80 protein-coding genes and 2 pseudogenes are annotated in these 85,416 nt (G+C 64.1%); 45 read left to right on the plus strand and 37 right to left on the minus strand.

The genetic code is table 11. From position 1 onward, the window contains the following. The 4 genes from FJ418_RS26615 to FJ418_RS26630 form a co-directional block, all read left to right on the plus strand. The coding region (locus FJ418_RS26615) for a YadA-like family protein (protein ID WP_181167098.1) at positions 1-1,491 on the plus strand (1,491 nt) is incomplete at its 5' end. An 8-nt stretch (positions 1,492-1,499) separates the two neighbouring features. After that, positions 1,500-2,069 (plus strand): invasion associated locus B family protein, encoded by a 570-nt coding sequence (locus tag FJ418_RS26620; RefSeq protein ID WP_140870756.1) that lies wholly within the window; start codon positions 1,500-1,502, stop codon positions 2,067-2,069. Positions 2,070-2,081: 12 nt separating this feature from the next. Then, positions 2,082-2,807 (plus strand): hypothetical protein, encoded by a 726-nt coding sequence (locus FJ418_RS26625; RefSeq protein WP_140870759.1) that lies wholly within the window; start codon positions 2,082-2,084, stop codon positions 2,805-2,807. A 109-nt stretch (positions 2,808-2,916) separates the two neighbouring features. Further along, positions 2,917-3,333, plus strand: a complete 417-nt coding sequence (locus FJ418_RS26630; RefSeq protein WP_246672346.1) for a DUF4189 domain-containing protein — start codon at positions 2,917-2,919, stop codon at positions 3,331-3,333. Positions 3,334-3,401: 68 nt separating this feature from the next. On the opposite strand, the gene FJ418_RS26635 is transcribed toward FJ418_RS26630, so the two are convergent. Next, positions 3,402-4,436 carry a LacI family DNA-binding transcriptional regulator gene (locus FJ418_RS26635; protein WP_140870763.1) on the minus strand — a complete coding sequence of 345 codons (1,035 nt, stop codon included), beginning with the start codon at positions 4,434-4,436 and terminating at the stop codon, positions 3,402-3,404. Positions 4,437-4,617: 181 nt separating this feature from the next. Between FJ418_RS26635 and FJ418_RS26640 the strand changes: the two genes are divergently transcribed. The 10 genes and pseudogenes from FJ418_RS26640 to FJ418_RS26685 all read left to right on the plus strand — a co-directional run bounded on the left by FJ418_RS26640 (position 4,618) and on the right by FJ418_RS26685 (position 13,781). Further along, complete coding sequence (locus FJ418_RS26640; protein WP_140870767.1) at positions 4,618-5,664, plus strand: sterol desaturase family protein; 1,047 nt, start codon at positions 4,618-4,620, stop codon at positions 5,662-5,664. Positions 5,665-5,759: 95 nt separating this feature from the next. Beyond that, positions 5,760-6,725, plus strand: a complete 966-nt coding sequence (locus tag FJ418_RS26645; RefSeq protein ID WP_140870770.1) for a sugar ABC transporter substrate-binding protein — start codon at positions 5,760-5,762, stop codon at positions 6,723-6,725. A 208-nt stretch (positions 6,726-6,933) separates the two neighbouring features. Next, entirely contained in the window at positions 6,934-7,878 is a 945-nt protein-coding gene (locus FJ418_RS26650; RefSeq protein ID WP_246683221.1) for an ABC transporter permease, read from the plus strand. Further along, the gene (locus FJ418_RS26655; protein WP_140643667.1) at positions 7,878-8,897 is read left to right on the plus strand and encodes an ABC transporter permease; all 1,020 of its coding nucleotides are present in this window, start codon (positions 7,878-7,880) and stop codon (positions 8,895-8,897) included. The genes FJ418_RS26650 and FJ418_RS26655 overlap by 1 nt, the downstream gene beginning before the upstream one ends. A 78-nt stretch (positions 8,898-8,975) precedes the next feature. Beyond that, the gene (locus FJ418_RS26660) at positions 8,976-9,809 is read left to right on the plus strand and encodes an ATP-binding cassette domain-containing protein (RefSeq protein ID WP_140643490.1); all 834 of its coding nucleotides are present in this window, start codon (positions 8,976-8,978) and stop codon (positions 9,807-9,809) included. An 89-nt stretch (positions 9,810-9,898) separates the two neighbouring features. Next, a complete protein-coding gene (locus FJ418_RS26665) occupies positions 9,899-10,903 on the plus strand; it encodes a Gfo/Idh/MocA family oxidoreductase (protein WP_140870776.1) in 1,005 nt (334 codons plus the stop codon). Beyond that, a pseudogene (locus FJ418_RS26670) lies at positions 10,900-11,858 on the plus strand (sugar phosphate isomerase/epimerase). The gene FJ418_RS26665 and the pseudogene FJ418_RS26670 overlap by 4 nt, the downstream one beginning before the upstream one ends. Positions 11,859-11,868: 10 nt before the next feature. Then, entirely contained in the window at positions 11,869-12,177 is a 309-nt protein-coding gene (locus FJ418_RS26675; RefSeq protein ID WP_140785275.1) for a MocE family 2Fe-2S type ferredoxin, read from the plus strand. Position 12,178: 1 nt separating this feature from the next. Beyond that, entirely contained in the window at positions 12,179-12,961 is a 783-nt protein-coding gene (locus FJ418_RS26680; protein ID WP_140870779.1) for a hydroxypyruvate isomerase family protein, read from the plus strand. Positions 12,962-12,968: 7 nt separating this feature from the next. Beyond that, positions 12,969-13,781, plus strand: coding sequence for a 3-methyl-2-oxobutanoate hydroxymethyltransferase (locus FJ418_RS26685; protein ID WP_140870782.1), 813 nt, complete (start codon positions 12,969-12,971; stop codon positions 13,779-13,781). A gap of 61 nt (positions 13,782-13,842) precedes the next feature. Here FJ418_RS26685 and FJ418_RS26690 read toward each other — a convergent pair whose 3' ends face one another. From FJ418_RS26690 to FJ418_RS26700, 3 genes are all read right to left on the minus strand, one after another. Continuing rightward, positions 13,843-14,682 carry a 3-keto-5-aminohexanoate cleavage protein gene (locus FJ418_RS26690; RefSeq protein ID WP_140870786.1) on the minus strand — a complete coding sequence of 280 codons (840 nt, stop codon included), beginning with the start codon at positions 14,680-14,682 and terminating at the stop codon, positions 13,843-13,845. Positions 14,683-14,813: 131 nt separating this feature from the next. Next, positions 14,814-15,482 (minus strand): LysE family translocator, encoded by a 669-nt coding sequence (locus FJ418_RS26695; protein ID WP_140870789.1) that lies wholly within the window; start codon positions 15,480-15,482, stop codon positions 14,814-14,816. A 144-nt stretch (positions 15,483-15,626) separates the two neighbouring features. After that, positions 15,627-16,250: an FMN-binding negative transcriptional regulator gene (locus FJ418_RS26700; RefSeq protein WP_140870792.1), complete on the minus strand. Its 624-nt coding sequence runs from the start codon at positions 16,248-16,250 to the stop codon at positions 15,627-15,629. A gap of 76 nt (positions 16,251-16,326) precedes the next feature. On the opposite strand from FJ418_RS26700, the gene FJ418_RS26705 reads away from it, so the two are divergent. Then, a complete protein-coding gene (locus FJ418_RS26705) occupies positions 16,327-17,754 on the plus strand; it encodes a PLP-dependent aminotransferase family protein (protein WP_140870795.1) in 1,428 nt (475 codons plus the stop codon). 12 nt (positions 17,755-17,766) lie between these two features. Here FJ418_RS26705 and FJ418_RS26710 read toward each other — a convergent pair whose 3' ends face one another. After that, complete coding sequence (locus FJ418_RS26710; RefSeq protein ID WP_140870798.1) at positions 17,767-18,588, minus strand: L,D-transpeptidase; 822 nt, start codon at positions 18,586-18,588, stop codon at positions 17,767-17,769. A 172-nt stretch (positions 18,589-18,760) separates the two neighbouring features. Continuing rightward, positions 18,761-19,426: a haloacid dehalogenase type II gene (locus tag FJ418_RS26715; RefSeq protein ID WP_140658820.1), complete on the minus strand. Its 666-nt coding sequence runs from the start codon at positions 19,424-19,426 to the stop codon at positions 18,761-18,763. 369 nt (positions 19,427-19,795) lie between these two features. Between FJ418_RS26715 and FJ418_RS26720 the strand changes: the two genes are divergently transcribed. From FJ418_RS26720 to FJ418_RS26735, 4 genes are all read left to right on the plus strand, one after another. Then, on the plus strand, positions 19,796-20,674 hold the full coding sequence (locus FJ418_RS26720) for a branched-chain amino acid aminotransferase (protein ID WP_140643512.1): 879 nt from the start codon (positions 19,796-19,798) through the stop codon (positions 20,672-20,674). 210 nt (positions 20,675-20,884) lie between these two features. Beyond that, on the plus strand, positions 20,885-21,487 hold the full coding sequence (locus FJ418_RS26725) for a superoxide dismutase (RefSeq protein WP_140643514.1): 603 nt from the start codon (positions 20,885-20,887) through the stop codon (positions 21,485-21,487). Positions 21,488-21,731: 244 nt separating this feature from the next. Beyond that, a complete protein-coding gene (locus FJ418_RS26730; RefSeq protein ID WP_140643516.1) occupies positions 21,732-22,169 on the plus strand; it encodes a cytochrome c in 438 nt (145 codons plus the stop codon). Positions 22,170-22,177: 8 nt separating this feature from the next. Then, positions 22,178-23,125 carry a cytochrome c gene (locus tag FJ418_RS26735; RefSeq protein ID WP_140870801.1) on the plus strand — a complete coding sequence of 316 codons (948 nt, stop codon included), beginning with the start codon at positions 22,178-22,180 and terminating at the stop codon, positions 23,123-23,125. A gap of 3 nt (positions 23,126-23,128) precedes the next feature. Here the strand turns inward: FJ418_RS26735 and FJ418_RS26740 are convergent, their stop codons facing one another. Continuing rightward, a complete protein-coding gene (locus FJ418_RS26740) occupies positions 23,129-23,518 on the minus strand; it encodes an SET domain-containing protein-lysine N-methyltransferase (protein ID WP_140658817.1) in 390 nt (129 codons plus the stop codon). A 97-nt stretch (positions 23,519-23,615) separates the two neighbouring features. Further along, positions 23,616-25,727: a S9 family peptidase gene (locus FJ418_RS26745; RefSeq protein WP_140870804.1), complete on the minus strand. Its 2,112-nt coding sequence runs from the start codon at positions 25,725-25,727 to the stop codon at positions 23,616-23,618. 133 nt (positions 25,728-25,860) lie between these two features. Here FJ418_RS26745 and FJ418_RS26750 point away from each other — a divergent pair, with 133 nt between their 5' ends. Continuing rightward, positions 25,861-26,205, plus strand: a complete 345-nt coding sequence (locus tag FJ418_RS26750) for an SH3 domain-containing protein (protein ID WP_181167099.1) — start codon at positions 25,861-25,863, stop codon at positions 26,203-26,205. A 414-nt stretch (positions 26,206-26,619) separates the two neighbouring features. Next, positions 26,620-27,045, plus strand: a complete 426-nt coding sequence (locus FJ418_RS26755; RefSeq protein WP_027164827.1) for a MucR family transcriptional regulator — start codon at positions 26,620-26,622, stop codon at positions 27,043-27,045. Between the two features lie 80 nt (positions 27,046-27,125). On the opposite strand, the gene FJ418_RS26760 is transcribed toward FJ418_RS26755, so the two are convergent. Then, complete coding sequence (locus FJ418_RS26760; RefSeq protein WP_140870807.1) at positions 27,126-27,554, minus strand: SufE family protein; 429 nt, start codon at positions 27,552-27,554, stop codon at positions 27,126-27,128. Between the two features lie 173 nt (positions 27,555-27,727). Next, positions 27,728-28,123, minus strand: coding sequence for a DUF5330 domain-containing protein (locus FJ418_RS26765; RefSeq protein ID WP_140643529.1), 396 nt, complete (start codon positions 28,121-28,123; stop codon positions 27,728-27,730). A gap of 555 nt (positions 28,124-28,678) precedes the next feature. Here FJ418_RS26765 and FJ418_RS26770 point away from each other — a divergent pair. Both FJ418_RS26770 and FJ418_RS26775 read left to right on the plus strand, forming a co-directional pair. After that, positions 28,679-30,415 (plus strand): PAS domain-containing sensor histidine kinase, encoded by a 1,737-nt coding sequence (locus FJ418_RS26770; RefSeq protein WP_140870911.1) that lies wholly within the window; start codon positions 28,679-28,681, stop codon positions 30,413-30,415. Next, positions 30,390-31,181 carry a peptidoglycan-binding domain-containing protein gene (locus FJ418_RS26775; protein WP_140870810.1) on the plus strand — a complete coding sequence of 264 codons (792 nt, stop codon included), beginning with the start codon at positions 30,390-30,392 and terminating at the stop codon, positions 31,179-31,181. Before FJ418_RS26770 ends, FJ418_RS26775 begins: the two co-directional genes overlap by 26 nt. 143 nt (positions 31,182-31,324) lie before the next feature. Here FJ418_RS26775 and FJ418_RS32730 read toward each other — a convergent pair whose 3' ends face one another. Both FJ418_RS32730 and FJ418_RS26785 read right to left on the minus strand, forming a co-directional pair. Beyond that, positions 31,325-31,492 carry a type II toxin-antitoxin system RelE/ParE family toxin gene (locus FJ418_RS32730; RefSeq protein WP_348643123.1) on the minus strand — a complete coding sequence of 56 codons (168 nt, stop codon included), beginning with the start codon at positions 31,490-31,492 and terminating at the stop codon, positions 31,325-31,327. Beyond that, on the minus strand, positions 31,485-31,745 hold the full coding sequence (locus tag FJ418_RS26785) for a type II toxin-antitoxin system ParD family antitoxin (RefSeq protein ID WP_181167100.1): 261 nt from the start codon (positions 31,743-31,745) through the stop codon (positions 31,485-31,487). The genes FJ418_RS32730 and FJ418_RS26785 overlap by 8 nt, the downstream gene beginning before the upstream one ends. An 89-nt stretch (positions 31,746-31,834) precedes the next feature. Here FJ418_RS26785 and FJ418_RS26790 point away from each other — a divergent pair, with 89 nt between their 5' ends. Continuing rightward, on the plus strand, positions 31,835-32,182 hold the full coding sequence (locus FJ418_RS26790) for a DUF1491 family protein (RefSeq protein WP_140643537.1): 348 nt from the start codon (positions 31,835-31,837) through the stop codon (positions 32,180-32,182). 5 nt (positions 32,183-32,187) lie between these two features. Here FJ418_RS26790 and FJ418_RS26795 read toward each other — a convergent pair whose 3' ends face one another. From FJ418_RS26795 to FJ418_RS26820, 5 genes are all read right to left on the minus strand, one after another. Beyond that, complete coding sequence (locus tag FJ418_RS26795) at positions 32,188-33,192, minus strand: DUF2336 domain-containing protein (RefSeq protein WP_140643676.1); 1,005 nt, start codon at positions 33,190-33,192, stop codon at positions 32,188-32,190. Positions 33,193-33,589: 397 nt separating this feature from the next. Further along, complete coding sequence (locus FJ418_RS26805) at positions 33,590-34,138, minus strand: DUF1254 domain-containing protein (protein WP_140643543.1); 549 nt, start codon at positions 34,136-34,138, stop codon at positions 33,590-33,592. Next, positions 34,131-34,715 (minus strand): DUF1214 domain-containing protein, encoded by a 585-nt coding sequence (locus tag FJ418_RS26810; RefSeq protein WP_140870815.1) that lies wholly within the window; start codon positions 34,713-34,715, stop codon positions 34,131-34,133. Before FJ418_RS26810 ends, FJ418_RS26805 begins: the two co-directional genes overlap by 8 nt. Positions 34,716-34,795: 80 nt before the next feature. Beyond that, complete coding sequence (locus FJ418_RS26815; RefSeq protein WP_140658810.1) at positions 34,796-36,952, minus strand: penicillin-binding protein 1A; 2,157 nt, start codon at positions 36,950-36,952, stop codon at positions 34,796-34,798. A gap of 165 nt (positions 36,953-37,117) precedes the next feature. Then, positions 37,118-37,756, minus strand: a complete 639-nt coding sequence (locus tag FJ418_RS26820) for a TetR/AcrR family transcriptional regulator (RefSeq protein ID WP_140870818.1) — start codon at positions 37,754-37,756, stop codon at positions 37,118-37,120. 110 nt (positions 37,757-37,866) lie between these two features. Here FJ418_RS26820 and FJ418_RS26825 point away from each other — a divergent pair, with 110 nt between their 5' ends. From FJ418_RS26825 to FJ418_RS26835, 3 genes are all read left to right on the plus strand, one after another. Continuing rightward, positions 37,867-40,278 (plus strand): FAD-dependent oxidoreductase, encoded by a 2,412-nt coding sequence (locus FJ418_RS26825; RefSeq protein ID WP_140870821.1) that lies wholly within the window; start codon positions 37,867-37,869, stop codon positions 40,276-40,278. Between the two features lie 12 nt (positions 40,279-40,290). Next, on the plus strand, positions 40,291-41,844 hold the full coding sequence (locus FJ418_RS26830) for a trimethylamine methyltransferase family protein (RefSeq protein ID WP_140870824.1): 1,554 nt from the start codon (positions 40,291-40,293) through the stop codon (positions 41,842-41,844). 143 nt (positions 41,845-41,987) lie between these two features. Beyond that, a complete protein-coding gene (locus FJ418_RS26835; protein ID WP_140870827.1) occupies positions 41,988-42,395 on the plus strand; it encodes a DUF3168 domain-containing protein in 408 nt (135 codons plus the stop codon). Between the two features lie 14 nt (positions 42,396-42,409). Here FJ418_RS26835 and FJ418_RS26840 read toward each other — a convergent pair whose 3' ends face one another. Continuing rightward, entirely contained in the window at positions 42,410-42,796 is a 387-nt protein-coding gene (locus FJ418_RS26840) for an ester cyclase (protein ID WP_140870830.1), read from the minus strand. Positions 42,797-43,148: 352 nt separating this feature from the next. Here FJ418_RS26840 and FJ418_RS26845 point away from each other — a divergent pair, with 352 nt between their 5' ends. The 12 genes from FJ418_RS26845 (at position 43,149) to FJ418_RS26900 (ending at position 57,697) form a co-directional block, all read left to right on the plus strand. Further along, positions 43,149-43,448: a hypothetical protein gene (locus FJ418_RS26845; RefSeq protein WP_140643559.1), complete on the plus strand. Its 300-nt coding sequence runs from the start codon at positions 43,149-43,151 to the stop codon at positions 43,446-43,448. A gap of 64 nt (positions 43,449-43,512) precedes the next feature. Beyond that, positions 43,513-44,178 carry a response regulator transcription factor gene (locus tag FJ418_RS26850; protein ID WP_027164846.1) on the plus strand — a complete coding sequence of 222 codons (666 nt, stop codon included), beginning with the start codon at positions 43,513-43,515 and terminating at the stop codon, positions 44,176-44,178. After that, entirely contained in the window at positions 44,162-45,589 is a 1,428-nt protein-coding gene (locus tag FJ418_RS26855; RefSeq protein ID WP_140854468.1) for an ATP-binding protein, read from the plus strand. The genes FJ418_RS26850 and FJ418_RS26855 overlap by 17 nt, the downstream gene beginning before the upstream one ends. A gap of 127 nt (positions 45,590-45,716) precedes the next feature. Next, entirely contained in the window at positions 45,717-46,154 is a 438-nt protein-coding gene (locus tag FJ418_RS26860) for a hypothetical protein (RefSeq protein ID WP_140659446.1), read from the plus strand. A gap of 104 nt (positions 46,155-46,258) precedes the next feature. Further along, the gene (gene ccmI, locus FJ418_RS26865; protein WP_140870833.1) at positions 46,259-47,395 is read left to right on the plus strand and encodes a c-type cytochrome biogenesis protein CcmI; all 1,137 of its coding nucleotides are present in this window, start codon (positions 46,259-46,261) and stop codon (positions 47,393-47,395) included. 4 nt (positions 47,396-47,399) lie between these two features. Beyond that, positions 47,400-47,840, plus strand: a complete 441-nt coding sequence (gene ccmE / locus FJ418_RS26870; protein WP_140659444.1) for a cytochrome c maturation protein CcmE — start codon at positions 47,400-47,402, stop codon at positions 47,838-47,840. Beyond that, on the plus strand, positions 47,840-49,825 hold the full coding sequence (locus tag FJ418_RS26875) for a heme lyase CcmF/NrfE family subunit (protein WP_140870836.1): 1,986 nt from the start codon (positions 47,840-47,842) through the stop codon (positions 49,823-49,825). Before ccmE ends, FJ418_RS26875 begins: the two co-directional genes overlap by 1 nt. Continuing rightward, positions 49,822-50,286 carry a cytochrome c-type biogenesis protein gene (locus FJ418_RS26880; RefSeq protein WP_140870839.1) on the plus strand — a complete coding sequence of 155 codons (465 nt, stop codon included), beginning with the start codon at positions 49,822-49,824 and terminating at the stop codon, positions 50,284-50,286. The genes FJ418_RS26875 and FJ418_RS26880 overlap by 4 nt, the downstream gene beginning before the upstream one ends. Before the next feature lie 337 nt (positions 50,287-50,623). Further along, entirely contained in the window at positions 50,624-52,180 is a 1,557-nt protein-coding gene (locus FJ418_RS26885; protein ID WP_140870842.1) for a Do family serine endopeptidase, read from the plus strand. Between the two features lie 367 nt (positions 52,181-52,547). Continuing rightward, positions 52,548-53,222 carry a response regulator transcription factor gene (locus FJ418_RS26890; protein ID WP_040991372.1) on the plus strand — a complete coding sequence of 225 codons (675 nt, stop codon included), beginning with the start codon at positions 52,548-52,550 and terminating at the stop codon, positions 53,220-53,222. An 8-nt stretch (positions 53,223-53,230) separates the two neighbouring features. Further along, positions 53,231-54,715 (plus strand): HAMP domain-containing sensor histidine kinase, encoded by a 1,485-nt coding sequence (locus FJ418_RS26895; RefSeq protein WP_140870846.1) that lies wholly within the window; start codon positions 53,231-53,233, stop codon positions 54,713-54,715. Positions 54,716-54,727: 12 nt separating this feature from the next. Further along, complete coding sequence (locus tag FJ418_RS26900) at positions 54,728-57,697, plus strand: bifunctional [glutamine synthetase] adenylyltransferase/[glutamine synthetase]-adenylyl-L-tyrosine phosphorylase (RefSeq protein WP_140870849.1); 2,970 nt, start codon at positions 54,728-54,730, stop codon at positions 57,695-57,697. Here the strand turns inward: FJ418_RS26900 and FJ418_RS26905 are convergent. Further along, positions 57,694-60,015, minus strand: coding sequence for a PAS domain-containing sensor histidine kinase (locus FJ418_RS26905; protein WP_140870853.1), 2,322 nt, complete (start codon positions 60,013-60,015; stop codon positions 57,694-57,696). The two genes, FJ418_RS26900 and FJ418_RS26905, sit on opposite strands and share 4 nt — an antisense overlap. Positions 60,016-60,332: 317 nt before the next feature. Next, positions 60,333-62,975 carry an aminopeptidase N gene (gene pepN / locus FJ418_RS26910; RefSeq protein ID WP_140870857.1) on the minus strand — a complete coding sequence of 881 codons (2,643 nt, stop codon included), beginning with the start codon at positions 62,973-62,975 and terminating at the stop codon, positions 60,333-60,335. 214 nt (positions 62,976-63,189) lie between these two features. Here pepN and FJ418_RS26915 point away from each other — a divergent pair, with 214 nt between their 5' ends. Continuing rightward, positions 63,190-64,137 carry a DMT family transporter gene (locus tag FJ418_RS26915; protein ID WP_140870914.1) on the plus strand — a complete coding sequence of 316 codons (948 nt, stop codon included), beginning with the start codon at positions 63,190-63,192 and terminating at the stop codon, positions 64,135-64,137. 4 nt (positions 64,138-64,141) lie between these two features. Here FJ418_RS26915 and FJ418_RS26920 read toward each other — a convergent pair whose 3' ends face one another. The 3 genes from FJ418_RS26920 to FJ418_RS26930 form a co-directional block, all read right to left on the minus strand. Beyond that, positions 64,142-64,954, minus strand: coding sequence for a helix-turn-helix transcriptional regulator (locus FJ418_RS26920; protein WP_140870860.1), 813 nt, complete (start codon positions 64,952-64,954; stop codon positions 64,142-64,144). Positions 64,955-65,044: 90 nt separating this feature from the next. Next, a complete protein-coding gene (locus FJ418_RS26925) occupies positions 65,045-65,971 on the minus strand; it encodes a uracil-DNA glycosylase family protein (RefSeq protein ID WP_140870863.1) in 927 nt (308 codons plus the stop codon). 203 nt (positions 65,972-66,174) lie between these two features. After that, on the minus strand, positions 66,175-66,813 hold the full coding sequence (locus FJ418_RS26930) for a hypothetical protein (RefSeq protein ID WP_140643597.1): 639 nt from the start codon (positions 66,811-66,813) through the stop codon (positions 66,175-66,177). 251 nt (positions 66,814-67,064) lie between these two features. On the opposite strand from FJ418_RS26930, the gene FJ418_RS26935 reads away from it, so the two are divergent. Both FJ418_RS26935 and FJ418_RS26940 read left to right on the plus strand, forming a co-directional pair. After that, complete coding sequence (locus FJ418_RS26935; RefSeq protein ID WP_140870866.1) at positions 67,065-68,744, plus strand: electron transfer flavoprotein-ubiquinone oxidoreductase; 1,680 nt, start codon at positions 67,065-67,067, stop codon at positions 68,742-68,744. Between the two features lie 75 nt (positions 68,745-68,819). Further along, entirely contained in the window at positions 68,820-69,416 is a 597-nt protein-coding gene (locus FJ418_RS26940) for a DUF922 domain-containing protein (protein ID WP_140870869.1), read from the plus strand. Positions 69,417-69,446: 30 nt separating this feature from the next. On the opposite strand, the gene FJ418_RS26945 is transcribed toward FJ418_RS26940, so the two are convergent. The 6 genes and pseudogenes from FJ418_RS26945 to FJ418_RS26965 form a co-directional block, all read right to left on the minus strand. Further along, positions 69,447-70,457 (minus strand): endonuclease/exonuclease/phosphatase family protein, encoded by a 1,011-nt coding sequence (locus tag FJ418_RS26945; protein WP_181167101.1) that lies wholly within the window; start codon positions 70,455-70,457, stop codon positions 69,447-69,449. A 124-nt stretch (positions 70,458-70,581) separates the two neighbouring features. Then, positions 70,582-72,039: an AMP nucleosidase gene (locus FJ418_RS26950; protein WP_246683223.1), complete on the minus strand. Its 1,458-nt coding sequence runs from the start codon at positions 72,037-72,039 to the stop codon at positions 70,582-70,584. A 342-nt stretch (positions 72,040-72,381) separates the two neighbouring features. Continuing rightward, positions 72,382-72,575 (minus strand): annotated as a pseudogene (locus tag FJ418_RS32610) (hypothetical protein). Between the two features lie 65 nt (positions 72,576-72,640). Next, complete coding sequence (locus tag FJ418_RS32615; protein ID WP_281405931.1) at positions 72,641-72,775, minus strand: hypothetical protein; 135 nt, start codon at positions 72,773-72,775, stop codon at positions 72,641-72,643. A gap of 198 nt (positions 72,776-72,973) precedes the next feature. Next, positions 72,974-73,315 (minus strand): DUF2147 domain-containing protein, encoded by a 342-nt coding sequence (locus FJ418_RS26960; protein ID WP_140870878.1) that lies wholly within the window; start codon positions 73,313-73,315, stop codon positions 72,974-72,976. A gap of 13 nt (positions 73,316-73,328) precedes the next feature. Then, a complete protein-coding gene (locus FJ418_RS26965) occupies positions 73,329-73,574 on the minus strand; it encodes a hypothetical protein (protein ID WP_140870881.1) in 246 nt (81 codons plus the stop codon). 179 nt (positions 73,575-73,753) lie between these two features. Between FJ418_RS26965 and FJ418_RS26970 the strand changes: the two genes are divergently transcribed. Then, on the plus strand, positions 73,754-74,020 hold the full coding sequence (locus FJ418_RS26970) for a sel1 repeat family protein (protein WP_140831069.1): 267 nt from the start codon (positions 73,754-73,756) through the stop codon (positions 74,018-74,020). A 372-nt stretch (positions 74,021-74,392) separates the two neighbouring features. Then, positions 74,393-75,514 carry an ABC transporter substrate-binding protein gene (locus tag FJ418_RS26975; protein ID WP_140870884.1) on the plus strand — a complete coding sequence of 374 codons (1,122 nt, stop codon included), beginning with the start codon at positions 74,393-74,395 and terminating at the stop codon, positions 75,512-75,514. A 130-nt stretch (positions 75,515-75,644) separates the two neighbouring features. Here the strand turns inward: FJ418_RS26975 and FJ418_RS26980 are convergent, their stop codons facing one another. The 7 genes from FJ418_RS26980 to FJ418_RS27010 all read right to left on the minus strand — a co-directional run bounded on the left by FJ418_RS26980 (position 75,645) and on the right by FJ418_RS27010 (position 83,324). Then, positions 75,645-77,609 (minus strand): acetyl/propionyl/methylcrotonyl-CoA carboxylase subunit alpha, encoded by a 1,965-nt coding sequence (locus FJ418_RS26980; RefSeq protein ID WP_140870887.1) that lies wholly within the window; start codon positions 77,607-77,609, stop codon positions 75,645-75,647. A gap of 151 nt (positions 77,610-77,760) precedes the next feature. Further along, the gene (locus FJ418_RS26985) at positions 77,761-78,291 is read right to left on the minus strand and encodes an O-acetyl-ADP-ribose deacetylase (protein ID WP_140870891.1); all 531 of its coding nucleotides are present in this window, start codon (positions 78,289-78,291) and stop codon (positions 77,761-77,763) included. A gap of 2 nt (positions 78,292-78,293) precedes the next feature. Continuing rightward, positions 78,294-79,901 (minus strand): carboxyl transferase domain-containing protein, encoded by a 1,608-nt coding sequence (locus FJ418_RS26990; protein ID WP_140870894.1) that lies wholly within the window; start codon positions 79,899-79,901, stop codon positions 78,294-78,296. A 2-nt stretch (positions 79,902-79,903) separates the two neighbouring features. Continuing rightward, the gene (locus FJ418_RS26995) at positions 79,904-81,067 is read right to left on the minus strand and encodes an isovaleryl-CoA dehydrogenase (protein WP_140870897.1); all 1,164 of its coding nucleotides are present in this window, start codon (positions 81,065-81,067) and stop codon (positions 79,904-79,906) included. A gap of 48 nt (positions 81,068-81,115) precedes the next feature. Further along, a complete protein-coding gene (locus FJ418_RS27000; protein ID WP_140870900.1) occupies positions 81,116-81,763 on the minus strand; it encodes a TetR/AcrR family transcriptional regulator in 648 nt (215 codons plus the stop codon). 97 nt (positions 81,764-81,860) lie between these two features. Continuing rightward, positions 81,861-82,142: an acylphosphatase gene (locus FJ418_RS27005; protein WP_140870903.1), complete on the minus strand. Its 282-nt coding sequence runs from the start codon at positions 82,140-82,142 to the stop codon at positions 81,861-81,863. A 69-nt stretch (positions 82,143-82,211) separates the two neighbouring features. Next, on the minus strand, positions 82,212-83,324 hold the full coding sequence (locus FJ418_RS27010; protein WP_140870905.1) for a pyridoxal phosphate-dependent aminotransferase: 1,113 nt from the start codon (positions 83,322-83,324) through the stop codon (positions 82,212-82,214). A 180-nt stretch (positions 83,325-83,504) separates the two neighbouring features. On the opposite strand from FJ418_RS27010, the gene FJ418_RS27015 reads away from it, so the two are divergent. Continuing rightward, a complete protein-coding gene (locus FJ418_RS27015) occupies positions 83,505-85,184 on the plus strand; it encodes a sulfotransferase (RefSeq protein WP_140870908.1) in 1,680 nt (559 codons plus the stop codon). A 37-nt stretch (positions 85,185-85,221) separates the two neighbouring features. Here FJ418_RS27015 and FJ418_RS32205 read toward each other — a convergent pair. Continuing rightward, positions 85,222-85,416: hypothetical protein (locus FJ418_RS32205; protein WP_210243166.1), on the minus strand; the 195-nt coding region annotated here is incomplete at its 5' end.

Raw genomic sequence — 85,416 nt, forward strand, 5'->3', positions numbered from 1 at the left:
TTTGCCTGCGACACCTCGACTGCCTACACGGACGCCAACGGCGAAGGCATCCGCTACGTGCGCACCAACGACACGACACTTCCGGTCACCGATGCCTTCGCGCAAGGGATCGGCTCCTCGGCGCTCGGCTACCAGGCGACGGCGTCCGCCGCCAATTCCTTGGCTCTGGGCCGCGGCACCGCGGTCACCATAACCGACGGCGTGGCGCTCGGCTCCGGCTCGATTTCCGACCGTGCGGTCGCGCCCGTGTCGGGATCGATCCTTTCCGGCACCGGCCTCATTCCCTACAACACCGCGGACATGACCCTGCTCGGCGCCGTCTCGGTGGGCACCTCCACCGCTTATCGCCAGATCATCAATGTGGCCGACGGCACCGAGGACCAGGACGCCGTCACGCTTCGCCAGCTGAAGGGCGCGCTGAGCTCCTTCGCGGTGACAGGGACCATGTACTTCCACGCCAACTCGACCGCGTCGGACTCGCTGGCGGTCGGCGCCGATTCGGTCGCGATCGGTCCGCGCACGACCGTCAATGGCGACAACGGCATCGGCATGGGCAACGGCGCCATCGTCCAGCAGACGGCGCCAGGCGGCATCGCGATCGGCCAGACCTCGACCGTCAATGCGGCAGACAGCATCGCGCTAGGCACGAACTCGACCGCCAACGGCGCCCAGTCAATGGCGCTCGGCGCCGGCGCCACGGCCAACGAGCCGGGCAGCGTCGCTCTCGGCGCCGGCTCGACGACGGCGGCTGCCGTCGCCACCACCGGCACGACGATCAACGGCGTCGCCTACACCTTCGCCGGAACCAATCCGACGAGCACGGTGAGCGTCGGCAGCGTCGGCAACGAACGCACCGTCACCAATGTGGCCGCGGGCAGGATCAGCGACACTTCCACCGATGCCATCAATGGCAGCCAGCTCTACGCGACCAATCAGGCTGTCGAAGCGGTGCAGGGGAGCGTCGGCAACCTGAATGAGTTCGCCGTTCAATATGACAAGAACCCGGACGGCACCAAGTCGAACTCGCTGACGCTCGTCGGCGGTGACGTGAATGCGCCCGTTGTCATCCACAATGTCGGCGCCGGCACCGCTGACACCGATGCAGTCAACGTGCTGCAGTTCAACAACGGGCTGGCGACAACGTTCGACAACTCCAAGACCTACACCAATCAGGTGGCGGCCACCACGCTGCAGCAGGCCAATGCCTATACCGACTCCAAGCTCAGCCAGCTCAACATGGACATGGGCGAGGCGCGCGGCGAGGCGCGGCAGGCCGCCGCGATCGGCCTGGCAGCCGCCTCGCTGCGCTACGACGACCGCCCCGGCAAGCTGAGCGTCGCGGCCGGCGGCGGCTATTGGCGCGGCGAGGGGGCGGTCGCGTTCGGCGCCGGTTACACCAGCGAGGACGGCCGAGCCCGGGCGAACCTCTCCGGCACGACGGCGGGCGGGCACTGGGGTGTCGGCGCGGGCGTCAGCTTTACCCTGAACTGAGTCTGCTGATGACCAGGCAAACAGTCCTTGCCGTAATATCGATGGTTTGCCTCCTTCTGTCCGGCCCGCACGCGGCCGGGCAAGGGGCGGCCCCTGCCTACAGGATAAAACCTTCCGACGTCGCGGTGCCTCCGGACGTGAAGCTTGGCGAATATCAACGCATCACGCGTCCGTTCGAGAACTGGACGCTGATCTGCGACGAGAACCTGCAGGCCAGGAAGAAAGTATGCAACATCAGCCAGTCCTTCATCGACCAGGGCCAGGCAATAATCTTCAGCTGGTCGCTTGCGGCCGACGAGAAGGGCAAGCCGTTCATGATATTGCGCGCGCCCAGCGCGGCAGGGGCAGGCAGCAAGCTTTCGCTCAGATTTGCCGGCCGCAAACAGCCGGTCGACGTTCAACTGCAAGGCTGCGACGCGTCGGTTTGCGTCGGTTATCTACCCGTCGGCCCGGTGCTTCGCGAGCAGATCGGCAAGGAGACGATGGTCCAGGTTTCCTATTCCCTGCCGTCGGGAGCGACCGTCAGCCTCGATGCCCCGTTCAAGGGGCTCAAGACCGCGCTGTCGGCCATCAACTAGAAAGACCTTGAGATGACACGCCAATCCATCGAGGACAGAATCCTGACGCACTCCCAGCCGGTCGCGCTGCCGGAGCCGCCGGCAAGTGCGCCGCCACAGCGTTCGCCAGGCTGGCGCCTGGTGCGAAACACGGCGCTGCTCGGCGCGTTCGCGGTCTTGGTCGCGGCGGCGGTGATCCTGTCGCTCCGTCTCTATCCCGCGCTCGGTACATTCGTCGCCGGCACGGCCTCCGCGCAAGCACAGGCGCCCATGCAGGGCGAGCCGGCGCAAGCCGCGCCTGCGCCGGCGGATATCGCGGCGGACAAGAATCCGTTTCAGGCGCATGTCGCTCAGGCGGGCGTGCGCACCTGCGCCAATCTCTTTACCACGCTCGGACAGGCTCTGACGGCAGGATCGACCTATGCGGTCCAGACGCAATGGGACAAAACTTCGCCGGATGCCCATGCGGTGCAGGCCGTGGCCGGGATGAGCTACGATCTGCCGGACTACAAGACGCAGGCTGCGGGCGTCGTCTTTGCTTCGCCCGTCGGCCAGACCTGCGAGGGCGGCTTCGTGCGCGTGGCGCCGTTCCAGCGCTCTTGCCAGGAAGTTGCCGGAACGCTCCCGAAAGGCAGCCTGCTGGCGGACAATCTTTCGAAAACGATGCTTTTCAACCTGGCCAACAATGGCGGCCAGGCGCTGCTGGTCCCCACCGGCAATACCTGTGTCGTCGTCTCGGTGGCCCGCATGGGCGGCTAGCGGCCAGCCGTGATTGTCGATTCCTGGACAGCTGCAATTGGGAGCTACGAAAATGCTGATCAACCGTCGCCTCTCATTCCCGCTGCTGGCGGCTTTTGTCGGACTGACAATGGCGAGCCAGGCCGCTGACCTGGTGGCGCCGCCGCCGGCGCAGACCGGCGAGGAGAGGGGAATCTGGGGCGCGATCGCCTACTCGCCGGGCGACGGCAGGCACGGCTTCTTCTGGGGCGCCGACAAGCGGCAGGAAGCCGAAGACATCGCGCTCAAGCACTGCGAGAATGCGGACGGCGCGGGCTGCAGGGTGGTCGAGGTGTTTCGCAACCATCGCCATTGGGACGATGATGACGGCACCGGCTTTCCCTATGAGCATTGCGCGGCGCTTTCAGTCGGCAAGAGCCGTGGCCCGGCGACCCCGTTCTGGGGTGTCGCGTCCGCCACGACGCGTCGCGAAGCCGAGGACAAGGCCAAGGCCGAATGCGGCGGTAAGGAGAAGCAGTGCAAGATCCGCGAGTGGGTCTGCACCTGAGCGTCGACAACGCTGCAGCCTGCATTAGATGTTCTGCCGCGTGAAGCGGAAGGCAGCGGCCCGCTGCCTCAGATATTCTCCGGTGTGACTATTTCGAAAGGTATCGACCGCTGAAGGGTCGCGAATGGTGCTTGTGGTCCAATGACATCGATCATGGTCTGCACGAGAAGGGCGGAGGTCGCTTCAAGGGGGTGACAGAGAGCTGCCGTGATCAATCCTTCCGACAATCCTTTGCGGGTCTCGGGCCCAATGTCGCGGCATACCACCTTGATCCCCGATCGCCTCTCGGAAGATACTTCCCTCAAGGCGCGAAGCACGCCTGTGATGCCGCCGCCAACAATTAGAATCCCCACCAGATCGTCCGTCGTCTTCAGCAACTCGGCCACCATGCGGTAGGCCTCGCTCGATTCCTCGTGAGTGGGGCGGCTCTCCTCCACTGTGAGCCGAGGCGCGTGCTCGCGCAAATAGGAGCGGAAGCTGGCGTCCGAGACATCCTGGCATTGGTAGCGATGATTGCCGATGAAAACAGCGATTCGACCAGCCCCTTGGGTCGTTTGCGTGATCAGGAATGCTGCGGTGCGCCCCAGCTTCCAGTTGTCGGTGCCTACATAGGCCGCCCTTTCCGGTGCGGATTGATCTGTGATGTAGGAGACAACCGGCTTACCCATCTCCTTCAGGGAACGGATGGCCTGGCCAATGATCGGGTGATCCGCCGCGACCACCGCCACAGCGTCGCATGCATCGCCAAGCGCGATGAGCCGGCTCGATATCGTCTCCGGCGTCAAAATATCCACGAAGTCGACGACAGGGTCGATGACCTCGTCCCGCCGCTCGCGGCAGGCGGTGACGATCTTCTTCCCGAACACCTGATAGAGGTCGCGGGTCGACTGCTGGAGCAGGAAACCCAGCCGGTAATGCGGCGAGATTTTTCGCGCCCGGTCATCGATCGCGCCGATGCCGTAAAAGCCAATTTCTTCCGCGGCGCTTTGCACGCGCTGGACGGTTTTCGGCCGCACGGCAACGGTGCCGCCCAGAATTCTGTTCACCGTCGCCACCGACACGCCTGCCGCGGTAGCAAGATCGTGGATTGTCGGCCGCTTCATGAACGCCCACCCTTCTCTGTATCATCATGATTGAAACTAAATGATACAAATGCAATTTTGATATTATTTCTGCCTTCTCCGAATATCAACCCTCCGATATGAATTGCGCCGTGTGAGGCCTCGATCGGACGTCGAGAGCCCATAGACCCCAGACCGATCCGGGCAGGGAGGCGCTGTCACGATGGATGATCTTCAGTATGGAACGCGCGACAAGCGTGGTAACTGGGCACCACATCGCCGTGCCGAGCCGGCGCCGATCTGGCACCGTCCGTTCAATGTGAAGAAGGTGGTAGCCTGGATTCCAGAATTCTTCTGGCCTTGGAATACCTTCCACCTCGCCACGTCGCTCATTTGGGTCAACCTGCTGATCCCGAGCTGGCAGAGTCTCGCGAGCCTCTCGCTGCTCAACTACCTTTGGCTGTACGGCCTCAACGCCGCCGGGATTTTTCTTTTCTACGGCTTCTTCGAGCTGCGCTACTACGTCCAGCGCAAGCAACAGAACCGCTTCAAGTACAATCCGAAGTTTCCCTCGGATGCGCCGTCCGACGTGTTCTGGTTCCAAAGCCAGAACGTCGACAATTTCGCCCGCTCGTTTTTCGTCACCATACCGCTGTGGACAGTGGTCGAGATCGTGATGCTGTGGGTCTACGAGAACAGCTGGGCTGTCTGGCTGCCCTGGACGACGAACTGGCTTTACCTGTCGTTCCTGGTGCTTATCGCGCCTGCCTTGCATGAGGTCTATTTCTTCTTCCTGCACCGGGCGATCCATTGGCCGCCGCTCTACAAATGGGTGCACTCGGTCCACCACAATTCGATCAATCCGAGCCCGTGGTCGTCGCTGTCGATGCATCCGGTCGAGGGCTTCCTCTATCATGCCGAAGCCTGGCTGCACCTGTTGATCCCGTCCAACCCGGTCTGCGCCTATTTCACGCTGCATGGAGCCGGTTTCGGCGCCGTCAACGGCCATCTCGGCTTCGAGACCTTCGAGATCACCGACAAGGTCAATCTCGATAGCCACTCTTACGTGCACTACCTGCACCACAAGTACTTCGAGGTGAATTACGGCGGCGACGGGCTGGTGCCACTCGATAAGCTGTTCGGCACCTGGCACGACGGCAGCAAGGAAGCCGACGAGGTCATGAAGGCCCGCTTCCGCAAGAAAAAGGAAAAGGTGCGGAGCCGGCAGGAAGGCCGCGGCGATCCGGCATCCGGAATGCCTGCGGAATAACGAACCAGGCGCCGTTTCGGCTGGGTCCGTGAGGAGTGGGCCCGGAACAGGAAGACTTTTGTTGAAACCCTATGGGGTAATCTGGGAGGAATACCATGAAGCTTTTCAAGACACTCGTCTCGACGGCGGTGCTGATCGGGTTCAGCACCGGCGCGACGCTCGCCGCCAACATCTTCGTCGTCGGCGGTAAGCCGGACGATCCGTTCTGGTCGATCGTCAAGCGCGGTGCCGAAGACGCCGGCAAGGTCGTCGAGGCTCAAGGCGGCAAGGTCACTTGGCTCGGGCCGCAGAACTACGACAATCTGGGTGTGGACGCCGCAGAGCTGATCCGTCAGGCCATCGACCAGAAGGCCGATGCCATCGTCGGCCCGGACTGGGTGCCGGAAGCGATGGATCCTGCGTTCAAGGCGGTAAGGGACGCTGGCATTCCGCTGCTTATCTACAATGCCGGCGGGTTGAAAGCGGCCGATCGTCTCGGCGCCATGAACTATGTCGGCTCCGATGATTACAAGGGCGGCGTCGCGGCCGGCGAGTACCTTACCAAGGCCGGCAACAAGAACGGCGTCTGCATCAACACGCTGCCGGGCGCCGCCAACATCGAGGCGTTTTGCGGTGGCTTCAAGGAGGGTATGAAGAACGGTGGTGGCGAAGCCGACGTGCTGCCATTGCCCGCCACATCCTTCGGCTCGGCAACCGCCGTAGCCCAGGCGGTGAAGGCCTATCTGTTGCAGCACCAGGACGTGAACGCTGTCTTTACGATCGGCAACGTCGACGCCAACTCGGCCATGAACGGCATCACCCAGGCCGGGAAGGTCGGAAAGGTGCACCTGTGCGGCATGAATTTTGACGAGACGATCCTGAACAACATCAAGGGTGGCCAGCAGGACTGCGCCATCGACCAGCAGGGTTACCTGCAGGGATATCTCGCCGTGGCGATCCTCAATGGTCACGTCAATTACGGCCTGTCGGTGCCCACCCGCGAGATCCTTACGGGACCAGGCATCATCGACAAGACGAACGTCGACGCCACCATCGCTGGCGTGAAAGCAGGGACACGATAATCCTCCCGCCTGGGCCGCCTGCATTTTGCGGCGGGCGGCCCTTTTTCCCTTTCTCTGCGGCGGCACATTACGGCCAGCCGCGTGCTCGCGGATTACCCTAATGGCACATCCCGTCGCATCCACATCAACGCCTGCGCTCGAACGCTCGCGGTCCGGACTGGCGCTCGGCCGGTTGGCACGTCGACCGGAGTCGGGCTCGTTCCTTGGCATGGTCGCAGTCCTGCTTTTCTTCGGCCTATTCGGCGGCAGCAGTTTCATGTCGGCAGCCGGTGCGGCAAGCTGGCTGAACATCGCTTCCGAGATCGGGATCATTGCGCTGCCGATAGGGTTGCTGATGATCGCCGGGGAACTGGACATCTCGGTCGGCGCGGTGATCCCCGCGGCGTCGCTCACCGCTGCCATCGTCTCGGGTCACTACGGGCTGCCCGATTGGCTTGGCATAACGGCAGCGCTTGGCCTTGGCCTCGCTGTCGGCCTCGTCAACGGCCTGTTTGTGACGAGGACAACCATCCCGTCGCTTATCATCACTATCGGAACCATGTTCGGCACGATGGGTCTGACGCTGGGCCTCACCGTCAAGATCGCCGGCAGCACCGGCGTCTCGCTCGTGCCGGACCCGCTTACCAAGCAAATCTTGGGTGACTATCTCGGCGGCATGTTCCAGGTCACGATCCTGTGGTGGGTCGTGTTCGTGGTTGGCCTGTTCTGGCTGTTGCACATCTCGCCGATGGGCAATTGGATCTATGCGCTCGGCGGCGACAAGGAGAGTGCGCGCAACGTCGGCATCCCAACCAAGCGCCTGACGATCGGCCTCTTCATGCTGTCCGGCTTCAGCGCCGCGTTCGTCGGGGTCAGCGAGGTGATGGTCTACCAAAGCGCGCAGGTTCTGGCCGGCCAGTCCTTCATCTTCAATTCCATCATGTGCGTGGTCATCGGCGGCGTCTTGCTCACGGGCGGTTTCGGCTCGATCGTCGGCATCGTGTTCGGCACGCTCACCTTCTCGATCGTGAACCAGGGCATCTATTTCACCAGTCTCGATCCCAATGTCGGCAGCGTCATCATCGGTGCGCTTCTCCTGATTGCGGTGTTGACCAACGACACGTTCCGGCAGTTGGCGCTCAGCTATTCGTCGAAGAAGGGAGGACAGTCATGATGGACGCAATCAAATCATCACTGCGCCGTCCCGAAGCCGGATCGGTCCTCAGCCTCATTGGCGTGGTGCTGTTCTTCGTTCTGTTCGGCGGCGCCAATCTGGGCACGCTGGTTGGCGCGGCGAGTTGGGTCAATTTCGCGGCCAATCTCGGCATCGTCGCCATTCCCGTCGGCCTGCTGATGATCGCGGGCGAACTCGACATTTCCATCGGCGCCTTGATCCCCGCCGGTTCGATGACCACGGCCGTCCTGACCGGCTACTACGGACTGCCCATAGCCGTAGGGATCGCCGGCGCACTGGCGGTCGGCGTGGCGGTTGGCCTGATCAACGGCCTGCTGACGATACGAACCTCCGTGCCCTCGCTGATCATTACCCTGGCCACGCTGGTCGCCATGCAAGGGGTAGTGCTCAGCGGGTCTGTGCTTCTGACCGGCAACGCCAGCGTTGCCCTCACTGCGCCGGACTGGGCCAAATTCCTGTTCGGCCAGCTGATCGGCGGCAGTCACCAGGTCATCATCGTCTGGTGGGTCGCCTTCGCCGCCATCATGGGTTTCGTTCTGCACAAGACCCGCTATGGCAATTGGCTTTTTGCAATGGGCGGCGACAAGGTCAGCGCCCGCAATGCCGGCATTCCGACGAACCGGATGACCATTGCGCTGTTTGTGTTGTCCGCGGTCAGCGCCACATTCGTTGGCATCTGCCAGGCGATCCTGTTCAACTCCGCCCAGGTCTCCGGCGGCATGAGCTTCATCTTCAACGCGATCGTGTCCGTGGTGGTGGGCGGTGTGCTGCTGACCGGCGGTTTCGGGTCGGTCGTTGGTATCTTCGTGGGAACCGTCACCTTCGCCATCGTCAGCCAGGGCATCTACTTCACCCAGATCGACCGAAACTGGTCGAACCTGATCATCGGCGTGATGCTCCTGCTGGCCGTGCTGATGAACCAGTCATTCCGCGACCTGGCGCTGTACTTCAGACCGCGGCGCAAGCGAAGCCTGCCGCGGGAGCCAGCCAACCCATGAGAGATGAGTTTGAGATCACTTCCCGCTTCGGTGAATGCCACCCCGGCGCAGTCGAATTGCAGATGAAGAGATGACGCCATGAACGACAAACCTGCCATTCTCGAACTGAGAAACGTCAACAAATCCTTTGGACCGATCGACGTCCTGCACGATATTTCGCTCAGGGTGCGCGCCGGCGAAGTGCTCTGCCTGCTCGGTGACAACGGCGCCGGCAAGTCCACGCTCATCAAGACCCTGGCCGGGGTCCACAAGCCAACCAGCGGCCAGATATTGATGGATGGTCAGTCCGTTACGTTCACCGGACCAAGCGATGCGCAGGGGCGCGGAATTGCCACCGTGCATCAGTTCGGCGGCACGTTTCCGCTGATGAGCATCGGGCGGTCTTTCTTCGTCGGCGTCGAGCCGACCAAAGGTTGGGGGCCGTTCAGGATCTACGACCGCAAGCGCGCCAACGAGATAGCGGTGAAAGCGGTCCGGGATTTTGGCATCACCCGTATCGACGACGGCGACCGCCTGGTGGGCGGCCTGTCGGGCGGCGAGCGCCAGTCGCTCGCCATTGCCCGCGCCGTGCATTTTGGAGCGCGCGTGCTGATCCTGGATGAGCCGACCGCGGCACTCGGCGTCAAGCAGGCCTCGCATGTGCTGCGTATCGTCAACGAGGCCAAGAAGCGTGGCCTGGCGGTGGTCTTCATCACCCACCAGGTCATGCACGCCATGACCGTCGGCGACCATTTCGCGGTACTGATCCGCGGCGCCATCGCCGCCGATTTCCGCAAGGGCGAAAAGTCACGCGAGGAGATTACGGATCTAATGGCCGGCGGCGAGACCATGGCCGACCTCGAAGCCCAGGTCGAAGGCTACATGGAAACCCATGCGGGCCATCCGCCGTCCCTGATCCCAGCCGCTCACTAGACTTTCCTTGGGAGGTTATCCAGTCCGGCGCGGCTTCATCTCGCCGCTCACCGCGATCCCGTAAACCCGAAAGCAAAAACAGGACAGAAATGACAATTCGCATTGCAGTGATCGGCGCCGGCCTCATGGGCGCGGATCATGCCAGGATAGTCGCCGAGGAACTGCCCGGCGCAACCCTCCAATTGGTTTGCGACATGGATGAGCAGCGCGCTCGTTTCGTCGCTGATGCATGCGGCGCCAACGACGTTGCCACCGATCCCGAGGGCGCCATCGCGCGGCAGGATGTGGACGCCGTGATCATCGCCAGCCCCGATTTCACGCACGCGCCGCTGTCGATGGTCTGCATTGGCGCCGGCAAGCGGGTACTGTGCGAAAAGCCCCTTTCACAAGCGTCGGCCGACTGCATCGCGGTGATGGCGGCCGAACAGAAGGCCGGGGCGAAATTCGTCCAGCTCGGCTTCATGCGCCGGTACGACCGCTCCTACCAGGAGATGAAGCGGGCGCTGGAAGACGGCCGTCTCGGCCGGGCGTTGATGGTGCACAATTTCCACCGCAACGTCGAAACGCCGGCCGCCGATTTCACCGGCGCGATGGCCATCACCAATTCCGCCCCGCACGAATTCGACGTCGTGCGTTATGTGCTCGGCACTGAATACACCGCCATCTCCGCATTCCAGCCGAGACGCTCGGACGCGCGTGTCGCCCCCGTCGTCATGGTGTTGGAAACCGTGGATGGCCAGCTGGTCAACATCGAGATCAACAACAACGCCGCCTATGGCTATGACGTGCGTGCCGAACTGGTCGGCGAACGGGGCGCCCTGGCGACCAACAATGTTGCCTTTACCCGCACTGAGTCCGCGCTTACCCAAAGCACCAGCTACGACGCCGACTGGCGGACCCGTTACTACGATGCCTACCGCCGCCAGAACCGAGACTTCCTGCGCTTCGCCATGACTGGCGATTTTCCCGTGACAGCGTCGGATTGCTGGGACGGCTATTGCGCTGCCGTCGTTGCTGAAGCTGGCGTGGTGGCGCTGAAGGAAGGCCGTCGAACGCCCGTCCAGATGATTGCAAAGCCGGAGTTCTACGCGTGAAGCTGGGTTTCGTTTCAGACAGTCTCGGCAACCTGCCGTTCGAGGCGGTGCTCAATCATGCCCAGCGCATGGGCGTATCCGGTATCGAGGTGAACACGTGCGGCTGGTCGACCGCCCCCCATTTCCGTCTCGCATCGATGCTGGGCAACAGGGATGCACAGAGACGCTTTATGGGAGCGTTCGAGGAACGCGGGCTGGAGATCATCAGCCTGAATGCGAATGGCAATCCGCTGCATCCGACCGATCCGGCCCAGGGCGAGGCGTTGAAAGATACGATCCGCGTCGCCGGCGAGATGGGCATCCGCACCGTCTGCACCATGAGCGGCCTCCCGGCCGGCAGTGCCGGCGACAGCATGCCGAACTGGGTTGTCTCCTCCTGGCCGCCGGAAACGCAGATCATCCTCAAATATCAATGGGAAGAAAAGCTGATCCCGTTCTGGACCGAGATGGCGGCGCTGGCGAAGCAAAACGGCATCGATCGCATCGCGCTCGAGCTGCATGGCAATCAGTGCGTCTACAACGTGCCCTCGCTGTTGAAACTGCGACAAGCGGTCGGACCTATCGTGGGCGCCAATCTCGACCCCTCGCACCTGTTCTGGATGGGTGCCGATCCGCTCGCGGCCGCCGAAGCGCTGGGCGAGGCCATCTATCACGTGCACGCCAAGGATACGATGCTGAACCGGCCCGTTCAGGCAACGACGTCGCTGCTCGAGAATGGCAGCCTGATGGACATCCCGGCCCGCTCCTGGAGCTATATCACGCTCGGCTTCGGTCATGGCGAGGAGTGGTGGCGGCGGTTCTGCTATCGGCTGAAGATGGCCGGCTATGATGCTGGCTCTCCATCGAGCACGAGGACGTGCTTCTGAATTCGCTGGAGGGACTCGAAAAGTCGGTCGCGCTGCTCCAGGGCGTGATGCCGTCGGCTCCCGCAGACTTCAAACCGCAAGATATCTGAGGAGACGTATATGCCCTGGGTCGACGCTTGTGCCGCTGACGAAATCGAAGCCGAGGAAGCCAAGCGTTTCGAGAATGGCGGCCGCACCTTCGCGATCTTCCGTAACGATGCGGACGAATATTACTGTACGGACGGATTATGCACACACGAGGCGATCCACCTTGCCGACGGTCTTGTCATGGGCAATACGGTGGAGTGTCCCAAGCACGCGTCCGTTTTCGACTTCACCACCGGCGAAGTCGAGACGCCGCCGGCCTGCGAGAACCTCAGGACATACAAGACCAAGGTCGAGAACGGCCGCGTGCACATCGAGATTTGACATGTCCGACAGCTTTATCCTCGCCGCCTGCGCCGAAATGCTGTGGCGCGACCGGCCGATGGAATTCCGCGTCAAGCGGTTGACCGAACTGGGCTTCCAGGTCGGCCTCTGGAATTGGCCGGACCATGATCTCGCCATGCTCGAAAAATCCGGCGCCACCTTCTCGATCATGAACGGCTATCTGCGCGGCCGGCTTGCCGACGACGAGGGCGCGGCCGAGCTCTTGAAGACGGCCAAGGAAACGGCCGCCGTCGGCAAGCGCCTTGGCGTGGCGCGGCTCAACCTGCATGGCACTGGACTGGGCGAGGGTGGTCTGCCGGTCAGCCCGTGCGAGACGGTCACCGGCGCGATGTGGCTCAAGGCGCGCGATACGCTCAACCGCGTCGCCGATCTTGCCGAAGCGGAAGGCGTTACCTTCACGCTGGAGAACCTCAACCTGCCGGTCGATCATCCCGGCGTGCCCTTCGCGCGCGCCGAGGACACGCTGGCGCTGGTGTCGAGCGTCAACCGGCCGGGCCTGCGCCTCAACCTCGACCTCTATCACGCGCAGATCGGCGAGGGGAATTTGATCGAGCTCTGCCGCGCCTGCCTGCCATGGATCGGCGAGGTCCAGGTGGCGGACGTGCCGGGGCGCATGGAGCCCGGCACCGGCGAGATCAACTATCGCGGCATCGCCGGCGCGCTCAAGGATATGGGCTATCGCGGGCCGGTCGGCATGGAAGCGTTCGCTTCCGGCGATCCCGAAGCGGCGCTCGAGGCTTTCCGCAACGCTTTCACCATCTGAGGGGAAAATGGTCACCAAGAACAACCGGCCCACCGTCGCCGACATCCGCGCCATGAAGGCGCGCGGACAAAAGATTTCGATGCTCTACGTCACCTCGCTCGAAGAGGCGGCGGCGGCGAACGCGGCCGGCGTCGACATACTGTCGATCGAGGGTCGCTTCTTCTCGCCGGAGATGCGCGATGCGGCCGGCCGCTGCTTCGTCCAGGTTGGGTTGCCTTACGGGCCCGCCGGCGATCTGGTCTCGGCGGAAGACTATCTGAAGGCCGCCTATCACTTTACGCGCATGGGCGGCGACTGCTTCTACTGCGCCGCCTCGCTCGATATCCAGAAAACGCTCTGCGACAACGCCGTGCCGATCGTCGCCCATGTCGGCCTCATCCCCTCGCAATGCACCTGGACCGGCGGCTTCAAGGCCGTCGGCAGGACGGCCGAGAGCGCGCGCTGGGTGTGGGACCACGTGAAACGCCTCGAAGCCATCGGCTGCTTCGGCGCCGAATTGGAAGTGGTGCCGGACCGCATCGCCGAACTGATCACCAGGAACACGCCGATGATCATGCTCGGCATGGGCGCCGGCCCCCATGCCGACGCGCAATATCTTTTCAGTGAGGACGTGCTTGGCCACACCGCCGGGCACAAGCCGCGCCACGCCAAGACCTATCGCAACTTCGCCGCCGAATTCGAGCGGCTGCAGCGCGAGCGCATCGCCGCCTATCGCGAGTTCATCGCCGATGTGCGCACCGGCGCCTATCCCGAGCCGCAGCACGTCGTGCCGATCGCCGACGAGGAGCTTGCCGCTTTCAAGGCCGCGGTGGATCTCTAGCGTTGAAGTGCGATCAGCCGATCTCGATGTCCATTTTGGCGATCAACCGCTCGCGCGCCCTTCAGGCGGCGTCCCACTGGCCTCTAAGCGTGTCCGCATTGGCGAGGGTGAGCCCGCAGGCTTCGACTGATCGCTTGGTGGCCGCGACAAGGTCCTGATTTCCCGAAGCCGGTGTTCCATCGGGCAGGAAAAGATTGTTCTCGAACCCGACGCGCGCGTTCCCGCCAAGCAGCGCGGCTGCCGTCACGCACGCCGTCTCCTGGTTGCCGAAGGCGCAGACCATCCAATGGCTTGCAGCGGCAGTGCCCGGGGTCAAGAAAGGCAGCAGGTCGGCCGGGCGGGACGTCTGTCCAACCGCGTAGCGGCCGAGCACATAGAGAACCGGCAGATTGTCGAAGGGGATCAGGCCGCGGCCCGCGAGCATCGCGAGATAGGTTGCCTCCTCGGGAGTGTAGAGGATGATCTGCGGTGTGATCTTTTCCCTGCGCAGCGTTTCAAGGAATGCGGCGAAACCCGCTTCGTAAGTTTGGTCGGGCAACAACTCGCGCAGGGCCAGTGAAACCGCCTCGGGCTGCGCTTCCAGCACCACCCGCATCTGCTGTTCGGGCCGATAGATGCCCAGTGCCTCGCTGGTGATCTGGACGACGAGCCGTTCGTCGACACTGGCCCTGATCGCCGCGGTTACGGTCCGGTAGGCTTCGGCGTCGAGCAGGTGATGTCCGTCGCGGTCGCGGACATGGACATGGATCATGGCGGCGCCCGAGTCGAGCGAAGCCGCGGCCACATGCGCCAACTCATCCGGTGTGATCGGCAAGGCGGGATGATCGGCCTTCGTGCGCCGGCCGCCATTTGGCGCCACGGCGATCGCGACCGGATCGGGGCGGCTGGCAACCGGTTGCATGGAATTCCTTTCGGCCCGAATGGCTGCTTCATCTGTCGCATAAGCATGCGTTGTGCAACACATGCGACATCGTGGCCATCGACGCGATCGTCGAGGCCTCGTCGACCCGTCCGCTGAACGTCGCCGGGCAATCAAAGGGCGGGGCGCTTGGCTATGGCCAGGCCCATGCCGAGCGCGATCATAGCGCAGCCGGAGGCCTCCCGCAGCCGGCGTATTGTGCTGGCGCGCCCGGCCGCGCCTTGCCGGATGCGGCTCGCCGCAAAAGCGACCACGACATCGGCCACAGTGTTGAGCGTCACCGATATGAAGCCAAGGACCATGAATTGCAGGGCGACCATGAATTGCAGGGCGACGTGGCCGGCGCCCAGGTTCACGAATTGCGGAATGAAGGCCAGGAAGAAGGCGGCCGTCTTTGGGTTCAAGGCCTCGACCAGCACGCCTTCGCGAAACGCTCGGCCAGTGCCGACGGCAGGCGACAGCGTCCCGCCTTCCAGCATCGTCTTTGCCTCGCGGCGCGCGGACTGGAAGGTGCGGAAGCCCAGCCAGACGAGGTAGAGGGCGCCGATCAGCTTCAGCGCCGTGAACAGCTCCGCGCTGGCGAGCACGATAGCCGAAACACCCAGGCTGCCGGCAAGCACATGGACCATGCCGCCGAGGCCCGTCCCGAAACTCGAGGCAATGCCTTCCGCGCGTCCTCCAGCCAGCGTGCGTGCGGCGACATAGAAGATGCCCGGCCCCGGTGTAATGGCAAGCAGGAATGCCGCGGCGAAGTACAGGGCGAACTGGGTCAAATCCGGCATGATGGACTCTCTTGAAAGTGCAGGGCCAGATTTCACACCGGCCAGTCTTCAGACCGGCTAGTCTTCACACCGGCCGGTCTTCACACCGGCCAGTCTTCACACCGGCCGGTCTTCACACCGGCTAGTCTTCAGACCGGCCAGTCTTCACACCGGAATGAGCGGAGCGACCTCGCGGTCGGACGGCCGCTCGCTCGATGACAGGCCAGACAAGACGCCGGCGCGATCGGCCGCGTTGCGGTTCTGGCTCATCTTGCGCTTGCCTTCGAGCTTCGTAATCGGCATGCGCAGGCCGACAATGCCCTTCAACTGCGACTGGATGAAATCCGCCGGTGCGTCCGACACGGCCCAGGGTGCTGCGCGCTCGCCCTCATGCAGGTTGGTCAGGCGGGTCACCACGTCGAGCAGCCTGTTGGCATCCTCGAAGAACTCGATCGGCCCATGGGCCTGGACGGCGACATAGTTCCAGGTCGGCACCACCTTCCCGGTCTCCTGCTTGGTCTGATACCAGGCCGGCGTCACATAGGCGTCCGGGCCCATGAACATCGCCAGGCCGTCGCCCAGCGGCGGCATGCGCCATTGCGGGTTTGCCTTTGCGACATGGCCGTAGATCACGCCGTGCTCGCCCTCGTTCTCGTCGAGGAAAAGCGGCAGAGGCGTCGCCAGCGGGCCATCGGCCGTGGCGGTGACCAGGATTGCCAGCCGCGCGGCGCGGATCGTGGCGGTGAGGCTCTCATGATCGTCGTCGCGAAAGGCGGGCGGTGTGTACATGGCAAAACTCCTTGCGTTCCAAGAAAAAATGCCGGATGTCTGGCTTGCTTGGAACATCCAGTTTTGAAGGTTTTTGGTGGTCCAGTTGGAGCAGGACAGCGTCGCGCGGCGGATCATCGCGGCGATCAAGGAGCAGATCCACAGCGGCGCCTATCGGCCAGGCGATCGCCTGCCGTCGACGCGGGCTTTTGCGACCGAGTGGGGCGCCTCGCGAACCACGGTGACGGCCGCTTACAATCAGCTCGACGCCGAAGGCTATCTGATCATCCGGCATGGTGCGCGCGCCATCGTTGCTCCGGGGTTGGAGAGGGCGTCGGGAGAGGCGCCCATCGCAGCCGCTTCGCCACGCAACCTCTCGGCATTCGCACGACGGTTGCTGGCCTTGCCTGCGCCTACGGAAGGGCAACCAGCCAAGCTTGCGGATTTCCGCTATGGCGAGTTGTCCGGTGCGGACTTCCCGGTGCTGGCCTGGCGGCGCGCGTCGAACAAGGCGATCCTGCGGCGCGCCGCGCGGCTGCGCTATGGTGATCCTCAGGGGTCTTCCGTTCTGCGCAACGCGCTTCAGGCCTATCTCTGGCGGGCTCGCGGCATCAGTTGCACGCCGGACCAGATCGTCATCGTCAACGGCTCGCAGCAGGGGTTGGACCTCTGCGCGCGGCTGCTGCTCGATGCCGGCGATCCTTTTGTGATCGAGAACCCGGGCTATCCGCTGGCACGCCACGCATTCGTGGCGGCCGGAGGCGTCGCCGTGCCCGTTGCCGTCGACGCGGATGGGCTAAGGACGGATACACTGCCGCCGGCCCGTCTCGCCTATGTGACGCCTTCGCACCAGTTTCCGCTCGGTGGCGTGCTTTCGGCGACGCGGCGGCGTTCGCTGCTGGCCTGGGCCGCCGGCACGGGGGCCTATATTGTGGAAGACGATTATGACGGCGAATACCGTCACGATATCAGCCCGATCCCGCCTCTGCAGGCGCTCGACGCGGATAGCGTCATCTATGTCGGAACGCTGTCCAAGACGCTCTCGCCGACCTTGAGGCTCGGCTATCTCGTCGTCCCCGCCAGCCTGCGCCGGGCGTTCGGCGAGGCCAAGCGCCTGACCGACCGGCATGCTCCGATGCTGGAACAGGACGTGCTGGCCGAGTTGCTGGCGAGCGGCGCCTACGAGCGCCACGTGCGCAGCATTCGCAGGAAGAACGCCGAGCGCAGGGGCATCCTGCTACAGGCTTTGACTGAACATCTGGGGTCGCGGGTTACCGTCGCCGGGGCCGAGACTGGCCTGCATGTCGTTGCTTGGATGAACGGTATCGATGCTGGACGCGAACCGGCCATCATCGCTGCGGCGCGCACCGCCGGTATCGGCCTTTATGCGGTGTCGCCACTCTATGATCCGGGCGGGCCGCGTCCGGAAACGGCCGGCTTCATTCTTGGCTATGCCGGGCTCGACACGGATGCGTTGCGGCGCGGCGTTGCGGTGCTGGCCCCCATATTGGCCGAGCACCGCTGACGAACCAACCGCTTAGAAAATCTCGTTGGTGAGCCGCTTCACCGGACCGAGCAGGATGGAGCCCGTCGGCACGCCATTGTCGATCGGGATGGCCTTGCGTTCCGGCAAGTCCTCTTCCGGCGCGCCGACATTGGCCGTCACGATGACCGGCGTCTTGGTCGGAACGCGGTCGTAGAGGTCGATGATGTCCTGGTTGATCAGACGCACGCATCCCGACGACACCGACTTGCCGATCGACCACCATTCCGGCGAGCCGTGCAGGCGGTAGAGCGTGTCCTGGTTGCCCTGGAAGAGATAGAGCGCGCGCGCCCCGAGCGGGTTCTTCAGGCCACCCGTCATGCCGCCATTCTTGGCGCTGTATTGGGTCAGTTCCGGCTGGCGGGCGACCATCTCGTCCGGCGGCGTCCATTTCGGCCACTTCTGCTTCCATTGCACGACGGCGTCGCCCGACCATTCGAAGCCGGCGCGGCCGAGGCCGACGCCGTAGCGGATCGCCTGACCGCCCTCGCGCACCAGATAGAGGAAGTGGCCGGTGGTATCGACGACGATGGTGCCCGGGCGCTGTCCGGTCGGATCGGGGACGATCTGGCGCAAGAATTTGTGATCGATCTTGTTGACCGGGATGGCCGGCAGGTCGAAGCCATTGTCCGACATCGCGCCATACATCGTCTCGTAATCGCCGAGGGGCGGCTCCACATAGGCCGGCGGTGGCGGCTGGATGGGAGCGGGGCCCGGACCGGTGGTGGTGCACGCGGACACGGCGGCCGAAGCAGCGCCAAGGGCTGTGAAATTGAGGAAGCCACGGCGGCTGAGGCGGAAGGAAGCGTCTGACATGGTTGCCTTTTCTAGGTCTTAATTCGCAAGAAAGCATGAACCCGCGGGCACGTCGCCGACGGCATTCATAACAGTCGGCGGCGATAGGCGGTTCCAATTCTGGCCTGAGGGTGGACAGAAAAAGGCGAAGCTGTGACCGCGCCACAGCTGTTGCACTGCAGCAACAGAGGTCTCAGGCGCCTGCCAGGAGACCTTCGAGCGAAGGCAGGATCAAGCCCGGCTGAAAGTCGCGGTATTCATCCGGCTGGTTGGTCCGGTTGATCCAGACCGTACGGAAACCGAACTTGGTCGCGCCGGCGATGTCCCAGCGGTTCGACGACTGGAACGACACCGCGCCTGGATAGAGCCGCCAGCCAGTGACCACCATGTCGTAGACCGACGGGTCGGTCTTGAAGCGTTTGACCTGGTCGACCGAAAACACGTCGTCGAGGATCTGGTCGAGCGCCGCGGACTTGACCGCCGCGTCGAGCATTTCGGGCGAGCCGTTGGATAGGATCGCGAGCTTCGCGCCCGAGGCCTTGAGCGCCTTCAGCACGGCGGGCACTTCCGGATAGCAGTCGAGCCGCCAATAGGCTTCGAGCAGTCTCGTCCGCAGCGCCGGATCGGCCGAGGGAATCTTGCGCAACGCAAAGTCGAGCGCCTGCTCGGTCAATTGCCAGAAATCGGCGTAAGCGCCCCCCATCAGCGTCCGCACCCAGGAATATTCGAGTTGCTTGGCGCGCCAGATTTCGGAGAGAAGCTGGCCATCCGGCCCGATCTCGCCGGCATGCCGGCGCACAGCGGCGTGCACGTCGAACAACGTGCCGTAGGCGTCGAAGACATAGGCCGCATGATGCATAACGAGAGTTTTGAGGCGAGGATGCGCCCCGTGCAAGCGCTGATTGCGCTTTTAATGCATGTCGCCCAAAAGTGTGTCGCGGTTTTGGGAAACCGATGCATCAAACAAATAATGCATGTCGCCCAAAAGTGTGTCGCGGTTGGGAAACCGACATGCATCAAACAAATAATGCATGTCGCCCAAAAGTGTGTCGCGGTTTTGGGAAACCGACAGGCATCAAACAAAAGACTTACCGGGCGTTGCCCGATCCGTTTCGGGCGACGCTCTGTAAGTATGGCTGGCCTCAACGATTTTTGGCCATGTCGGTTGACGCCAACCGTCAAAGCATCGTCCTATGGCGGCCTGAAATCACTCATTTGGACGGCGAACATGACATTGGCGGCGGCGGCGCAAACAGCGACTTGGACCTATGTGGACGGCGACTGGTACGAGGGCAACGTCGCCATTCTCGGGCCGCGCAGCCACGCCATGTGGCTGGGCACCAGCGTCTTCGACGGCGGCCGCTGGTTCGAGGGCGTTGCGCCCGACCTCGAGCTTCATTCCGCCCGCGTCAACGCCTCGGCGACGGCGCTTGGCCTGAAACCCTCCATGACCGCCGAGGAGATCGTCGGCCTGACCTGGGATGGCCTGAAGAAATTCGACGGCAAGACGGCGGTCTATATCAGGCCGATGTATTGGGCCGAGCATGGCGGCTATATGGGCGTGCCGGCCGATCCGGCCTCGACCCGCTTCTGTCTTTGCCTCTACGAATCGCCGATGATCCCGCCATCCGGCTTTTCGGTCGGTGTCTCGCCGTTCCGGCGCCCGACCATCGAGACCATGCCGACCAACGCCAAGGCCGGCTGCCTTTACCCCAACAACGGTCGCGCCATCCTGGAGGCCAAGAACCGCGGCTTCGACAACGCGCTGGTGCTCGATATGCTGGGCAATGTCGCCGAGACCGGAACCTCCAACATCTTCCTGGTCAAGGATGGCCACGTGATGACGCCGGCCCCGAACGGCACGTTCCTCTCCGGCATCACCCGCTCGCGCACCATCAACCTGCTCGGCGACTACGGTTTCACGACCACCGAAAAGACGCTGTCGGTTCGCGATTTCCTTGAGGCCGACGAGATCTTCTCGACCGGCAACCACTCGAAAGTGGTGCCCATCACCCGCATCGAAAACCGCGACCTGCAGCCCGGACCGGTCGCCAAGAAGGCGCGCGAGCTCTATTGGGAATGGGCGCATTCGACGTCCGCCGCCTGAACCGCCGGAGCGTTTCACCGTTTCACCCAAAGGGCGAACAGCTCCGCCTCGTCATTTTTGCGCAATTCCGGGCGGAAAACCGTTTCGCACTTTTCCCGGAATTGCTCTAAAAAGTCGCTCGGCGCTCCATTCTGGAGTTGCCCCAACCCATTCCAGACCTATCTTAGCTCGGTAATATCACCGGACTTTTTCCTCGAGGGAGTACCATCCATGGCTTTTGAGTTGCCCGCTTTGCCTTACGACTACGAGGCCCTGCAGCCTTACATGTCGAAGGAGACGCTGGAGTATCACCACGACAAGCACCACAAGGCCTATGTCGACAACGGCAACAAGCTGGCGGCCGAGGCCGGAATGGGCGACCTGTCGGTCGAAGAGGCCGTGAAGCAGTCCTTCGGCAAGAATGCCGGGCTCTTCAACAACGCGGCCCAGCATTACAACCACATCCATTTCTGGAAGTGGATGAAGAAGGGCGGCGGTGGCAACAAGCTGCCGGGCGCGCTGCAGAAGGCGGTCGACAGCGATCTCGGCGGCTACGACAAGTTCAAGGCGGATTTCATCGCCGCCGGCACCACCCAGTTTGGCTCCGGCTGGGCCTGGGTTTCGGTCAAGAACGGCAAGCTGGAAATCTCCAAGACCCCGAACGGCGAGAACCCGCTGGTCCATGGCGGCTCGCCGATCCTCGGCGTCGACGTGTGGGAGCACTCCTACTACATCGACTACCGCAACGCGCGGCCGAAATATCTCGAAGCCTTCGTCGACAGCCTGATCAACTGGGACCACGTCCTGGAGCTTTATGAAAAGGCCAAAGGCTAAAAGATTTTGATGAGAAGCCCCGGTTCGCCGGGGCTTTTCTTTTTCGGTAGAGAAATCCGGCAAAATCGTCACGACGACGGGGAATAATCCCACCGCCACGCCCGTTAACGTCCAGAGCAATTCCAGGAGAAGTGTGGAACGGTTTTCCGTCCGGAATTGCCCCAACCAGGAGATAGAGCATTTCACCTTGAACGGTGAAATGCCTCAGTCGCGTACCCTCTTCCTTCACCGTGGAGCCAATTGAATGAGAAAGCTTGTCATCGCCATCTCTTTGCTCGCCTTCGCCGGTTCGGCCGCTTATGCCGATCCGATCAAGGATCGCCAGGCCCTGATGAAGGAACGCGGCAAGCTCGCCGGGCAGATCTCGAAGGTCGTCAAGGGCGAGGAGCCTTTTGACGCCGCCGCGGTGCTGACGGCATTGCAGGCCCTGGAGGCCAATGCCGAGAAGTTCGACGCCGACAAGCTGTTCCCGGCCGGCTCCGACAAGGGCGACACCACGGCCGCGCCGAAGATCTGGGAAGACATGGCGGGCTTCAAGGCGGCAGGGGACAAGTTCCTGGCCGATGCCAAGGCCGCGGTCGCTTCCCCGCCGGCCGATGTCGACGCGCTGAAGGCGCAACTCAACACGCTGGGCGGCGATTGCGGCACCTGCCACCAGACCTACCGGATCAAGAAGAGCTGATCGCCTAAATGGCCTGGCTGAAGAAGCTTGTCGGCGCCGTCATCGTGCTTGGCGGCGCCGCGGCTGCCGCCGGCTGGGTCCTGTCGGCGCCGGCCAGGCTTGACGCCGCGACCGTCGCTGAGCTCGGCCCCAGCGACGCCGCCAAGGGCAAGCGCATCTTCTACGCGGGGGGCTGCACCTCCTGCCACGCCAAGCCGGGCGCCCAGGGCGACGCCCGTCTCGAACTCGTCGGCGGTCTGGAACTCAAGACGCCGTTCGGCACCTTCGTTCCGCCCAACATCTCGCAGGACCAGAAGGACGGCATCGGTGCCTGGAGCGAGGAGGACTTCGCCAACGCCATGCTGAAGGGCGTCTCGCCCTCGGGCGAGCATTTCTACCCGGCCTTTCCCTATGCCTCCTACGCGCGCATGAAGCCGGCCGACATCGCCGATCTCTACGCCTTCATGAAGACGCTGCCGTCGGTTGCCGGCAAGGCGCCGGACCACAAGCTTTCCTTCCCCTTCACCATCCGCCGCGGCATCGGCCTGTGGAAGCGGCTCTATCTCAGTCCCGAACCGGTGATCGTGCTGCCAGAGGGCACGCCGGACAAGGTGCTGGCCGGCCGCTACCTGGTCGAGGGACCCGGCCATTGCGGCGAATGCCACACGCCGCGCGATTTTGCCGGCGGCGTCAGAAAAGGCGAGTGGCTGGCAGGCGCCGTGGCGGCCGAAGGCTCGGGCGTCGTGCCCAACATCACCCCCGACGGGAAGAGCATCAAGGACTGGTCCGAGGCCGACATCGCCAATTACCTCGAGACCGGCTTCACGCCCGATTTCGATTCCGTCGGCGGCGCCATGGTCGATGTGCAGCGGAACATGGCGCAACTGACCGCCGACGACCGCGCGGCGATCGCCGCCTATCTCAAGGCCGTCCCGCCGCACCCCAACGGCTATCCGGCGCGCAAGCCGGCGAGTTAACCTTTACAGGTGGCGATCGCCCAGAAAATCGAAGCCGCCTTCGAAGAAGTGGTTGTAGTTGCAGGTCAGTTCTTCGCCTGGCGCGATGTCGCGTAGCGCGTAGGTCTCCTCGGGCGAGGAGACGTCGCAGTTCGGGTCGTCGTCGTGGTTCATGTAGCGTGCGTCGTCAGCCTCGAAGACGATGAAGCTCGGATCGTGCCGGTCCGGATAGGAATAGCGGTCGAGATAGGATTTCACCGGGCCGATCTGGGCCTCGTAGGTGTCGACCGGGATGCGGCGGTCGAACCTCGGGTCGAGCTTCCAGACCAGCGTGCCCTTGGCGATGTGGCTCCTGGCGAAGACGCCGATGCCCTGAATGGCGGATTTGTCGAGATACGTGTCGACGAGGAGCATGAGGATCCTTGCGGGTGAATGGTCGCGGCCGGGAGAAGCCATGTCGAAAAAGGGCGGCATTGGGTAACGCGCGCCCTAGCCAATTGCGAGCGGAAAATCAGGCCTTGCCGGTCACTTTCAAGGCATAGGCGTAAATGTAGGCGATCTCCTCCAGCCGCGAGAAGCGGCCCGACGCGCCGGCATGGCCGGACTCCATGTTGATCTTGAACAGCACCGGGTTGCCGCCTGCCTTGCGGTCGCGCAGCCGCGCCACCCATTTCGCCGGCTCCCAATAGGTGACGCGCGGATCGGTCAGGCCCGCCAGCGCCAGGATCGGCGGGTAGTCGTGCGCCGCCACATTGTCGTAGGGCGAATAGGCCGCGATCGTAGCGTAGTCGGCGGCTGACGCGATCGGGTTGCCCCATTCCGGCCATTCCGGCGGCGTCAGCGGCAGGCTGGCGTCGAGCATGGTGGTGAGCACGTCTACGAACGGCACCTCGGCGACGATGCCGCCGAAATCCTCCGGCGCCATGTTGGCGATCGCCCCCATCAGCATGCCGCCGGCCGAGCCGCCCTGGGCGACGATGCGGTCGTGCTTTGTGTAACGCTCGGCGACGAGATGGCGGCCGCAGGCGATGAAATCGGTGAAGGTGTTCATCTTCTTCGCCCGCTTGCCGTCATCGTACCAGCCATAGCCCTTGTCCTTGCCGCCGCGCACATGCGCGATGGCATAGACGAAGCCGCGGTCGACCAGCGACAGGCAGTTGGTGTTGAAGGCCGAAGGAACGGTGATGCCGTAGGAGCCGTAGCCGTAAAGCAGGCAGGGCGCCGAACCGTCGAGCGGCGTGTCGCGATGGTAGAGCAGCGAGATCGGCACCAGTTCGCCATCGGCGGCGGGCGCCATCAGCCGGCGCGTGACATAGTGCTCTGGATCGTGGCCGGAGGGCACTTCCTGCGTCTTCAAGAGCACGCGCTCGCGGCTGCGCATATTGTAGTCGAACACCTGCGCCGGCGTCGTCATCGACGAATAGGTGAAACGCATCGTCTCCGTGTCGTACTCGTAGGAGCCGGACAGTCCGAGCGAGAAGGCCTCCTCGTCGAAGGAGATGAAATGCTCCTCGCCGCTGGCGCGCTCGCGCACCACGATGCGCGGCAGTCCGTCCTTGCGCTCGAGCCTGACCATATGATGCTTGAAGCCGAGCACCGAGAGGATCAGCCGGCCGGGCTCGTGCGGCACCAGTTCCTGCCAGTTGGCGCGCACCGGATTGTCGACCGGCGCGGTCATGATCTTGAAGTCCTTGGCGCCGTCGGCATTGGTGAGGATGAAGAAGACGTCGCCGCCTTCTTCCAGGTCGTATTGCAGGCCGGTCTCGCGCACCGCCACCAGCTTGGGCTCGGCCGCTGGATCATTGGCGGGCAGCAGGTGGTATTCCGAAGTCTCATGGTCGTTGATGCCGATCATGATCCAGTCATTGGCGCGCGTGCCGCCGACATCCATGAAGAAGCCTGGATCGGTCTCTTCGTAGATCAGCCGGTCATTCTCCGATTTGTCGCCGAGCGCGTGGAACAACACTTTTGACGGGCGATGATTGTCGTCGAGACGGGTGTAGAAGAAGCCGCCATCGCCGGCATTCCACACCCCGCCGCCGCCCGTATCCGGGATCTGGTCGGCAAGTTCTTTGCCGCTCGCAAGGTCGCGCACGCGCAGCGTGAAGAACTCCGAACCCTTGTCGTCGAAGGCCCACAGCAGCTTCCCGTGATCGGCCGAATGGTCGACGCCGCCGAGCCTGAAATAGGCCTTGCCCTCGGCTTCCTTATCGCCGTCGAGCAGGATCTCCTCGGCGCCGCCGCCGCACGGCGTGCGGAAATAGCGCGGCTGCTCGCCGCCCAGCCGGAAGGAAGAGCCATAAGCATAGGCCCCGTCCTTCATGGGCACCGTCGAGTCATCCTCCTTGATGCGCCCCTTCATCTCGGCAAACAGCTTGCCGCGCAGGTCCGCGGTGCCGGCCATCAGCGCCGCCTGATAGGCGTTCTCGGCATCGAGATGGGCGCGGATGCGGCCGTCGAGGAGGGAAGGGTCCCGGAACACGGCCTGCCAGTTGTCGGCCCGCATCCAGGCATAGTCGTCGCCGCGGGTGATGCCGTGATGCGTTTCGGAAACCGGGTGTTTCTCGGGCGTCGGCGGGTTGGCGGCCGGGAAGGCGGAAGTCAAGGCGGAAGCTCTGGTCATTACGTCTCGCTGCGGAATTTGCTTGAATGACGAATGAACACGCCGCTCAGCGGCGGTTCAAGGGGCGCGGTTCAAGGTGGTCTATAGAAGCTAAGTCGAAGGGGGAAAGATGAAATCCTGTGTTTCTACCGCAATGTCTGTCGCCATCCTCGCGGCAGGTCTGGCTTTTTCCAGTCAGTCTCATGCAACCGTCTTTGCCGCCTGGCAAGTGGCGGGCGTGCCGTTCGGCGACACGCTCAATGCACGAAAGTATCCGTCCAACGCATCGCAAAAACAGGCCGCCTATCCGAACGGCACCGTGCTGCAGATGACCGGCCGCTGCACCGGCGGCGTGAACCTGCTCGATATCGCCCGCCAGCCGCAATGGAAGCAGCGCCAGGCGATCCGCTATCGCTGGTGCGAGATATGGCACGACCCGGCGCAAAATGGCCATTTCGTCACCGGCTGGGTCTACGGCAAATATATCGCGCCTTACTAGGGGGGTATCGTTCACCCAGGATCCGGATCGGCAGGGCGGCGTCCTTGCGCTTTGTTGCGCCGCAGGATTTGTCGCGCCGGTGCGACAGGCATCCAAGCATTGGCCAAGCATTGAACGCCGTGTCGAGCGGCGATCGGATGTCTAACACACGGATGACGTGACGTCACGGCATGCTGGTCTGACCAGAAAAATCTCGCGAAGTTACACGGCGCACGAATTTTTGAAGCTGAATCAGCAATATTTGATGAATATCGGTGAATATAAGTCAATATGCGAATTGACTTACTTGCAATGCGGCGTCATTAAGATAAGGCGATGCGAATCGCAGGCTTTCCTGCACGAAATTCGCGCGATGCCCGATCCCACAAAAAGGGCGCAGTTTTAGAAACAAACTCTCGTTGGGGCCTTAGCACTATGGAAATCGTCGAAACACCTTCGAAAAACGGTGATGCGCTGATCGAGCTGACCGCCGATGTCGTCGCCGCCTATGTCAGCAACAACCCGGTGCCGGTTGGGGAACTGCCGAACCTTATCGCCGACGTCCATGCCGCGTTGGGTCGCGTCGGTGGCTCGCCGGAGCAGCCGTCGGCCGAGAAGCAGAAGCCGGCTGTGAACCCGAAGCGCTCCGTCCATGACGACTACATCGTCTGTCTCGAGGACGGCAAGAAGTTCAAGTCGCTGAAGCGGCACCTGATGACCCACTACAATCTCACGCCGGAAGAGTACCGTGAGAAGTGGGGCCTGGATGCCAACTATCCGATGGTCGCCCCCAATTACGCGGCCGCCCGCTCGCAGCTCGCCAAGAAGATGGGTCTGGGCCGCAAGCGCAAGGGCCGTTGATTGGTCTCAGCTCGTCAAGCAGTTCGACGGCACCCTTGCGGCGCCGTTTTGCTTTCTTGATGGGAGCGATATCGGCCGGATCAGGCCGTCTGCTTCAGCGCTGCTTCGGCGTCGCGCTTGATGCGCTTGACCATCGAACGCAGGCCGTTGGCGCGCTGCGGCGACAGATGCTCGTCGAGGCCGAGTTCCTTCAGGGTCGCTTCGGCGTCCGTGTTCTGGATTTCGCTTGCATGCCTGCCCGAAAACAGCGCCAGCATGATGGCGACGAGGCCGCGCACGATATGGGCATCCGAATCGCCCTGGAAGCTGATCACCGGATCGGCGCCCGCTCCTTGCTCGGTGGTGAGCCACACCTGGCTCACACAGCCAGGCACCTTGTTCGTGGCCGTGCGCTCCGCCTCGGGAAAGGCCGGCAGGCCCTCGCCTAGCTCGATCACATAGCGATAGCGGTCCTCCCACTCGTCGAGCAGGGAAAAGTCGTCGCGGATGGTCTGGATCGAGGTGGCCATTGACCCGCATATAGTGGCCCGGCCCGGCCGCGTCACGGAAAAAGAAAGACGCCGCGGGCGTCGAGAGGTCGGACGGGCCCGCGGCGTTAGAGCAATTCCAGGAAAAGTGCGTAGCGGTTTTCCGTCCGGAATTGCGCCGAAACTGAAGAGCCGAGCGAACGGCTGGAAAGAATTCAGTTCTTGGCGGTCAGCATCACCGGAATGTTGACCTTGGCGGGCAGCACGATGTCCTCGGCGACGCTGCCGGTGGTCGTGACGGAACCATCCGCGACCTTCGTCTCGGGCGCGCCTGCCTGCCCGGGCTGTTGCTGGTCGTCGATCATGGCCGCGGCGATCTTGGCCGTTTCCTTGGCGCGAACGGTGATGGTGTACATGGCCGATTTGCCGGTTTCGCAGACATCGGGCTTACGCTCGCACAGCCCGGCAATGTCGCCGACCGCCTCGCGCGCCGCAAACAGCGCCTGGATCGGTCCGACGCTCTGCTGGCCGTCTTCACCCGGGCCGACGCCGAGCGGCAGCGCCAGCAGCACCAGCGAAAACCAGAAAGCCATCCTGATCAGAAAGCCCATCTTACTTGCCTCTCATCCGCGATGGACGATGCATCCATCCGTGACGGATCATGCATCCATCGGCATGACCTCTTTTATGGGCACGATAGTGGCACGGTCACGCAAAGGACGGCTTGCATCGAAGCCGCGAATTTTCCTCAAATTTTAGGCAAATTCGAAAGGAATTGGTTTTGAAACGGACTTGCCTCGAATCTCATCGACCACATTAACTTTACGATAGCCATATATCATATTGTAATTACTCGATTTTATTCCCGACACAAATTAGTCGTGTCAAGTTTCGGCTCGTTTTGGCACAGGCCTCGCGGCTAACCCGCCGTTTACCATGGCGGCAACTCGGCGTGCTTTGCGGGGTCGGCATCACAATATTTGTCCTGGGGCGGGCGCCGGCTTCGCCAGCCTTATCCATTCCTTAAACGCTGGATGCGAGTTTCAAGCCAATTGATGAGTCACCTGCCAGGCAGGCGTTTTTTACGACCGGGTACGCGTGCGTTGAGTTCGATTTCAGCCAGATACGTTCAATTGCCTGGCGCGGTTGCCGCCGGCTGCGAGCGCATGGTTCACCCGACCGTGACGGGTGAGGCGGAACGCCTGCGCCAGCGTCGCTTCATCGGCGTCATGCTCGCCGCGCCCTTCCTTGCCGCGGGTGCGGCGGTCACGCTTGTCACCGCGAGTCTCGGCGCGGCCGTCACGGTAGCGGCGATCTTTGCCGCTTTTGGCCTGTGCTGGTTCGCGGCGCTTCTGGTGGCGGCCACCGGCCACATGGCGCTTGCCGGCCGCATGGCGGTCGCGCTCGGCGGCCTCGCCCTTGCCGGCGCCATCGCGGCGGCGGGCGGATTGGCCTCGCCGGCAGCACTCCTAGCCGTCGCATTGCCGGTCGAAACCTGGTGGGTCTCGGGGTCGCGGCGCGCTGCGCTGTGGGGCGCGCTGGCGGCGCTTGCCGCCATCGTGCTGCAGCCCTTTGCCGGGCAGGTCTTGCCGCTCGGCGAAATCGCCACCTGGCATTGGCTGCTGCCGCTCGCCTGGGCGCTGACGCTGGTGCCGCGGGCCGCCGCCATCGCCAACCCGGCCGGCTTGCGGCTGGCGGAGGCTGCCGGCGATCGTCTTGAGGACGTCATCGACGCTGTCGTGCTGCGCGCCGGTCGCCAGGGCGAAGTGCTTGACGCGTCCGCCCGGGCGCGTTCGACCCTCAAATTGGCGCCGGAGCTCCTGCTCGGCACCGGCCTTTTCGATCGCGTCCATCTTTCCGACCGCGTCGCCTATCTAACCGCTTTGGCCGACATGCGCGAGGGCGCGCCGAAGCGCCGGCTTGATCTGCGCATCCGCTTGCCGCGCGAGGGTTCCAGCGCGACCGACAATTTCCGCCCGTTCAGCCTCGATCTGCTGCGCGGCGAAGTCGACCGCGACGTCTTCACCCTGGTCCTGCGCGAAAACGACGACGTCGCGGCACTTCGCGACGAGCTTGCGGAAGCCAGGGAGGCCGCTGCGGCGGCCGAAGTGGCCAAGGGCCGCTTCCTGGCGGTGGTCAGCCACGAGCTGCGCACGCCGCTCAACGCCATCATCGGCTTTTCCGACATGCTGCTGCATGAGATGTTCGGCGCCTTCAGGGATCCGCGCCAGAAGGAATATGTCGGCCTGGTCAGGGAATCCGGCCAGCATCTCTTGTCCGTCGTCACCTCGATCCTCGATGTCTCGCGCATCGAGGCGGGTGCCTACGCGACCGAGCTGGAGCCGTTCCGCTTCGTCGAGGCCGTCGACATGTGTCGCTCGATGATGCGGCCGCTGGCCGACGCCAAGAGCATAGTTCTTGCCACGCAGATTGCCCCGGATGCGGGCGAGATCAATGCCGACCGCCGGGCGGTCCAGCAGATCCTGATCAATCTCGCGTCGAACGCCGTGAAGTTCACGCCCGATGGCGGCAGCGTGGTGATCGGCGCCAAGCGTGTCGGCTCGCACCTGCATTTCTGGGTGAGCGACACCGGCATCGGCATCGCCGAGGAGGACATGGCCAATCTCGGCAAGCCGTTCATGCAGATCCAGAACGACTACACGCGCCGTTTCGAGGGAACCGGGCTCGGCCTGTCGCTGGTCAAGGGCCTGGTGGCGCTGCACGAGGGCACGATGTCGATCGAGAGCGCGCCAGGTGAGGGCACCACGGTGACGATCGGCCTGCCGGTGAACGGGCCGAAGCGGCGTTCGGGTGCGCCATCCGGCGTGCTGGCCATGCCGGCGGTCAAGCCGAAGGGGGATGCAGATGGGGACAGCAATGGCTCGCTCCGCAAAACGGCCTAAGGTGATCGAACCAGAGCGCGGCGTCCTTGCCGAGGGCGCGGTTGCCGTCGGTCAGATGATCGCCAGCAATCCGGTCCTGGTCGGCGGCTCGACCGCTTTCCTGGTGACGCTGTTCTACGTCTCGGCCAACGCGCTCTGGTATCAGCCCTTTCCGCATACCGGCGCCTTCTTCGCCACCCGGACCATCGTGAATTTCCCGCACACCGTCTCCGACGAACCGGAAACCACCATCAACATCGTGCGCCAGGCGCCGGCGCAGCCGGTGGCCAAGCCGGATCCGGTCGTCCAGCAGGTGCAGGGCATTTTGAAGGACCTCAACTTCTACGACGGCACGGTCGATGGTCTCACCGGACCGGCCACGCGCAAGGCCATCCAGGCCTATCAGTTGAAAGTCGGGCTGCCCGGCTCGGGCGAGATCGACACGGCGCTGCTCGACCAGCTTGGCGCTCGCCAGACCACGGCGGCCATCCCGCACCCGGCGCCGCGGCCGGCCGACGCGGCAGCCGCGACGCCGTCGGCCAGGCCATCGGCAATTCCGGTCTCGGCCCCGGCCAGTGACCCTACATTGTCTCCCGACGCCCGCATCGTCAGGATCCAGGCCGGCCTGAAGGCTTTCGGCAATAGCGACATGCAGCTTGACGGCAAGGTTGGCGCCCGCACCAAGTCCGCGATCAAGGAATTCCAGGCCCTCTTCGGCCTTCCCGAGACCGGCGAGCCGGACGAGGCCGTCTACGTCAAGATGCGCGAGATCGGCCTGACGAACTGAGCGGCGGCGTCCGAAAGCTGTCTATTCAAGCCAATGGTCGGGGTCTCTCATCCCGTGAACAATGGCCACAGCCAGGATGCCGTAGTCCATTGGCTCGTAGATAACGATATATCGACCCTCCACGAGAATACGTGCCGTGGCGCTCAACTCTGGCCGGGCAACCCCATATTGGGATGACTGCAGGCGAGCTCCAGTCTGTCGAAAATGCGCTCTACGAGGCCATCCGCCGCCCTTTCGCTGTCGGCCGCAATATGGCGCCAAATGTTCTTGAGGTCTTGTTCCGCGCGAGGTGTAAGTCGATAGCTAGCCACGTTCCGTGCGCTCGGCTTTCAGAGCGCGGAGAAAGGCCCGGCGATCGACGTCCTGACCTTCGCCACTCGCCATCCCTTCGTCGTAAGCCTGCTTCAACTGTGCGAGTTCGCGCACGCGAAGCGCCTCGCGGTGCTCCCACAGCCTGAGGGCCTCCCTGACGATTTCGCTGTTCGAGGCATAGTTGCCGCTCTCGACCGCATCCTGCAGACGGGCGGCCTGTTTCGGCGTAAGCGATATGGTAAGGGTGCGCATTGCTTGGCTTTTCATCGCTATTTATATAGCGGTCTTCACAAACTCTAACAAGATTTGTTAGATGCTTGGGTGGCATCCGGAAACCTCTCATGCGCGTAACCGCCGATCTCTGGGTCTCGGCCCTTGTGCGCCGCGTCTTCGGCGCCGGCGGCTTTGCCGCAATCGTCAAGCGCGGCGCGACCGAGGCCGGCGCTGTCTTCGTGCTTTCGCGAGGTCGGATGGGAGAGGTGGCCCTTTACGGGCCGGCGCCGCAGACGAGCTACGATTCGGCCAAGCCCGATGAGCGCTTCTTCGCCATGCTCGGTGCGAGCGACGATGGCTCGGCTTTCGATGCGCGGCTGGAGCGGGAGAAGAAATTCGATCCCGACATCTGGGTGGTCGAGATCGAGGGCGGGACCATTCCCGTCGAAGAGCTTCTTTCCGTGAAGGCGGATTAACCGCGTCAGGACGCCTTGAGGCCGGCGCTCGCCTCGTCGCTGTTCGAGGCTTCGCGGCTTTCGGTGTCTACCGCAGCGGCAGCATTGCCGCGGATCGCCCGTGAAAGAGTCTCGGCCTTCCAGGCGCGTACCTTGTCCAGCGCCGCCTCGCGATGCAGCAGCCGGTAGCGGTCGAGGAACAGGCGGATCGCCTGCGGATGCGGGAACTCGCCGGGATAGACCGCGACCGCGATCAGGAATGCCATGTCTTCGCTGAGATCGAGGGCCCGCAGCGCCGCAAGCAGCGCAGCATAGCTCGACTGCCCGGTCACCGAACGGGCCGTCGCGAAGTCGATATCCAGCGCGTCGGCAAGCGCGGTCTGGAAGAAGGCCGCGTTCCCCGTCAGCGCCGTCTCGCGCAGTTTCACATAGGCCGGCTGGCCGAGGAAGGTGTTGACGTCGGCGCTGTCACCGGTCGGGCGCATCATCGACCGCAGGCGGCGCCGCGCGTTCTCTGCTGCTTCGCCGTGCGCGGGGCGGTCGTCCGCCTTGGTCACGGGCTCCGGCTTCGGCGTGAGCTTCGTGACCGTTTCCGGCGGCCGCGTCTTGACCAGCGTCGGCCTTTCCAGCGCGCGGATCAGGTCGGCGATCGTCGGATTGAGCTCCTTGCGGCGCGCGATGGCGCGCGCGTGCGGCAGCCCGTGCCGGCCGATCAGCGCGATGAGGTCGATGTCGCTCAGCGCGTTGGAGCGGGTGAGCAGGGAGGCTGCGATCTCGACCGGCTCTTCGGCCAGCCGCCTGACCAGCGCGGCCGGCGCATATTCGCATTCGGAAAGGGCAGCGGCGACATAGCGGCGCGACTCGACAGAAACCTCGTCGAACAGCGGCAGCGTCAGGTCTTCGAGCTGGGCGATCTCGCGGCGCGACGGGCGCGTCAGCGAGCAAAACGCCGACACCGCGGCGCGGAACAGCCTTTCGGCCTTTCCAGCTTCGGTCCGGATAGCGATTTGCCTGAAATCCGAAGATGACACGGAGGATACGCCCGACACTCGACACACTCCCGAACCGCACGATCCGGCCGGGCCGGTTTCGCACCTTCAGGAAAACAAACATCAAATTAGCCGCGATCCGTTAGCGCTCCGTTAACCCTCTACGCCCCTTAATCAACTTTGGAGGCGTTGCGTTGTGCTCCGGGGAAACCGAGAGGGAATGCGCGAACCATGGGCATGGTCCTGTCTTTTGTGCCGCGAGCGGCACCTGTAAATCGAGCAAGTCACGACACCACGACGGCGGCGGCGGTCATCATATTCCCCGGCGTCCGTTATGAGTTGCATCCGCAGGTCGGTGAGGCGCGGCCCGGCGAGAGCGGCCCCGACAGGCCGCGCTCCCCGCCACCTGCCAAGCCGCATCACTGATCGGGCGCCTTTCTCAGTAATCCTGCAATTCGCAGGCGCTCTGCTCGAGGAAGCGCGACACGATCGGCTTCCAGCTCTCGTCCGGCACGAAGGCGCGGACGACGAAGATGCCTTCATCGATCGGCGCCTCGACGAAGATCGCGCCCTGCAGATCCTCCGGAAGGTCGCGCCGCACGTCGATCATCTGCGCCGGCGTCAGCACGATGGCATCGAGTTTTTCGCCATTGGCGTTGTGATCGTTGAAGGAATAGATGTTGTGGCCGCTGCGGTCATAGACCGAGGCCGACCAGAACGGCACGTCGCCGGGCGCCTTGATCCTGACCAGCCCGTCCGTGAGATCGAATCGGCAGGCGGCGGCATAAAACAGCGGATCGACCGATTTCACCACCGGCGCGCCGCCGGCCTCGGCGTCGAGCCGCGTCATCTTGTAGAGGTCCGAAGCCATCGCCAGCCGCGACCAGGCATCGCGTTCGGAAAATTCCGGCACCAGGAACAGCACCACGATGTGCACGATGCCGGCGCCGAGCAGGCCGAGGATGAGGGCGTGCAGCAGGCTACGCATTGCAGCCCGCCTTCAGGATGCGCGGCAGCGTGACGTCCGAGAGGCCGGTGCTCGAGGCGATCGGCGTGTCGTAGAAGGTCAGCACGAAATACATCTTGCCGGAGCCGCCGGTCAGCAGCCAGTTGCCGGGAGCCGGGCGATTGCCGACGGAAATGACGACGGAATTGTCGGGCTGGCGCAGCACTTCGTAGGATTGCAGCGCCGACCGCCTCGGCTTGCCTGTGTCGATCACGCCAAGCGACTGGTCGGCGGCATAGAGCGTCCAGAAGCGGGCAGTGGGATAACCGCCTTCGATAGTGTAGGCGCATTCGCGTTTCAGCGGCTCGCCCGCATCGTCGCGCTCGGCCACGAAGGCAAGCCCCTCGGCCTGGCCGAGCGCCAGCACGCCCTCGCGTGCCACGCGCGCCTTGGAATAGGGGTCGGCCGCCAGCGTCCCGACTTCGGGGAAGGCGGTCCATTGGCCGATGCGGATCGCGCCGACGCCGTCCTGGGCGTTGAGCGCATACCAGACGCTGTAGCCGCCAAGCCCGATGGCCATGGCAAGCGAAAGCAGCGTCAGGATGGCGTTCTTGAGCATGAGAGCCGCAAACAGAGGAGGTTGCCCGGGATATCGCGGCGCGGGGTACCGTGGCAAGCCGGCTTCACGCCAACGCGGTCCTAAAGCGCCGAAAGCGTCTCCGGCAGGGTGGGGGCGCCCAGCACGGGCGCGGCCTGGAACGCCTTGCTCATTTCCCTCAGCGTCTGGGTGGTGCGGCCGGAAAGCACCGGCGGGCGTTCGGCCTCGGCCTGCGCCGCCGCCGCGTCGGCTTCCTTTTTCGCCGCTTCCTCGGCCTTGGCCGCGACCTCCGGGTCGACCCACGGATGATCGATGCCCGGGATCGGCTTCAGGTCGATGTTCTGATGCGCATAGACCATCAGCCGCTGCCAGACCATCGCCGGCAGCGAACCGCCGGTCATTTTATTGGTCGGCGTGAAGTCGTCATTGCCGAGCCAGACGGCGGCGGTGTAGTTGCCGGTGAAGCCGACAAACCAGGCATCGCGGTAGGATTGTGTCGTCCCGGTCTTGCCGGCAACGACAATGTTCGGAAGCTGGGCGCGCCTCGCGGTGCCTATAACCGGCACCGCCGCCAGCATGGTGTTCATGTATTTCAGCGCCTTTTCCGACAGCACCCGATGTGGTGGCGGCGCGTCCTTGGCCCAGTCATAGACCACGTCGCCGGTGCGGGTGACGAGCTGGGTGATGCCGTGGCGCGAGCCGACGAAACCGTTCTGCGCAAAGACGCTGTAGCCGGTCGCCTGGTCCATCACCGTCATGCCCGATGTGCCGAGCACCATGGTCTTGTGCGATTCCAGCGGCGATTCGACACCCATCGATTCGGCCATCGCCTTGATCGGACCGATGCCGAGGTAGTCCTTGGCGAGCCGCACCGGCACGGTGTTGATCGACTTGGCGATCGCCGTAAGCAGCGTGACGTTGCCGGCCGAGCCGCCATTGTAATTGTGCGGCGACCAACTGCCCCAGCTGATAGGGCCACCGGAAACCACCGAGTCCGGCGTGAAGCCATGTTCCATGGCGGTGGCATAGACATAGGGCTTGAAGGATGAACCGGTCTGACGCAGCGCCTTGGTGGCGCGGTTGAACTGGCTGGTGCCATAGTCGCGGCCACCGACGATGGCACGCACTGCGCCGTTGGTCTCGATCACCACCACCGCGCCTTCGGTGACGTTGTATTCCTTGCCGAACTGGCGAAGATGGAACTCGACCGACTCCTCGGCCGCCTTCTGGATGTTGGCGTCGAAAGTGGTGTGGGCGACCAGCGAGTGCTGGCCGGGCTTGGCGATCTTCTTCACCTCGTCGAAGGCCCAGTCGAGGAAATAATCCGGGCTCTTCTGCTCGCCGCGGTCGACGACGTCGGCCGGATGCAGCCGCGCCTGCAGCACTTGGCCTTCGGTCATGAAGCCGGCATCGACCAGGTTGGACAGCACCACATTGGCGCGCGCGCGGGCCGCCGGCAGGTTGATGTGCGGGGCGTATTTGGTCGGGGCCTTGAACAGCCCGGCCAGCATCGCTGCCTCGGCAAGGCTCAGGTCCTTGACGCTCTTGCCGAAATAGAAATCCGCCGCCGCCTCGATGCCGAACGTGCCGCCGCCCATATAGGCGCGGTCGAGATAGAGCTGCAGGATCTCCTTCTTGGACAGGTTCGCCTCCAGCCACAGCGACAGGAAGGCTTCCTTGATCTTGCGCTCGAGGGTGCGCTCGTTGGACAGGAACAGGTTCTTGGCGAGCTGCTGGGTGATGCTGGAGCCGCCTTGGACCACGGAATTGGCGCGCACATTCTCGAAGACCGCGCGCGACAGGCCCAGCACGTCGATGCCGTAATGGTCGAAGAAACGCCGGTCCTCGGTCGCCAGCACCGCCTTGATGACGATGTCCGGCATCTCGTCGACCGGCACGGAATCGCGCTGGATGATGCCGCGCTGGCCGATCTCGTTGCCGTAGCGGTCGAGGAAGGTGACGGCGAAGTCGCCCTGGTTGCGCCAGTCGCCGGTGGTGATGTCGAAGGCGGGCATGGCAAGCGCGAGCAGCACCACGAAGCCACCGGCGCCCATGGTGAAACCTTCGCTCAGCACCTCGATGATGGCGCGGCGCCAGCCATGCACCCGGAACCGCCGGGAAAAGATGGTCGCCGCTTCCCAGAATTCGCGTGCCTTGAAACCGATCTCGTAGAGCGAGGAATCGAGCCAGGCGTCCACAGCGAGCAGCGCCGAAGCGATACGACCTCTTCTCTTGCTTGGTTTCGAAGGACTTGCCATTCCAGACTTCCGCCCCAACGCACTTTCGCCCGGAAACTGCATGGCAGTTTCGGGCGCCTCCCCCGCAAGACTAATCGACCATTTTAGCATCGCTCACAAGGGCAGCGAAGCAACAGCGCAAGCTTTGTTGATTGGTGGCGCCTCGGCCGTGGACGGCAGACTATATCACCGCGCCGCGATGAAGCGCATGAAATGCGCCACATCCGCCTCGGTCGGCTCCTGGCCGGTGAAGGAACGCAGATAGGCGGCGAGATGGCTGACGCGCGCCTCGACCGGTTCCTTGAGGTCGAGCACATAATAGCCGATCTGCATGTAATAAAGGACGCGGGCGCGGATGAAGGCGTCCTCGCCGTCATAGCCATGCCGGCGGTACATGTCGCGGATGGCGCTGAGGCGCTCGTCGTCGGCCTGGTCGATCATGCGCCGCACATCGGCCGCGCGCCTGGCCCATTCGCGGACGGCGAAATCGAGCCTGGGGTCGAACAGGCGCTCGTCGGCCCAGCATTCGAAGACGTTCATCACGCCCATGATGATGGTCTCCGCCGGCCGGCGGGCACGCTCGACGATCGCCGTGGTGTTGGTGTCGTGCCAATGTGCAAGCAACTGGTCGAGCAGGTCCTGCCGGCTGTTGAAATACCAGTAGAAGCTCGAGCGCGACACGCCGAGCTTCTGGCCGAGCGTCAGCACGCGCACGCTCTCGATACCGTCTGAAATCAGCATATCGAGCGCCAGTTTGATCCAGTCGGAGCGCGTAACCTTGATGTTGCCGGGCGTCGGTTCGGTCTGGGGAGCGGTCATGATCATGGCCGCACAATAGGCATGGCGCGAAACGCAACGCAAGCTCTGGACAGAAGTGTCTAGACACATATGTCCAGAAGGTGTATTGGTGGGCCTCCAACGAGAGGGAGAGGCTCGTGAAATCGCATTACCGGGCAGTCGTCATCGGGGGAGGCGTGGTCGGCGCCTCGGTGCTCTACCATCTCACGCGGTTCGGCTGGAACGACGTCGCGCTGATCGAGCGCGCCGAGCTGACGGCTGGCTCGACCTGGCATGCGGCCGCCGGCTTTCACGCGCTCAACGCCGATCCCAATGTCGCGGCGCTGCAGGACTATACGATCAAACTCTACCGCGAGATCGAGGCCGAGTCGGGCCAGAATGCCGGCCTGCACATGACCGGCGGCGTCAACATGGCGAGCGACCCGCAGCGCTGGGAATGGCTGAAATCGGCCTGGGCGGTGTTTCAGTCCGTCGGCATCGAGACGGCCCGACTGGTAACGCCCGAGGAGATCAAGGAGATCTGCCCGATCGTCGATGTCAGCGACGTGCTCGGCGGCCTCTATGATTCCAACGAGGGCCATCTCGATCCCTATGGCACCACGCACGCCTATGCCGGCGCCGCCAGAAAGCGCGGCGCCGATGTGATCCTGCGCAACCGCGTCATCGAGCTGAAGTCGCGCGCCGATGGCGGCTGGGACGTGGTCACCGAAAAGGGCACGATCGTCACCGAGCATGTCGTCAATGCCGGCGGCCTGTGGGCCAAGCAGGTAGGGCTGATGGCCGGCGTCGACCTTCCGGTGACGCCGATGGAACACCATTATTTCATCACCGAGGACATTCCCGAAGTCGCAGCCCTCGACAAGGAGCTCGGCCTCGCCGTCGATCTCGACGGCTTCTCCTACCTGCGTCAGGAGCGCAAAGGCGTGCTGCTCGGCGTCTACGAGCAGAACCCGAAACACTGGAACATGGACGGCGCGCCCTGGGATTACGGCATCGAGCTGATCCCCGAGGACATCGACCGCATCAGCCCGGAGCTCTCCAAGGCCTATCAGCGCTTCCCCTGCCTGGCGAAGGCTGGCATCCGCAAATGGGTGAACGGCGCCTTCACCTTCACGCCGGACGGCAATCCGCTGGTCGGCCCGGTCAGGGGGCTGAAGAACTACTGGGTCGCCTGCGGCGTCATGGCCGGCTTCAGCCAGGGCGGCGGCGTCGGCAAGTCGCTGGCCGAGTGGATGATCTACGGCGAGCCGCAAGCCGACATCTTCGGCATGGACATCGCCCGCTATGGCGCCTTCGCCGCCAACCGCGAGTATCTGCGGCAAACCACGGGCCAGTTCTATGCCCGCCGCTTCGTCATGACCTTCCCCAACGAGCGCCTGCCTGCCGGCCGACCGCTGAAGCGTCCGGGCGCCTATGACGGCATGAGCGCCGCCGGCGCCGAATGGACGGCGTCCTGGGGCCTGGAGATCCCGGCCTATTTCGCGCCGATGGGATTCCGCGAGGAGACGACGCTGAAGCGCTCCAACGCTTTCGAGATCGTCGGCGACGAGGTGCTGCAGGTCCGCCGCGCCGCCGGCCTCGTCGATACGACGGCCTTCTCGCGCTATGCCGTGTCAGGCCCCGGCGCCGAGGCCTGGCTGGACCGGCTGCTCGCCTGCCGGCTGCCGAAGCCCGGCCGCGCGAAGCTGGCGCCGATGCTTGGGTCCGACGGCCGGCTGAAGGGGGATCTCACGGTGCTCAACTGGGGCGGCGGCGAATACTGGATCATGGGCTCCTACTATTTGCGCGAATTCCACATGCGCTGGTTCGAGGCGCACATCGCCGAAGGCGTCTCCATCACCGACATCTCGGACGCCATGTCCGGCTTCCTCGTCACCGGTCCGAACGCACGCCGGATCGTCGAATGCACTACCCATCAGGACATCTCCGCCAAAACCCTGCCGTTCATGTCCTGCGGCGCGTTCGACATCGGCATGGCGCGAGCCCGGGTGGCGCGGCTGTCCATTGCCGGCGAGCTCGGCTTCGAGATCAACTGCCCGGCCACCCTGCATTCGAGCCTGCGTGAGACGCTGCTTGCCGCCGGCGAAGACCTCGGCTTGGCCGAGATCGGCTATTACGCGCTGAATTCGCTCAGGCTGGAAAAGAGTTTCGGCATCTGGTCGCGCGAATTCACCCAAGGCTACACGCCCGGCCAGACCGGGCTCGACCGCTTCATCGCCTTCGACAAGGGCGATTTCATCGGCCGCCAGGCCGCGCTCAAGGAGCGCGAGGTGGGCGTCTCGCGACGGATCGTGACGCTGGAGGTCGACGCTGTCGACGCCGATGCCAGCGGCTTCGAGCCGGTCTGGTCCAAGGGCCGGCGCATCGGCTTCGTCACATCCGGCGGCTACGGCTACACGCTCGGCAAGAGCGTCGCCCTGGCGTTGCTCGATGACGATTTCGCCGGGGAGGGCACCGAGCTTTCCGTACACATTGTCGGGGTCGAACGGCCGGCGCGCGTCATCGCGGGCTCGCCCTACGACGCCGAAGGCAAGGCGATGCGGCAATGAGGAGGAACCGCCATGATTGACGAGGCCGCACGTGATCTCAGGCGCGAGCGCCGGCGGGGACGCACCGGCGAGGCAGGCAGCGAGTCTAGCCGGCATCCGAATTATCGGTCGCTGAAGAACCCCTTCCTGCCGCAGCCGATCTTTTCCGACGATCAGGTCGCCGCGATCCACGCTACCGCGCTGCGCGTGCTGGAGGAGCTCGGCATCAAGGTGCTGCTGCCCGAGGCCCGCGCCATCTACGCCAGGGCCGGCGCATTGGTCGACGAAGACAGCCAGATGGTCAGGATCGGCCGCGACATGGTCCAGGCAGCACTTGCCGCGGCGCCGCGCGCGATTCCCGCCCTTGGCGGCGACCGCTCGCTGGATCTGATGCTCGAGCTCGGCTCGATGACCTTCCTGGCCGGCTCCGGCGCCCCGAACGTCACCGATCTTGAGCGCGGCCGACGGCCGGGCACGCTCCAGGCCTTCGAGGAATTCATCAAGCTGATCCAGCATTTCGACGTGCTGCATATGCTCGGCCCCTGCGTCGAGCCGCAGGACGTCGACACGCGCTTTCGCCACTATGCCACCGGCCGGGCGCAACTGACGCTGTCCGACAAGGTGCCCTTCGTCTTTGCCCGCGGCACGCCGCAGGTCGAGGACAGTTTCGAGATGATCCGGCTGGCGCGCGGCCTGTCCGAAGACGAGTTTGCCGGCAGCGCCCATAGCTACACGGTCATCAACACCAACTCGCCGCGACAACTCGACATCCCGATGGCGCAGGGCATCATCGACTTCGCCCGCGCCAGCCAGATATCGATCATCACGCCCTTCTGCCTGGCAGGCGCGATGGCGCCGATCACGGTTGCCGGCGCGCTGACGCTGCAGCATGCCGAGGCGCTGGCGGGCCTGACGCTCGCCCAGATCGCGCGCCCAGGCGCGCCTGTGGTCTATGGTTCCTTCTCCTCCAATGTCGACATGAAGTCGGGCGCGCCGGCCTTCGGCACGCCGGAGCATGTCAAGGCCACGCTCGGCGCGGGCCAGCTTGCGCGTTTCACCGGCCTGCCATGGCGATCCGGCGGCGGCAGCGCCGCCAATATCTCCGACGCGCAGGCAGCGCACGAGACGCAGTTCGCGCTGTGGGGCTCGGTGCTGGCCGGCGCGACCGTCTGCATCCATGCCGCCGGCTGGCTGGAAGGCGGTTTGAGCGTTTCCCTCGAGAAGCTGATCACCGACATCGAAGCCTTGCAGACGGTCGCAGAGCTTTGCGCGAAGACCCCGGGCGACGAGGATGCGATGGGCTTCGAGGCCATCGCCGAAGTGCAGCCCGGCGGCCATTTCTTCTCGGCGGCGCATACCATGACGCGCTACCGCACCGCCTTCTATGAGCCGCTGGTGGCCGACTGGTCGAATTTCGGCAATTGGACGCAAGCCGGCGGCAAGACCGCCACGGAGCGCGCGACCGGCATCTGGAAGCGGATTCTTTCCGATTTCCAGCCGCCGGCCTCCGCTGCCGCCACCGCGGGCGTGCTCGACGAGTTCATTGCCAAGCGCACCGAGGAAGGCGGCGCGGCTCCGGTCTCATGATTTGACGAAAACGTAATAAATTCGAGACCTTCGCCCTTCACGCTATAGTCAAACCGATTCGCGATCTGGCATCGGATCGCGAGCGCGGCTACGTTGCCGGAATTGGCTGCGGCGCGGAGACATGTGTTGGCGATGGACGGTAGATGACGGCGCCTGGCGATCTGATGCAGGCCTTGTTCCTGAGGCTGAAGACCGATGCGTCGCTATCGGCGCTTCTCGGCGGCGCTGGCCTGCTCGAACAGGCGAACGACAAGGCCGCCTTTCCACACGTGACCTACGGCCGTACCAGTGCCTTCGACCTGGACACCGGCGCCGACAACGATGGCGACCAACTCATCACCTTGCACGTCTGGTCGAAAGCTCAAGGCGAGGCCGAGACACGCCTCATCATGGACAGCATCAAGGCGCGCCTCGATGGCGCAGCACTTTCCATCGGCTCGCGCGGTCAGACGCGCCTGTCGCTGGAATTCGCCGAGGCGCGCTATGACGAGGACCTTGCGGTCCATCATGGATTGCTGCGCTTCCACGCCTTGACGCAGGAAGCCGCTTGAGAGGCTGGCGGACCTCAGAGCTGCGCCTGGATGGCGGCCTTGTCGATGACCGACCAGACCTCGCGAATCCGTCGGTCGTGGAATTCGTAGAAGACGTTCTCGGCGAAGGAAACCCGCCTGCCGTGCACCGGCAGGCCGAACAGCACGCCCTTGGGCCGGCAGTCGAAATGCAGTCGCGCCGCCACGCGCGGCGGCTCCGAAATCAGGAGTTCGATGTTGAAGCGCAGGTCGGGAATGGCCTCGAAATCGCCTTCCAGCATACGGCGATAACCCGAAAGCCCGATCGTCTCGCCATTGTACTGCACCTCGTCGCCGACGAAGCGGCCGAGATTGTCCCACTCCTGGTCGTTCAGGCAGGCGATGTAGCCCCGATAGAGATCGGCAATATCATCGCGCGTCATCGCGTGCTCCCATGGTCGTGCGGCGTTCCTACACCGGAGCAATTCCAAGAAAAGTGTGATCGGTTTTCCGTCCGGAATTGCGTTAAATTAGAGAGATAGGGCGGTTCGCCGTTTCCATGAAACGGTGAAACGCACTAGCTAGGGCTGGATGGAGAATCCGCACCCGAAAAGCGTAGCGGGCCGACTGATTTTCCGGCTATGAATTTGCACCCGGGGCCTGAGGAAGCCCCTGGCGACTGCACTGGCGTCACAGGGTGCATTCATTTGTCTCGCGCAGGGGAATGGCGGGCATGGATTTTCGATTGTTCACCGTTCATTTCACGTTCAGCCCATATGCGTTAGAACCGTGATCATGACCAACCTTGGCTCCCATCTCCGCAAAGCAGTGCTGGCGCTTGCCGCAGCCGGCCTCTTTGCGTCGCAGACGACGGCAATGCCGGTCATCGACCCGTCGGTCGACCAGCCGGTCGTGCTTGCCGCCAACGATTGCTACGCCATCGGCCAGCAGGTCGCCGCGCAGAATGGCGGCACGCTGGCCAAGGCCTCGCAGGCGACGCGGGGCGGCCAGCAGGTCTGCGTGATCGTCGTGCTGGTCCCCGGCAAGGACGGACAGCGTCCGCGCCGCTCGGAAATCGTCGTCCCGATGGGCTGACCTCACTCGTTTCCCAGGCCGGCGGAATCGGCCTATACGTCTACCCAGCAACAGGCTTCAACCCATGCGCGTGCTCGTCGTCGAGGATGACAAGGATCTCAACCGGCAGCTGGCCGACGCGCTGGTCGACGCCGGCTATGTGGTCGACCGCGCCTATGACGGCGAGGAGGGGCACTTCCTTGGCGACACCGAGCCTTACGATGCCGTGGTCCTCGATATCGGCCTGCCGCAGATGGACGGCATCAGCGTCGTCGAGCGCTGGCGCCGCGGCGACCGCAAGATGCCGGTGCTGATCCTGACCGCGCGCGACCGCTGGAGCGACAAGGTGGCCGGCATCGACGCCGGCGCCGACGACTATGTGACCAAACCCTTCCACATCGAGGAGGTGCTGGCGCGGGTGCGGGCGCTGATCCGCCGCGCGGCCGGCCATGCATCGTCGGAGCTCACCTGCGGGCCGCTGCGCCTCGACACCAAGGCGTCCAAGGCCGACGTCAACGGCGTGCCGCTCAAACTCACCTCGCACGAGTTCCGGCTGCTCGCCTACCTGATGCATCATATGGGCGAGGTGGTGTCGCGCACCGAACTGGTCGAGCATCTCTACGACCAGGATTTCGACCGCGATTCCAACACTATCGAGGTGTTTGTCGGCCGGCTTCGCAAGAAGATGGGCATCGACATGATCGAAACCGTGCGGGGCATGGGCTATCGCATGCGTGAGCCGGAGGCGTGACGCGGAACCGCTGAAGCCAACCATAGGCGCGCGGCTGTCGAAGCTGCGGCTCTGGCCGCGCTCGCTGACCTTCCGCGTCATCGCCTTTTCCACCATCTGGGCGATCCTGACGCTGGTCGTCATCTTCACCCTCATCACCACGCTTTACCGCCAGGCCAGCGAACGCGGCTTCGACAGCCTGCTTTCGGCGCATCTGTTCAACCTGATCGGTTCCGTCGGCATTTCCGACAACGGCGCGCTGACCGGCTCGCCCGACCTCGGCGACCTGCGCTTTTCCGAGCCGAATTCCGGCTGGTATTGGTCGGTCGAGCCTGCTTCCGAAGGCGTGCATGGCGAAATCCATTCCTCCTCGATGACGACTTCACTCTTGTCGCCGAGCGTCGCGGAAGTGCCCTTCAACTCGAACTTCCAGCGCAGCTATTCGATGGAGGGCATAAAGGGCGAGCAGCTCGAAGTTTTCGAGAGCGAGTTCGTGCTGGACGCGAAGAACCGCGCCGCCCGTTTCCGCGTCATGGGCAATCACAGCGAGCTCGAGCAGGAGATCGCCAGCTTCCAGCGCCGCCTGCTCACCTATCTGTCGCTGTTCGGCGTCGGCATGATCGCCATCAACGCCATCGCCATCCTCTTGGGTCTCCAGCCTTTGCGCCGGGTCCGCAATGCGCTGGCCATGGTGCGCGAAGGCACCGCCCAGCGGCTCGACGGCAGCTTCCCGGCCGAGATCGAGCCGCTCGCCAACGAGACCAATGCGTTGATCGAGAACAACCGGCGCATCGTCGAGCGCTCGCGCACCCAGGTCGGCAACCTTGCCCATTCGCTGAAGACGCCGCTCGCCGTGCTGATCAATGAGGGCCGGGCGCTTGGCGGCGCCAAGGGTCAGTTGATCGCCGAGCAGGCCGCCTCCATGCAGAAACAGGTCGACCACTATCTGCAGCGCGCCCGCGTCGCCGCGCAGCGCGACAGCGTCGTCTTCCGCACGCCGGTTTTGCCGCTGGTCGAGCGCATGGTGCGCGTGCTGCGGAAACTCAACCCGCAGTCCAGGCTGACGCTGTCGCTGCCGCCGGCGGAGATCGTCTTTGCCGGCGAGCGCGAAGATCTGGAGGAACTGCTCGGCAATCTGCTCGACAATGCGATGAAATGGGCTAAAGGCGCCGTCGCCGTGACGATCGCCACTATTTCGGGAAGCGGCAACCTGTTTGAAATCGTTATAGAGGATGACGGCCCAGGCATTCCCGAGGACAGTGCGCGGGAGGTGTTGAAGCGTGGCAAGAGACTCGATGAGACGAAGCCGGGAACAGGGCTCGGGCTCGCCATTGTCGCCGACCTCGTCAACGAGTATGGAGGCTCGCTGGCGCTGGAACGGTCCGGCATGGGCGGCTTGAGGGCGGTGGTGAGATTGCGGAGCCTTCAATGATGTTTTTATCGATTTGCGAGCAAGGGCTGGCGGCCAAATTTCCGACAAATGTCAACACTATGGGCTCGATATCCTCCCCGATGACGCAGCCCCCAGCTCATCCTGCTCAAGAGAACCGGTTGTTGGCATGAAGATCCGCGTCGCGCTCGTTTCCGCCCTGCTCGCCGTTTCCGGCTGCACGACGCTCGGCAGGGGCGGTCCAACCTCTCCGGTCACGCCTGTTTCCACGCCGCCCGCCGGCGGCAAGGTCTCGACCAGCATCGTTTCGGCCATGAATGGCGGGCTTATCGGCGGATCGGTCGGCTCGGGCCTCAGCGATGCCGAAAAGCGCAAGGGCCTGGAAGCGGAATACAAGGCGCTGGAATACAACACCAGTGGCCAGAAAGTGACGTGGAAGAGCGACAACTCCTCGCATTATGGGGAGGTCGTCGCCGCCCAGCCCTACCGGGTCGGCTCGCAGGATTGCCGCCAGTACACCCACACCGTCTATACCAGCGGCGCGGGCGTCACCGCGCGCGGCACCGCCTGCCGCAACGCCGATGGCAGCTGGACGCCGCTGACCTGACGGCTTTGGAACGGAATTAGGCCTGCGGCCGACGGCGTCTGCCGTCAAAGCGTCGCACGATGGTCGTGTTGGCAGGGCAGGGCTCTGCCGCTATTGGAATAGGCATGCTGTTCTGGGTCATAGCCGCAATCCTCACGCTGGGCGCCAGCCTGGCGGTGCTGTTGCCGCTCACCGGCGGCATGAAGGGCGCGTCGCCGGCCGGCGATCACGATCTCGAAGTCTATCGCGACCAGCTTTCCGAGCTCGACCGCGACATGGCGCGCGGCCTGATCCAGCCGGGCGAGGCCGAGGAGGCGCGTGCCGAGATCGGCCGCCGCATCCTGCGTCTGGGCGCGGCTTTGCAGCCGGGCGCGGCGACGCCCAGCCCCGCGCGCAGCGCCAGATGGGTCGCCAGCGTGGCCGTGCTTGCGGTTCCCCTGTTGAGCTGGGGGCTCTACGGCATGCTCGGCTCTCCCGATCTGCCTTCGCAGCCGCTGGCCGAACGTCTGGCCAAGAACCCGGCCGATTCCTCGGTCGACGAACTGGTCGCCCGCGCCGAAGCCCATCTCGCCGCCAATCCGTCGGACGGCAAGGGTTGGGATGTGCTGGCGCCGATCTATCTTCGGCTGCAGCGCTTTCCTGACGCCGTGACCGCTTATCGCAACGCCATCCGCCTCGACGGCGACAGCGCCGTGCGCCAGTCGGGTCTCGGCGAGGCGATCGCCAATGCTGCCGGTGGCATCGTTTCGGCCGACGCCCAAAGCGCCTTCGAGGCTGCCCTGAAGCTCGATCCGGCCAACGCCAAGGCGAATTTCTACTTGGGCGTCGGCCTCGCCCAGGAAGGCAGGAAGGCCGAGGCCGTCACCGCCTGGCAAAAGATGCTCGGCCAGCTCGCGCCGGATTCGCCTTGGCGCAACGCCGTTCAGCAGGCGCTTGCCGAGGCGGGCGAGCCGGCTGTCGCCAAGGCCGCGCCGGCCAACGGCCCGGATGCGCAGCAGGTGGAAGCCGCGCAACAGATGTCGCCGCAGGACCGGCAGGCGATGATCGAGACCATGGTCGCCGGGTTGGACGACAAATTGAAGCAGAATCCCCGTGACGAGGAAGGATGGATGCGGCTCATCCGTTCCTATGTCGTGCTTGGCAAGGCCGACCAGGCGCGGGCCGCGCTCGGCCGCGCTGTCGCCGCCTTCGGGGCGGACAGTGAACAGGCCAGGAAATTCACCGCCTTCGCCGCCTCGCTCGGCGTAACGGCGACGGAGTAAGGCAATGACGCGCAAGCAGAAGCGATTGTCGGTGATCGTGGCGGGGCTGGCTTTCCTCGGCGCCGCTGCCGGCCTCACCTTCTATGCGCTTGGACAGAAGGCCTCCTATTTCTACATGCCGGCCGATCTCGCCACGGCGAGTTTGCCGCCCGGACAACGCATCCGGCTCGGCGGTCTCGTCGAGAAGGGCACCGTCGTGCGCGGCCAGGGCGCCACCGTCGCCTTCTCGGTCACCGACAAGCAGAAATCGGTCAAGGTCACCTATACCGGCATCCTGCCCGACCTGTTCCGCGAGGATCAGGGCGTGATAACCGAGGGCGCTTTCGGCCCGGATGGCGTGTTCGTCGCCGACAGCGTTTTGGCCAAGCATGACGAGCGTTACATGCCCAAGGAAGTCGCCGACGGTCTGAAGGCCAAGGGCGTCTGGCAAGAAAGCACAAATTGATGGTTGAGACCGGACATTTCGCGCTCGTGCTGGCCTTCGCTCTGTCGCTGGTGCAGATGCTGGTGCCGCTCGTCGGCGCCCGCACCGGTAATCAGCGCTTGATGGCGGTCGGCGGTCCGGTCACGGTCACCGGCTTCGCGTTGACCGCACTGTCCTTCGCCGCCCTCGCCAGCGCCTATGCCCGCTCCGACTTCTCGGTGGCGAGCGTGTGGGAGAACTCCCATTCGCTGCAGCCGATGATCTACAAGATCACCGGCACCTGGGGGAACCACGAAGGCTCGATGCTGCTGTGGGTGCTGATCCTGACCTTCTTCGGCGCGCTGGTCGCGGTCTTCGGCAACAACCTGCCGTCAACGCTCAAGGCCAATGTACTGGCCGTGCAGGGCATGATCGGCGCTGCCTTCTTCCTGTTCATCCTGGCGACGTCCAACCCCTTCATCCGCCTCAACCCGGCGCCGATCGAGGGCCGCGACCTTAATCCGATCCTGCAGGATCTCGGCCTCGCCATCCATCCGCCGATGCTCTATCTCGGCTATGTCGGCTTCTCGATCTGCTTCTCTTTTTCGGTTGCCGCACTGATCGAGGGGCGCATCGACGCCTCCTGGGCACGCTGGGTGCGACCCTGGACACTGGTCGCCTGGATGTTCCTCACCGGCGGCATCGCCATGGGCTCCTACTGGGCCTATTACGAGCTCGGCTGGGGTGGCTTCTGGTTCTGGGATCCGGTCGAGAACGCCTCCTTCATGCCCTGGCTCGCCGGTACCGCGCTGCTTCATTCGGCGATCGTCATGGAGAAGCGTTCGGCGCTGAAGATCTGGACGCTGCTGCTCGCCATCCTGACCTTCTCGCTGTCGCTGCTCGGCACTTTCCTGGTGCGTTCCGGCGTGTTGACCTCGGTGCACGCCTTCGCCACCGATCCGGCGCGGGGCGTCTTCATCCTGTGCATCCTGACGCTGTTCATCGGCGGCTCGCTGGCGCTGTTTGCGCTGCGCGCCTCACGGCTGACGGCGGGCGGCCTGTTCCATCCGATCTCGCGCGAGGGCGCGCTGGTGCTGAACAACCTCTTTCTCACCACCGCCACGGCGACGGTGCTGGTCGGCACGCTCTACCCGCTGGCGCTGGAGGCGCTCACCGGCGGCAAGATCTCGGTCGGCGCGCCGTTCTTCGACCTGACCTTCGGCCCGCTGATGCTGCCGCTGCTCGCGATCGTGCCGTTCGGCCCCTTGCTCGCCTGGAAGCGCGGCGACGTCATTGCCGCCTCGCAGCGGCTGATGGCCGCCTTCGCCCTGGCGATCGCCGCAATGCTGGTCACTGGCCTGTTCATCGACGGTGCCTCGGTCTTCGCGGCACTCGGCGTCGGCCTCGCCGTCTGGCTGGTCGCCGGCGCACTGACCGATCTTGCGGTCAAATCCGGTTTCGGTTCGGTGGCGCCGGGCATCATGCTGCGCCGCTTCGCCGGCCTGCCGCGCTCCGTCTTCGGCACGGCGCTGGCGCATCTCGGCCTCGGGCTGACCTTGCTCGGCATTGTCGGCACGCTCTGCTTCGGCACGGAGAAAATCCTCTCGATGCATCCCGGCGAGACGCTGGAGCTCTCCGGCCACACGCTGCGCTTCGAAGGGCTCTCTCCGCAGAAAGGTCCGAATTTCACCGAGGATCGCGGCCGCTTCCTGCTGACGGGCGCCGACGGCAACGCCGATGGCGCAATCACCTCCGCGAAACGCTTCTATCCGGTGCGCCAGACGGTGACGACGGAGTCCGGCATCAGGACGATTGGGTTGAGCCAGCTTTATCTGTCGCTCGGCGACGAGAACAACGACGGCTCCGTCGTCGTGCGCCTCTGGTGGAAGCCGCTGGTGACGCTGATCTGGGGCGGCGGACTGGTGATGATGGCGGGCGCCGCCATGTCGCTGCTCGACCGTCGCCTGCGCGTCGGCGCGCCGGCCAAGCGCCGCAAGCCGGCCGCGGCCCTGGCGAGTTCGACATGAAGGCGAAGTTTTCGCTCGTTCCGCTGGTCCTGTTGCTGGCGCTGTTTTTCGCCGGCCCAGCCCAGGCGGTGAAGCCTGATGAAGTGCTGCAGGACCCCGCATTGGAGGCGAGGGCGCGCGCGCTGTCGGAAGGCCTGCGTTGCATGGTCTGCCAGAACCAGTCGATCGACGAATCCGACGCCGATCTTGCCCGGGACCTGCGCGTCCTCGTGCGCCAGCGCCTCGTTGCCGGCGACACCGACCAGCAGGTGATGGACTATATCGTTTCGCGCTATGGCGAGTTCGTGCTGCTCAAGCCGCGCTTCAGCCTGCGCACCGCGCTTTTGTGGGGTACGCCGGTGCTTCTGCTTCTGGCCGGCGGTCTGTTCATTGTGCTCAGCGCACGCTCGCGCCGCCCGGCATCGGGTAGCACCCTGAGTGCCGAGGAACAGGCGGCGCTGGACAAGATGCTAAGCGATTAGCGCCATCGCTGACGTCGATAATTGGCCACGGCCGCTCGCGGGTCGTCATTCTATGGCGAGCAAGGAGCGAAGCGACGCGCGCAGACCATAGAATCCCGTCCGTTACGCCGACGCGCCGCGAACGGTGCAGAATTCTGCTCCGCTGCAACCTTCGGCGAAGGTAACGGCCTGGATTCCAGCGTCTCCGCGACGGAGCTCCGCCCTGCTATGACGAACTCGGCCAACATTACAAAACTTTCATGTACCGGAAATGGCGCCGTAATGTGCGGCTCTCTAATCCTCTTGCCCGAGGATGCTTCGCCTGAGCGCATCCCTTCGAAAGAGGAAACGAAATCCCATGAATATCGCCCCCAATTCATATTCCCGCATCCGAAAGCGCCTGATGGCCGCCGTCGCATCCCTGGCCGTCATCGGTGCGGTCGGCGCAGGCGCGCTTGCCACCGGCACCGCCCCCGTGCTGGCCGATGCCGTGCGCGTCGAAGCGCCGCAAATGCCGAGCTTCGCCGATGTCGTCGAGCATGTCTCGCCGGCGGTCGTCAGCGTCAAGGTCAAGGCCAAGATCCAACCGACGGCCGACAACGGCTCGGACGATCAGGACGGTTTCGATAACCTGCCTGACAATCCGCAGCTGCGCCGCTTCTTCAAGGAATTCCGCGGCTTCGGCGACCAGGGTCAGGGCGGCCAGTTCGGCATGCGCCGCTTCAACCATCGCGACCATGGCAATGGCGAGCCGCGTCCGGTCGCTCAGGGCTCGGGCTTCTTCATCTCGGAAGACGGTTATCTCGTCACCAACAACCATGTGGTTTCGGAAGGCTCGGATTTCAGCGTCGTCACCAATGACGGCAAGGAACTCGACGCCAAGCTGATCGGCACCGATCCGCGCACCGATCTCGCCGTGCTCAAGGTCGATGGCGGCGGCAACAAGTTCACCTATGTCGACTTTGCCGACGACTCCAAGGTTCGCATCGGTGACTGGGTGGTTGCGGTCGGCAATCCCTTCGGTCTCGGCGGCACCGTCACCGCCGGCATCGTCTCGGCTCGCGGCCGTGACATCGGCGCCGGCCCCTATGACGACTTCATCCAGATCGACGCCTCGGTCAACCGCGGCAATTCGGGCGGTCCGACCTTCAACCTCAACGGCCAGGTGATCGGCATCAACACCGCCATCTTCTCGCCGTCGGGCGGCAGCGTCGGCATTGCCTTCGACATCCCGGCCTCGACCGCCAAGCAGGTCGTCCAGGACCTCATGAAGAGCGGCTCCGTCCAGCGCGGCTGGCTCGGCGTCGAGATCCAGCCGGTCACCTCCGACATCGCGGAGTCGCTCGGCCTGAAGTCGGACAAGGGCGCGCTGGTCTCGAGCGCCCAGGATTCCGGTCCGGGCAAGAAGGCGGGCATCGCCGCCGGCGACGTCATCACCCAGGTCGACGGCAAGGATGTCGCCTCGCCGAAGGAGCTCGCCCGCATGATCGGTGCATTCGCGCCGGGCAAATCGGTCGACGTCACCGTCTGGCGCAACGGCAAGGACGAGACGGTCAAGGTCGATCTCGGCACGTTGCCGGCAAGCGACAAGCAGGCCTCGAACGACGACAACAACAAGCAGTCGGCGCCCGCCGCCAAGGCCGACACGCTGGCCGATCTCGGCCTGACCGTCACCAAGGCGGAAAACGGGAAGGGCCTCGTGGTCACCGACGTCGATCCTGACAGCGACGCGGCCGACCGTGGCATTCAGCCCGGCGACGTCATCACCTCGATCAATTCGAACGACGTGAACACCACCGACGACGTCTCCAAGGCCATGGCCGATGCAGCCAAGGCCGGCCGTAAGGCGGTGCTGATGCAGATCACCCGCGACGACTCGAACCGTTTTGTGGCGCTGCCGGTCGGCAAGGGCTGAGATTTCAGCGTTCAGATTTTCCCTGCGGCGGTATCAACACCCCCGAGCCGCCGCCGGGAAAACATGGGGCCGAGCACGTAAGTCAGTCACCGTGTTTCGCTCCTGGCGGCAGCGGGTTTCCCATCACCCGCTGCCGCTTATCGCATGTCGCCCAGAAGTGGGCACCGGTTTTGGGATCACGACATGCGGAACGAAATGCATGTCGCCCAGAAGTGGGCACCGGTTTTGGGATCACGACATGCGGAACGAAATGCATGTCGCCCAAAAGTGGTTGCCGGTTTTGGGAAGAAGACATGCGACCAATGAGAGCAAGGCCTGAAGAATGACTGCCTCTCAAACTTCCGATGAAATCGCGTATAACGGTCCCATGAAGATTCTCGTCATGGAAGACGATCGCGAGGCGGCGGATTATTTGCAGAAAGCCTTCGCCGAGGCGGGCCACACCGCCCATGTCGCCGGCGACGGCGAGACCGGCTTCGCGCTCGCCGATGCCGGCGACTATGACGTGATGGTGGTCGACCGCCTGATGCCGCGCCGTGACGGCCTGTCGGTGATCGCAGCGCTTCGCTCGCGCGGCAACACCACGCCGGTGCTGATCCTTTCGGCGCTGGGCGAGGTCGACGACCGCGTCACGGGCTTGCGCGCCGGCGGCGACGATTATCTCACCAAGCCCTATGCCTTTTCCGAATTGCTTGCCCGCGTCGAGGTGCTGAACCGCCGCGCCAGCGCGCGCGAATCCGAGACCGTCTACCGTGTCGGCGATCTCGAGCTCGACCGGCTGTCGCATTCGGTCAAGCGCGCCGGCCGCGAGATCACGCTGCAGCCGCGCGAGTTCCGCCTGCTCGAATATCTGATGCGCCATGCCGGGCAGGTGGTGACGCGCACCATGCTTCTGGAAAATGTCTGGGATTATCACTTCGATCCGCAGACCAATGTCATCGACGTCCACGTCTCGCGCCTGCGCGGCAAGATCGAAAAAGGCTTCGACAAGCCGATCCTGCACACGATCCGCGGCGCCGGCTACATGCTGAAGGGCGGGTGAAGCCACAGATGGCTCTCTCACTGCCGGCCATCATGAAGACCACGGCGGCCCGGCTTTCGGCGCTTTATCTTCTGCTTTTCGCGCTCTGCGCCGTGCTGCTCGTCTTCTACATGACGTCGCTGTCGGCGCGCATGCTGACCGCGCAGACGCAGGAAACCATCAACGACGAGGTGCTGGGCCTGGCCCGCGCCTATCAGCGCGGCGGCCTGCCGGTGCTGGTGCGCGTCGTCGAGGCCCGCTCGCGCCAGCCCGGCGCCAATCTCTACCTGATCGCCGACGCCAATGGCCAGATCCTGACCGGCAATGTGCAGAGCCTGGAGCCAGGGGTCATAGAGACCGAGGGCTGGACGACGGAACCGTTTTCCTACCAGCGCTTCGGCGAGGGCGAGCTCGATCGGCTGCGCAGCGGCGGTTCGGACCAGTCCACGCCTCCGCCCAACGACAGCAGCAACAACAACCCCCAGTCCACGGGGGAAAAGGGCCACAACGCCATCGCGCTGGTGTTGAGACTGCCCAACCAGATGATCATGCTGGTCGGCCGCGACCTCGGCGAGCCCGAGCGCTTCCGCGCCGTCATCAGCCGCGCGCTGACCCTGGCGCTCGGTATGATGGGGCTTGGCGGCATCCTGATCTGGTTCTTTGTCGGGCGCGCGGCGCTGAAGCGCATCGACAGCGTCTCGGACGCCAGCCGCCGCATCATGGGCGGCGATTTGTCCGGACGGCTGCCGGTCACCGGCGCCGGCGACGAATTCGACCGCCTGTCGGCGAACCTCAATTCGATGCTGGCCAGGATCGCCATGCTGAACGAGGGGCTGAAGCAGGTCTCCGACAACATCGCCCATGACCTGAAGACGCCGCTGACCAGGCTGCGCAACCGCGCCGAGGCGACGCTCGCCGGCAGGCACAAGACGCAGGATTACCGTCAGGCGCTGGAAGGCACGATCGCGGAGTCCGACCAGCTCATCAAGACATTCAACGCCATCCTGATGATCTCGCGCCTGGAGGCTGGCTATTCCTCGGAACAGACCGGTCCCGTCGATCTCGCCGCGACGGTGAGCGACGTCGTCGAACTCTACGAGCCGGTGGCGGAAGAGGCGGGCGTCGCGCTGGAAACGACCGTGCCCGAGGCCTTTACGATCAACGGCAACCGCGAACTGATCGGCCAGGCGCTGTCCAACATCGTCGACAACGCCATCAAATATTCAACCGACGCCGCCGAGACGCCGAAAGTGCGTGTGGCGCTGGAGCGCCTCGGCAACGAGATCAAGCTTGCCGTCAGCGACAACGGCCACGGCATTCCGGACGACGCCGATCGTGCCCGAGCCACCGAGCGTTTCGTGCGCCTGGAAAAGAGCCGCTCGCAGCCGGGCTCGGGCTTGGGCCTCAGCCTGGCCAAGGCAATCATGACTTTCCACAACGGAAGGCTTGATCTTTTGCCCGCCAATCCCGGATTGTCCGTGGTCATGAGTTTCCCATTGCGGGAGACGCATTGATGGCGCGGATAAATGGCGAAGAAGAAAATCGAATCCGAATTCCGGCTTAGCCCGACACTGGCGCTCCGCCCCCTGGACGCGAAACATGCCCGGCGCGAATTGTCGGAAATCGCCGACGCCGCCGAGGAGGAGGGGCTTTCCCGACTCGCTGCGTTCGTGGCGGGCGAGGGGCCGCTGCAGGATCTGCTGGCGGCCGTCTTCGACCTCTCGCCCTTCCTGCGCGACGTGGCGCGCCGGCGGCCGGCGATCCTCGATACGCTGTTCGACCTGATGATCGAAGCGCGGCTCGATGCCATCGACGAAGCGATCGGCGGCGCGGCCAAGGCGGAAGACGCCTCGGAAGCGAGCCTGATGATGGCGCTCAGGCAATGGAAGACCGAAGCGCATTTCCTGATCGCGCTGGCCGATCTTTCAGGCGAGGCGGAGACCTCCGTGACGGTGCGCCGGCTCAGCGATCTTGCCGACGCCTGCACATGCGCCGCCGTCGATTTCCTGCTGCTCGACGCGCATCGGCAAGGCAAGCTCAAGCTACCGCATCCGGCCGAGCCTGCCAGGGATTCAGGCTGGATCCTGCTCGGCATGGGCAAGCTCGGCGCGCATGAGCTGAACTTCTCCTCCGACATCGATCTCGTCGTCTTCTTCGAGCCGGAGGCGCCGGCCGTCATCGATCCGCTCGACGCGACCGAGCTGTTCTCCAGGCTTACCCGTCGTCTCGTGCGCATCCTGCAGGATCGCACCGAGCATGGCTATGTCTTCCGCACCGATCTGAGGCTGCGCCCCGATCCCGGCTCGACGCCGCTGGCAATCCCGGTCGAGGCAGCGCTTCGCTATTACGAGGCGCGCGGCCAGAACTGGGAGCGCGCCGCCATGATCAAGGCGCGGCCGGTTGCCGGCGATCTCGCTGCCGGCGCCGCCTTCCTCAAGGAATTGGAACCCTATGTCTGGCGCAAATACATGGACTATGCGGCAATCGCCGACGTTCATTCGATCAAGCGCCAGATCCATGCCCACAAGGGCCATGGCGAGATCGCGGTGAAGGGCCATAACGTCAAGCTCGGCCGCGGCGGCATCCGCGAGATCGAGTTCTTCGTCCAGACCCAGCAGCTCATCGCCGGCGGCCGCTTCCCGGAGCTGCGCGGCCGCGAGACCGTGCCGATGCTCGCAGCGCTTGCCGCGCGCGGCTGGATCACCGCCGACGCGCGCGATGCGCTCACCCGTCAGTACTGGTTCCTGCGCCGTGTCGAGCACGCCATCCAGATGGTCGCTGACGAGCAGACGCACGTCCTGCCGGAAGAAGACGAGGAGCTCAAACGCATCGCGCTGATGCTGGGATTTGCCGGCGAGGCGGAATTCACGCAGGCCTTCCGCGCCTCGCTGCAGCAGGTCGAGCGCCACTACGCGGCGCTGTTCGAGACAGCACCCGAGCTCTCGGCCGGCGTCGGCAATCTGGTCTTCACCGGCGATGTCGACGATCCCGATACGCTGCAGACGCTGCATGGTCTCGGCTTCCAGCGGCCGAGCGACATCTGCCGCGTCATCCGCGGCTGGCATTTCGGGCGCTACCGCGTCACCCAGTCGGCGGAGGCGCGCGAGAGGCTGACCGAACTGACCCCGGCCTTGCTGAAAGCCTTCGGCCAGACGCGTCGCGCCGACGAGGCGCTGATGCGCTTCGACGAGTTCCTCGCCGGCCTGCCAGCGGGCATCCAGCTTTTCTCGCTGCTGCAATCGAACCCGGCGCTCTTGAAGCTGATGGCGACCATCATGGGCGCGGCGCCAAGGCTGGCTGCCATCATCACCCGCCGCCCGCATGTCTTCGACGGCCTGCTCGACCCGGCCCTGCTTACCGAACTGCCGGACCGCGCCTATCTTTCGGCACGGCTTGCCGCCTTCATCGAGGGCGACCGCGCCTATGAGGATGTGCTTGACCGCCTGCGCATCTTCGCCTCCGAGCAGAAATTCCTGATCGGCGTGCGCCTGCTTGCCGGCTCGATCGATCCCGCGCGCGCCGGCCGCGCCTTCTCCGATCTCGCCGATCTCACCATCGAGGCGGCGCTGAACGCGGTGATCGCCGAATTCGCGCTGCGCCACGGCAGGATCGCCGGCGGCAGGGTGGCCCTGCTCGGCATGGGCAAGCTCGGCAGCCGCGAACTCACGGCCGGTTCGGATGTCGATCTCATCCTGCTCTACGACCACGACGCGGATGCCGAGGACTCCGACGGCGAAAAGCCGCTGGCGCCTTCGCATTACTATACCCGCATGACGCAGCGCCTGATCGCCGCCGTCTCGGCGCCGACGGCCGAAGGCGTGCTCTATGAGTTGGATCTGCGCCTGCGCCCCTCGGGCAACAAGGGGCCGGTCGCCACCCATATCGATGCGTTCAAGAAATATCAGCGCCGGGATGCCTGGACCTGGGAGCACATGGCGCTGGCCAGAGCTCGCGCCGTCGGCGGCGATGCCGAACTCTGCGCCGTGCTCGACGATGAGGTGGCGGCGGTGCTGGCGCAGCCGCGCAATGCCGCCAAGGTGAAAGCCGAGGCCTCGGAGATGCGGGCGCTGATCGAGAAGGAGAAGCCGCCGCGCGACCTCTGGGACATCAAGCTGATCCCGGGCGGGCTCATCGATCTCGAATTCATCGCCCAGGTCGCGGTCATCGCCGGCGCCATCGAACCTGGCCGCCGGGTCACGGCGACCGCCGACATTTTGGCCCGGCTTGCTCCGGATTTCGCTTCAGCCGATGTGCGTGAAGAGCTTGGCGAGGCCTATCGGCTCTATCTGGCGCTGACCCAGATGATCAGGCTTTGCCTCATCGGCGAGTTCCAGCGCGACGATGTCCCACCTGGACTCTCGGATCTGCTTCTGGCGGTCACTGACCTGCCGGATTTCGGCGTCCTGGAAGCACATCTCAAGGAGGCGTCGCGAAAGGTCAGGCGGGACTTCGACCATTTGCTGCGCGCGGGCGCGCCGCAACGAGGGATGAATTAGGCCGCTGCCTTCACCGTCGGCGGAGCCTTCTTCAGCGGAATGCGCACCGACACGATGGTGCCTACACCCTCGGTCGAGCGGATCTTCAGCGCGCCGCCCTGCAATTCGGCCAGCGAGCGCGAGATGGCGAGCCCGAGGCCCGAGCCGGTATGGTTCTTGGAGAACTGGTTCTGCACCTGCTCGAACGGCCGGCCGAGCTTGCTCAGCGCCTGCTTGGGGATGCCGCAGCCATTGTCCTCGATGGTGAGCAGCAGCGCCCCGGACGTGTTGCGCGCCCTGACCGTGATCTTGCCGCCCTGTCCAGTGAATTTCACCGCGTTGGAGAGCAGGTTGATGGCGATCTGCTTGATCGCGCGGCGGTCGGCATAGAGCCGCATCGCATCGGCGATGCGCGTCTCGACATTGATCGACTTTTCCGCCGCCTGCAGCGAGATCACCCGCACCGTTTCCTTGATCAGCGGGCAGAGATCGATCTCCTCGCGGTCGAGCGAGAACTGGCCGGCTTCGATCTTCGACATGTCGAGGATGTCGTTGATGACGCCGAGCAGGTATTTGCCGCTGCCGTTGATGTCGGTCGCATATTCCTCGTAGCGCTCGGAGCCGAGCGACCCGAACAGGCCCTGCTGCATCAGCTCGGAGAAGCCGATGATGGCGTTGAGCGGCGTGCGCAATTCATGCGACATGTTGGCGAGGAATTCCGACTTGGCGCGATTGGCCGCCTCGGCGCGCTCGGTTTCCTTCATGTATTTGCGGTTGAGCTCGACCAGTTCGCTGGCGCGTTCCTCCTCGGCGCGGCGGGCCAGGCTGAGATCGTGGATCGTCGCCATCAGCCGGCGCTCGCTGTCGACCAGCTTTTCCTGGTGCAGCTTGATCTGCGTGATGTCGGAGCCCACGGAAACGACGCCGCCGTCGCGGGTCCTGAGTTCGTTGACCTGCAGCCAGCGGCCGTCGGCAAGCTGGCGCTCCAAGCTGACGCCGCCCTGCGGCCCGTTCGCATTGGCGAGCCTGCGCTCCGACGCGAAGGCCAGCATGCGCTCCTCCAGCATATCGCGGGTCGCGCCCGGTACCACGTCGCGGTCCGACAGCCCGTTGTCCTTCTGGAACTTCGAATTGCACATGATCAGCCGTTCGGCGGCATCCCACAGCACGAAGGATTCGTTGATGTTCTCGATCGCTGTCCTGAGCCGCATGTCGGCCGCTTCCGAGCGCAGCGCCAAGTGCCGCTGCTCGGTGACGTCGACGGCGATGCCGATCAGCTGGATCTCCGGTGCCTCCGGGTCGATCACCTGGGCGCGGGCTCGCATCCACACCCACTGTCCGTCGGCGTGACGCATGCGGAAAACCTGGTCGATATGGTCGATCTCGCGTTCGATGATGCGGTTGGCGAGCTCGAACAGGTCGCCGTCTTCCGGGTGGATGATCTCGTCGACCTCGCCGAAGGAGAGCATCGTATCGCAGGGCTCATAGCCCAGCATGTCGTACATCGAGCGCGACCAGTACATCTTGCCGCGCACCATGTCCCAGTCCCACAACCCGCAGCGGCCGCGCACCAGCGCCATGTCGATGCGCTGATGCGCCTCAAGATAGATGCGGTCCGCCGCCTGGGCGCGCGCCGCCTGGCCGAAATAGGCGTAGAGGATGACGATCAGCACGCCCGCCGTCAGCACGAACAGCGTGACGTTGAGCGACATCGACTTGCGCCAGCTGTCGAACACCGCTTCCTGCGGCACCAGCACGGCCGCCGCGTGTTTGTGGTCGCCGCCGAGGCTGACGGCGGCGAACCAGTCCTGTCCCGAGATGCTGACATCCATCACGCCGGCGCGGTCGCCGAACATGAACAGCGGCTGGCCGCCCAGCACGAGGCTGTCGAGCGTGCGGCCTTGCCAGCCCGTCGACAGCGGCGAAACGGCGATGACCTTGAAGTTGGCGTCGGTGATGGCGAGCACATGGGCGCGGCTCATGGCGCCTTGGCGGCTGGTGTTTTCCAGAAGGCTTATGGCATTGGCGCCGGCCGCGCTGGGGTCCGCGGTGACGGCCTGCGCCATCTGTCCGGCGGCCAGCGCCAGCACCGCCTTGGCGTCGCGCTCGATCTCGTCATGCTCGTTCATGAGCGACAGGAAGCGCAGCGCGGCAATGACGATGAGAAAAACGACGATCAGCGCCGGGATCGACCGGCGCAGCAGCGGCTCGGCGGCCAGGAGCCGCTGATAAGTGGGTTCGGCGATCAGGCGCGTATTGCCGGCAAGTCCATCGCTCCTTGCCTTGCGACGCGCAAAAGCCTTCCCTCCGGGCGCGCCCCACGCGTCCGCCTTGGCCATAAATGGCACTCCCCGATCTGCCGTATGGATGATCCGGCTACGCCGCACGCCCGAATCGTCAGTAAAGAATCAAAGCTGATTCGCCTTGTCCAGTGGCGCGGACGAAAAAGATTAAAAGTTGATTGAAATTCGTCCGAACAGCCGATCTTCCCCCTCGTGGGGAGATGGCCAGAGGGGGCGCTGTCGCGCCAACCCCTCAACTGCTCAATTGCCCGACACTCGTCAGATCCGGCTTTCGGGCGAGAAGCAAACGTCGCGATCCTTCGTGCCCCGCTCTGCCCTGCCGGCATCTCCCCCACCAGGAGGGAGATCGCTAATTACGCCAGTGTCCGCTCCACGATATCGCGCAGATCCGCCGAAAGATTCTCGGCCTTCGCCATGTCGAGCAGCGCCTGCCTGGCCTTGGTCTGACGTCCAGGCTCCAGCGAGCGCCAGGACCTGAGCGCCGTCGCCAGCCGCGCGGCTACCTGCGGATTGCGTTTCTCGACCTCCAGTACCGTCTCGGCAAACAGGCGGTAACCTTCGCCGTCGGGGCGGTGGAAGCCGGTCTGGTTGGCGCTGGAGAAGGTGCCGATCAGCGAACGCACCCGGTTCGGGTTGGCGATCGAGAAGGCTGGGTGCCGCATGAGCTCACGAACTTTCTCGACGGTCTTTGCGCCCGGCACACCGGCCTGGATCTGGAACCATTTGTCGAGTACCAGCGCGTCGCCGCGATAGCGGGCCTCGAAGGCGGCCAGCGCCTCTTCGGCCTCGGCCGTGCCTGGATGGCGATGCGCCAGCACGGCGAGCGCTGCCGCACGGTCGGTCATGTTGGTGGCGGCATTGAAGTGCCCTGCGGCGAGGCCCGCGCCGCCCGGCAGCAGCGAAAGATAGTCGAGCAGGATGTTGCGCAGCGCCCTGCGCCCGGCGCTCGCCGCGTCCGGGCTGAACGGACCCTTGTCGGCAAGGCTCTCATAGAGCGCCGGGAAGGCCTCGCGATTTGCCTCGGCGATCATCCGCGCCATCGCCTCGCGTGCGGCAAAGATGGCGTCTGGGTCGATGCCCTTGCCGATGTCGCGGGCAATATCGGCTTCGCCCGGAAGCGACAGCGCGAGCGCCCGGTAGGCCGGCTCCAGCGTCTCGTCGCCGGCAATCCTGCCGGCAAGCTCGGCAAGCCGCGCCGCAAACACCGGCTCCTTGCCGCCGAGGATCTGGCGGAAGGCGGCGATCAGCGCATCGGTCAAGAGCGTGTTGAACGCCTGCCAGCGCGCGAAGGCGTCGCTGTCATGCGCCGCGAGGAAGAACTGGTCGTCGGCCTTCTGCTGCACCGAAAGCGTGATCGGCGCCGAGAAGCCGCGGTTGAGCGACACCGAAGGCCGTTGCGAAATACCCGAGAAGCGCACCGTGTGCCGACGTTTGCGGATATGGATGACACCGTCATCCACCATTGCGCCCTCGACGGCAGTCCAGGCGACGGGCTTGCCGTTGGCGCCGACCAGGCCGAAGGCCAGCGGGATATGCATCAGCCGCTTGCGGCTTTCCGACGGCGTCGGCGGCACCGACTGCTCGATCTCCAGGGTGAACTCCTTTGCCGCCGCATTGTGCGCGGAACTTACCGTCAGGTTCGGTGTGCCGGCCTGGTGATACCAAAGCGCGAATTGCGCGAGGTCTCTGCCGGAGACGTCCTCGAAGACTTTGAGGAAATCCTCGATCGTCGCCGCCTCGCCGTCATGCCGCTCGAAATAGAGGTCCATGCCGGCACGGAAGGTTTCCGGCCCAAGGATGGTGCGGATCATGCGCACCACTTCCGAACCCTTCTCGTAGACGGTCGCGGTGTAGAAGTTGTTGATCTCGCGGTAGCGTCGCGGCCTGACCGGATGCGCCAGCGGCCCCTGGTCTTCCGGGAACTGGTGCGCGCGCAGCGTGCGCACCTCGGCGATGCGCTTAACCGACCGCGAGCGCTGGTCGGCGGAGAATTCGTGGTCGCGGTAAACCGTCAGCCCTTCCTTCAGGCAGAGCTGGAACCAGTCGCGGCAAGTGATTCTGTTGCCAGTCCAATTGTGGAAGTATTCATGCGCGATGATCGCCTCGATGTTGGCGAAGTCGGCATCCGTCGCGGTCTCCTCGTCGGCCAGCACATATTTGTCGTTGAAGACGTTGAGGCCCTTGTTCTCCATGGCGCCCATGTTGAAGTCGGAGACGGCGACGATATTGAAGACGTCGAGGTCGTATTCGCGGCCGAAGGCTTCCTCGTCCCATTGCATCGAGCGTTTCAGCGCGTCCATCGCATAGCCGGCAAGCTGCTCCTTGCCGGGCTCCACATAGATACCGAGCTCGACCTCGCGGCCGGACATGGTGGTGAAGCTGCCCGCCACCTTGCCAAGCGCGCCCGCCACCAGCGCGAAAAGGTAGGAGGGTTTGGGGAACGGGTCGTGCCAGACCGCATAATGCCGGCCGCTGCCCAGCGTGCCACTCTCCACAGGATTGCCGTTCGAAAGCAGCAGCGGCGCCTCGTTGTGCGGCGCTTCGATGCGCACCGTGTAGACCGACAGGATATCGGGACGGTCGAGGAAATAGGTAATGCGGCGAAAGCCCTCGGCCTCGCATTGCGTGCAATAGACGTTGTTGGAGCGATAAAGGCCCATCAGCGCCTCGTTGCGCGAAGGCGCGATCTCCGTCTCCAGGCGCAGCTCGAAACGCTGCGCCGCCGGCGGCTTCAGGATCGTCAGCCGGTCAGGCGTCGCCTCATAGTCGCTGGCCGGAAGCGTATGCCCGTCGACGGCAATGCCGAGCAACGTCAGCCCGTCGCCGTCGAGCACCAGCGGCGAGGCGGCGACGCCCGCGCGCCGCTCGATCGTAAGCAGCGCGGTCACATGGGTCGCGTCCGGCGACAGGCGGAAGTCGAGGCTGGTCCTCGGGATGAGATAGTCGCAGGGGCGATAGTCTTCGAGCTTGAAGACATGGCCGGTATCTGTGCGCATTCCTTAGGCTTTTCCTGTTGATTTCGGCCGGCCAGCCAGCTTGGCTGGTCCAAGAATTTTGAGGTGCGCGCTCTTTACACGAAATGGCCACTCGACAAAACTGCGGCATAGGTTGTGTTTCGCAATTCCGGACGGAAAACCGTTACACACTTTTCCTGGAATTGCTCTTGGCCTATTTCGCGGCTTCGTTTCCCGACTATCCTTACGAGGCAAGATGACCGTCGATCATGCCGTCGGCCACAACACGCTGCGCGGCATTACGCTGAAGATCGTCTCGGTGACGGTCTTCGTCGGCATGCAGACCTGCATCAAGGCGGCCGGCGACGTGCCGGCGGGGCAGATCGTCTTCTTCCGCTCCTTCTTCGCCATCTTCCCGATCATCGCCTTCCTGGCCTTTAAGGGTGAATTGGCCACGGCATTCACGACGAGACGGCCGTTCAACCACGTCGCGCGCGGTGTGGTCGGCGTCGGCGCCATGGGGCTCGGCTTCTTCGCGCTGACCAGGTTGCCGCTGCCGGAAGCGATCACGCTGAACTACGCCCAGCCACTGCTGGTCGTCGTGTTCTCCTCGCTCTTCCTCGGCGAGACGATCCGCGTCTACCGCTGGAGCGCGGTCGCGGTCGGCCTTGCCGGCGTGCTGATCATCTCCTGGCCCGAACTGACGCTGCCCAATTCCGATGAAGGCCTCGACGACCAGGAGGTGCTGGGCGTCATGGCCGCGCTGATCGCTGCCGCGATCTCGGCGGTCGCCATGCTTCTGGTGCGCAATCTCGTGCAGACGGAGAAGACGGCGACCATCGTGCTGTGGTTCTCCTCGACCGCTTCAGTGCTGTCGCTCTTCACGCTGCCCTTCGGCTGGCAGGCGCTGACGCCGATGCAGGCCGCGCTCCTCGTCGTCGCGGGCTTCTGCGGAGGGCTCGGCCAAATCCTGATGACGGCGGCCTACCGCCATGCCGAAGCCTCGGTCGTGGCGCCCTTCGAATACACCTCGATGATCCTCGGCGTTGTGGTCGGCTATTTCGTCTTCGGCGACGTGACCTCGCTGAACACCCTTGCGGGCGGCGTGATCGTGGTCGCCGCCGGTATCTTCATCATCTGGCGCGAGCGGCAACTGGGCCTCGAGCGCACGCGCACCAGGACGGTCACGCCGCCGCAGGGGTGAAGGCCTACGAAGCGGTCGCCGGCTCTTTTGCCAGCCGCGCCAGAACCGTTCGGGTCTGCTCGTCGGCCGGGAAAAAGGATTCGATCGCCAGTTCGGACAGCGTGACATCGAGCGGCGTACCGAACACGGTGATCGTGCTGATGAAGGAAAGCACGGCGTCGCCATGCGCAAGCCGCAGCGGATGCACGATGCCGCTCGGTTCGACCGGCGCCGGCCGGCTGCTCCTCAGGCCGGATGGATAGGTGCGCAATTCGCGCTCAAGCTCGATCAGCACCGGGTCGCCGGTGGCGTCGTTCTGGCGCTTCAGCCGCTCGATGAGATGCGCGCGCCACTCCGCCAGATTGACGATGCGCGGCGCCACGCCGCCCGGATGCAGGCTGAGCCTCAGCACATTGACCGGCGGCGCGAGAAGCGATGCTTCGGAGATGTCGGCGAGGAACGGAGCAATCGCGGTGTTTGCCGAAACGAGGTTCCAGTGCCGGTCCACCGCCAGCGCCGGGAAGGGTTCGTGGCCCTTGAGCACAGTCTCGACGGCGGCAAGCGCCGGCGCCAGCGTCGCATCGGTCAGCGGCTTTTCGCTGAAGCTCGGCGCGAAGCCGGCGGCAAGCAACAGTTGATTGCGTTGGCGCAGTGGAATCGACAGCTGCTCGGCCAGATGCAGCAGCATGTCGCGCGACGGCTGCGCGCGGCCGCTTTCGACGAAGGAAAGATGCCGCTGCGAGATGTCGGCCTCCATCGCGAGGTCGAGCTGGCTCATGCGCCGCCGCGTGCGCCACTCGCGGATGAGGCTTCCGGCGGAAGGGTCGGATGTGGTCATAGGGTAGGACTAGGCTGTAGAGGGAGGGATTTCAATTACCTGGGAGGTTATTGGCTTCCGTTCTCTCACAAGGGGAGAAGGGGAAGACGTTCACGCCAACCCCTTCAACTTCGCCTTGACCTCGAGAAAATCCCGCCAGGCCAGCTTCTTGTGCGCCGGTGTCCTCAACAGATAGGCCGGATGCAGCGTCGGCATCGCCGGAATGGCTATGCCCGACGCCGTCGTGTGCACCCGCCAGTTGCCGCGCAGGCGCAGGATGCCCTCGGTCGTATTGAGCAGCGTCTTGGCCGACGGACCGCCGAGATTGACCAGCACCTTGGGATTGACCAGTTCTATCTGCCTTTCGATGAACGGCCGGCAGATTTCGGTCTCGTGCGGTGTCGGCGTGCGGTTGCCCGGCGGCCGCCACGGAATGACGTTGGCGATATAGGCCGAGTTGCGGTCGAGGCCGATAGCGGCGAGCATACGATCGAGCAGCCGGCCGGAGCGGCCGACAAAGGGCAGACCTTCGAGGTCCTCGTCGCGACCGGGCGCCTCGCCGACCAGCATCAGCTCGGCTTTCGGATTGCCGTCGGCGAAGACGAGGTTCTTGGCGGTGAATTTGAGATTACAGCCGTCGAAGCCGGCCATGTGCTGGCGCAGTTCCTCGAGCGTCGAGGCGCTTGCGGCCAGTTGCCGGGCAAGCAGCGCCTGCGCCTCGTCGGGAACGGTGGCGGCCGGCATGCGCGCCGGAGCGTCCGGAATATTGCGCGCGTCGAGGCCGGATGATGGCGTTGGTGGCTCGGGCGCCTGGGGCCGCTCCGGACCCTTCCCGGATGCCGTTCGGGTCTCGGGCGCGGCCTCGCGACGCGGCGCGGCTGGCGTCCGCTCGGCAGCCCTGCGTTCGACCGACTTCGCCGCCGCTTCGGCAAACCGATTGACCGGCGCGTCTTCAAGCGCCTCGTCAACGCCGGCGCTGGCATAAAAGGCGAGCAGTTCGGCGATCTCGGCTGGTGTGCTGGGGGAGGCGGCAGTCATGGCGCCACCATCGTCCGCGCGGCGCCGATTTGCAAGGTTAAGCCACGCTCGCCTGTATTGGAGCATGTCGAGATTCAGGTCAGGCCGAGTCGAAAATGGTGGTTTCCGAGAACCGGAGCGGAGCGTACTTTTCATACGTGAGCACCGGAAGCGCAGGAAAACCGCCATTTGCAGGCTGGCATCACCTGAATATCGATATGCTTTCACCCAGTCGGTATGCGCGGATCCTGCACGATGTAAAATGTCCAGCGCGGCGTGTAGTCGGTGATCAGGAAGTCGAAGGTCGCCGTCTTGAGCGGGTCGACCTTGCCGTTCTTGAACAGCAGCTGGTCATAGGGTTCGAACCGGCGGTCGAAATCGGCGAAATTGCTCGACCAGATGTTGTCGGGCGTCTTGTTGCGCTGGTCGAAGGAAAGGCCGTCGCCGAACACGCTTGGCTGGTCGAGGATTTCCTGCAGCTCGAACTGGAATTCCACCCAGGGCAGGGCGCTGTTGTTGAGCACGTCGATGCGCATATACATCACGCCGTTGGCGACCTGGCCTGCCTTGCCGAATGGCTCGATCGGCTTGGTCGCGCGGATCGTCAGCGTCACCGGCGTCGCCGTGTTCAGTTCCTCCCTGATGATCAGCGGGTCTTCCTTGGTGCCGATGCCGGAAGCACCCGTGATGCGGAAGCCGCCCAGTTCGTCGGAGAAGGAATAGGCGCCGGTGGCCCAGACCTTCACCGGATCGGCCTCCGCCGGCACGGACAAAAAGAGGAGTGGAAGAACCGCGCGCCAGGCCATGCCTGGCGTGAAGAGTAAGCGCTTCGATGGAAAGCCGGCTGGCTCTGGACTGCGCATGGTGCGAAGTATTGCCGATAACCAAGCCGTCGAACAATTAAAAACATGCGGACGCGGCCTGGCCTTCCATCCGATTGGCGCTGGCCTATGCTTGGCCATGGCCTGCGCGGCGACCGTTTCGTAGGGAAAACCGCGACTTTTTGTCGAAATCGGCGTTGTCACGTCAGCGCCGGTTTCGCGTCGCGAATTGATGCGCTATGCAGCGCGTGAGCCAGCACAATGCGAAAACATGGCGAGCCAGTGAGGGGCCGATGAGCGAAATCGAACGCGAGAGCATGGAATTCGACGTGGTGATCGTCGGTGCGGGTCCCGCCGGCCTTGCCGCCGCGATCCGTCTGAAGCAGCTCAATCCGGACCTTTCCGTCGTCGTCCTGGAGAAGGGCGGCGAGGTCGGCGCCCATATCCTGTCGGGTGCGGTCGTCGATCCGATCGGCATCGACCGCCTGCTGCCCGGCTGGCGCGAGGAGGGCGATCATCCGTTCAAGACGCCTGTGACCGCGGACCATTTCCTGGTGCTTGGCCCTGCCGGCTCGTTCCGCCTGCCCAACTTCCTGATGCCGCCGCTGATGAACAACCACGGCAATTACATCGTCTCGCTGGGCAATGTCTGCCGCTGGCTGGCGACCAAGGCCGAGGCGCTGGGCGTCGAGATCTATCCGGGCTTCGCCGCGGCAAGCCTCGTCTACAACGACGCCGGCGCCGTCACCGGCGTCATCACCGGCGACATGGGCGTCGAGAAGGACGGCACGCACGGCCCGGCTTACGCGCCGGGCATGGCGCTGATGGGCAAATACGTGCTGATCGGCGAGGGTGCGCGCGGCTCGCTCGCCAAGCAGCTTATCGCCAAATACCAGCTTGCCGACGGCCGCGAGCCGGGCAAGTTCGGCATCGGCCTCAAGGAGCTCTGGCAGGTCAAGCCCGAGAACCACAAGCCGGGTCTTGTGCAGCATTCCTTCGGCTGGCCGCTCGACATGAAGACCGGCGGCGGCTCCTTCCTCTATCATCTCGAGGACAACCAGGTGGCGGTCGGCTTCGTCGTCCACCTCAACTACAAGAACCCCTATCTCTCACCCTTCGAGGAGTTCCAGCGCTTCAAGACGCATCCGGCAATCGCCGGCACCTTCCAGGGCGCCAAGCGCATCGGCTATGGCGCGCGCGCCATCACCGAGGGCGGCTGGCAGTCCGTACCGAAGCTGTCCTTCCCGGGTGGCGTGCTGATGGGCTGTGCTGCCGGCTTCGTCAACGTGCCGCGCATCAAGGGCTCGCACAACGCGGTGCTCTCGGGCATGCTGGCGGCCGAGCATGTGGCCGAGGCGATTGCCGGTGGCAGTGCCAATGACGAGCTCGCTTCCTATGAGGAAGCCTGGCGCGGCACCGATATCGGCAAGGACCTGAAGAAGGTCCGCAACGTCAAGCCGCTCTGGTCGCGCTTCGGCACCATTGTCGGCGTCGGCATCGGCGGTCTCGACATGTGGCTGAACACGCTGTTCGGCTTCTCGCCCTTCGGAACCATGAAGCATGGCAAGGCCGACTATGCGACGCTCGAGCCGGCCTCCAAGCATCAGAAGATCGCCTATCCGAAGCCGGATGGCGTGCTGACCTTCGACCGGCTCTCCTCGGTGTTTCTTTCCAACACCAACCACGAGGAGAACGAGCCGACCCATCTGATCGTCGCCGACATGGCGCTGCAGCAGCGTTCCGAGCACGATGTCTTCGCCGGTCCCTCGACCCGCTACTGCCCGGCCGGCGTCTATGAATGGGTGGACAAGGACGGCAACGCCGCCGCCGATCCGGCGGCAAAGGACGTGCGCTTTGTCATCAACGCGCAGAACTGCGTGCACTGCAAGACCTGCGACATCAAGGATCCGAACCAGAACATCAACTGGGTGCCGCCACAAGGCGGTGAAGGCCCCGTCTACCAGGGCATGTGAGCCGCGCCTAACCGCCAAGACCGTTGAAGCCGCGCGCCGAGTATGGTCTGCTTCGCTCCGAACAAGGAGGCGGACATGCGGCGCATCAGCCTGGCAATTTTAGCTGCTGCCGGCGTGCTTTTGTCCGGGGCCGCGTCAGCAGGCACCAAGCTGACCGTTCATGTGCGCAGCTATGACGTCGCCGGCAGGACCGGCGCGGAACTGATCGAGGCGATGGATGGCCTCGGGCCGAGGCACGGCCATGCCACGCGCGCCATCGCCGAGACCGGCTATACCGTGCATTGGAACCTCGACGTGAAACGGGACAATGGCATCTGCCGGCTGCGTCAGGCCACCGGCACGATCGACCTGACCTACACCTTTCCGCGCCGCACGTCCCCGTCCGGTCCGGTCCTGCGCAAGCGCTGGGAGCGCTTCATGGCCGGCGTGCGCCAGCATGAACATACCCATGGCCGCATCGCGAAGCAGATGATGCGGGCGACCGAGACGGCGCTCGCCGGGCTCGAGCGGCAGGACAACTGGTTCTGCACCGGTCTTCGTTGGGACGCCAGGCGCCGCATCGACACGATCTATGCCGACTACGAGGCCAGGCAGAATGCCTTCGACGCGCGCGAGCACCGCGACGGCGGCCATGTCGAGAAATTGGTCAATGCATTGATGGGGAAGAACTGAAGCTCGAGCCGTTCACCTACCAAGCGGACGTCAGCTGCGCGGCTTGTCCGGCGCGTCGTTCGCCGCCAGCGCCGACTTGAGCTCGTCCTCGGGCGCATTGCTGTCGGACCACAACGTGAATTCGACCAGCACCGGCAGATGGTCGGAGCCGGTGTCCTCCAGCCGGGCCGACGACAGGATCGTCACCCCGCCCTTGCTGAACACCTGGTCGATCGGCAGGCCCGCATAGCGGCGCAGGACGTCGGGCAACGTCCGGTGGATCCAGGTCGGGCCGGCCGACGGCATCAGCGTCATGCCGCTGAGCCGCGCCACCCGCCGCATCGCCGCGCTCCACGGCACGGCGTTGCAGTCGCCGGCCATGATGGCGGTCTCGCCGAGCCTGGCCAGCGGTTCCGCCAGCTCGCCGATCTGCCAGTATTGCTCCTTCGGCCACGGCCAGCTGAGATGGATCGCGGCGACGTTGACCGGAATGCCGCCGAAATCGATCGTGGCGGTCGCCATCGCGCCGCGCGGCTCGCAACGCGGTGCGGTGCCGGCGGCGAAGGGACGGCGCGAAAGCAGCGCGACGCCGAATATGCCGTTGGGATAGTCGCAAAGGATCCGATAGGGATAGGCGCTGGCAATATAGCCGAGCTCCGTGGCCCACATCCCGGACACTTCGTCGAGCGTGATGACGTCCGGATTGGTCCGGCCGATCAGCGACAGCACCTTCTTCGGCGTCGGATTGTTGAAGCGCAGGTTCATCTGCAGCAGGCTGTAGACGATCCTGTCGGCCGGCTTTGCGACCGCCTGCTGCGTCGACAATCTCGGCAGCGCGCTCGTCGTGGTGGCGAAGCAGGCGATGGCGAAGACCAGCGCCGCGACCGCCTGCAGCCGGTAGGGGCCGGCAAGCAGCGCCAGCGCGAGCAAGGCCGTCAGCACGCTCAGATGCATGCGGAAATGCGAGAAGGAATCGAAGGCCGGATGCAGCGCGCCGAAGAATCCAGCCAGCAGCGCGGCCGAGCATGCCATCATCGCCAGGAATGTCAGCTGAGCCATCATGCTCAAGCGCGCGCCGCCCGTTGTCATTTGCTCCAACCGCTCCGGCTATCCGTTCGGACCGCTTATCGGCCAAATTGCGGCCCGGGCAAGACGACGAATTGCCTCGCGGGTCAAAAGTTGGCGATTACTGGAACGCCGTCTCGGAAAAGCTTCTCAGCTTGCGCGAATGCAACCGCTCCATCGGCATCTCGGCCAGTTTCTCCATCGCCTTGATGCCGATGGTGAGATGCTGCGCCACCTGCCGCTTGTAGAACTCGGTCGCCATGCCGGGCAGCTTCAGCTCGCCATGCAGCGGCTTGTCGGAAACGCACAGCAACGTCCCGTAAGGCACGCGGAAGCGGAAGCCGTTGGCGGCGATAGTGGCCGATTCCATGTCAAGCGCGATGGCGCGCGACTGCGACAGGCGCTGCACCGGCCCGCGCTGGTCGCGCAGCTCCCAGTTGCGGTTGTCGATGGTGGCGACGGTGCCGGTGCGCATGATGCGCTTGAGGTCGTAGCCCGACAAACCGGTCACCTCGGCGACCGCTTCCTGCAGCGCCACCTGGATTTCGGCCAGTGGCGGGATCGGCACCCAGACCGGCAGGTCGTCATCCAGCACATGGTCCTCGCGCACATAGGCATGGGCCAGCACATAGTCGCCCAGCGCCTGCGTGTTGCGCAGGCCGGCGCAATGGCCGAGCATGACCCACGCATGCGGCCTCAAAACCGCGATATGGTCGGTGATGGTCTTGGCGTTGGATGGGCCGACGCCGATATTGACCATGGTGATGCCGCCATGGCCGGGCTTCTTCAGATGGTAGGCCGGCATCTGCGGCAGGCGCTGCGGCGGTGTGCCTTCCGATTCTGTTGCTCCGTTCCAGGTCACGACATTGCCGGGTTCGATGAATTCGACATAGCCGCTGTCGCCACTGGCCATCAGCTCGCGTGCCCGCGCCACGAATTCGTCGATGTAGAACTGGTAATTGGTGAACAGCACGAAATTCTGGAAATGCTGCGGGCTGGTCGCCGTGTAATGCGTCATGCGGTGCAGCGAATAATCGATGCGCTGCGCGGTGAACGGCGCCAGCGGCCGTGGCTCGCCGAACGCCACCTCGAACGTGCCGTTGGCGATCTGGTCGTCGGTGCCGTCGAGGTCCGGCACGTCGAACAGGTCGCGGATCGGCCGCTTGATGCGCTCGGCGGCCGCGCCGTCGACATAGGTGCCTTCCAGGAAGGCGAAATGCAGCGGGATTGGGGTGGTCGATTCCGACACCGTGACCGTAACGCCGTGATTGCGCATGATGAGCCTCAATTGCTCGATGAGATAGTTCTCGAACAGCTGCGGCTGGGTGATGGTGGTGGCGAAATGCCCGGGCGTCGGCATATGGCCATAGGCCTGGCGCGAGTCGACCTGGCTGAACGAGGTCGTGGTGACGCCGATCTGCGGATAGAAGGCCCGGTAGCGCCTGCTCTCGTCGCCGCCCGCCGCTAGTGCGGCGAAGGAATCGCGCAGGAATTTGGTGTTGCGGTCGTAGAGCGTCTGCAGCGCCGCGACGGCCTTTTTTGCGTCGTGGAAACTCTGCTTGCCGAAAGGCTCCGGCATGACGACCGATTCGATGGCTTGGGGGTAGATTCGCTTTTCCATGGCTCAATATAGAGATTTGGAAGAGCGGTTGGGAGGGGTGAGCGGACAGGAACCGCAGCCCAGCTGGAGATTTTTTGTTATCCCTCCGATTCAAGGTGTGACGAGATTCAGGTCAGGCCCGAGTCGAGAAAGGTGGATTCCGAGAACCGGCCTTCGCCGGCCGAAGCCCTCATAAATGTCTCCGTCCTATGAAGGCTACGGCCGGCGAAGGCCGGAGCGGAGCGTACTTAAGGTATGTGAGCACCGGAAGCGCAGGAAGCCGCCTTTCGCATGCCGGCCTCACCTGAATATCGACACACCTTATCCGCGCTGCAGGCTGATCAGCAGCACGAAGCCTACGCTGGTGTTCTTGTGCGGCGGTGCCTCGATCCTGTTGCCGGTGTCGGCGCGCATCATCGGCACGGCCAGCACCGGGGCGGCGAGCAGCATCAGGATGAGCGTCGCCGTGGCAGCAGCCGAAGGATCTTCATTGCATTATCGGCGATGCGGTTCATTTTGGTGGTCCCCGGTTTTCAGCTTGGTCGATTTCCAGCTTGGTCGTTTCAGCGCTTGAATTGGTTCACGAAGCCGACAATGCAGGCACCGGCCGTTCCCACGAGCGAACAGGGTGGCCAGCCTCCGCCACCAGGATGGCGAAGAACATGCCGAACAGGCTCATCAGCAGGCAGACGATGGTGAAGCGACGGGCAAGCATTTCTCTCTCCTTCAATGCGGGAGAAAATGCCTGACGGCCTCTGAACCGGTTCTGAGACCGGTATTCATCTGGGGTTCAAATTGATTGACGAGGTCTTGAACAGGTGGCGGCGGCGCAGCGCCGGTCCGGCGGAGCGCTGCCGCTCCAAAAAGAAAACGGGGCCGTTCGGCCCCGTTTCGGATGATCTGGAACTGGCGTTCAGAGCTTATGCCAGGTCTGGCTCTTGCAGATCAGGCCGCCGAGCACGCAGCCGCTCATCTTGAGCGTCGTGCCCGTGAGCGTCGCCTTGCCGGAATAGGTCTTGTCGTTCGCCGGGTCGGTGATGTTGCCGGCATATTTGTTGTCGCCGGTCGCCTTCATCGAGCCGATCGTCTTGCCGGCATATTTGCCGGTCTTGAGCGTGATGGAGAACGAGCCGCCGCCGCCGATCGTCGCCGTCTCGCCGGATTGCGTCTTCCAACTGCCTTCGATCGGGTCGGCCCACGCTGTCCCCGCCATGATCAAGGTGGCCGCCAGGGCCAGGCTCATCTTTCGACACATCTTGTCCTCCTCCCTATGGGGTTGCGGCGGGCTCCGGTCCGCCTTCCTGCCCCTTACGCAAAGGTAAAGCTAATCCAGCTCCCGCCAAAACAAAAGCGGTGCCGCCACGGAAGGTTGCAAGGATTTTCGCCGCGCGGATGACTGAAAATAAACGCGACCGGAAAAACGCTTCGGTTTCCGTGGTTAGCGAAGTCTTGATTCCACTCGCGGCAATTTTCATCGAATTTGACGCAAAATGGCTGAAACGCTGGATTCCCATGCTTAACAGTTTTTCGCGTTTACCTCTTGTTTTAGCTTTGTTTTCCTCAAATTAAGCAAGCCATTTAACGACGGATTCAAGGCCAGCCGTCATCTTCGAAAGCATCGAAAGAGCGCCCCGCCCCAAAGGGATACCAAGGGAAAAGGAGGCAGCTCTCGGGAGCCAGACAGGGGATTGAAATGGCACGCTTTGAAATGCTTGAAGACGGCTTCGGCGCCATGGGGGCAACTGCCCAGGCCGACATTCTTTTCGAACTGGGCATGATGTATGCGACCGGCCGCGATTGCGAGACCGATGTCGTTGCCGCCCACAAATGGTTCAACATCGCCGCGATCAAGGGCTCGGTCCGCGCCGCCGAGCTGCGCTCGGAGCTGTCGGCCACCATGTCGAAAGTCGAGATCGCCACGGCGCTGCGCGAAGCGCGCGAATGGATGACGATGCACTGATCCTGAGCGCGCGCAGCGCTCGGAAATTCATTGGGACAAGGCCGCGAAAAGACGGCCGGTCAGGAAGAACGAGAACGCGGCAGGTTGAGGCAACCGAAGCCACGCAAAAACAGGGAAGCGAGCGGGGTTCAGGCGCGGGGGCGCCGGGGAAGCTCGATTGCAAAAAAAGCCGCGACCGGCCGGGACAAGGCCGGCGCGGCTTTTTGCATTACGCTTGGTAATCGGCCGCGTGGCCCAAGAAATCCTCGTCTAAATGAACCAAAACCTTCCGCATTGTGCTCTCGACAGTTTCGGCGAAGGGTGAAATTGTCCCGGCTCTGTGGAAGAAGCGCGGCCGGAGCGGCGCGCGCAAGTGGAGGAGTTCTTATAGTCATGAAAAAATTGGGTATTTTGAGCGCGGCCGCATTTGGCCTGATGATGAGCGCCCCGGTTGCCTTCGCCGACGACATCACCATTTCGGTGGTCGGCCCGATGACCGGCCAGCTCGCCACCATCGGTGACCAGTTCAAGCAGGGCGCGCAGGCTGCCGCCGACGCGATCAATGCCGCTGGCGGCGTCAACGGCTCCCAGATCAAGCTCGACATCGAGGACGACCAGTGCGATCCGAAGCAGGCGGTCTCGGTCGCCAACCGCATCGTCGCCAACGGCGTCAAGTTTGTCGACGGTCATGCTTGCTCGGGCTCGAGCATTCCGGCCTCGGCCGTCTATGCCGAAGCCGGCACGCTGATGATGAGCCCCGCCTCGTCCAACCCGGTGCTGACCGATGCCGCGGCCAAGGCCGGCTGGCCGACCATCATGCGCCTCTACACGCGTGACGACGCGCAGGGCGCCTTCATCGGCCCTTGGATCGCCAAGAAATACGCCGGCAAGAACGTTGTCGTCCTGCACGACAAGAGCGCCTACGGCCAGGGTGTTGCCGATGCCGTGAAGGCGACGATGAATGCCGGCGGCCTCAAGGAAGTCGACTATGAAGGCATCAATGCCGGCGAGAAGGACTATTCGGCCCTCGTCACCAAGCTGAAGGAACTCAAGGCCGACGTCGTCTATTTCGGCGGCTATCACCCGGAGGCGGGCTTGATCCTGCGTCAGGCGGCCGAGCAGAACGTCAAGTTCCAGCTGATCATGCCGGACTCGATCGCTTCGCCGGAATTCTGGCAGGTCGCCGGCCCGGCCGGTGAAGGCACCATGTTCGTCTTCCCGTCGGACCCGCAGTCGAAGCCCGAAGCCAAGGACGCCGTCGCCAAGATCAAGGCCGGCGGCTTCACGCCGGAAGGCTTCACGCTGTTCTCCTATGCGGTGATCCAGGCCGTGGCTGAAGGCGTCAAGCGCGCCGGCACCGACGATCCGGCCAAGGTCGCCGAGGCGCTCAAGGACGGCAAGCCGATCAGCACCGTCGTCGGCGACGTCGTCTTCGACGAGAAGGGCGACCTGAAGAACGCGAGCTACGACATCAACCAGTGGCACGACGGCAAATACGCGCCGATCCAGCCGTAATTGGTTCCGCAATCGAGGAAATGGCCGGGCTCGTCCCGGCCATTTTTCGTTTGTGCCCTGGCATTGACGTACAGGCGAGGCCGGGGCAGTCCCGCCGACATAGCTATTTACCATTCAGCAATTCAGCACTTCAGCCCTGGCCGTCCTCCGCGAACCGGACCAGCACCGTGCCGTCGCTGACCTGTGCGCCCTCGGCCGCGATCTCGGCGATCACGCCGTCATGCGGGGCGGCGATCATATGCTCCATCTTCATGGCTTCGAGGATCAAGAGCGGCTGGCCCTTGATCACGGCATCGCCCGCCGCGGCGCGCACCAGCTTGACCAGGCCCGGCATCGGCGCGCGCAGGTTGCCTGTGGCGGCACCCGCCTCGTCGGCCTTGGCAAGCGGATCGGGAACCGTGAACGTATAGCCGACCGCGCCCTCGAAGACGGTGACGTGGCCGGGCCAGCGGGCGGCAAGCGGCATGGTCCGCAAGTCGTGCGTGTTCACCGCATCATGCGGTGCCTCCAGCGCCACCTGGAAGCGGCCGTCCGGCCGTGCCGAAACCCTGGCCAGGATGTTCTCCTCGCCATGGCGCAGGCGAATGCGGCGCGACAGCGTGTGGAAATGCGCATAGCCGGAAAGCGTGGACCAGGGATCGGCGGCGGGACCCGGCGTGCCGGCATCCATCGCGGCCAGCGCCGCCGCGGCGATCGTCTCGTCGCCCGGCCCGGGAATGGTGGTGAGCGCCTCCTGATGCCGGCCGATCAGCCCGGTATCGACGTCGCCTGCCGCGAAATCGGCGTCGGCCGCGAGCGCCGCCAGGAAGGCGGTGTTGACGGTCGAGCCGGCGACTTCGGTCCGGGCGAGGGCATCGCGCAGCGCGCCGAGTGCCGTGGCCCGGTCCTCGCCGTGCACGACCAGCTTGGCGATCATCGGGTCGTAGAAGGGCGAGATCGCATCGCCGGCGCGCACGCCGGTCTCGATGCGCATCGCGGCGCCTTCCGGGGCAGCGTCGGGGAACTTGAGATGATGCAGCGTGCCGGTCGCCGGCAAAAACCCTTTCGCGGCGTCCTCGGCATAGAGGCGCGCCTCGAAAGCGTGGCCGGCAAGCGCGATCTCGCCCTGCGTTTTCGGCAGTTTTTCGCCGGACGCGACGCGAAGCTGCCATTCGACGAGATCGATGCCGGTGACCATCTCGGTGACGGGGTGCTCGACCTGCAGCCGCGTGTTCATCTCCATGAACCAGAAGCGGTCGACGTTGAGCCCCTGAGAGGCGTCGACGATGAACTCGATCGTGCCGGCGCCCGAATAATTGATCGCCTTGGCGGCCTTCACGGCCGCCTCCGTCATCGCCTTGCGCAGCGCCGGCGTCATGCCGGGGGCGGGCGCCTCCTCGATCACCTTCTGGTGGCGGCGCTGCGCCGAGCAGTCGCGTTCATAGAGATGCACGGCATTGCCGAAATTGTCGCCGAACACCTGCACTTCGATGTGACGCGGCTTGTCGACATATTTTTCCACCAGCACGCGATCGTCGCCGAACGCCGCTTTCGCTTCGCGCCGCGCTCCGGAAAGCGCCTCCGAGAAATCCTCGGGGTGGTCGACGCGCCGCATGCCCTTGCCGCCGCCGCCGGCCCGCGCCTTGATCAGAACGGGATAGCCGATCTCGCGCGCTTTGGAGGCAAGCAGCACGATTTCCTGCGCCTCGCCGTGATAGCCGGGCACCACCGGCACGCCGGCTGTTTCCATCAGCCGCTTGGCGGCGTCCTTCAATCCCATGGCGCGGATCGAGGCGGCGGAGGGGCCGATGAAGACGAGGCCTGCCGCCGTCACCCGGTCGACGAAGTCGGGGTTTTCCGACAGGAAGCCGTAGCCGGGATGAATGGCCTCGGCGCCGGTGGCGAGTGCCGCCGCCACGATCCTGTCGCCGCGCAGATAGCTCTCGCCGACGGGCGAGGGGCCGATATGCACCGCCTCGTCGGCCATCTCGACATGCAAGGCCTTGGCGTCCGCATCGGAATAGACGGCAACGGTGCGCACGCCGAGCTTGCGGGCGGTGCGGATGACGCGGCAGGCGATCTCGCCGCGATTGGCGATCAGGATCTTGCCGAACATGGAGCCTCCGCAGCCAGAATATGCTTTGAGCGAGGTCGGCTGTCCCGCCCGCGTGTCCGGACAAGCATTCGTCCGACATCATGGAGCACTCTCTTACCAAGGGAGTGCTCCACCGAGGTCGTCTCTTGAGCAGTCGTTTTGGTCATCAAGGTCAGCGTCCTCCAATGGCAGCGGTGGCCTGCCGGTAAATCTCCGCCGTCTGCTCATCGAAGCAGCAGAATGTAACCACATCAGGCACTGCATTCTGCCGCAGGAAGCTGCTTACTGTGCCGACGGCGATCTCCGTCGCCTGGTCTTTCGGATAGCCGTAGATGCCGGTCGAGATCGCCGGAAAAGCCACCGTCCGGCAATCATGGCCACGCGCGATTTCGAGCGAACGCCTATAGCAGGAGGCGAGAAGCTCCGCCTCGCCCTTGCCGCCGCCTTGCCAGACCGGCCCCACCGTGTGGATGACATAGCGCGCCGGCAGCCGGTAACCGCTGGTCAGCTTGGCGTCACCGGTCTTGCAGCCATGCAGCATGCGGCATTCGGCGACCAGCTCTGGCCCTGCCGCGCGATGGATGGCGCCGTCGACGCCGCCGCCACCCAGCAGCGATGAATTGGCGGCGTTGACGATGGCATCGACCGCGAGCCTGGTGATGTCGCCGGTGTGGATGCGGATCCTGTCGCCGAGAGTGCCCATCGTCACATCCTGAACACGCCGAATTTCGTCTCCTCGATGCCGGCATTGAGCGCCGCCGAAAGGCTGAGCGCCAGCACTTCACGGGTCCTGGCCGGATCGATGATGCCGTCGTCCCAGAGCCGCGCCGAGGAGTAGAGCGGATGGCCCTCATGCTCGTATTTCATCAGGATCGGCTTCCTGAACTTCGCTTCCTCGTCGGCGCTCCATTCACCGCCCTTGCGCTCGATGCCCTCGCGCTTGACCATGGCGAGCACCGTCGCCGCCTGTTCACCGCCCATCACCGAGATACGCGCGTTGGGCCACATCCACAGGAAGCGGGGCGAATAGGCGCGGCCGCACATGCCGTAATTGCCGGCGCCGAAGGAACCGCCGATGATCACGGTGAGCTTCGGCACCTTCGCGGTGGCGACCGCCATCACCAGCTTGGCGCCGTCCTTGGCGATGCCGCCGGCCTCGTATTTTCGCCCGACCATGAAGCCGGTGATGTTCTGCAGGAAGACCAGCGGAATGCCGCGCTGGCAGCAGAGCTCGATGAAATGAGCGCCCTTCAGCGCGCTTTCGGAAAACAGCACGCCGTTGTTGCCGATAATGCCGATCGGCATGCCGTGCAGATGGGCGAAGCCGGTGACCAAAGTCGTGCCGTAGTTTTGCTTGAACTCATCGAACTCCGAACCGTCGACGAGACGCGCGATCACCTCGCGCACGTCATAGGGCTGACGCAGATCCGTCGGCACGACGCCGTAGAGTTCCTGCGGATCGTAAAGCGGTTGAATCGGCTTCTGCAAATTCAGGCTTACGGCCTTGTTGCGATTCAGGTTCCGGACGATGCGCCGGCAAATGGCCAAGGCGTGTTCATCGTCCATGGCGTAGTGGTCGGCGACGCCGGAAAGCCTGGTGTGGACATCGGCGCCGCCGAGCTCCTCGGCGCTGACATCCTCGCCGGTCGCGGCCTTCACCAGCGGCGGGCCGCCGAGAAAAATGGTCGCCTGGTTGCGCACCATGATCGTCTCGTCCGACATCGCCGGCACATAGGCGCCACCCGCCGTGCACGAGCCCATGACGCAGGCGATCTGCGGGATGCCGGCCGCCGACATGTTGGCCTGGTTATAGAAGATGCGGCCGAAATGCTCGCGGTCGGGAAACACCTCGTCCTGGTTGGGCAGGTTGGCGCCGCCGCTGTCGACCAGATAGACGCAAGGCAAATTGTTCTGCAGCGCGATCTCCTGCGCGCGCAGGTGCTTCTTCACCGTCAGCGGATAATAGGTGCCCCCCTTCACCGTGGCGTCGTTGACGACGACCATCACTTCCCGGCCTTCGACGCGGCCGACGCCGGTGATGATGCCCGCCGACGGAATGTCCTCGCCATACATCGACCATGCCGCGAACTGGCCGACCTCGAGGAAAGGCGAGCCGGCGTCGAGCAGTTGCGCCAGCCGCTCGCGCGGCAAGAGTTTGCCGCGTGAGACGTGCCGTTCGCGGGCCTCATCGGAGCCGCCGCGCTCGACGCCTGCCGCCTTCTCGGCGATGTCGGCGACCAGCGCGCGCATACGCTCGGCGTTGGCGCGGAAGGTGTCGGAGGCGGGGGAGATCTGGGTTTGAAGCGTCGTCACTGTCACACCCCCTCCGCCATGATCTCGCGCCCGATCAGCCAGCGGCGGATCTCGCTGGTGCCGGCGCCGATCTCGTAGAGCTTGGCGTCGCGCAGCAGCCGCCCCGTCGGATAGTCGTTGATGTAGCCATTGCCGCCGAGCAACTGGATGGCGTCGAGCGCCATCTGCGTGGCCTTTTCGGCGGCGAAGAGCACGCAGCCTGCGGCGTCCTTGCGCGAGGTCTCGCCGCGGTCGCAGGCGGCGGCCACCGCATAGACGTAGGCCCGCGCGGCATTCATCGTCGAGTACATATCGGCGAGCTTGCCCTGCACCAGCTGGAACGTACCGATCGGCTGGCCGAACTGCTTGCGCTCATGCACGTAAGGCACAGCGACGTCGAGGCAGGCCGCCATCAGCCCGATCGGCCCGCCGGAGAGCACTGCGCGCTCATAGTCGAGCCCCGACATCAGCACCTCGACACCGCGCCCTTCCTCATGCAGCACATTCTCGAACGGCACCTCTACATTCTCGAACACCAGCTCGCCGGTGTTGGAGCCGCGCATGCCGAGCTTGTCCAGCTTTTGCGCGACCGAGAAGCCGGCCATCGTCTTCTCGACGATGAAAGCCGTGATGCCGCGCGCATGGCGGTCCGGATCGGTCTTGGCATAGACCACCATCGTTCCGGCGTCGGGGCCGTTGGTGATCCACATTTTCGAGCCGTTGAGCACATAGCGGTCGTTGCGCTTTTCGGCGCGCAGCCTGAGCGACACCACGTCCGAGCCGGCGCCTGGTTCCGACATCGCCAGCGCGCCGACCGTCTCGCCCGAGCAAAGGGCAGGCAGGTACTTCTCCTTCTGCGCCGGAGTGGCCCAGCGGTTGATCTGGTTGACGCAGAGGTTCGAATGCGCGCCGTAGGAGAGGCCGACCGAGGCCGATGCGCGCGAAATCTCCTCCATCGCCACGACATGCGCGAGATAGCCCATGCCGCTGCCCCCGAAGTCCGGGTCGGCGGTGATGCCGAGCAGACCGAGCGCGCCGAGTTCGGCCCACAGATGCGTCGGAAACTCGTTGGAGCGGTCGATCTCCGCCGCGATCGGCGCGATCCTGTCCTGGGCGAAGCGCCGCACGATATCGCGCAGCGCCTCGATGTCGGGATCCAGTCCGAAGTTCAGCGTATTCGTGTACATGCCGTTCCTCCCTGCGCATGCCCGGTATTCGCGGAGATCATGCCTGTATCAGAGTGCCACGGCGTCCCTGGCGCGCCCGGAAGGACGCGCGGTGCCATGGCTGATTGTCGCGCCGACCAGGCGCATTGTCATCGAAAGATATGATGCCGTGACTTCAGGGATCGACAGCCGCTCGCCCGGCCGGAACCAGACGATGACGCCGGTCATCATCTGGATCAGCGCCATGGCGGTGAGCCCGGTATCGTCGACCTGAAAGACACCGGCCTCGGCGCCGTCGCGCAGGATCGTGCGCAGCTCCTTCTCATAGGTCGTGCGCATCTTGAGGATCTGCGTCAGCCTTTCATGCGAGAGGCTGCGCAATTCCATATTGGAGACATGGGTGGCGTGACGCCGCTCTATGTGGAAGGAGATGTGGTTCTCGACATAGGCGGCAAGACGGGTGACCGGATCAGCGCTCGCCGGCCGCGCGGCTTCCCAAGCCTTGAGCAGGCCTTCCATATGCTCACGCATCAATGTGAACAGAAGGTCCTCCTTGGTCGGGAAATACCGATAGAGCGCGGCCGCCTGCACGCCGACCTCCGCCGCCAGCTGCCGCATCGACATCGCCTCGTAGCCGAGGCGCGCGATCAGGCTGACCGCCGCCTCACGGACGGCCGCTTCGGTTTTTTCCCCGTCGGAACCTGTGGTGCGCGCCATGTTCGCCTCCAGCAGCATTAATAAAACGAACGTTCAATTAATTCAAGACACCTCATGCGCTCGCCGCCCGCCCCTGGCTCGCGGAGGCGAAATGAGACTAGACGATGATCCTGAAATCCACAGGCGCGGCGTCGGACGCTTCCTCGATCTCGACCTTCGAGACGAGCGCGCCCCGCGGCCCTTGCCACAGGCGTTCGATCATCGCCGTGACATCCGCATCGGCGCCGGCAATCAGCGCGGCGACCGAGCCGTCGCGCTCGTTGCGCACCCAACCCGTCAGTCCGAGGCGCATGGCTTCGCCGCGCGTCCAGACACGGTAGCTCACACCTTGAACCTTGCCGGAAATGCGCGCCCGAACGATTCTGTGTTCGCCCTGCATTGCCTTTATTCCGCGTTGCACTTGGCGGAATCTGGCACAGCAAAGGGCAAAGGCAACAGGGGGCTCGGGCTAGTTCCCCCGCGCCGCCGCCAGGGCGCCTGGCAGTTCCTCGGCGAAGATGTCGAGCTCGTGGTCGAGCCCGACGCTGACCCTTATGCAGCGGTCGAGCCGTGGCGCCATCGGCTTGCGGATGAACACGTCGCGCGACAAGAGGTTCTGCATTACCTTCAGCGCGAAGGCGCCGTCGCGGCCGCAGTCGATGGTGACGAAATTGGTCGCCGACGGCAGCGGCTTGAGGTCGTTCTGCCTGGCGATGGTTGAAATGCGCTCGCGGCCCGCCGACACGCGCGCCACCACCGAGCGCAAATAGTCCTGGTCGGCAAGCGCCTCGAGACCGGCGATCTGCGCCATGCGGCTGACCCCGTAGTGGTTGCGGATCTTTTCGAAGTCGCGGATCACCTCCGCCTCCGCGACGGCGTAGCCGCAGCGTATGCCGGCCAGGCCGTAAGCCTTGGAGAAGGTGCGCATGCGGATGACGTTCGGCCGCGTGACATCGATCGCCGGCAGCGCCGAGGCCGGTCCCAGCTCGCCATAGGCCTCGTCGAGCACCAGCATGGTGGTTTCCGGCAGCGCTGCGATGAAGCGGACGACATCCGGCGCCTCCCACCAGCTTCCCATCGGATTGTCGGGATTGGAGAGATAGACCAGCGGCGCCTTTTCGCTGGCGACCTTGGCGAGGAGCCCGTCCAGGTCTTCCTTGTCGTTGGCATAGGGCACTGTCACCAGGCGGCCGCCGACGCCGGCGATATGGAAATTGAAGGTGGGGTAGGCGCCAAGCGAGGTGACCACGGCTTCGCCGGGCCCGACATACATGCGCGCCACCAGGCCAAGCAGGCCGTCGATGCCTTCGCCCACGACCACGTTTTCGACGGCCACCTTGTGATGCGCGGCGGCCGCCACCTTCAGCTCGTAATTGTCTGGATCGCAATACATCCACTGGTCGCGGGCGACGCTTTCCATGCGGGCGATGACGCGCGGCGAAGGCCCGAAACTGCTTTCATTAGCGCCGATGCGGGCGCGGAAAGGCCGGCCGCGCTCGCGCTCCTGTGCCTCCGGGCCGACGAACGGAACCGTGGTGGGAAGCGCACCGATGACGGGCGTGAGAGAAGGGCGCTGGCGCATGGCAAAAGCTCGCGTGGAAGGGGCGTTCTTGCTAGCGTGACGGGTAAGCGGGCGCAAGCTGGATTGATACCGCTGGACGCGTTCTTGCCTGCGTGAACGAAGAGCGCAAGCGAGACTAAAAGCACCGGTTGCCGTCGAGGTTGGGCTGGATTCTATCGGTGCATTTTGCTAGCAGACGCCATGAACAGTCGTTTGCCGCCTGCCTGGTCCAAACACCTCAAGTCCGGCCCAGCGCCGAAACCAAGATGGCCACAGGCAAGCCCGCCGCAGCCGAGCCTCGAGAAAGCGAGTTCGTTTGCCCGCGCGCAGGCCGACGACGCATTGCTGAAGACAGCCTACGAGCATCAGCAAGCCAAGCGGCTCGATGAAGCACAGGATCTGTGCTTTCAGGTTCTGGAGCGAACACCAAACCATCCGCTGGCCCTGTATATTATGGGCACTGTTTGTCTGGGTTACGACGATGAAGCGGCCCTGCGTTATTTCGCGCGAGCAGTCGGCGAGGAACCTAGAAACCCCTATTACCATCTTAGTCTCGGTGAGGCCTACGGGAAGCTGAGTGAGTTCTCAGCGGCCGTCAAACACATGCAATATGCCTTGGAAGTGCAGCCCGATCTTGTCGAGGCCCTTTGTGCCTTAGGGCGCGTTTACACCCAGTTCGACAGGCCAGATCTGGCCTTGCCACTTTATGAAAAGGCGCTGAAGATCAACCGCGATCATCCCAAAGCGCGGCTCGGAATGGCTGCTGCGCTCACTGGCCTTGGGCGCATGGACGAGGCCGGCGTCTATCTCAAAGAGGCGATCGAACGACGTGTTGACGTGGCGGCAGCTTACCACGAGCTTGTACAGAGTCGAAAGTTTACTGAAGAGTCTCCGGAACTCCAATCGATCCTTGGCGAACTTGGCGCCCCGGGACTTAAATCGGAGGCCGCACAGAGCCTTCACTATGCAGCCGGTAAAGTGCTGAACGACCTCAAGCGCTACGCAGAGGCATTCGACCATTTCAAAAAAGCGAAGCAGACCGCCGGCTACAAGTTCGACATCGATCAGTATCGTCGTTTCATAGATCTGACGATTGAAACCTTCACGCCCGACCTCTTTGCCGATAGGTCCGATTACGGCAATCCTTCCGAAGTTCCGGTGTTCGTGGTCGGGATGCCGCGCTCGGGCACGACGCTTACAGAACAAATCTGCGCGAGCCATCCTGAGGTACATGGTGCAGGAGAGCTTAGCAAATTGAGGCGGGTTGCAAATGCAATCGGCCTGCAACCCTCGGCCTCTGATTTCAACAAGCCCATGATGACGGTCACCGAACGCTTATCCAAGACGTTGGCCGACGAGCATCTTTCCTATCTTCGGGAGCGCGCTCCGACTGCGCAGCGCATCATCGACAAGATGCCGCATAATTTTGAACTGATTGGCCTGCTTAACCTTCTGCTGCCAAATGCACGCATAATTCATTGTCGCCGCGATACCATCGACAATTGCGTGTCATGCTATGTCCTGCCGTTCAGCTCGGCCCATAGCTACAATACGGACCTGCGCGCCCTCGGCCTCTACTATCGCGAGTACGACCGATTGATGCGTCACTGGAACGAGGTTTTCCCAAACCGTATCTTCGAGAACCGCTACGAGACGCTCGTCGAGGATCAAGAGGCGCAATCGCGCCGGCTCATCGATTATCTCGGCCTGCCTTGGGACGACGCATGCCTGCGCTTCTTCGATAGGGAAGGGGCGGTCACCACGCCCAGCCGCTGGCAGGTGCGTCAGCCGATCTACAAATCGTCCGTGAAGCGCTGGAAGAATTACGAAAGCGAGATCCAGCCTTTGATTGAAGCCTTGGGCGACCTCGCCGACGTTTGACTTCGATCACGGGGTGCTGCCGCTCAGGGGCGCCGTTTCACCGACTTTCAAAGCTTTCGACCGCGCTGCCCCGCAATCGGATCGAACGCCAAGCGGCGCGCCCGATATACTGCTGATGCAACGCCCGAACTACGCGGCGTTTTGGGATCTCCGCATCTAAGGTTTGTTGATATTCAGGATTCCCATCTTGGCTTGGTCGTGATTCAAGCTTTTGATGGAACGATTCGTGCTG

The organism is Mesorhizobium sp. B2-8-3 (assembly GCF_006440815.1).
In the GTDB taxonomy this organism is placed as follows: domain Bacteria; phylum Pseudomonadota; class Alphaproteobacteria; order Rhizobiales; family Rhizobiaceae; genus Mesorhizobium.

Bases quoted from the DNA above. Each gene is read 5' to 3' on its own strand.
- FJ418_RS26620 (WP_140870756.1), top strand. From the start codon at position 1,500: ATGACCAGGCAAACAGTCCTTGCCGTAATATCGATGGTTTGCCTCCTT.
- FJ418_RS26625 (WP_140870759.1), top strand. From the start codon at position 2,082: ATGACACGCCAATCCATCGAGGACAGAATCCTGACGCACTCCCAGCCG.
- FJ418_RS26630 (WP_246672346.1), top strand. From the start codon at position 2,917: ATGGCGAGCCAGGCCGCTGACCTGGTGGCGCCGCCGCCGGCGCAGACC.
- FJ418_RS26635 (WP_140870763.1), bottom strand. From the start codon at position 4,436: ATGAAGCGGCCGACAATCCACGATCTTGCTACCGCGGCAGGCGTGTCG.
- FJ418_RS26640 (WP_140870767.1), top strand. From the start codon at position 4,618: ATGGATGATCTTCAGTATGGAACGCGCGACAAGCGTGGTAACTGGGCA.
- FJ418_RS26645 (WP_140870770.1), top strand. From the start codon at position 5,760: ATGAAGCTTTTCAAGACACTCGTCTCGACGGCGGTGCTGATCGGGTTC.
- FJ418_RS26650 (WP_246683221.1), top strand. From the start codon at position 6,934: ATGGTCGCAGTCCTGCTTTTCTTCGGCCTATTCGGCGGCAGCAGTTTC.
- FJ418_RS26655 (WP_140643667.1), top strand. From the start codon at position 7,878: ATGGACGCAATCAAATCATCACTGCGCCGTCCCGAAGCCGGATCGGTC.
- FJ418_RS26660 (WP_140643490.1), top strand. From the start codon at position 8,976: ATGAACGACAAACCTGCCATTCTCGAACTGAGAAACGTCAACAAATCC.
- FJ418_RS26665 (WP_140870776.1), top strand. From the start codon at position 9,899: ATGACAATTCGCATTGCAGTGATCGGCGCCGGCCTCATGGGCGCGGAT.
- FJ418_RS26675 (WP_140785275.1), top strand. From the start codon at position 11,869: ATGCCCTGGGTCGACGCTTGTGCCGCTGACGAAATCGAAGCCGAGGAA.
- FJ418_RS26680 (WP_140870779.1), top strand. From the start codon at position 12,179: ATGTCCGACAGCTTTATCCTCGCCGCCTGCGCCGAAATGCTGTGGCGC.
- FJ418_RS26685 (WP_140870782.1), top strand. From the start codon at position 12,969: ATGGTCACCAAGAACAACCGGCCCACCGTCGCCGACATCCGCGCCATG.
- FJ418_RS26690 (WP_140870786.1), bottom strand. From the start codon at position 14,682: ATGCAACCGGTTGCCAGCCGCCCCGATCCGGTCGCGATCGCCGTGGCG.
- FJ418_RS26695 (WP_140870789.1), bottom strand. From the start codon at position 15,482: ATGCCGGATTTGACCCAGTTCGCCCTGTACTTCGCCGCGGCATTCCTG.
- FJ418_RS26700 (WP_140870792.1), bottom strand. From the start codon at position 16,250: ATGTACACACCGCCCGCCTTTCGCGACGACGATCATGAGAGCCTCACC.
- FJ418_RS26710 (WP_140870798.1), bottom strand. From the start codon at position 18,588: ATGTCAGACGCTTCCTTCCGCCTCAGCCGCCGTGGCTTCCTCAATTTC.
- FJ418_RS26715 (WP_140658820.1), bottom strand. From the start codon at position 19,426: ATGCATCATGCGGCCTATGTCTTCGACGCCTACGGCACGTTGTTCGAC.
- FJ418_RS26720 (WP_140643512.1), top strand. From the start codon at position 19,796: ATGACATTGGCGGCGGCGGCGCAAACAGCGACTTGGACCTATGTGGAC.
- FJ418_RS26725 (WP_140643514.1), top strand. From the start codon at position 20,885: ATGGCTTTTGAGTTGCCCGCTTTGCCTTACGACTACGAGGCCCTGCAG.
- FJ418_RS26730 (WP_140643516.1), top strand. From the start codon at position 21,732: ATGAGAAAGCTTGTCATCGCCATCTCTTTGCTCGCCTTCGCCGGTTCG.
- FJ418_RS26735 (WP_140870801.1), top strand. From the start codon at position 22,178: ATGGCCTGGCTGAAGAAGCTTGTCGGCGCCGTCATCGTGCTTGGCGGC.
- FJ418_RS26740 (WP_140658817.1), bottom strand. From the start codon at position 23,518: ATGCTCCTCGTCGACACGTATCTCGACAAATCCGCCATTCAGGGCATC.
- FJ418_RS26745 (WP_140870804.1), bottom strand. From the start codon at position 25,727: ATGACCAGAGCTTCCGCCTTGACTTCCGCCTTCCCGGCCGCCAACCCG.
- FJ418_RS26750 (WP_181167099.1), top strand. From the start codon at position 25,861: ATGTCTGTCGCCATCCTCGCGGCAGGTCTGGCTTTTTCCAGTCAGTCT.
- FJ418_RS26755 (WP_027164827.1), top strand. From the start codon at position 26,620: ATGGAAATCGTCGAAACACCTTCGAAAAACGGTGATGCGCTGATCGAG.
- FJ418_RS26760 (WP_140870807.1), bottom strand. From the start codon at position 27,554: ATGGCCACCTCGATCCAGACCATCCGCGACGACTTTTCCCTGCTCGAC.
- FJ418_RS26765 (WP_140643529.1), bottom strand. From the start codon at position 28,123: ATGGGCTTTCTGATCAGGATGGCTTTCTGGTTTTCGCTGGTGCTGCTG.
- FJ418_RS26770 (WP_140870911.1), top strand. From the start codon at position 28,679: ATGGTTCACCCGACCGTGACGGGTGAGGCGGAACGCCTGCGCCAGCGT.
- FJ418_RS26775 (WP_140870810.1), top strand. From the start codon at position 30,390: ATGGCTCGCTCCGCAAAACGGCCTAAGGTGATCGAACCAGAGCGCGGC.
- FJ418_RS26785 (WP_181167100.1), bottom strand. From the start codon at position 31,745: ATGCGCACCCTTACCATATCGCTTACGCCGAAACAGGCCGCCCGTCTG.
- FJ418_RS26790 (WP_140643537.1), top strand. From the start codon at position 31,835: ATGCGCGTAACCGCCGATCTCTGGGTCTCGGCCCTTGTGCGCCGCGTC.
- FJ418_RS26805 (WP_140643543.1), bottom strand. From the start codon at position 34,138: ATGCGTAGCCTGCTGCACGCCCTCATCCTCGGCCTGCTCGGCGCCGGC.
- FJ418_RS26810 (WP_140870815.1), bottom strand. From the start codon at position 34,715: ATGCTCAAGAACGCCATCCTGACGCTGCTTTCGCTTGCCATGGCCATC.
- FJ418_RS26815 (WP_140658810.1), bottom strand. From the start codon at position 36,952: ATGGCAAGTCCTTCGAAACCAAGCAAGAGAAGAGGTCGTATCGCTTCG.
- FJ418_RS26820 (WP_140870818.1), bottom strand. From the start codon at position 37,756: ATGATCATGACCGCTCCCCAGACCGAACCGACGCCCGGCAACATCAAG.
- FJ418_RS26830 (WP_140870824.1), top strand. From the start codon at position 40,291: ATGATTGACGAGGCCGCACGTGATCTCAGGCGCGAGCGCCGGCGGGGA.
- FJ418_RS26835 (WP_140870827.1), top strand. From the start codon at position 41,988: ATGACGGCGCCTGGCGATCTGATGCAGGCCTTGTTCCTGAGGCTGAAG.
- FJ418_RS26840 (WP_140870830.1), bottom strand. From the start codon at position 42,796: ATGACGCGCGATGATATTGCCGATCTCTATCGGGGCTACATCGCCTGC.
- FJ418_RS26845 (WP_140643559.1), top strand. From the start codon at position 43,149: ATGACCAACCTTGGCTCCCATCTCCGCAAAGCAGTGCTGGCGCTTGCC.
- FJ418_RS26850 (WP_027164846.1), top strand. From the start codon at position 43,513: ATGCGCGTGCTCGTCGTCGAGGATGACAAGGATCTCAACCGGCAGCTG.
- FJ418_RS26860 (WP_140659446.1), top strand. From the start codon at position 45,717: ATGAAGATCCGCGTCGCGCTCGTTTCCGCCCTGCTCGCCGTTTCCGGC.
- ccmI (WP_140870833.1), top strand. From the start codon at position 46,259: ATGCTGTTCTGGGTCATAGCCGCAATCCTCACGCTGGGCGCCAGCCTG.
- ccmE (WP_140659444.1), top strand. From the start codon at position 47,400: ATGACGCGCAAGCAGAAGCGATTGTCGGTGATCGTGGCGGGGCTGGCT.
- FJ418_RS26875 (WP_140870836.1), top strand. From the start codon at position 47,840: ATGGTTGAGACCGGACATTTCGCGCTCGTGCTGGCCTTCGCTCTGTCG.
- FJ418_RS26880 (WP_140870839.1), top strand. From the start codon at position 49,822: ATGAAGGCGAAGTTTTCGCTCGTTCCGCTGGTCCTGTTGCTGGCGCTG.
- FJ418_RS26885 (WP_140870842.1), top strand. From the start codon at position 50,624: ATGAATATCGCCCCCAATTCATATTCCCGCATCCGAAAGCGCCTGATG.
- FJ418_RS26890 (WP_040991372.1), top strand. From the start codon at position 52,548: ATGAAGATTCTCGTCATGGAAGACGATCGCGAGGCGGCGGATTATTTG.
- FJ418_RS26895 (WP_140870846.1), top strand. From the start codon at position 53,231: ATGGCTCTCTCACTGCCGGCCATCATGAAGACCACGGCGGCCCGGCTT.
- FJ418_RS26900 (WP_140870849.1), top strand. From the start codon at position 54,728: ATGGCGAAGAAGAAAATCGAATCCGAATTCCGGCTTAGCCCGACACTG.
- FJ418_RS26905 (WP_140870853.1), bottom strand. From the start codon at position 60,015: ATGGCCAAGGCGGACGCGTGGGGCGCGCCCGGAGGGAAGGCTTTTGCG.
- pepN (WP_140870857.1), bottom strand. From the start codon at position 62,975: ATGCGCACAGATACCGGCCATGTCTTCAAGCTCGAAGACTATCGCCCC.
- FJ418_RS26915 (WP_140870914.1), top strand. From the start codon at position 63,190: ATGACCGTCGATCATGCCGTCGGCCACAACACGCTGCGCGGCATTACG.
- FJ418_RS26920 (WP_140870860.1), bottom strand. From the start codon at position 64,954: ATGACCACATCCGACCCTTCCGCCGGAAGCCTCATCCGCGAGTGGCGC.
- FJ418_RS26925 (WP_140870863.1), bottom strand. From the start codon at position 65,971: ATGACTGCCGCCTCCCCCAGCACACCAGCCGAGATCGCCGAACTGCTC.
- FJ418_RS26930 (WP_140643597.1), bottom strand. From the start codon at position 66,813: ATGCGCAGTCCAGAGCCAGCCGGCTTTCCATCGAAGCGCTTACTCTTC.
- FJ418_RS26935 (WP_140870866.1), top strand. From the start codon at position 67,065: ATGAGCGAAATCGAACGCGAGAGCATGGAATTCGACGTGGTGATCGTC.
- FJ418_RS26940 (WP_140870869.1), top strand. From the start codon at position 68,820: ATGCGGCGCATCAGCCTGGCAATTTTAGCTGCTGCCGGCGTGCTTTTG.
- FJ418_RS26945 (WP_181167101.1), bottom strand. From the start codon at position 70,457: ATGATGGCTCAGCTGACATTCCTGGCGATGATGGCATGCTCGGCCGCG.
- FJ418_RS26950 (WP_246683223.1), bottom strand. From the start codon at position 72,039: ATGCCGGAGCCTTTCGGCAAGCAGAGTTTCCACGACGCAAAAAAGGCC.
- FJ418_RS32615 (WP_281405931.1), bottom strand. From the start codon at position 72,775: ATGCTTGCCCGTCGCTTCACCATCGTCTGCCTGCTGATGAGCCTGTTC.
- FJ418_RS26960 (WP_140870878.1), bottom strand. From the start codon at position 73,315: ATGTGTCGAAAGATGAGCCTGGCCCTGGCGGCCACCTTGATCATGGCG.
- FJ418_RS26965 (WP_140870881.1), bottom strand. From the start codon at position 73,574: ATGGGAATCCAGCGTTTCAGCCATTTTGCGTCAAATTCGATGAAAATT.
- FJ418_RS26970 (WP_140831069.1), top strand. From the start codon at position 73,754: ATGGCACGCTTTGAAATGCTTGAAGACGGCTTCGGCGCCATGGGGGCA.
- FJ418_RS26975 (WP_140870884.1), top strand. From the start codon at position 74,393: ATGAAAAAATTGGGTATTTTGAGCGCGGCCGCATTTGGCCTGATGATG.
- FJ418_RS26980 (WP_140870887.1), bottom strand. From the start codon at position 77,609: ATGTTCGGCAAGATCCTGATCGCCAATCGCGGCGAGATCGCCTGCCGC.
- FJ418_RS26985 (WP_140870891.1), bottom strand. From the start codon at position 78,291: ATGGGCACTCTCGGCGACAGGATCCGCATCCACACCGGCGACATCACC.
- FJ418_RS26995 (WP_140870897.1), bottom strand. From the start codon at position 81,067: ATGTACACGAATACGCTGAACTTCGGACTGGATCCCGACATCGAGGCG.
- FJ418_RS27000 (WP_140870900.1), bottom strand. From the start codon at position 81,763: ATGGCGCGCACCACAGGTTCCGACGGGGAAAAAACCGAAGCGGCCGTC.
- FJ418_RS27005 (WP_140870903.1), bottom strand. From the start codon at position 82,142: ATGCAGGGCGAACACAGAATCGTTCGGGCGCGCATTTCCGGCAAGGTT.
- FJ418_RS27010 (WP_140870905.1), bottom strand. From the start codon at position 83,324: ATGCGCCAGCGCCCTTCTCTCACGCCCGTCATCGGTGCGCTTCCCACC.
- FJ418_RS27015 (WP_140870908.1), top strand. From the start codon at position 83,505: ATGAACAGTCGTTTGCCGCCTGCCTGGTCCAAACACCTCAAGTCCGGC.